Annotated in this window: 108 protein-coding genes, 2 tRNA genes, 3 rRNA genes and 1 other RNA gene (1 of these 114 running past the window's edge); 67 read left to right on the top strand and 47 right to left on the bottom strand. The window is 60.3% G+C overall.

Translation table 11 applies throughout. The features are described from left to right. Both GUC32_RS19360 and metN read right to left on the bottom strand, forming a co-directional pair. A protein-coding gene (locus GUC32_RS19360; protein ID WP_004932010.1) for a methionine ABC transporter permease MetI crosses the window boundary here: on the bottom strand, positions 1-177 show its start. 477 nt of this gene lie to the left of the window's left edge; 177 of the gene's 654 nt are visible here — the first part of the coding sequence; its start codon is at positions 175-177; its stop codon lies off the left edge, out of view. Further along, positions 170-1,201 (bottom strand): methionine ABC transporter ATP-binding protein MetN, encoded by a 1,032-nt coding sequence (gene metN, locus GUC32_RS19355; RefSeq protein ID WP_004932012.1) that lies wholly within the window; start codon positions 1,199-1,201, stop codon positions 170-172. The genes GUC32_RS19360 and metN overlap by 8 nt, the downstream gene beginning before the upstream one ends. Positions 1,202-1,389: 188 nt before the next feature. Here metN and gmhB point away from each other — a divergent pair, with 188 nt between their 5' ends. The 7 genes from gmhB to GUC32_RS19320 all read left to right on the top strand — a co-directional run bounded on the left by gmhB (position 1,390) and on the right by GUC32_RS19320 (position 9,050). After that, positions 1,390-1,953, top strand: a complete 564-nt coding sequence (gene gmhB / locus GUC32_RS19350; RefSeq protein ID WP_025304009.1) for a D-glycero-beta-D-manno-heptose 1,7-bisphosphate 7-phosphatase — start codon at positions 1,390-1,392, stop codon at positions 1,951-1,953. A gap of 393 nt (positions 1,954-2,346) precedes the next feature. Beyond that, positions 2,347-3,888, top strand: a 16S ribosomal RNA gene (locus GUC32_RS19345). Positions 3,889-3,962: 74 nt separating this feature from the next. Continuing rightward, a tRNA-Ile gene (locus GUC32_RS19340) sits at positions 3,963-4,039 on the top strand. 38 nt (positions 4,040-4,077) lie between these two features. Beyond that, positions 4,078-4,153, top strand: a tRNA-Ala gene (locus GUC32_RS19335). Between the two features lie 207 nt (positions 4,154-4,360). Further along, a 23S ribosomal RNA gene (locus GUC32_RS19330) occupies positions 4,361-7,268 on the top strand. A 99-nt stretch (positions 7,269-7,367) separates the two neighbouring features. Beyond that, a 5S ribosomal RNA gene (gene rrf, locus GUC32_RS19325) occupies positions 7,368-7,483 on the top strand. Together the 16S, 23S and 5S rRNA genes with 2 tRNA genes alongside form the textbook arrangement of a ribosomal RNA operon. 256 nt (positions 7,484-7,739) lie before the next feature. Further along, on the top strand, positions 7,740-9,050 hold the full coding sequence (locus GUC32_RS19320; protein WP_025304008.1) for an MFS family transporter: 1,311 nt from the start codon (positions 7,740-7,742) through the stop codon (positions 9,048-9,050). Between the two features lie 36 nt (positions 9,051-9,086). Here GUC32_RS19320 and pssA read toward each other — a convergent pair whose 3' ends face one another. The 4 genes from pssA to trxC all read right to left on the bottom strand — a co-directional run bounded on the left by pssA (position 9,087) and on the right by trxC (position 14,516). Further along, positions 9,087-10,442 carry a CDP-diacylglycerol--serine O-phosphatidyltransferase gene (gene pssA, locus GUC32_RS19315; protein ID WP_025304007.1) on the bottom strand — a complete coding sequence of 452 codons (1,356 nt, stop codon included), beginning with the start codon at positions 10,440-10,442 and terminating at the stop codon, positions 9,087-9,089. Positions 10,443-10,594: 152 nt separating this feature from the next. Beyond that, complete coding sequence (locus GUC32_RS19310) at positions 10,595-13,243, bottom strand: bifunctional acetate--CoA ligase family protein/GNAT family N-acetyltransferase (protein ID WP_025304006.1); 2,649 nt, start codon at positions 13,241-13,243, stop codon at positions 10,595-10,597. Between the two features lie 48 nt (positions 13,244-13,291). Continuing rightward, positions 13,292-13,981: a tRNA-uridine aminocarboxypropyltransferase gene (locus GUC32_RS19305; RefSeq protein WP_038629863.1), complete on the bottom strand. Its 690-nt coding sequence runs from the start codon at positions 13,979-13,981 to the stop codon at positions 13,292-13,294. 115 nt (positions 13,982-14,096) lie between these two features. Continuing rightward, the gene (trxC, locus tag GUC32_RS19300; RefSeq protein ID WP_004928868.1) at positions 14,097-14,516 is read right to left on the bottom strand and encodes a thioredoxin TrxC; all 420 of its coding nucleotides are present in this window, start codon (positions 14,514-14,516) and stop codon (positions 14,097-14,099) included. A 207-nt stretch (positions 14,517-14,723) separates the two neighbouring features. Between trxC and GUC32_RS19295 the strand changes: the two genes are divergently transcribed. Beyond that, complete coding sequence (locus tag GUC32_RS19295; RefSeq protein ID WP_025304005.1) at positions 14,724-15,812, top strand: tRNA/rRNA methyltransferase; 1,089 nt, start codon at positions 14,724-14,726, stop codon at positions 15,810-15,812. A 60-nt stretch (positions 15,813-15,872) separates the two neighbouring features. On the opposite strand, the gene emrB is transcribed toward GUC32_RS19295, so the two are convergent. The 7 genes from emrB to GUC32_RS19260 all read right to left on the bottom strand — a co-directional run bounded on the left by emrB (position 15,873) and on the right by GUC32_RS19260 (position 23,188). Next, positions 15,873-17,411 (bottom strand): multidrug efflux MFS transporter permease subunit EmrB, encoded by a 1,539-nt coding sequence (gene emrB / locus GUC32_RS19290; RefSeq protein WP_043143795.1) that lies wholly within the window; start codon positions 17,409-17,411, stop codon positions 15,873-15,875. Between the two features lie 17 nt (positions 17,412-17,428). Then, positions 17,429-18,601: a multidrug efflux MFS transporter periplasmic adaptor subunit EmrA gene (emrA, locus tag GUC32_RS19285; protein WP_369435386.1), complete on the bottom strand. Its 1,173-nt coding sequence runs from the start codon at positions 18,599-18,601 to the stop codon at positions 17,429-17,431. Between the two features lie 23 nt (positions 18,602-18,624). Continuing rightward, complete coding sequence (locus GUC32_RS19280) at positions 18,625-20,076, bottom strand: efflux transporter outer membrane subunit (protein ID WP_025304002.1); 1,452 nt, start codon at positions 20,074-20,076, stop codon at positions 18,625-18,627. Positions 20,077-20,103: 27 nt separating this feature from the next. Further along, entirely contained in the window at positions 20,104-20,622 is a 519-nt protein-coding gene (gene mprA / locus GUC32_RS19275; protein WP_025160249.1) for a transcriptional repressor MprA, read from the bottom strand. A gap of 161 nt (positions 20,623-20,783) precedes the next feature. Next, positions 20,784-21,131 (bottom strand): L-valine transporter subunit YgaH, encoded by a 348-nt coding sequence (gene ygaH, locus GUC32_RS19270; protein WP_025304001.1) that lies wholly within the window; start codon positions 21,129-21,131, stop codon positions 20,784-20,786. Then, positions 21,121-21,867 carry an AzlC family ABC transporter permease gene (locus GUC32_RS19265; protein WP_025304000.1) on the bottom strand — a complete coding sequence of 249 codons (747 nt, stop codon included), beginning with the start codon at positions 21,865-21,867 and terminating at the stop codon, positions 21,121-21,123. Before GUC32_RS19265 ends, ygaH begins: the two co-directional genes overlap by 11 nt. Positions 21,868-21,988: 121 nt before the next feature. Continuing rightward, positions 21,989-23,188 (bottom strand): MFS transporter, encoded by a 1,200-nt coding sequence (locus tag GUC32_RS19260; protein WP_025303999.1) that lies wholly within the window; start codon positions 23,186-23,188, stop codon positions 21,989-21,991. A 105-nt stretch (positions 23,189-23,293) separates the two neighbouring features. Between GUC32_RS19260 and GUC32_RS19255 the strand changes: the two genes are divergently transcribed. Beyond that, the gene (locus GUC32_RS19255) at positions 23,294-24,172 is read left to right on the top strand and encodes a LysR family transcriptional regulator (protein WP_016929849.1); all 879 of its coding nucleotides are present in this window, start codon (positions 23,294-23,296) and stop codon (positions 24,170-24,172) included. 30 nt (positions 24,173-24,202) lie between these two features. Here GUC32_RS19255 and proX read toward each other — a convergent pair whose 3' ends face one another. The 3 genes from proX to proV all read right to left on the bottom strand — a co-directional run bounded on the left by proX (position 24,203) and on the right by proV (position 27,575). After that, on the bottom strand, positions 24,203-25,204 hold the full coding sequence (gene proX / locus GUC32_RS19250; RefSeq protein WP_025303998.1) for a glycine betaine/L-proline ABC transporter substrate-binding protein ProX: 1,002 nt from the start codon (positions 25,202-25,204) through the stop codon (positions 24,203-24,205). Between the two features lie 69 nt (positions 25,205-25,273). Continuing rightward, the gene (proW, locus tag GUC32_RS19245; RefSeq protein WP_369435385.1) at positions 25,274-26,380 is read right to left on the bottom strand and encodes a glycine betaine/L-proline ABC transporter permease ProW; all 1,107 of its coding nucleotides are present in this window, start codon (positions 26,378-26,380) and stop codon (positions 25,274-25,276) included. Next, complete coding sequence (gene proV / locus GUC32_RS19240) at positions 26,373-27,575, bottom strand: glycine betaine/L-proline ABC transporter ATP-binding protein ProV (RefSeq protein ID WP_016929846.1); 1,203 nt, start codon at positions 27,573-27,575, stop codon at positions 26,373-26,375. Before proV ends, proW begins: the two co-directional genes overlap by 8 nt. Positions 27,576-27,701: 126 nt before the next feature. Between proV and GUC32_RS19235 the strand changes: the two genes are divergently transcribed. Further along, on the top strand, positions 27,702-27,965 hold the full coding sequence (locus GUC32_RS19235) for a hypothetical protein (RefSeq protein WP_127146528.1): 264 nt from the start codon (positions 27,702-27,704) through the stop codon (positions 27,963-27,965). Between the two features lie 16 nt (positions 27,966-27,981). On the opposite strand, the gene GUC32_RS19230 is transcribed toward GUC32_RS19235, so the two are convergent. Continuing rightward, on the bottom strand, positions 27,982-28,668 hold the full coding sequence (locus GUC32_RS19230) for a response regulator (protein ID WP_025303996.1): 687 nt from the start codon (positions 28,666-28,668) through the stop codon (positions 27,982-27,984). Positions 28,669-28,700: 32 nt separating this feature from the next. Next, positions 28,701-30,293: a sensor histidine kinase gene (locus GUC32_RS19225; RefSeq protein WP_049205224.1), complete on the bottom strand. Its 1,593-nt coding sequence runs from the start codon at positions 30,291-30,293 to the stop codon at positions 28,701-28,703. 326 nt (positions 30,294-30,619) lie between these two features. On the opposite strand from GUC32_RS19225, the gene GUC32_RS19220 reads away from it, so the two are divergent. After that, positions 30,620-31,975, top strand: coding sequence for a 2-hydroxycarboxylate transporter family protein (locus GUC32_RS19220; RefSeq protein WP_049205223.1), 1,356 nt, complete (start codon positions 30,620-30,622; stop codon positions 31,973-31,975). A 98-nt stretch (positions 31,976-32,073) separates the two neighbouring features. Here GUC32_RS19220 and GUC32_RS19215 read toward each other — a convergent pair whose 3' ends face one another. Continuing rightward, positions 32,074-33,045: a patatin-like phospholipase family protein gene (locus GUC32_RS19215; RefSeq protein WP_025303993.1), complete on the bottom strand. Its 972-nt coding sequence runs from the start codon at positions 33,043-33,045 to the stop codon at positions 32,074-32,076. Positions 33,046-33,251: 206 nt separating this feature from the next. On the opposite strand from GUC32_RS19215, the gene GUC32_RS19210 reads away from it, so the two are divergent. The 5 genes from GUC32_RS19210 (at position 33,252) to GUC32_RS19190 (ending at position 36,001) form a co-directional block, all read left to right on the top strand. Next, positions 33,252-34,196, top strand: a complete 945-nt coding sequence (locus GUC32_RS19210) for an MBL fold metallo-hydrolase (protein WP_197828142.1) — start codon at positions 33,252-33,254, stop codon at positions 34,194-34,196. A gap of 153 nt (positions 34,197-34,349) precedes the next feature. Continuing rightward, positions 34,350-35,090 carry an SDR family oxidoreductase gene (locus tag GUC32_RS19205; RefSeq protein ID WP_025303991.1) on the top strand — a complete coding sequence of 247 codons (741 nt, stop codon included), beginning with the start codon at positions 34,350-34,352 and terminating at the stop codon, positions 35,088-35,090. A 64-nt stretch (positions 35,091-35,154) separates the two neighbouring features. After that, positions 35,155-35,349, top strand: coding sequence for a DUF1289 domain-containing protein (locus tag GUC32_RS19200; RefSeq protein ID WP_043138399.1), 195 nt, complete (start codon positions 35,155-35,157; stop codon positions 35,347-35,349). Between the two features lie 77 nt (positions 35,350-35,426). Then, positions 35,427-35,714 carry a CopG family ribbon-helix-helix protein gene (locus GUC32_RS19195; RefSeq protein ID WP_038872812.1) on the top strand — a complete coding sequence of 96 codons (288 nt, stop codon included), beginning with the start codon at positions 35,427-35,429 and terminating at the stop codon, positions 35,712-35,714. Continuing rightward, positions 35,714-36,001, top strand: a complete 288-nt coding sequence (locus GUC32_RS19190) for a type II toxin-antitoxin system RelE/ParE family toxin (RefSeq protein ID WP_043138388.1) — start codon at positions 35,714-35,716, stop codon at positions 35,999-36,001. The genes GUC32_RS19195 and GUC32_RS19190 overlap by 1 nt, the downstream gene beginning before the upstream one ends. A gap of 43 nt (positions 36,002-36,044) precedes the next feature. Here the strand turns inward: GUC32_RS19190 and nrdF are convergent, their stop codons facing one another. The 5 genes from nrdF to GUC32_RS19165 all read right to left on the bottom strand — a co-directional run bounded on the left by nrdF (position 36,045) and on the right by GUC32_RS19165 (position 40,499). Further along, complete coding sequence (gene nrdF, locus GUC32_RS19185; protein WP_033639549.1) at positions 36,045-37,016, bottom strand: class 1b ribonucleoside-diphosphate reductase subunit beta; 972 nt, start codon at positions 37,014-37,016, stop codon at positions 36,045-36,047. Between the two features lie 8 nt (positions 37,017-37,024). Next, positions 37,025-39,106, bottom strand: a complete 2,082-nt coding sequence (gene nrdE / locus GUC32_RS19180; RefSeq protein ID WP_033651611.1) for a class 1b ribonucleoside-diphosphate reductase subunit alpha — start codon at positions 39,104-39,106, stop codon at positions 37,025-37,027. 44 nt (positions 39,107-39,150) lie between these two features. After that, positions 39,151-39,555, bottom strand: coding sequence for a class Ib ribonucleoside-diphosphate reductase assembly flavoprotein NrdI (gene nrdI / locus GUC32_RS19175; protein ID WP_004928930.1), 405 nt, complete (start codon positions 39,553-39,555; stop codon positions 39,151-39,153). A 9-nt stretch (positions 39,556-39,564) separates the two neighbouring features. Continuing rightward, positions 39,565-39,795, bottom strand: a complete 231-nt coding sequence (gene nrdH, locus GUC32_RS19170; protein WP_004928934.1) for a glutaredoxin-like protein NrdH — start codon at positions 39,793-39,795, stop codon at positions 39,565-39,567. A 272-nt stretch (positions 39,796-40,067) separates the two neighbouring features. Beyond that, positions 40,068-40,499: a carboxymuconolactone decarboxylase family protein gene (locus GUC32_RS19165; protein ID WP_025303985.1), complete on the bottom strand. Its 432-nt coding sequence runs from the start codon at positions 40,497-40,499 to the stop codon at positions 40,068-40,070. Between the two features lie 95 nt (positions 40,500-40,594). Here GUC32_RS19165 and GUC32_RS19160 point away from each other — a divergent pair, with 95 nt between their 5' ends. Then, on the top strand, positions 40,595-42,019 hold the full coding sequence (locus tag GUC32_RS19160) for a PLP-dependent aminotransferase family protein (protein WP_197825292.1): 1,425 nt from the start codon (positions 40,595-40,597) through the stop codon (positions 42,017-42,019). A 67-nt stretch (positions 42,020-42,086) separates the two neighbouring features. Here the strand turns inward: GUC32_RS19160 and GUC32_RS19155 are convergent, their stop codons facing one another. Continuing rightward, positions 42,087-42,395 (bottom strand): YqjD family protein, encoded by a 309-nt coding sequence (locus GUC32_RS19155; protein ID WP_004928950.1) that lies wholly within the window; start codon positions 42,393-42,395, stop codon positions 42,087-42,089. A 229-nt stretch (positions 42,396-42,624) separates the two neighbouring features. On the opposite strand from GUC32_RS19155, the gene asr reads away from it, so the two are divergent. Beyond that, a complete protein-coding gene (gene asr, locus GUC32_RS19150; RefSeq protein WP_004928953.1) occupies positions 42,625-42,975 on the top strand; it encodes an acid resistance repetitive basic protein Asr in 351 nt (116 codons plus the stop codon). A 195-nt stretch (positions 42,976-43,170) separates the two neighbouring features. Here asr and GUC32_RS19145 read toward each other — a convergent pair whose 3' ends face one another. Further along, positions 43,171-43,551 carry a DUF4440 domain-containing protein gene (locus GUC32_RS19145; RefSeq protein WP_369435384.1) on the bottom strand — a complete coding sequence of 127 codons (381 nt, stop codon included), beginning with the start codon at positions 43,549-43,551 and terminating at the stop codon, positions 43,171-43,173. Further along, positions 43,548-44,930 (bottom strand): MFS transporter, encoded by a 1,383-nt coding sequence (locus GUC32_RS19140; protein WP_337149268.1) that lies wholly within the window; start codon positions 44,928-44,930, stop codon positions 43,548-43,550. The genes GUC32_RS19145 and GUC32_RS19140 overlap by 4 nt, the downstream gene beginning before the upstream one ends. Before the next feature lie 105 nt (positions 44,931-45,035). Here GUC32_RS19140 and GUC32_RS19135 point away from each other — a divergent pair, with 105 nt between their 5' ends. From GUC32_RS19135 to GUC32_RS19125, 3 genes are all read left to right on the top strand, one after another. Then, positions 45,036-45,941 carry a LysR family transcriptional regulator gene (locus tag GUC32_RS19135; protein ID WP_337149266.1) on the top strand — a complete coding sequence of 302 codons (906 nt, stop codon included), beginning with the start codon at positions 45,036-45,038 and terminating at the stop codon, positions 45,939-45,941. Positions 45,942-46,031: 90 nt separating this feature from the next. Beyond that, a complete protein-coding gene (locus tag GUC32_RS19130; RefSeq protein WP_089196196.1) occupies positions 46,032-47,204 on the top strand; it encodes an MFS transporter in 1,173 nt (390 codons plus the stop codon). Positions 47,205-47,306: 102 nt separating this feature from the next. Next, positions 47,307-47,645: a DUF2002 family protein gene (locus GUC32_RS19125; protein WP_025303979.1), complete on the top strand. Its 339-nt coding sequence runs from the start codon at positions 47,307-47,309 to the stop codon at positions 47,643-47,645. A 26-nt stretch (positions 47,646-47,671) separates the two neighbouring features. Here the strand turns inward: GUC32_RS19125 and GUC32_RS19120 are convergent, their stop codons facing one another. Together GUC32_RS19120 and GUC32_RS19115 are read right to left on the bottom strand one after the other, a co-directional pair. After that, positions 47,672-48,118 carry a DUF1198 family protein gene (locus tag GUC32_RS19120; protein WP_025303978.1) on the bottom strand — a complete coding sequence of 149 codons (447 nt, stop codon included), beginning with the start codon at positions 48,116-48,118 and terminating at the stop codon, positions 47,672-47,674. A gap of 67 nt (positions 48,119-48,185) precedes the next feature. Continuing rightward, a complete protein-coding gene (locus tag GUC32_RS19115) occupies positions 48,186-48,521 on the bottom strand; it encodes an MbeD/MobD family mobilization/exclusion protein (RefSeq protein ID WP_369435383.1) in 336 nt (111 codons plus the stop codon). Positions 48,522-48,705: 184 nt separating this feature from the next. On the opposite strand from GUC32_RS19115, the gene smrA reads away from it, so the two are divergent. Continuing rightward, a complete protein-coding gene (gene smrA, locus GUC32_RS19110; RefSeq protein WP_049205202.1) occupies positions 48,706-49,278 on the top strand; it encodes a DNA endonuclease SmrA in 573 nt (190 codons plus the stop codon). A gap of 50 nt (positions 49,279-49,328) precedes the next feature. On the opposite strand, the gene GUC32_RS19105 is transcribed toward smrA, so the two are convergent. Continuing rightward, positions 49,329-49,742 (bottom strand): DoxX family protein, encoded by a 414-nt coding sequence (locus GUC32_RS19105; protein WP_019452262.1) that lies wholly within the window; start codon positions 49,740-49,742, stop codon positions 49,329-49,331. Between the two features lie 191 nt (positions 49,743-49,933). Between GUC32_RS19105 and GUC32_RS19100 the strand changes: the two genes are divergently transcribed. Beyond that, positions 49,934-50,164 (top strand): (4Fe-4S)-binding protein, encoded by a 231-nt coding sequence (locus GUC32_RS19100; RefSeq protein WP_025303975.1) that lies wholly within the window; start codon positions 49,934-49,936, stop codon positions 50,162-50,164. Between the two features lies 1 nt (position 50,165). After that, complete coding sequence (locus tag GUC32_RS19095; RefSeq protein ID WP_049209586.1) at positions 50,166-50,444, top strand: GNAT family N-acetyltransferase; 279 nt, start codon at positions 50,166-50,168, stop codon at positions 50,442-50,444. A gap of 32 nt (positions 50,445-50,476) precedes the next feature. On the opposite strand, the gene GUC32_RS19090 is transcribed toward GUC32_RS19095, so the two are convergent. Beyond that, positions 50,477-50,659: a YodC family protein gene (locus GUC32_RS19090; protein ID WP_025303973.1), complete on the bottom strand. Its 183-nt coding sequence runs from the start codon at positions 50,657-50,659 to the stop codon at positions 50,477-50,479. 120 nt (positions 50,660-50,779) lie between these two features. On the opposite strand from GUC32_RS19090, the gene GUC32_RS19085 reads away from it, so the two are divergent. After that, positions 50,780-51,295 (top strand): DUF1543 domain-containing protein, encoded by a 516-nt coding sequence (locus GUC32_RS19085; RefSeq protein ID WP_350428419.1) that lies wholly within the window; start codon positions 50,780-50,782, stop codon positions 51,293-51,295. Here the strand turns inward: GUC32_RS19085 and GUC32_RS19080 are convergent. Then, complete coding sequence (locus GUC32_RS19080) at positions 51,290-52,216, bottom strand: LysR substrate-binding domain-containing protein (RefSeq protein ID WP_369435382.1); 927 nt, start codon at positions 52,214-52,216, stop codon at positions 51,290-51,292. The genes GUC32_RS19085 and GUC32_RS19080 overlap by 6 nt on opposite strands. Before the next feature lie 85 nt (positions 52,217-52,301). Between GUC32_RS19080 and GUC32_RS19075 the strand changes: the two genes are divergently transcribed. Next, positions 52,302-52,799, top strand: a complete 498-nt coding sequence (locus GUC32_RS19075; RefSeq protein WP_342095020.1) for a GNAT family N-acetyltransferase — start codon at positions 52,302-52,304, stop codon at positions 52,797-52,799. A gap of 62 nt (positions 52,800-52,861) precedes the next feature. Here GUC32_RS19075 and GUC32_RS19070 read toward each other — a convergent pair whose 3' ends face one another. After that, complete coding sequence (locus GUC32_RS19070) at positions 52,862-53,596, bottom strand: class I SAM-dependent methyltransferase (RefSeq protein ID WP_369435381.1); 735 nt, start codon at positions 53,594-53,596, stop codon at positions 52,862-52,864. Between the two features lie 98 nt (positions 53,597-53,694). Between GUC32_RS19070 and GUC32_RS19065 the strand changes: the two genes are divergently transcribed. The 4 genes from GUC32_RS19065 (at position 53,695) to GUC32_RS19050 (ending at position 56,860) form a co-directional block, all read left to right on the top strand. Then, on the top strand, positions 53,695-54,147 hold the full coding sequence (locus GUC32_RS19065; protein ID WP_080440182.1) for a GNAT family N-acetyltransferase: 453 nt from the start codon (positions 53,695-53,697) through the stop codon (positions 54,145-54,147). Between the two features lie 112 nt (positions 54,148-54,259). Continuing rightward, positions 54,260-54,676 (top strand): DUF2946 domain-containing protein, encoded by a 417-nt coding sequence (locus tag GUC32_RS19060; RefSeq protein ID WP_225735642.1) that lies wholly within the window; start codon positions 54,260-54,262, stop codon positions 54,674-54,676. A 71-nt stretch (positions 54,677-54,747) separates the two neighbouring features. After that, positions 54,748-56,409: a DUF2534 family protein gene (locus tag GUC32_RS19055; RefSeq protein WP_369435380.1), complete on the top strand. Its 1,662-nt coding sequence runs from the start codon at positions 54,748-54,750 to the stop codon at positions 56,407-56,409. 103 nt (positions 56,410-56,512) lie between these two features. Next, positions 56,513-56,860 (top strand): DUF6404 family protein, encoded by a 348-nt coding sequence (locus GUC32_RS19050; RefSeq protein WP_043138333.1) that lies wholly within the window; start codon positions 56,513-56,515, stop codon positions 56,858-56,860. Between the two features lie 97 nt (positions 56,861-56,957). Here the strand turns inward: GUC32_RS19050 and ssrA are convergent. Together ssrA and smpB are read right to left on the bottom strand one after the other, a co-directional pair. Then, positions 56,958-57,321: a transfer-messenger RNA gene (gene ssrA / locus GUC32_RS19045) on the bottom strand. A 49-nt stretch (positions 57,322-57,370) separates the two neighbouring features. Continuing rightward, positions 57,371-57,853 carry an SsrA-binding protein SmpB gene (smpB, locus tag GUC32_RS19040; protein ID WP_016929804.1) on the bottom strand — a complete coding sequence of 161 codons (483 nt, stop codon included), beginning with the start codon at positions 57,851-57,853 and terminating at the stop codon, positions 57,371-57,373. A 161-nt stretch (positions 57,854-58,014) separates the two neighbouring features. Between smpB and GUC32_RS19035 the strand changes: the two genes are divergently transcribed. Together GUC32_RS19035 and GUC32_RS19030 are read left to right on the top strand one after the other, a co-directional pair. Then, positions 58,015-58,449, top strand: coding sequence for a type II toxin-antitoxin system RatA family toxin (locus GUC32_RS19035; RefSeq protein WP_033648948.1), 435 nt, complete (start codon positions 58,015-58,017; stop codon positions 58,447-58,449). Continuing rightward, positions 58,442-58,726, top strand: coding sequence for an RnfH family protein (locus GUC32_RS19030; RefSeq protein ID WP_004929098.1), 285 nt, complete (start codon positions 58,442-58,444; stop codon positions 58,724-58,726). The genes GUC32_RS19035 and GUC32_RS19030 overlap by 8 nt, the downstream gene beginning before the upstream one ends. A gap of 117 nt (positions 58,727-58,843) precedes the next feature. Here GUC32_RS19030 and bamE read toward each other — a convergent pair whose 3' ends face one another. The 3 genes from bamE to nadK all read right to left on the bottom strand — a co-directional run bounded on the left by bamE (position 58,844) and on the right by nadK (position 62,049). Next, positions 58,844-59,182 carry an outer membrane protein assembly factor BamE gene (gene bamE / locus GUC32_RS19025; protein ID WP_004929101.1) on the bottom strand — a complete coding sequence of 113 codons (339 nt, stop codon included), beginning with the start codon at positions 59,180-59,182 and terminating at the stop codon, positions 58,844-58,846. Between the two features lie 240 nt (positions 59,183-59,422). Continuing rightward, on the bottom strand, positions 59,423-61,084 hold the full coding sequence (gene recN, locus GUC32_RS19020) for a DNA repair protein RecN (protein WP_313258891.1): 1,662 nt from the start codon (positions 61,082-61,084) through the stop codon (positions 59,423-59,425). Positions 61,085-61,170: 86 nt separating this feature from the next. Then, positions 61,171-62,049, bottom strand: coding sequence for an NAD(+) kinase (nadK, locus tag GUC32_RS19015; RefSeq protein WP_049209576.1), 879 nt, complete (start codon positions 62,047-62,049; stop codon positions 61,171-61,173). A gap of 125 nt (positions 62,050-62,174) precedes the next feature. Here nadK and grpE point away from each other — a divergent pair, with 125 nt between their 5' ends. Beyond that, positions 62,175-62,759: a nucleotide exchange factor GrpE gene (gene grpE, locus GUC32_RS19010; protein WP_025303955.1), complete on the top strand. Its 585-nt coding sequence runs from the start codon at positions 62,175-62,177 to the stop codon at positions 62,757-62,759. Positions 62,760-62,815: 56 nt separating this feature from the next. Here the strand turns inward: grpE and ung are convergent, their stop codons facing one another. Then, positions 62,816-63,499, bottom strand: coding sequence for a uracil-DNA glycosylase (gene ung, locus GUC32_RS19005; protein ID WP_033635636.1), 684 nt, complete (start codon positions 63,497-63,499; stop codon positions 62,816-62,818). A gap of 347 nt (positions 63,500-63,846) precedes the next feature. Here ung and grcA point away from each other — a divergent pair, with 347 nt between their 5' ends. From grcA to GUC32_RS18990, 3 genes are all read left to right on the top strand, one after another. Then, entirely contained in the window at positions 63,847-64,230 is a 384-nt protein-coding gene (gene grcA / locus GUC32_RS19000; RefSeq protein ID WP_004929114.1) for an autonomous glycyl radical cofactor GrcA, read from the top strand. A 183-nt stretch (positions 64,231-64,413) separates the two neighbouring features. Beyond that, on the top strand, positions 64,414-65,376 hold the full coding sequence (locus GUC32_RS18995; protein WP_025303953.1) for a DUF2974 domain-containing protein: 963 nt from the start codon (positions 64,414-64,416) through the stop codon (positions 65,374-65,376). Then, positions 65,369-66,124, top strand: coding sequence for an ankyrin repeat domain-containing protein (locus GUC32_RS18990; RefSeq protein WP_049209574.1), 756 nt, complete (start codon positions 65,369-65,371; stop codon positions 66,122-66,124). The genes GUC32_RS18995 and GUC32_RS18990 overlap by 8 nt, the downstream gene beginning before the upstream one ends. A 53-nt stretch (positions 66,125-66,177) precedes the next feature. Here the strand turns inward: GUC32_RS18990 and srmB are convergent, their stop codons facing one another. Further along, positions 66,178-67,500, bottom strand: a complete 1,323-nt coding sequence (srmB, locus tag GUC32_RS18985; protein ID WP_025303951.1) for an ATP-dependent RNA helicase SrmB — start codon at positions 67,498-67,500, stop codon at positions 66,178-66,180. Positions 67,501-67,599: 99 nt separating this feature from the next. On the opposite strand from srmB, the gene GUC32_RS18980 reads away from it, so the two are divergent. Next, entirely contained in the window at positions 67,600-68,379 is a 780-nt protein-coding gene (locus tag GUC32_RS18980) for a tRNA1(Val) (adenine(37)-N6)-methyltransferase (RefSeq protein WP_025303950.1), read from the top strand. Positions 68,380-68,417: 38 nt separating this feature from the next. On the opposite strand, the gene nadB is transcribed toward GUC32_RS18980, so the two are convergent. Further along, complete coding sequence (gene nadB / locus GUC32_RS18975; protein WP_369435379.1) at positions 68,418-70,019, bottom strand: L-aspartate oxidase; 1,602 nt, start codon at positions 70,017-70,019, stop codon at positions 68,418-68,420. Positions 70,020-70,233: 214 nt separating this feature from the next. Between nadB and rpoE the strand changes: the two genes are divergently transcribed. The 4 genes from rpoE to rseC are packed head-to-tail and all read left to right on the top strand — an operon-like array spanning position 70,234 to position 72,925. After that, positions 70,234-70,809: an RNA polymerase sigma factor RpoE gene (gene rpoE / locus GUC32_RS18970; RefSeq protein ID WP_004929136.1), complete on the top strand. Its 576-nt coding sequence runs from the start codon at positions 70,234-70,236 to the stop codon at positions 70,807-70,809. 30 nt (positions 70,810-70,839) lie between these two features. Beyond that, positions 70,840-71,493 (top strand): anti-sigma-E factor RseA, encoded by a 654-nt coding sequence (gene rseA / locus GUC32_RS18965; RefSeq protein WP_016929795.1) that lies wholly within the window; start codon positions 70,840-70,842, stop codon positions 71,491-71,493. After that, a complete protein-coding gene (rseB, locus tag GUC32_RS18960) occupies positions 71,493-72,449 on the top strand; it encodes a sigma-E factor regulatory protein RseB (RefSeq protein WP_025303948.1) in 957 nt (318 codons plus the stop codon). Before rseA ends, rseB begins: the two co-directional genes overlap by 1 nt. Then, on the top strand, positions 72,449-72,925 hold the full coding sequence (rseC, locus tag GUC32_RS18955; RefSeq protein WP_060448116.1) for a SoxR-reducing system protein RseC: 477 nt from the start codon (positions 72,449-72,451) through the stop codon (positions 72,923-72,925). The genes rseB and rseC overlap by 1 nt, the downstream gene beginning before the upstream one ends. Here the strand turns inward: rseC and GUC32_RS18950 are convergent. Beyond that, positions 72,922-73,758, bottom strand: coding sequence for a hypothetical protein (locus tag GUC32_RS18950; protein WP_043138313.1), 837 nt, complete (start codon positions 73,756-73,758; stop codon positions 72,922-72,924). The two genes, rseC and GUC32_RS18950, sit on opposite strands and share 4 nt — an antisense overlap. A 519-nt stretch (positions 73,759-74,277) precedes the next feature. Here GUC32_RS18950 and lepA point away from each other — a divergent pair. From lepA to acpS, 7 genes are all read left to right on the top strand, one after another. After that, entirely contained in the window at positions 74,278-76,077 is a 1,800-nt protein-coding gene (gene lepA, locus GUC32_RS18945; RefSeq protein ID WP_025303945.1) for a translation elongation factor 4, read from the top strand. A 32-nt stretch (positions 76,078-76,109) separates the two neighbouring features. Further along, positions 76,110-77,087, top strand: coding sequence for a signal peptidase I (gene lepB / locus GUC32_RS18940; RefSeq protein ID WP_015378805.1), 978 nt, complete (start codon positions 76,110-76,112; stop codon positions 77,085-77,087). Positions 77,088-77,322: 235 nt separating this feature from the next. After that, positions 77,323-78,003 carry a ribonuclease III gene (gene rnc, locus GUC32_RS18935; RefSeq protein WP_004929158.1) on the top strand — a complete coding sequence of 227 codons (681 nt, stop codon included), beginning with the start codon at positions 77,323-77,325 and terminating at the stop codon, positions 78,001-78,003. Next, positions 78,000-78,908 (top strand): GTPase Era, encoded by a 909-nt coding sequence (gene era, locus GUC32_RS18930; protein WP_025303944.1) that lies wholly within the window; start codon positions 78,000-78,002, stop codon positions 78,906-78,908. The genes rnc and era overlap by 4 nt, the downstream gene beginning before the upstream one ends. A gap of 6 nt (positions 78,909-78,914) precedes the next feature. Continuing rightward, positions 78,915-79,646 carry a DNA repair protein RecO gene (gene recO, locus GUC32_RS18925; RefSeq protein ID WP_004929165.1) on the top strand — a complete coding sequence of 244 codons (732 nt, stop codon included), beginning with the start codon at positions 78,915-78,917 and terminating at the stop codon, positions 79,644-79,646. Between the two features lie 71 nt (positions 79,647-79,717). After that, positions 79,718-80,449: a pyridoxine 5'-phosphate synthase gene (gene pdxJ, locus GUC32_RS18920; protein ID WP_025303943.1), complete on the top strand. Its 732-nt coding sequence runs from the start codon at positions 79,718-79,720 to the stop codon at positions 80,447-80,449. Continuing rightward, a complete protein-coding gene (gene acpS / locus GUC32_RS18915) occupies positions 80,449-80,829 on the top strand; it encodes a holo-ACP synthase (protein WP_004929169.1) in 381 nt (126 codons plus the stop codon). The genes pdxJ and acpS overlap by 1 nt, the downstream gene beginning before the upstream one ends. Before the next feature lie 44 nt (positions 80,830-80,873). Here the strand turns inward: acpS and GUC32_RS18910 are convergent, their stop codons facing one another. The 3 genes from GUC32_RS18910 to GUC32_RS18900 all read right to left on the bottom strand — a co-directional run bounded on the left by GUC32_RS18910 (position 80,874) and on the right by GUC32_RS18900 (position 83,762). Next, positions 80,874-81,134, bottom strand: coding sequence for a YfhL family 4Fe-4S dicluster ferredoxin (locus tag GUC32_RS18910; protein ID WP_025303942.1), 261 nt, complete (start codon positions 81,132-81,134; stop codon positions 80,874-80,876). Positions 81,135-81,225: 91 nt separating this feature from the next. Next, the gene (locus GUC32_RS18905) at positions 81,226-82,770 is read right to left on the bottom strand and encodes a phosphoethanolamine transferase (protein ID WP_369435378.1); all 1,545 of its coding nucleotides are present in this window, start codon (positions 82,768-82,770) and stop codon (positions 81,226-81,228) included. A 143-nt stretch (positions 82,771-82,913) separates the two neighbouring features. After that, on the bottom strand, positions 82,914-83,762 hold the full coding sequence (locus GUC32_RS18900; RefSeq protein WP_016929788.1) for a MurR/RpiR family transcriptional regulator: 849 nt from the start codon (positions 83,760-83,762) through the stop codon (positions 82,914-82,916). Between the two features lie 167 nt (positions 83,763-83,929). Between GUC32_RS18900 and murQ the strand changes: the two genes are divergently transcribed. From murQ to yfhb, 3 genes are read left to right on the top strand one after another with little or no spacing between them, the layout of a single operon-like run. Then, entirely contained in the window at positions 83,930-84,823 is an 894-nt protein-coding gene (gene murQ, locus GUC32_RS18895) for an N-acetylmuramic acid 6-phosphate etherase (RefSeq protein ID WP_089196179.1), read from the top strand. Positions 84,824-84,841: 18 nt separating this feature from the next. Continuing rightward, positions 84,842-86,209 carry a PTS transporter subunit EIIC gene (locus GUC32_RS18890; protein ID WP_025303939.1) on the top strand — a complete coding sequence of 456 codons (1,368 nt, stop codon included), beginning with the start codon at positions 84,842-84,844 and terminating at the stop codon, positions 86,207-86,209. Between the two features lie 3 nt (positions 86,210-86,212). After that, positions 86,213-86,869 (top strand): phosphatidylglycerophosphatase C, encoded by a 657-nt coding sequence (yfhb, locus tag GUC32_RS18885; RefSeq protein ID WP_043138142.1) that lies wholly within the window; start codon positions 86,213-86,215, stop codon positions 86,867-86,869. Between the two features lie 45 nt (positions 86,870-86,914). On the opposite strand, the gene GUC32_RS18880 is transcribed toward yfhb, so the two are convergent. Then, the gene (locus GUC32_RS18880) at positions 86,915-87,967 is read right to left on the bottom strand and encodes a DUF2157 domain-containing protein (protein ID WP_060448114.1); all 1,053 of its coding nucleotides are present in this window, start codon (positions 87,965-87,967) and stop codon (positions 86,915-86,917) included. A gap of 117 nt (positions 87,968-88,084) precedes the next feature. Between GUC32_RS18880 and tadA the strand changes: the two genes are divergently transcribed. Beyond that, entirely contained in the window at positions 88,085-88,591 is a 507-nt protein-coding gene (tadA, locus tag GUC32_RS18875; protein ID WP_049204917.1) for a tRNA adenosine(34) deaminase TadA, read from the top strand. Here tadA and mltF read toward each other — a convergent pair whose 3' ends face one another. After that, a complete protein-coding gene (mltF, locus tag GUC32_RS18870; RefSeq protein WP_025303935.1) occupies positions 88,592-90,052 on the bottom strand; it encodes a membrane-bound lytic murein transglycosylase MltF in 1,461 nt (486 codons plus the stop codon). Positions 90,053-90,327: 275 nt separating this feature from the next. Here mltF and purL point away from each other — a divergent pair, with 275 nt between their 5' ends. The 15 genes from purL (at position 90,328) to GUC32_RS18795 (ending at position 112,252) form a co-directional block, all read left to right on the top strand. Then, entirely contained in the window at positions 90,328-94,221 is a 3,894-nt protein-coding gene (gene purL, locus GUC32_RS18865; RefSeq protein WP_369435783.1) for a phosphoribosylformylglycinamidine synthase, read from the top strand. 882 nt (positions 94,222-95,103) lie between these two features. Next, positions 95,104-96,540 carry a HAMP domain-containing sensor histidine kinase gene (locus tag GUC32_RS18860; RefSeq protein ID WP_025303933.1) on the top strand — a complete coding sequence of 479 codons (1,437 nt, stop codon included), beginning with the start codon at positions 95,104-95,106 and terminating at the stop codon, positions 96,538-96,540. Positions 96,541-96,543: 3 nt separating this feature from the next. Continuing rightward, positions 96,544-97,416: a two-component system QseEF-associated lipoprotein QseG gene (qseG, locus tag GUC32_RS18855; protein ID WP_053085981.1), complete on the top strand. Its 873-nt coding sequence runs from the start codon at positions 96,544-96,546 to the stop codon at positions 97,414-97,416. Further along, the gene (glrR, locus tag GUC32_RS18850) at positions 97,413-98,753 is read left to right on the top strand and encodes a two-component system response regulator GlrR (protein WP_025303931.1); all 1,341 of its coding nucleotides are present in this window, start codon (positions 97,413-97,415) and stop codon (positions 98,751-98,753) included. Before qseG ends, glrR begins: the two co-directional genes overlap by 4 nt. Positions 98,754-98,883: 130 nt before the next feature. Next, positions 98,884-100,506: an NAD+ synthase gene (locus tag GUC32_RS18845; protein ID WP_025303930.1), complete on the top strand. Its 1,623-nt coding sequence runs from the start codon at positions 98,884-98,886 to the stop codon at positions 100,504-100,506. 11 nt (positions 100,507-100,517) lie between these two features. Further along, complete coding sequence (gene glnB, locus GUC32_RS18840) at positions 100,518-100,856, top strand: nitrogen regulatory protein P-II (protein ID WP_004847623.1); 339 nt, start codon at positions 100,518-100,520, stop codon at positions 100,854-100,856. Positions 100,857-101,060: 204 nt separating this feature from the next. Beyond that, positions 101,061-101,984: a LysR substrate-binding domain-containing protein gene (locus GUC32_RS18835; protein ID WP_015378793.1), complete on the top strand. Its 924-nt coding sequence runs from the start codon at positions 101,061-101,063 to the stop codon at positions 101,982-101,984. Positions 101,985-102,099: 115 nt separating this feature from the next. Next, on the top strand, positions 102,100-103,563 hold the full coding sequence (locus GUC32_RS18830) for a gamma-aminobutyraldehyde dehydrogenase (protein WP_043138131.1): 1,464 nt from the start codon (positions 102,100-102,102) through the stop codon (positions 103,561-103,563). Between the two features lie 73 nt (positions 103,564-103,636). Beyond that, entirely contained in the window at positions 103,637-104,791 is a 1,155-nt protein-coding gene (ydcS, locus tag GUC32_RS18825; RefSeq protein ID WP_025303928.1) for a putative ABC transporter substrate-binding protein YdcS, read from the top strand. Positions 104,792-104,844: 53 nt separating this feature from the next. Beyond that, positions 104,845-105,873 carry an ABC transporter ATP-binding protein gene (locus GUC32_RS18820; RefSeq protein ID WP_015378790.1) on the top strand — a complete coding sequence of 343 codons (1,029 nt, stop codon included), beginning with the start codon at positions 104,845-104,847 and terminating at the stop codon, positions 105,871-105,873. A 1-nt stretch (position 105,874) separates the two neighbouring features. After that, positions 105,875-106,819 carry an ABC transporter permease gene (locus GUC32_RS18815; RefSeq protein WP_025303927.1) on the top strand — a complete coding sequence of 315 codons (945 nt, stop codon included), beginning with the start codon at positions 105,875-105,877 and terminating at the stop codon, positions 106,817-106,819. After that, positions 106,809-107,615: an ABC transporter permease gene (locus GUC32_RS18810; RefSeq protein ID WP_004941378.1), complete on the top strand. Its 807-nt coding sequence runs from the start codon at positions 106,809-106,811 to the stop codon at positions 107,613-107,615. The genes GUC32_RS18815 and GUC32_RS18810 overlap by 11 nt, the downstream gene beginning before the upstream one ends. A gap of 35 nt (positions 107,616-107,650) precedes the next feature. Next, positions 107,651-109,075, top strand: coding sequence for an aminobutyraldehyde dehydrogenase (gene patD, locus GUC32_RS18805; RefSeq protein WP_049186757.1), 1,425 nt, complete (start codon positions 107,651-107,653; stop codon positions 109,073-109,075). An 85-nt stretch (positions 109,076-109,160) separates the two neighbouring features. Beyond that, on the top strand, positions 109,161-111,071 hold the full coding sequence (locus GUC32_RS18800; RefSeq protein ID WP_164099443.1) for an FAD/NAD(P)-binding protein: 1,911 nt from the start codon (positions 109,161-109,163) through the stop codon (positions 111,069-111,071). Beyond that, on the top strand, positions 111,068-112,252 hold the full coding sequence (locus GUC32_RS18795; protein ID WP_049204907.1) for a cytochrome c: 1,185 nt from the start codon (positions 111,068-111,070) through the stop codon (positions 112,250-112,252). Before GUC32_RS18800 ends, GUC32_RS18795 begins: the two co-directional genes overlap by 4 nt. Positions 112,253-112,284: the final 32 nt, after the last annotated feature.

Here is a 112,284-nt window from a genome sequence, read left to right as displayed (position 1 = left end):
CAGCCCGGACAGGATCTTATACAGCGAATTGTTGGCGATGATCTGCCCAGGGCGGGTCACATACAGCAGCACGCCTACCGGCAGGCCGAGCACGAAACCGAAGAAGCCGGAGACAAAGGTCATCATGACGGTTTCCCACACGCCACGCGCCATCAACCACATCATTGCCTCAGACATAACCCAGAACCTCTACTTTTACCTGATTTTCTTGCAGGAACTTAATCGTCGCCAGCGCGTCTTCGTCGCTGCCGTGCAGCTCCGCCAGCATCACGCCGAATTTCACGCCGCCGGCATAATCCATCTGGGCGCTGATAATGTTGTTGTTCACGTTGAAGCGGCGAGCGGCTTCAGACAGCAGCGGCGCATCGACCGACTGGCCGGTGAATTCCAGGCGCAGCAGCGGCTGACGGTCGCCCTGGCGCTCCGGCGACAGGCGCGCGGCGTAGTCGTCCGGAATATCCAGATGCAGCGTGGACTGAATGAACTGTTGGGCCAGCGGGGTTTTCGGGTGTGAGAACACTTCGCTGACGCTGTCTTTTTCGATCAGTTGCCCCTGGCTGATGACCGCGACCTGGTCGCAGATGCGTTTCACCACGTCCATTTCATGGGTGATGAGCAGAATGGTCAGGCCCAGACGGCGGTTGATGTCTTTCAGCAGTTCCAGGATGGAACGGGTGGTGGCCGGATCCAGCGCGCTGGTGGCTTCGTCGCACAGCAGCACTTTGGGGTTACTGGCCAGCGCGCGCGCGATCGCCACGCGCTGTTTCTGGCCGCCGGACAGGTTGGCCGGGTAGGCGTCGTGCTTGTCCGCCAGGCCGACCAGCTCCAGCAGTTCGGTAACGCGCTTTTTGATCTCGGCGCGCGGCGTATTATCCAGTTCCAGCGGCAGCGCCACGTTGCCGAACACCGTGCGGGACGAAAGCAGGTTGAAGTGCTGGAAGATCATGCCGATTTGGCGGCGCGCGCGCGTCAGTTCGCTTTCCGAAAGCGAGGTCAGATCCTGACCATCGACCAGCACCTGGCCGGACGTAGGGCGCTCAAGCATGTTGGCGCAGCGAATCAGCGTGCTTTTACCGGCGCCGGAGGAACCGATGACGCCATAGATTTGCCCTGCAGGGACGTGAAGGGTCACGTCAGAGAGCGCGGTAATGGTGCGCGAACCCTGCTGGAACACTTTAGTGATGTTAGAAAGTTTAATCATATTCTTCTTATTTTAGCGTGGTTGCCCGTGGCTAGATAAAAGTAAACCTCGGCGTGGAACCAAGGTATGGATCAGATGTTAAGGCGTCTAGACGTCTAAGTCAACGGCCAGCGACGTTCTCCGGCGTTCTCAGTGCGGGGTAAAACATGCGATACTGTCAGCGTATTCAGCCCCTCAGGAGCAAAGCGGTGACACAAAGCGTTCCAGCAATTTTTCTCGATCGTGACGGTACGATTAATGTTGACCATGGTTATGTCCATGAAATCGACAATTTCCACTTTATTGACGGCGTGATTGACGCCTGTCGCGAACTTAAAAAGATGGGCTTCGCGTTGGTGATGGTGACCAACCAGTCCGGCATTGCGCGCGGCAAGTTCAGCGAAGACCAGTTTATGTACCTGACCGAGTGGATGGACTGGTCGCTGGCCGATCGCGATGTCGACTTCGACGGCATCTATTTCTGCCCGCATCATCCGGAGGCGGCAGTAGAGGAGTATCGTCAGGTGTGCGACTGCCGTAAACCGCAGCCGGGCATGCTGTTGCAAGCGCAGCAGGAATTGAACATCGATATGGCCGCTTCTTATATGGTGGGGGATAAACCGGAAGACATGCAGGCGGCGATCGCGGCCGGCGTCGGCACCAAGGTGCTGGTGCGTACCGGCAAGCCGGTGACGGAGCAGGGCGAAAAGCTGGCCGATTGGGTGCTAAATAGCCTGGCGGACCTGCCTGCAGCCATCAAAAAGCGGGTTTAATAGGCGTTACGAATGAATAGTGAGCGGTCAGATAAAAAATGCATATTAACGCTTGTCATTCTGAACCGGCTCCCTATAATGCGCCTCCATCGACACGGAACATGTGAACAACTTCACAGAGTATCCGGGGGGTCGCAGAGAAAAATCCTGAAAATTAGGGTTGACTCTGAAAGAGGAAAGCGTAATATACGCCACCTCGAGTTAGCAAGCGAAAGCGCCTAACTCACTGCTCTTTAACAATTTATCAGACAATCTGTGTGGGCACTCCACAAGACGATATCCAGCATCTTCGGATGCAAAAAAATATCAAGTCTTGAAGAGTGACTAACTGAAGTAAAATTCATGCAGTAAATCTTTGAGCATCGCTTCTCGAGTGGAAGCAAATCAAGCTTTTAATTGAAGAGTTTGATCATGGCTCAGATTGAACGCTGGCGGCAGGCTTAACACATGCAAGTCGAGCGGTAGCACAGGGGAGCTTGCTCCCTGGGTGACGAGCGGCGGACGGGTGAGTAATGTCTGGGAAACTGCCTGATGGAGGGGGATAACTACTGGAAACGGTAGCTAATACCGCATAACGTCGCAAGACCAAAGAGGGGGACCTTCGGGCCTCTTGCCATCAGATGTGCCCAGATGGGATTAGCTAGTAGGTGGGGTAATGGCTCACCTAGGCGACGATCCCTAGCTGGTCTGAGAGGATGACCAGCCACACTGGAACTGAGACACGGTCCAGACTCCTACGGGAGGCAGCAGTGGGGAATATTGCACAATGGGCGCAAGCCTGATGCAGCCATGCCGCGTGTGTGAAGAAGGCCTTCGGGTTGTAAAGCACTTTCAGCGAGGAGGAAGGTGGTGAGCTTAATACGCTCATCAATTGACGTTACTCGCAGAAGAAGCACCGGCTAACTCCGTGCCAGCAGCCGCGGTAATACGGAGGGTGCAAGCGTTAATCGGAATTACTGGGCGTAAAGCGCACGCAGGCGGTTTGTTAAGTCAGATGTGAAATCCCCGGGCTCAACCTGGGAACTGCATTTGAAACTGGCAAGCTAGAGTCTCGTAGAGGGGGGTAGAATTCCAGGTGTAGCGGTGAAATGCGTAGAGATCTGGAGGAATACCGGTGGCGAAGGCGGCCCCCTGGACGAAGACTGACGCTCAGGTGCGAAAGCGTGGGGAGCAAACAGGATTAGATACCCTGGTAGTCCACGCTGTAAACGATGTCGATTTGGAGGTTGTGCCCTTGAGGCGTGGCTTCCGGAGCTAACGCGTTAAATCGACCGCCTGGGGAGTACGGCCGCAAGGTTAAAACTCAAATGAATTGACGGGGGCCCGCACAAGCGGTGGAGCATGTGGTTTAATTCGATGCAACGCGAAGAACCTTACCTACTCTTGACATCCAGAGAACTTAGCAGAGATGCTTTGGTGCCTTCGGGAACTCTGAGACAGGTGCTGCATGGCTGTCGTCAGCTCGTGTTGTGAAATGTTGGGTTAAGTCCCGCAACGAGCGCAACCCTTATCCTTTGTTGCCAGCGGTTCGGCCGGGAACTCAAAGGAGACTGCCAGTGATAAACTGGAGGAAGGTGGGGATGACGTCAAGTCATCATGGCCCTTACGAGTAGGGCTACACACGTGCTACAATGGCATATACAAAGAGAAGCGACCTCGCGAGAGCAAGCGGACCTCATAAAGTATGTCGTAGTCCGGATTGGAGTCTGCAACTCGACTCCATGAAGTCGGAATCGCTAGTAATCGTAGATCAGAATGCTACGGTGAATACGTTCCCGGGCCTTGTACACACCGCCCGTCACACCATGGGAGTGGGTTGCAAAAGAAGTAGGTAGCTTAACCTTCGGGAGGGCGCTTACCACTTTGTGATTCATGACTGGGGTGAAGTCGTAACAAGGTAACCGTAGGGGAACCTGCGGTTGGATCACCTCCTTACCTAAAGATATTAGTTCGAGTGGCGTGCTCACACAGATTGTCTGATAGAAAGTAACGAGCAGAAATACCTTTATAGGCTTGTAGCTCAGGTGGTTAGAGCGCACCCCTGATAAGGGTGAGGTCGGTGGTTCAAGTCCACTCAGGCCTACCACTTCTTCGAAGTGGAAAAGGTACTGCACGTGACTGTATGGGGCTATAGCTCAGCTGGGAGAGCGCCTGCCTTGCACGCAGGAGGTCAGCGGTTCGATCCCGCTTAGCTCCACCATATAGTCCGGTATTTCAATACTTCAGAGTATATTGGCGACAGTATGCTGCGAAGTATTTTGCTCTTTAACAATCTGGAACAAGCTGAAAATTGAAACATGACGGCTGAAATTTATCCCTCCGTAGATGTACTGGGATGAAGAGTAACCTGTCATAGAGTCTCTCAAATGTTTGCAGCGCGAACGATGGAAACATCTTCGGGTTGTGAGGTTAAGTGACTAAGCGTACACGGTGGATGCCTAGGCAGTCAGAGGCGATGAAGGGCGTGCTAATCTGCGAAAAGCGTCGGTAAGGTGATATGAACCGTTATAACCGGCGATACCCGAATGGGGAAACCCAGTGTGTTTCGACACACTATCATGTCATGAATACATAGTGGCATGAGGCGAACCGGGGGAACTGAAACATCTAAGTACCCCGAGGAAAAGAAATCAACCGAGATTCCCCCAGTAGCGGCGAGCGAACGGGGAGGAGCCCAGAACCTGAATCGGCTTGTGTGTTAGTGGAAGCGTCTGGAAAGTCGCGCAGCAAAGGGTGATAGCCCCGTACACTAAAATGCACAGGTCGTGAGTTCGATGAGTAGGGCGGGACACGTGACATCCTGTCTGAATATGGGGGGACCATCCTCCAAGGCTAAATACTCCTGACTGACCGATAGTGAACCAGTACCGTGAGGGAAAGGCGAAAAGAACCCCGGCGAGGGGAGTGAAATAGAACCTGAAACCGTGTACGTACAAGCAGTGGGAGCACCTTCGTGGTGTGACTGCGTACCTTTTGTATAATGGGTCAGCGACTTATATTTTGTAGCAAGGTTAACCGTATAGGGGAGCCGTAGGGAAACCGAGTCTTAACTGGGCGAATAGTTGCAAGGTATAGACCCGAAACCCGGTGATCTAGCCATGGGCAGGTTGAAGGTTGGGTAACACTAACTGGAGGACCGAACCGACTAATGTTGAAAAATTAGCGGATGACTTGTGGCTGGGGGTGAAAGGCCAATCAAACCGGGAGATAGCTGGTTCTCCCCGAAAGCTATTTAGGTAGCGCCTCGTGAACTCATCTTCGGGGGTAGAGCACTGTTTCGGCTAGGGGGCCATCCCGGCTTACCAAACCGATGCAAACTCCGAATACCGAAGAATGTTATCACGGGAGACACACGGCGGGTGCTAACGTCCGTCGTGAAGAGGGAAACAACCCAGACCGCCAGCTAAGGTCCCAAAGTCATGGTTAAGTGGGAAACGATGTGGGAAGGCATAGACAGCCAGGATGTTGGCTTAGAAGCAGCCATCATTTAAAGAAAGCGTAATAGCTCACTGGTCGAGTCGGCCTGCGCGGAAGATGTAACGGGGCTAAACCATGCACCGAAGCTGCGGCAGCGACGCTTAGGCGTTGTTGGGTAGGGGAGCGTTCTGTAAGCCGTTGAAGGTGGCCTGTGAGGGTTGCTGGAGGTATCAGAAGTGCGAATGCTGACATAAGTAACGATAAAGCGGGTGAAAAGCCCGCTCGCCGGAAGACCAAGGGTTCCTGTCCAACGTTAATCGGGGCAGGGTGAGTCGACCCCTAAGGCGAGGCTGAAAAGCGTAGTCGATGGGAAACAGGTTAATATTCCTGTACTTGGTGTTACTGCGAAGGGGGGACGGAGAAGGCTAGGCTAGCCGGGCGACGGTTGTCCCGGTTTAAGCGTGTAGGGGGTGTGACCTGGTAAATCCGGTTGCATACTAACCCTGAGGCGTGATGACGATGCACTACGGTGCAGAAGTAGTTGATGCCCTGCTTCCAGGAAAATCCTCTAAGCATCAGGTAACATTAAATCGTACCCCAAACCGACACAGGTGGTCAGGTAGAGAATACCAAGGCGCTTGAGAGAACTCGGGTGAAGGAACTAGGCAAAATGGTGCCGTAACTTCGGGAGAAGGCACGCTGGCATGTAGGTGAAGTCCCTCGCGGATGGAGCTGAAGCCAGTCGAAGATACCAGCTGGCTGCAACTGTTTAATAAAAACACAGCACTGTGCAAACACGAAAGTGGACGTATACGGTGTGACGCCTGCCCGGTGCTGGAAGGTTAATTGATGGGGTCAGCCGCAAGGCGAAGCTCTTGATCGAAGCCCCAGTAAACGGCGGCCGTAACTATAACGGTCCTAAGGTAGCGAAATTCCTTGTCGGGTAAGTTCCGACCTGCACGAATGGCGTAATGATGGCCAGGCTGTCTCCACCCGAGACTCAGTGAAATTGAACTCGCTGTGAAGATGCAGTGTACCCGCGGCAAGACGGAAAGACCCCGTGAACCTTTACTATAGCTTGACACTGAACATTGAGCCTTGATGTGTAGGATAGGTGGGAGGCTTTGAAGCGTGGACGCCAGTCTGCGTGGAGCCATCCTTGAAATACCACCCTTTAATGTTTGATGTTCTAACTCGGCCCCATAATCTGGGGTGAGGACAGTGTCTGGTGGGTAGTTTGACTGGGGCGGTCTCCTCCCAAAGAGTAACGGAGGAGCACGAAGGTTAGCTAATCACGGTCGGACATCGTGAGGTTAGTGCAAAGGCATAAGCTAGCTTGACTGCGAGAGTGACGGCTCGAGCAGGTACGAAAGTAGGTCTTAGTGATCCGGTGGTTCTGAATGGAAGGGCCATCGCTCAACGGATAAAAGGTACTCCGGGGATAACAGGCTGATACCGCCCAAGAGTTCATATCGACGGCGGTGTTTGGCACCTCGATGTCGGCTCATCACATCCTGGGGCTGAAGTAGGTCCCAAGGGTATGGCTGTTCGCCATTTAAAGTGGTACGCGAGCTGGGTTTAGAACGTCGTGAGACAGTTCGGTCCCTATCTGCCGTGGGCGTTGGAAGATTGAGAGGGGTTGCTCCTAGTACGAGAGGACCGGAGTGAACGCACCACTGGTGTTCGGGTTGTCATGCCAATGGCATTGCCCGGTAGCTAAGTGCGGAAAAGATAAGCGCTGAAAGCATCTAAGCGCGAAACTTGCCTCAAGATGAGTCTTCCCTGGGCCTTTAAGGCCCCTGAAGGAACGTTTAAGACTAAGACGTTGATAGGCTGGGTGTGTAAGTGCAGCGATGCATTGAGCTAACCAGTACTAATGATCCGTGAGGCTTAACCTTACAACACCGAAGGTGTTTTTAGAGAGATTTTCAGCGAAGTTCCGAGATTGGTTCTGATGGCTTCACGGAAGTGAGGCGGTTGGAATGAAACAGAATTTGCCTGGCGGCAATAGCGCGGTGGTCCCACCTGACCCCATGCCGAACTCAGAAGTGAAACGCCGTAGCGCCGATGGTAGTGTGGGGTCTCCCCATGCGAGAGTAGGACACTGCCAGGCATCAAATAAAGCCGAAAGCCCTGAACTGACGTTCAGGGCTTTTTGCTATGCGTAAAATGGAAAATCCCCGTTGTAATCCGCTTCAGCTTTCATCGTACTGTTTAATATTCATCACAAAACCAACGCATTGTTTCTCTGAATATCAGATATTCTTCGTCCGCTATTAAGTTTGGCTGTTAACTTATAAATAACAATAAAGTAACACCTGGCGGCAGGACGCCGAATTTCATCATTGCTATGGCTCGGAGAAAACATCATGACAGAAACAACCTCGGCTCTTGGGGATGAGCACGGCACCGAACAGGGAGCGCTGGATAACAAGAAACGCATTTTCGCTATCGTCGGGGCTTCGTCAGGCAATCTGGTGGAGTGGTTTGATTTTTACGTCTACTCCTTCTGCTCAATCTACTTTGCTGCCTCATTTTTTCCGGCGGGCAACAGTACGACACAGCTGCTGCAAACCGCCGGGGTATTCGCCGCCGGCTTCTTCATGCGACCTATCGGCGGTTGGTTATTCGGCTACATCGCTGACAAGCATGGCCGGAAAAACTCGATGCTGATTTCGGTCTGCATGATGTGCGCCGGATCGCTGGTGATCGCCTGCCTGCCGACTTATGAATCAATCGGCAGCTGGGCGCCGGCGCTGCTGCTGATTGCCCGCCTGTTCCAGGGGTTGTCGGTAGGGGGGGAGTATGGCACCAGCGCCACCTACATGAGCGAGGTGGCAATCAAGGGGCGGCGTGGCTTCTACGCCTCGTTCCAGTACGTGACGCTGATCGGCGGGCAACTGTTGGCGCTGCTGGTTTTGGTGATCCTGCAGCAAATATTGTCCGGCGAAGAGCTGAAAGCCTGGGGATGGCGTATTCCGTTTGCCTTGGGGGCGGTGTTGGCGGTGGTGGCGCTGTACCTGCGCCGCTCGCTGAATGAAACCTCCGATGCGAAGACGCGTAACCACAAAGATGCCGGTTCGCTGACGGGGCTGTGGAAGAACCGCAAGGCGTTCCTGATGGTGCTGGGCTTTACCGCCGCCGGTTCGCTGACCTTCTACACCTTCACCACCTACATGCAAAAATACCTGGTGAACACCGCTGGTATGGACGCCAAGCTGGCCAGCGCCATCATGACCGTGGCGCTGTTCGTCTTTATGCTGCTGCAGCCGGCGGTAGGCGCGTTTTCGGACAAAATCGGCCGTCGCAGCTCGATGCTGATCTTCTCAGCCTTCGCCACGGTGTTGACGGTGCCGATCCTGTTTGCCTTGAAAGAGGTGACCAACCCCTTTATGGCGTTCGGTCTGATCGTGTTGGCGCTGTTCGTTGTCAGCTTTTACACCGCGATCAGCGGGTTGCTTAAAGCCGAGATGTTCCCGCCGGAGGTACGCGCGTTAGGGGTAGGCTTGTCTTATGCGGTGGCGAATGCCCTGTTCGGTGGTTCGGCGGAATATGTCGCGTTGTCGCTTAAATCGTTTGGCGTGGAGAACGCTTTCTTCTGGTATGTCTCCGGCATGTGCCTGCTGGCGCTGCTGGTCTCGCTCCGGTTGCATCGCAAAGGCAAGGAGATACAGCTGTAATAAAAACCCCGGCCTTGGCCGGGGTCAGCATACCGCTTACAGGATACGGCTAATCAGCCGATCGATGCGGATACGGCGCAGACGCCGAATCAGCTTACGCACCTTGATCGGGTACTGCTGAATGCTTTGCAGCTCCTGATAATGGCCGACCACGGTGGTGTGAGTGCGGATGCATTCCAGCTCTTTTTGCCGCTGCTCGCGCATTTCCTGCTTGGGATCGTGGATCAGAATGGCGTTTTCCAGATCCAGCCGCCAGGCGCGCGGGTTGAGGTTATTGCCGGTAATCAGCTGCCACTCTTCGTCTACCCACATGCCTTTCAGGTGATAGCTGTTATCGCCATCCTTCCACAGACGCACGATCAGCTGCCCGGTGTCGATATAACGCTGCAAGCGGCTCAGAAAGCGGCGCAGGTTGATCTCGTACAGGTAGGGCAGCGCGCCGATGATTTTGAACGGCTGGTCCTCCGGAATATAGAAGTCGTTGGCGGTCTTGTCGCCGACGATGATCTCCACCTGTTTGCCCTGGCGCAGCAGATAAATGATGTTGCGCACCAGCAGCGCCGGCAGGTTGAAATAGGGAGTACACAGCGTCAGTTTCTGGTCGGCGCACGACATCAGGTGATGAATGGTTTTATTCAGCACGCTTTGCTTGCCAAGCCCAACCAGCGGCGTCACCGCCAGCTCATCGTTGCCGGCCTTGCCGCGGAAGTGGTAACCCGCGCGGCGCAGGGCGAAACGGAACAGACGGGTCTCGTTTTTGATCTCCGGGCTTTTCGGCCGATCGCTGCGATCGAGGCGTTGTACGGCGCCCGCGGTGAGCAGATGCTGCTTGATGTAATCGATCAGGGTATCGGCCAACACCTCATTGGTGATCAGCTGGTAGCGATCGTAACGGTATTTCTCATGCTGATGCAGATAAACGTCGTTGATGCTGGCGCCGCTGTAGATCACGGTATCGTCGACCACAAAGCCCTTCAGGTGCAGAACGCCCAACGCTTCGCGGGTATTGACCGGCACGCCGTAGATCGGCACCGACTGTTCCGGATGTTGGCTGGCCATGGCGCAGTACCAGTCGGCGTTGGTATTGGCGGCGGCGGCGCCGATTCGCCCGCGCTGTGCGCGGTGCCAGTCGACCAGTACGCAGATTTCCAGCTCGGGCCGACGCTGCTTGGCTTGATACAGCGCGTTGAGGATCTCGCGCCCGGCGTCGTCATGCTCCAGATACAGGGCCACCAGATAGATGCGTTGGGTGGCGTTGGCGATGGCGCTCAGCAGCGTGGTGCGAAAATCGGACGGCGCGTACAACGTACGAACATCAGCAACCGTCTGGGGGAGTTTGGGCAGTTGTGCAAGGTGTTGTTGATGTTTGCTACGTTTAAATTTTGACAACATCACAGTGCGTTTCTTCTCTCATGATTGATGGCCGGAACGCCACAGGCATAAAAACAATAAACCGAATAATCGGGCGATAATACCATTAGTTGCCCCGATTGTGCGTATGTTTTGGCGTTAAGTGGTGGATTCGTAGCGCATTGCGACGCAGGTCACTGCGCGTCGGCGGCCTGCAGCGGCAGCGTCAGATTGACGATGCCGTCCTCAAGCTGCACCTCGATGCCAAAGCCCAGTCGCTGCGCCAGCGCGATCATGCCGCGGTTATTCGGCATGGTGATGCCGCTCAGGCGGGTCAGGCCATGCGCGCGCGCGTAGGCGATCATTTTCTCCAGTAGCTGACGGCCTAGGCCCACGCCTTTGAGATCGGAACGCACCAGTACGGCGAACTCGGCGTCGGTGTTGTCCGGATCGGACAGCGCGCGGGTCACACCGATGATCTCGTCTGCGCGCACCGCCACAAAGGCCATTTCTCGATCGTAGTCGATCTGCGTCATGTTGGCCAAATCGTCATGGGTAAACTCGTTGATCTCGCTGAAGTAGCGATAATAGAGGTCTTCCTTGGTCACCCGGTCGATGAAATGTTTCAGCGCCGGTTCGTCTTCCGGCAGGATCGGGCGGAACAGGCACTGGCTGCCGTCTTTCAACGCGATGGTCTCTTCCAGCTCATGCGGATAAGGGCGGATCGCCAGCCGCGCCTGCGGATCGCCGCTGAACGGCGCGAGCTGCATCGAAACGTCCAGCAGGGTGAATTCGCTGCCGGAGGCCAACACCGGGTGAATATCCAGCCGGGCGATCTCCGGGCAGTCGAGGATCAGGTTGGAGACCTGCACCAGCAAGCGGCTTAGTCCAGGGATATCTAAAGGCCGCAGCGCGCTGCGCCCGCGGATCTTGCCGCCTTTCACCGCCTGCAGCACCAGATAACGCGCCAGCGCCATGTTCAGCGGCGGCAGCGCGACCGCCACCTGATTTTCCTGGCGCCACTCTACGCCGCCTTCTCCCAGCATGATCAACGGGCCGAAAATGGCATCCTGCTCCACCGCGATGCGCAGCTCCTGGGCGCCGGCGCGGTTGGCCATGCTCTGCACCAACAGGCCATGGATGCGCGCCTGGGGGTAGGTACGCTTCACACGGTCGAGGATCGCCTCCGCCGCGCGCTGCACTTCGGTCGCGGTGCGCAGGTAGAGCATCACGCCCTGAACTTCCGATTTGTGCGGAATATCCGGCGAACGCAGCTTCAGCGCCACCGGGTAGCCGATCTGCTCGGCGATGTGCACCGCTTCGGCGCTGTCTTCGGCGATCCAGGTCGGCAGGGTGCTCAGGTCATAAGCCTGCAGAATGGATTGCACCTCGTGGGTATCCAACTGGGTGGCGCCTTCGGCCAGCGCCTGATGGATCAGGCGGTGAGCGTCGGCGGTATTGGCGGTCAGGCCGACCGGCAGCGCCGGGGTCTCTTTCAGCTGCTTTTGGTTGCGGCGGTATTCCACCATATGCATAAAGGCGGTGACCGCGCCTTCCGGCGTGCGGTAGGTGGGAATGGCGGCCTCGGTAAACTGCCGGCGCGCCTCTTGAGAAGAGTATTCGCCGCACCAGTTGGTCAGCAAGGTGATGCGCTTGCCGCGCGTATGGCGATGCAGCGCGTCAATCAGCCGCTGCGCCGTGGCGGTGCCCGGCGCCGCCGCACTCGGCGCATGGATCAGAAGCAGCGCGTCATAGTCGTGGCTGTCGAGCAGCGCTTCGAGAGCCGCCAGGTAGCGCTGCGGCGTGGCGTCATCGCGCAGATCGAGCGGGTTGCCGGCGCGAATGAAATCCGGCAGCGCATCGCTCAGCTTCGCCAGGCTTTCCTCGCTCAGCGTCGCCAGCTTGCCGTTGCGGCCGAGCAGTTCGTCCAGCGCCATCGCCGCCGGCGCCGCGCCGTTGCTGACGATCATCAACCGTTCCCCCCGCAGCGGATGCATATGGCTGAGGGTTTCCACCGCGGAGAACAGCTCGTGAGTATCCTGCACGCGCAGCAGGCCGGCGCGCTGGATGGCGGCGTCATAAGCGGCGTCCAGCCCCAGCTGGCTGTTGAGCAGTAATTGCGCCTGTTGGCTGCGGCCGCTTTTGATCACCAGAATGGGCTTGTTGCGTGAGGCGCTGCGCGAGGCGGAGAGAAAGCGTCGTGCGTCGCTGATGTTTTCCAGATACAGCAGGATGGCGCTGGTCTTGCTGTCGCGCGCCAAAAAGTCTAGCAGGTCGTCGACGTCGATGTCCAGGCTGTCGCCCAGCGCGATGAAGTAGGAGAAGCCGACTTCGCGCTGCTGCGCCCAGTCGAGAATGGTGTTGGCCACGGCGGCGGACTGCGAGATAAACGCCAGCTTGCCCTTTTGGATCGGCACCGGCGAGAAGCTGGCGTTGATGCCCTGCCACGGCGCCAGCAGCCCCAGGCTGTTGGGGCCCAACAGCCGCATGGCGTGGCGCTGCGCGCAGGCCTTCAGCTCGGCGAACTGTTCCGGTGGCGAAGAGAGCACGATGGCGGTTTTGCAGCCGCGTTGGCCCAGCGCGTCGATCAGCGCCAGATTACGCTTGGCGTGGGTGCAGATGATCGCCAGATCCGGCGTCAGCGGCAGGCTGGCGACGTCGGGATAGGCCATGACGCCGCATACCGCCTTGTAGCGCGGCGTCACCGGCAAGATGGGCCCGCCGAAACCGCCGGCCAGCAGGTTGCTCATCATCAGGTTGCCGGCACGGCCCGGCTGCTGCGAAGCGCCCAGCACGGCGATCGATTTGGGACGTAGTAGCGCTTCTAACCCTCGCTGGCTCATGCACGGCTCCTTTTGGCAACGTTACGCCTGATTTTAGGCGCTTTATGGCTACATTGCTGTGACCGGTGCCTCCGGCCGGGTCGGTTTTCCCGCCAGATACTGTTGACGGAAATAGCGGAAATGCTGATTCAATCCGTCGGCGGCCGGCAGATCGCCCGCCTGTTGCAACAGGGCGGCGGCCACTTCCGCCGTACAGTGCTGCTCGGCGCGGCTGGCTTCGCGCAGCTGATAGTCGGATGCGGCATCGACGTTGAGTGAAAACACCGGGAATTGATTGAGATACGGGCTTTTACGGAACATTTTGCGCGCTTCTGCCCAGGTGCCGTCCAGCATGATGAACAGCGGCGGTTTACCGCCGACGGGCAGCTCATTGAACACCGGCCGTTCGGCGTCGGCGTAGGACGCGGGGAACACCACATAAGGCTGCCGCGTCGGATCGTTGATGGCTGCCAGCAGGGCGGGATCGACCTCGGTACGCGACCAGAGGAACGCCTGGGTGTCCGGCAGGATATCGGCGATCAGGCGCCCGGTGTTGCTGGGCTTGAGCGGCTCGGCGCCGAACATGATCAGGCAGAAGCGGCTGCCGGCCTGCTGCGGGCGAATGGTGTCACACAGGCAGTTTTTATGCGGCAGCAGGCAACCCTGACAACGCGCCACCCGGCAACCGCGCGCCAAAAAAGGGCGGGTGGCGCGGTCTAAACGGAATTGGCGCAGGCGAAGTACGGCGTTGTCGGTCATAACGATCCTGGGGGAAAAACCGCTATTGTAACGCAGAAAAAAGCCCGCCGGGAGGGGCGGGCTCGATCGGGGCGCGTTCGCGCGCGATGGCGGGATACGGCCTATACTTGCGGAATCACACTAACTCGTTGAGCCAGTTGTCAAACGGTGCTTTTGGCATCGCGCCGTTGAGCATGTCGACCATCTTGCCCTGACGGAACACCATGATGGTCGGGATGCTGCGGATGCGGAAACGGGCGCTCAGCTCCGGTTCGGCTTCGGTGTTCACTTTCACGAAGCGCACTTTGCCGGCGCGCTCTTCGGCCACGTCTTCAAAGATCGGCGCAAAGCTGCGGCACGGGCCGCACCACGGCGCCCAGAAATCGACCACGACCGGCAGATCGTCCTGCAGCAACTGGTCCAGCGTGGCGGCGGTGGCGTTGATCACTTCACCGTCGAAGAGCTCGTGGCCGCAGCGGCCGCATTTCGCGTTGTCCGCCAGACGTTCTTCCGGCACACGGTTGGTGGCATTGCAAGCTGCACAAACTGTATTCATGTTGACCTCGGGTACTGAGAAAGCCGGGTCCCCGCAACGCGGTTGCGGAGATGTTTCTTTAATGCTGACAATTATCGGCAAAACCCGGCGCGTGAACAATGAGGTTTGTTCAATGGATGTGATAGTTGGGAGCTTTTAGCGCAAGTTGGTGGCTTCGTGCACCAACATCAGGTAATCTTCGCGCCCTGCGCGTTGGTGGAGAAGACAATGAACGATTCATTTAGTGGCAAGAACGGTAAAGTCAAAGTGATGTACGTCCGCAATGACGACGACAATGGCGATGACCGCAACAAGAATAAACGTCCGGCTGGCAAAGGCCGTCCGGCTGACGGTGCGCGCTCGGGCCGCACTGGTCAAGACAAGGCGCGTGGCGGCAACGATCGCCGCGGCGCCGACTCCCGCCGCAGTGAAAGCGATCGTCCTCGCCGTCCGGCGCGCACTGAAGATCGCGGTGGCAACGAGTCACCGTGGAGAACCGTCTCGCGGGCACCGAATGAAGAGCCGGCGTTCGATCACGGTGGCATCAGTGGCAAAAGCTTCATCGATCCGGAACAGCTGCGCCGCCAGCGCGCGGAAGAAACCCGCGTTTACGGTGAAAACGCCTGTCAGGCGCTGTTCGCCAGCCGCCCGGAAGCGATCGTGCGCGCCTGGTTCGTGCAGTCGGTCACGCCGCGCTTCCGTGAAGCGCTGCGCTGGATGGCGGCTAACCGCAAAGCCTACCACGTGGTGGATGAGGAAGAGCTGGCCAAGGCTTCCGGCACCGAGCACCACGGCGGCGTCTGCTTCCTGATCAAAAAGCGTCAGGGCCTGGATGCGCAGACCTACCTGAAAACCGCACCGGCGACCGACTGCGTGCTGGCGCTGGAAGAAGTGGGCAACCCGCACAACCTGGGCGCCATCGTCCGTTCGTGCGCCCACTTTGGCGTCAACGGCGTGCTGCTGCAGGATCCGGCGCTGCTGGAGTCCGGCGCGGCGGTGCGTACCGCAGAAGGCGGCGCGGAGCACATCAAGGCGATCAACGCCGATGATTTCCTGTCGGTGCTGGATACCTTCCGCAAGGCGGGTTACACCATCGTCACCACCTCCAGCCACAAAGGCACCGCGCTGGCGCAGGCCAAGCTGCCAGCCAAGATGGTGCTGGTGCTGGGCCAGGAGCGTGACGGCCTCAGCGACGGCGCCTGGCAACAGGGCGACATGAACGTGTCTATCGGCGGCACCGGCAAAGTGGAAAGCCTGAACGTTTCCGTGGCGACCGGCATTCTGCTGGCGGACTGGTGGCGTCAGAATCAGGCGTAATCTGTTCTACGTCGGATAAAAAAACGGTCGCCCCAGGGCGCCCGTTTCGTTTATTGAAGCTTAGTGAGCGCCGCCGCCCCCACCGCCGCCAGAGCTGAACGGCGGTTTCGCCACCCATACCAGCACCAGCAGTACCAGGAACACCCCGGCCGACAGCCAGAAGATCTCGTTGGCGGAGATGATCAGGCCCTGCGCGGTGATCTCGTTGGCGATATACGCCGACGCCTGCTGCTTGCTCATGCCGAGCTGCTCCAGTTGCCGGTACATCTCCTGCGACTGCGGGTTGTACGGGTTGACGAACTCCGTCAGCTGCGAATGGTGCTGCGATTCGCGCTGCGTCCACAGGGTGGTGGTGATCGAGGTACCGATCGAGCCCGCCAGGGTTCGCGTGAAGTTCGACAGGCTCGATGCCGCCGCCATACGCTCCGGCGGCAGGCCGGACAGCGTAATGGTGGTCAACGGCATGAAGAAGCAGGCGATGGCGAAGCCCTGGACGAACTGCGGCCAGGCGGAAGCGCCGAAGTCCATGCCCGGTTCAAACGTATAGGCGCGCCAGTAGAAGCACACGGCATACATGATGAAGCTGAAGGTCACCAGCCTGCGCATGTCGAGCCGGTTGCCGAACTTGCCGATGATCGGCGACAGCAGCACTGGGATCAGCCCGACCGGCGCCGACGCCAGCCCGGCCCAGGTGGCGGTATAGCCGTACACCTCTTGCAGCAGCTGCGGCAACAGCACGATGGCGCCGAAATACAGCATGTACGCCAGACTGATGCACAGGCAGCCGATGGTGAAGTTGCGCGACTTGAACAGCGACAGATCCACCACCGGATGGTCATCCGTCAGCTCCCAGACCACCAGGAACAACAGCGCTACGACCGCCACGACGGTCAGGGTGATGATCTCGGTCGAGTTGAACCAGTCCAGCTCCTTGCCCTGATCGAGCATCACCTGCAGCGAACCGATGCCGACGATCAGCAGCACCAGTCCAACCGTGTCGATCGGTTTGATCTCGGTTTTGGTTTCTCGCCCCTTCAGCGTCGCCATCGCCGCCATGATAACGAAGGCGCCGATCGGGATGTTGATGAAGAAGATCCAACCCCAATGGTAGTTGTCGCTGATGTAACCGCCGAGGATCGGCCCGAAGATCGGCGCGACGATAACGGTCATCGACCAGAGCGCCAGGGCCATCGCTCGCTTGGCGGGCGGGTAGTTGTTCAGCAACAGGCTCTGCGACAGCGGGATCAGCGGCCCGGCCACCACGCCCTGGATCACGCGGAAGAAGATCAGCATGCCGAGGCTGTTGGAGATGCCGCACAGCCAGGAAGCGAGGACGAACAGCGCGGTGGACCAGAGGAACAGCCGCACTTCGCCGATGCGCTTCGCCAGCCAGCCGGTGATCGGGATCGAGATGGCGTTCGCCACGCCGAACGAGGTGATCACCCAGGTCCCCTGCGAGTTGGAAGACCCGAGGTTACCGGCAATGGTGGGGATCGCCACGTTGGCGATGGTGGAGTCCAGCACCTGCATGAAGGTCGCCATGGCGAGCGCGACCGTCATCCAGGCGAGCTGGGCGCCTTCAAGCGGTTTCTGTGGCAAGATGGCCTCCCGCGCGCTTAGCCGGCGTTCGCATGGATCACGTCAGCGATCAGCTGGTTAACCGGCGCCAGATTCAACGCCAGCGCGTCGCTCTGGTACAGCGGTTTGTCGCGCACCACGTCAGACAGCACGCGGCCGTCTAGATTGGCGGTGTCGACGGTCACCAGCGTCGAAAGACCGATGCGCAGCGGATGATCGGCCACCTGCTTGGCGTCGAGCTCAATACGTACCGGCAGACGTTGCACCACCTTGATCCAGTTGCCGGTGGCGTTCTGGGCCGGCAGCAGCGAGAAGGCGCTGCCGGTGCCCATGTCGATACCGACCACTTTGCCTTGATACACCACGTCATCGCCGTAGACATCGCTGACTACCGTTGCCGGCTGGCCGATGCGCATGTTGGCGATCTGGGTTTCCTTGAAGTTGGCGTCAACCCAGATGTGATCGGCCGGCACCACCGCCATCAGCGGCGAACCGGCGGCGATCTGCGCGCCGACCTGCACGCTGCGGCGCGAGACATAACCGGTAATGGGGCTGATCACTTTGGTACGCTGCAGCGCCAGCCAGGCGTCACGCATCTGCGCGGCGGCCTGTTGGATTGCCGGCTGCTGTTCCAGCGGGGTATTCAGTACCATCGCCTGGTTGGCGTTGTATTGCTGCACCGCCACTTCCAGCGCGGCCTTGGCGCTGTCGACCGCATCGCGAGCGTGTTGCAGCTCTTCGCGGCCGATGGCGTCAACGTTGCCCAGCACCACGCGGCGTTTCAGATCGTTCTCGGCCTTGCTCAGATCGGTCTTGCGCAGGGCGATGTTGGCCTGATACTGCTTGCTGTTGATGATCAGCTGGTGGGTCTGACGCACGCTGTTGGCCAGGCCGGTTTTGGCGCGTTCAAACGCCTGCTCGGCATCGGTCGGATCGAGCGTCAGCAGTACGTCGCCCTGCTTGACGTAGTCGGTGTTGTCGAAATTGACGCTGTTCACGCTACCGGACACCTGGGCCATGATCTGCACCTGGTTGCCGGAGACGTAGGCGTCGTCGGTTTCCTGATGATGACGCAGCACCAGGAACCAATACACTAAGTAAGCCACCCCTATAACAATGAAAATAACCGTCAGCAACAGCAGCCAAAATTTACGCTGCTTCTTTTTGCCGCTCGGCTGCTGCGGGTTTTGGATTTCCGCGCTCGCGCTCATGGTGTTCTCCAAGCCTTATATTATTATGCTTTCGAATCCGCTGCGGCCGGGGCCTGATAGCCACCGCCCAGCGCACGGATCAGTCCTATCTTCGCCTGCAGTAAGTTGCTGCTGGCATTTAACTCCGCCTGTTGCTGCTGCAATAGCTGCGTCTGGCTGGTCAACAGATCGTCGCGCCCGATAATCCCTGCCTGGTAACGGGCGTTAGCGACCTGATACACCTGTTGCATCGACTGGGCCGCGGACGCCGCCTGCAGCTGCTGTTGCGCAGAACTCTGCTGGATGGTGATGGCGTCGGCGGTTTCCTGTACCGCATTCAGGATGGTTTGGTTATAGGATTCCACCGCTTCGTCATACAGCGCGGATTCCTCGCCCAGCTTGCTGCGCAGCGCCCCGGCGTGGAAGATCGGCAGCGAAATCGCCGGCATCACGTTCCAGGCCTGGCTGGCCGCTTCAAACAGATTCGGGCTGGTGCCACTGGTGTTGGTGGTCATCAGGCCGGCGAAGGCTGAAATGGTCAGGCTGGGGTAAAACTCCTTACGCGCGGCGCTGACGCGCTGGCTGTAAGACTCCACCAGCTGGCGTTGCGCGGCGATGTCCGGGCGTTTGCCCAGCAGATCCGCCGTCAGCTCGCCCTGCGGTGCCATCAGGTTGTCTGCGGGCAACGGCACCTGACGCAGGTGCTGCATGGCGTTCGGCCCTTGGCCCGCCAGCGCGGCGAGCTGGTGTCTGAGCTGTTCGATTTGCGACTGCAACTGCAGAATCTGCTGTTTGGCGACGTCGGACTGCGCCTGGGTTTGTTGCGGCACGTCGACGCCGGTCAGCCCGGCCTGATAGCGCTGTTGGCGCAGCGCGGTCAGGCGTTCATTGTTGTTCACTTCCTGCTGCAGCAGCTTTTCGAGCGCCAGATTGCTTTGCAGCTGGTAGTAGGCGGACGCCACCGAACTGGTCAGCGTCAGCGCCGCCTGTTCCTGCTCGGCGCGCGCAGCGTTCACTTGCGCTTTGGCGGCGTTCACCTGGTTGCGGTATTTACCCCACCAGTCGAATTCGTACGCCAGGTTCAACCCCAGGGAGTTGGAGCTTGAATAGATCGGCTTATGCGGATACCCCAACCCCATATTGACGTTTTGCGGCACGCGTTGACGCTGGGTGCTGGCGTTCAGATCCAGGTTCGGCCCGTTGGCGGCGTTGGCTTCGCCCACCACGCTCTGCGCTTCGCGCACGCGGGCGGCGGCTTGACGCAGGGTCGGCGAGTTTTGCAGCGTCTGCGTCATCAGGGCATCCAACTGCGGATCCTTGAGGGCGCGCCACCACTGCGGGCTGACGGCCAGCGAACTGACTTTCGGCTGAGCCAACTGCAGGCTCTGCGGATCCATCAGCGTGGATTGCGGGGCAATATTATCGGTAGAAGCACACCCGGCCAGCAGCAATACGGCGAACAGCGGGGTGAATCTCCAGTTAAATGGGGATCGCATAATAGGTACCTGAACAGAAATTGTGAATTAGGATAACTGTTCTGTGATTTCCATTTGATCCAGACGTGCCAGCAATTTGCGCGTCAGCTGTTCCAGCTGTTTTTGCTCATCGTCGGTCAGCGTGGACCACAGGAAATGCAGACATTGGTGCTGCGGCGGCAGCAGTTGACTGAGAAATTCTTCCCCCTGCGGCGTCAGATGTAGATGCAGGCAGCGGCGATCGTTATCGCTTTCACGGCGCTCGATCCAACCGCGTTTCTCCAGCTCGTCGGCGATGCGGGTCGCATTGGTGCGCGAGGAGCCTAAGGCAGAGCTTAGCTCAGAAGGTTGGATGCTGTGGCTCTCCTGCGCATCCAGGGTAATCAGCGCCATAAACAGTGTTTCGTTAATCCCCTGCGCCTTCAGCATCTTGTTGCGATTTTCCAGCAACTTGCCTTGCATGTGCATGCACAGGCGGGTCAGCAGGATTTCCTGATACGGGAAATCTTTCTGCCGGGTGGCGCGGAAATTCAGCATTTGTTCTATGGGGGCAAACGAGCTTTCCATAATTTAGGGCCTCATTAATTTCGTTCGAGATAGTAACGACGGTGACTAATAATGTAAATGTTCAGCCGTGCGGATAATTTAGCAATTCGTGTCATTTGTCAGAGTTTGTAAAGATGTGGCGCATGAAAACGCCAAAGCGAAGCCAAACGTTCGGCGCGGCGTCAGCCTGGACCGAAAAGCATTAACAGCTTTAATGTGACGCCAAAGGCCGTCGCGCCGAGCAGCGTCGACAGAATGATGCTTTTACTGCGGTAGAAGCACAGCGCCAGCGCGGCGAACCCCGCCAACGTCGGCAGCAGCTTGTCCGGTTCGCGCATCACCACCGGCGTGCTGGAGACCACCAGCAGGGCGCAGATCGAGGCGATGCCAATGCTGTCGAGTAGCAGGGCGGCTTTACCGCGTTTGAGGCCGGGCTGGGCGCGCGCCGGCGCCAGCCGCAGCGGCAGATAACGGAACAGGTAATTGGCGCAGCCCACCACCAGGCCGATCACCAGCACATCAGTGTTCATGGCTGGCCTCCGCAGGGGCAGGTTGGAACAGAGCGGCGACGCAACCGGCGCCGATGCCGGCCAAAATGGCAACCGGGATGGAGAACAGCACCACGCCGAGCAGCGCACCGGCCAATGAGGCAGCGATGGTCAGGCTCTGCGGGCGCCGGAAAGCGGCCAGCAGGAAACTGAGAAACAGCGCCGGCAGCATGAAGGCCAGCGAGGCCTCGATCACCGGGAACTGCTCCAGCGGGCCGTTGCCGAACAGCGCGCCGAGCGCGGTGCCGGCTACCCAGGAAAGCCAGGAACAGAGCGCGATGCCCAGCATCCAGTTTTCGCTCCAGCTGCGGTTATTGCGCATCAGCTTGGCGGTGGCGGCGGCGAAGACCTCATCGGTCAGACCAAAAGCCCACATTGCCGTTTTACCGGGCGACATGCGCGAGACGATACGGTGACGCAGCGCCGGGCCGTACAGCAGGTGGCGCACGTCCATCGCCATCACCGTCAACGCGGAGACCCACAGCGACATGCCGGCGCTCAGCAGGGCGGTGATCACGAACTGGCTGGCGCCGGCGTAGATGATGCAGGAGAAGAAAAGGCTTTCCAGCGGGGAAAAGCCCAGTTTGACGGCGCTGAGGCCGAAGGCGAACGCCACCGGGACATACCCGATGACGATCGGCAAACTGTCGACGACGCCGTTGGCGAAGGTGGCGCTGACGGCGGGCGGATTGAGGCTGTCTGCAGCTTGGCTTTGCATGGTTGTGGATCGCAGGGTAGATAGGACTTCAATAGTTTATGCCCAGAACATTACCAGAGAGTAAGTAATGTTTATACCCTGCACCGCTAATAAATTTCTTTAGTGACTATTTGCACGATAATCAGATTGTCGCTGGCCCCTGCGGATCGTGGTGCTTGCCGAGCCACCAGGTCAGCAGGTTGAGCAGGCATAACACCCCGCCGGCGGCGGCCACGCCGTACCAGCCGGCATGCTGATAGGCCGAGGCGGAGAGCAGAGAACCGAGCGCGCCGCCGATAAAGTAGCTGGTCATGTAGCCGGCTGTCAGGCGGTTGCGCGCGTCCGGCATGATGCGGTACATCACGCTCTGGTTGGTGACGTGCACCGCCTGCACTGCCAGATCGAGGATCAGAATGCCGGCGATCAGCGCCCATAGCGACTGTTTGGCTAACGCGATAGGGATCCAGGACAGCAGTAACAACACCAGGCCGACGGTGGTGGTCAACCCGGCTTTACCTTTGTCCGCCAGATGCCCGGCGCGCGAAGCGGCCAGCGCCCCGGCGGCGCCCACCAGGCCGAACAGCCCGATCACCCCTTCGGAATAGTTGAACGGCGGCGCGGCGAGCAGAAAGGCCATTGAGGTCCAGAGCACGCTGAAGTTGGCGAACGAAAGGGCGCCGAGGATGGCGCGGGTGCGCAGCAGCGGCGTGCGGCAGAACAGGCTGAAGATCGAGGCCAGCAGCTGTGGGTAGTTCAGCCCGGAGTGTTGCTTATAGCGCGGCAGCGCGCGCCACAGGATCAGCGCCATCAGGATCATCAGCACGCTGGCGACCCAGTAGATGGTGCGCCAGCCGCCGAACGACGCCAGCGCGCCCGCGACGGTTCGCGCCAGCAGGATGCCGAGCAGCAGGCCGCTCATGATGATGCCGACGGTCTTGCCGCGCTTTTCCGGGTGGGCCAGCGTGGCGGCTAGCGGCACCAGGATCTGCGCCACTACCGAGAACAGCCCGGTGAGCGCGGTGCCGAGGATCATCATCGGCAGCGTGGCGGAGGTGGCGGTGATCAGCATGCCCCCGGCGGCCAGCAGCGTCATGAACACGATCAGGCCGCGGCGTTCGAACATATCGCCGAGCGGCACCAGCAGCAGCAGGCCGGTGGCGTAACCGAGCTGCGCGGCGGTGACGATAAAGCCGGCCTGGTTGACCGACAGGTTGAAACTGGTGGCGATGGTTTCCAGCAGCGGTTGCGCGTAATAGTTGCTGGCGACCGCCAGGCCGGTGGCGATGGCAATCAGCACGGTCAGCGCCGGGCTGAGGCCCGGATGGGCGTTTTGTGGATTCATGATTTTTTCATCACGGGAAGAAGATAGCGCGCAGTATCCGGCAACGCGTCTGCGGAAACCAATGTATAATTTTCATTTGATTTATCTCATTTTAAGATAGATGCCATGAACCTGAAACAGATCCGCTATGCGCTGGCGGTGGCGGAAGAACAGAGTTTCACCCGGGCGGCGCAGCGCTGCCATACGGTGCAGTCGGCGCTCAGCCACCAGATCGCAAAACTGGAAGAAGAGCTGGGCTGTACGCTGTTTGAACGCACCTCGCGACGGGTGCGGTTGACCCCCGCCGGCCAGGCTTTCATTCCGTCGGCGCAGCGCCTATTGGCGGCGCAGCAGGCGCTGGTGGAAGAGGTGACCGCCGCCGGCGATGCGGTGTCCGGCACCCTGACCATCGGCACAATTTCAACCATAAACGCGATTGATCTGACCGAAAAGCTCGACAAGTTTCATCGCCACTATCCGGCGGTGAACATCCGCCTGTACGTTGGCATGAGCGAAGCCCTGCTGGAGGACGTGCGTCAGCAGAAGTGCGATATGGCGTTCGTCGGCATCTGGCCCGGCGATGTCGATTTACTGCCGATGTCGCACCGGCAGTTGACCGATGAGCCATTGGTGGCGCTGGTGGCGCCGCAGCACCCTCTGGCCAACCGCGAGCGGGTGAACCTGCAGGCGCTCGCGGAAGTGCCGCTGGTGGATTTCTACAGCGGCACCGGTGCGCGACGCCAAACCGATCGCGCCTTCCAGGCGGCGGGTATCCGCCGGCACGTCAGTTTTGAAATCGATCATATCGAATGGCTGGAAAATCTGGTGCGGCGCGGATTGGCGGCGGGTATCGTACCTGTTTCGACCGCGCAACGCTTAAGCGCGCTGGTGTCGATTCCGATTGAAGACGGGCCGCGGCGCCAGGTGTATTGCATCTGGCCGCAGCCCTTGTCGAACGCCGCCGCACGTTTTTTACAGTTCAGCGGCATCGATATGGCGGGGTAGGGGCGCGGCAAAGGCGGCGCCCCTGAACGGTTACGACTTCGCCGCTTCGGCGGCGGTTTTCACCCAGCCGTCGAAGGTCGCCTGGTGCGCCTTGATCCAGCCGTTAACGTGGTTCTGGATATCGGCTTCCGAAGCCTGGCCTTCATGCATGCGCAGGTTTTGCGCATTGATGTCGGCGATCGGCAGCTTCATGATGGCGAACAGCTTGGCGGCCGCAGGATTGGCTTCGGCCCACTGCTTGTTGGCGGCGATGCGCATGGTGTTGACCGGGAAGCCGTAGTTGGCGCCGTTAGGCAGCTTGGTGTCGACGTTCTTCTGCTCGCCCGGCAGCGAAGAGAATGGCACCTGCAGCCAGACCACGTCGCGGCCCGGCACCATCACATCGCTGACCCAGTACGGTGTCCAGGTGTAATACAGCACCGGTTTGCCCTCTTTGTAGCGGGTGATGGTGTCGGCGATCATCGCCGCGTAGTTGCCCTGGTTATGCTCGACGGTGTTGCTCAGGCCATAGGCCTTGATGTGGTGGTTGATCACCGCTTCGCAGCCCCAACCCGGGGTGCAGCCAGTCAGATCGGCCTTGCCGTCGCCGTTGGTGTCGAACAGCTTGGCGATCTTGGGATCCTTGAGCTGTTCGACGTTGGTGATGTGATACTGCTCGGCGGTTTTCTTGTCGATCAGGTAACCCTGCGCGGCGCCGTTGACGTAGACGCCTTCGCGGTAGAACTTGGCGTCGCCGCCGGCGGCCTTGTACTGATCGGCGTGCAGCGGGTCCCAGTTGACCGCGATAAAGGTCGCATCGCCGGAGGCAATGGAGGTGTAGGCGACGTTGTAATCCACTTCACGCGGTTCCTTCACGTCGTAACCCAATTTCTCCAGCGCCTTGCTGACCAGCAGCGTCTGGAACGTCTCTTCGGAAATGGTGCTTTGCACCGGCTGTACCGCGATCCCCTTGCCGGGTAAGTCTGCCGCGATGGCGCTCTGTGAGCCAATCAGCGTCGTCAGGGCGAGAGCCCAGATGCCCGTGGTGCGCATAGTGTTTCCCCTCTTTCGATGTGGTGGTGTCATAGCCCGCCGGGGCCGCAGCCGCCGGCGGGAAAAGCGTCAGGCCTGTTTGATGAACGGGCGAGTCAGTAGCCCGATGGGGCCGCGGCGATACCAGCGGCCGATGCCCTTGCTGCGGCGATCGCGCCCCAGCGATTGGGTGAGGCGATCGAGAATGATCGCCAGGATCACGATGCCGACCCCGCCGACGGCGGCCAGGCCCATGTCCAACCGGCCGATGCCGCGCAGCACCATCTGCCCCAGACCGCCGACCGCGATCATCGAGGCAATGACGACCATCGACAGCGCCAACATCAGCGTCTGGTTCACGCCGGCCATGATGGTCGGCATCGCCAGCGGCAGCTGCACCTTGAACAGCAGCTGCCGCGGGCTGGCGCCGAAGGATTCGGCGGCCTCGATCAGATCTTCCGGCACCTGCTTGATGCCCAAAATGGTCAGGCGCACGATCGGCGGCAGCGCGAAGATAATGGTGACCACCACGCCCGGCACGTTGCCGATGCCGAACAGCATGACGATCGGCACCAGGTAGACGAAGGCCGGGGTGGTTTGCATCGCGTCGAGCAGCGGCCTTATCACCTTGGCAGCGTGCTTGCTGCGCGCCAGCCAGATGCCGAGCGGCAGGCCGATAAGAATGCAGAAGAACAGCGCGGTCAGCACCAGCGCCAGCGTAACCATCGCCTGCGACCAGGCGCCGATGGCGCCGATGGCGACCAGGGAGAGCAGCGTGGCGGCGCCCATGCCGAGGCCCGAGACCTGCCAGGCGAGCAGCGAGAACACCAGAATGGCGATCGGCGCCGGCATGCCCAGCAGCAATTGCTGGAAGCCACTCAAGATCATATCCACCGGCACGCGAATGCCCTGGAACAGTGGGCGGAAGTGCAGCACCAGCCAGTCGATGCCTTGCGTGACCCAGGAGTCGAACGGCACCCAGGCCTTATGGAACGGGTCGAGCAGGCTGAAGTGTTCAGGCTGCGCCGGGGCGCTGCTGAGCCAATCTGCGCCTTGTCCGGCGGCGTCATGAGCGGCCGGCGGCGGCGCGCTGGACCAGGCGTCGCCGGCGTTGGCGGCGGCATCGTGAGCGGGTGCTGCGCCGGCATCTGCCGGTGCGGTAGCCCAGGGAGCTTGGGTTTGCGTGGTATCACTCATTGGTTGAGCCCTCCTTGTCCAACGCCTGCAGCAGCATGGCCTTGGAGATGATGCCGAGATAGTTATGTTCTTCGCTCACCACCGGCACCGCGCAGGGCGCCTGGGCGACCAGGGAAATCAGATCGCTGAGCGGCGTATCGGCCGGCACGGCGGCAGGGGCCTCGAGCAGGGCATCGTCCAGCGTTTGATTGGCGGACAGCGCCTTTTTCAGCGACTCTATCGACACCACGCCAATAAATTTCTTCCCGCGTTCAACAACATAACCATAATCACGGTCCTCATCGCGCAGCAGCTGCAGCGCCGATCGGGGGCCAAAGCCGGGGGTTTTGCGGATCAGCGTCACCGGGCGCCGTTGGGCGATATCCTTGGCGCTGAACACGTGACTGATGTCCACGCCGCGGAAGAAGGTGCGCACATAGTCGTTGGCCGGGTTGTTCAGGATCTCGTCCGGTGTGCCGACCTGGATCACCTCACCGCCCTGCATGATGGCGATGCGATCGCCGATACGCATCGCCTCGTCCAGATCGTGGGAAATAAACACGATGGTGCGCTGATGCTGGGCCTGTAATTTCACCAGCTCATCCTGCATTTCGGTGCGAATTAACGGATCGAGCGCCGAGAAAGCCTCGTCCATCAATAATATATCCGGGTTATTGGCCATGGCGCGGGCTAATCCTACGCGCTGACGCATACCGCCGGATAATTCATCCGGATAAGACAGCGCATAATTCTCCAGCCCGACCTGACGCAGGGCATCCAGCGCTTTTTCCTGACGTTCCTGCAACGGTATGCCGGCTAATTCCATACCAAAGGCGGTATTATTCAGGACATTCATGTGCGGCATCAGCGCGAATGATTGAAATACCATGCTGATCTTATTTCGCCGCACGGTGCGCAGCGCGGTGTCGGATATTTTGGCGATGTCCTCACCGTCGATCAGCACCTGACCGCGGGTGGGTTCTATCAGACGATTGAGAAGGCGTACCAGGGTGGACTTGCCGGAACCGGAGAGCCCCATGATGACAAATATCTCGCCTTCTTCAATGGCCAGAGTGGCGTCTTTTACGCCGAGCGATAAGCCGGTTTTTTCAAACAGCCGATCTTTTGTCAGACCTTTATCCAGCAGTTTGAATGCGCGTTCCGGGTGTTCGCCAAATATCTTATACAGGTTCTTTACTTCGAGTTTAATTGCCATGCAATTTGCTGTTTCCTCTGGTTTAATTAACGCGTTATGGGCTGTCCTTAGCAAAATAAAAGAGCTTTTTACCCTAACACAGTGAATATCTGAGACAACCCTCAATGTCATTTAAATGGGATATTAGTGGTTTACATCAAGGTTTTAATTAGCTATGGTAATTTGGCCCGTGACTCAAAATTGACGGCTGTTATTCGCCATAATGGTTTGGTTTTTGAGGAAATAACGCGGTGTGGGGCGATGAGCTATTTCGGTTTTACGCCTGCCGTTCGGATAATAAAAAACCCGACCAGAGGCCGGGTAAAAGTCATCAGTATTTCATCAGTTTTAACGACAGGTGCCGATATCGAGGGGGATATCGTCGAGCGCTATGTTATCGCCGTAATATGACAGCCAGATGGCAGCCTCAGGCCTTGCGGTACAGCCGCCGCGGATGGCCGATATTGCCGTACAACATCTCTACCCGCACGAACTGGGTGGCGACGCAATATTCCAGATAACGGCGGGCGGTGGTCTTGCTGATGCCGACCTGCTCCACCACGTCTTCCACCGCATGCGCCACCGTCGGCTGGGCGATAAACAGCGCCTGCACCAGCTCTAGGGTATTGGTTTCGATGCCTTTGGCGCTCGGCTCGCTGGAGAACTGCTTCGACTGCAGGTTGTACAGCGCATCGACGTTATCCTGATCGATGATCTTGAAGGTACGCTGGGTCTGTACGAACTGCATGAAACGTTCGAGCGAATTGCGCAGCCGCTTGTAGGACACCGGCTTGATGATGTAGTCGAAGGCGCCGTTGCGGATCGCTTGGCTGCAGGTATGCATGTCGCTGGCGGCGGTGATGAAGATCACCGAACAGGCGGGGTTCTTCACCGCCGGCTCTTCCATCAGCTCGATGCCCTGACCGTCCGGCAGAAAGTTATCCAGCAGGATCAGGCGCGGCTGGTGCGCGTTGGCTTTGGCTCGCGCTTCGGCCAGCGTAGCGGCGTAAGCCACCACCCGCAGGTTGAAATTTTTCTCGATGAACTCCGCGTGCAGCGTCGCCAGTTGCGGCTCGTCTTCCACGATCAGAACGTCCAGTGCTTGGTGTGACATAATCGGGTGCTCAAAAAATCGGGTTATGGGTTTTATTTAGGGATAAATATAGAGAATATCGCGCCGTGCGGCTCGTTGTCCGACACTTCTATGCTGCCATGCGCCTGCGCCACGTGGCTGGCGACCAGATGCAGGCCGATGCCGTGGTCGCTTTTATCCGCTTTGGTGGTGACGCCCTGTTCAAACAGCGTATCACGAATCTCCTCAGCGATGCCGGTACCGCGATCCGCCACCTCGATCACCAGCTCGTCGCTGCCATCGCTGATATAGAGTTCGATCGCATCGTGCGGCGCCGGGCGGTGCAGCGTCGCCTCCACCGCATTATCCAGCAGGTTGCCGACGATCGACATCAGTTCGGTCTCATTCAGCGCCGCCGGGATCTGCCGCAGCTGGCAGGCCGGATCGAAGCGCAGCTCGATGCCTTTTTCTCTGGCGCTGGAATATTTGCCCAGCAGCAGGCCGCACAGCGCCGCCGAACTGAAGCGCTGCGAGATGAAATCGAGGATCTCCTGCGCGCCCTCCGACTGGGCTTCCACATAGCGAATAGCCTCGTCGTAGCGCTGCATATGCAACAGCCCGGCCAGCGTGGCGGTCCAGTTCAGCTGCTCGTGGCGCATGATGCGCAGGTTGTCGGCATAGCGTTTCACCTGGCTGAGCTGGCTGCTCAGGGTATTGATGTCGTTCTTGTCGCGGAAGCTGATCACCCAGCCTTGCAGCTCCTGCTCCTGCATGATGCGCACCCGGCTGGCGATCACCCGCACGTGGTTGAAGCGGCACACTTCGTCGTGCGTATCCTGGCCCAGTTGCGCGGCGGCGAAGAAGTCCGGCTGCGCCTGGATCACGTCGCCGATTGGTCGGCCCAGCAAGCTGGCGGCGGGCTGGTGTAGATCCAATAGCTCGCGCGCCGCATGGTTGATGGTGATGATCCGCAATTGCGGATCGATGGCGATCACGCCCTCATAAATGGCTTCCAGCAGCGCTTTTTGCTGGCGCACCAGCAGCGCGATCTCTTTCGGTTCCAGCCAGAACATCTGGCGCTTGAGATTTTTCGACAGCAGCCAGGAAAAAACGAACAGGGCAATCAGCAGCAGCACGATAGAGCCGATAATTTGCGTCAACGTCCTGGCATTTAAATTATCGATATGCGATTTCAAATAACCGACGGAAACGATGCCGATCACCTGATTATTTTCATCCAGGATCGGCGCCTTGCTGCGTAATGATACGCCGATGCCGCCCTTGCGAATGGAAATAATGCTTTTCCCTTCCAGCACCTCTTTATTATCGCCGCCGATCATCGGTGTGCCCAGGCGGCCTTCGTATTCGGAATGATAAAGATGGCGGGCATGATTATCGCCGATGACGATATAGCTGGCGTCGCTGCTGGCGCGGATTTTTTTCATCAACGCAGCGATCCTGGCGGCGTCGTTGTTTTCCACCGCGTCCACCAGCGAAGGGATAAGGGCGATTTCCCGTGCCTGCACCTGGGCGCGGGCGCCGAGATCGCGGTGCAGTTGCGCATCCAACTGGTAATAGGTATAGGCGCCGATACAGGTCAGCAGCAGGCAGGAGAAGGCCACCAGGCACAGAAACAGTTTGATTTGAAATGAGAGTTTGAGGCGCATGGTGGAGCTTCACCGTAAAGAGATCCTGAAGCCTTACCCTATCACGATAAGCGGGGTCTGTAATATTGCGCTCGATCAACTTGTGATCCCTCACACGGGATTAGAGTGAACCGGACGAGAATTGTTCGCCTGCGATAAAATTAATAAGCTTTAAAATAAAAACGGTATTAACACCATTAAAACCGCGTTGGTTTTTACATAATCTTAATTAACCCCATAGAAACCATAACCACCATTAAAAACCCTTTTTAACTTTGAACATAATCACAGCAGATAATCCGTGCGCTTCTCTATGATGGCTGAACAAACTAATAAGAGGCCAGATTATGAGCACAACAGATGATTCTTACCTCGTAGCCAAAGACAAGACCGCTGATATTCCTCTGCGTGAGAAATGGTGGCGGATACTGGACAATTATAAAGTAGGGATTATTCCGTTACCGTTCTTTATTCTGGCCGGCGTATTGATTCTGCTCGACTGCCTGGAAGGCAAGTTGCCGAGCGATATCGTGGTGATGGTGGCCACCCTGGCGTTCTTCGGCTTCGCCTGCGGCGAATTCGGCAAGCGCCTGCCGCTGATCGGCAAAATGGGCGCGGCGGCAATCTGCGCCACCTTCATTCCTTCCGCGCTGGTGCACTATGGCCTGTTGCCGGACGTGGTGGTGGAATCGACCACCAAGTTCTACAAATCGACCAACATTCTGTACCTCTACATCTGCTGCATCATCGTCGGCAGCATCATGAGCATGAACCGCCAGGTGCTGATCCAGGGCTTCCTGCGCATCTTCATCCCCATGCTGTGCGGCGAGATCGTCGGCATGCTGGTGGGGATGGGCGTTGGCATGGCGCTGGGCCTGGAACCGTTCCAGATCTTCTTCTTCCTGATCCTGCCGATCATGGCCGGCGGCGTAGGTGAAGGGGCGATCCCGCTGTCGATGGGCTACGCGGCGATCCTACACATGGAACAGGGCGTGGCGCTGGGGCGCATTCTGCCTATCGTGATGCTCGGCAGCCTGACCGCTATCGTCATCGCCGGCCTGCTTAACCAGCTGGGCAAGCGTTATCCGCACCTGACCGGCGAAGGCAGCCTGATGCCGAGCAAGCAGGGCGACAGCGACATGAGCGCGGTGGAAAAAATCAGCGGCAAGGTGGACGTCAGCACCATCGCCTGCGGCGCGCTGTTGGCCATTCTGCTGTATATGGTGGGCATGCTGCTGCACCGTCTGATCGGCCTGCCGGCGCCGGTGGGCATGCTGTTCGCCGCCGTGGCGGTGAAGCTGGCGCACGGGGTATCGCCACGCATTCAGGAAGGCTCGCAGGTGGTGTACAAATTCTTCCGCACCGCCGTGACTTATCCGATCCTGTTCGCGGTCGGGGTGGCTATCACGCCGTGGCAGGAGCTGGTGGACGCGTTCACCGTACAGAATCTGATCGTGATCGTCACCACCGTCAGCGCGCTGGTGGCGACCGGTTTCTTCGTCGGCAAGAAAATCGGCATGCACCCTATCGACGTGGCGATTGTCTCCTGCTGCCAGAGCGGGCAGGGCGGGACCGGCGACGTCGCGATCCTCACCGCCGGCAACCGCATGTCGTTGATGCCGTTCGCCCAGATCGCAACCCGTATCGGCGGCGCTATCAACGTTTCGCTGTCGCTGCTGGTGTTGGCCAAGTTCTTCGTATAACTCCTATAAATCCTTAGCGTTACTTTGCCTTTCCCCGCCCCCGCGGGGATTTTTTTTGCCCGCGCGCCGGCCTGACGTGCGGGCAGGGATAATACCGGTTACGCTGCCTGTTTCATGGCGGCGTCATACCACGCGAAGTAGCGCTCTACGCCGCGACGGCCGGATTCGATCAGCGCGCGTTTCTTCTCCTCGCTGATGCCGAACTCCAGCGTGCCGACGTCGAGCGTATCGACATACACGGTGCGCTTCCAGTCATCGCTGTCCAGATGCACCTTGGTTTGGATGTCCAGCATCACGTTGGCCACCGCCAGGGTGAAATCAAACAGGTTGTTGACCGGCGTGCGCGGGCCGGCCTGACCGGCGGCCTGGGCGATTTCGCCGGCGGAGTCGAGGCGAAGGCCCAGGGTGCGGGTGTTGATGCGTTGGCTGGAGGCGTCGATGTAAGGCGGCGTGGCGGAGAAGTCATAGTCGAACAGTCGCACCGGGTAGTTGTCGATCATGCCGCCGTCGATGCACAGGTCGCCCAGAGTATTGTTCTTCGCCACGAAGGCGAAGGGGAACGACATCGAAATGCGCAGGCCGTCCGCCACTTTCATGCGCGGCGTGGTACGGTGAGAATAAACCTCTCGCTGGCCGCTGTTGAGGTTGGCGCCGATAAAGTAAATCGACTTGAACCCTTTCGCCGCCTTCATCGCTTCGAACTGCTCGAAGGTGATATCCGGGTTGCCGGTATACTGCTTGATAATATCGCGTGACCATTGATAGAAATAATCGCCGGGCGCGATGCCGTATTGATTAAACAGGCGATAGGCATCCTGGATCGTACCGAAAAAGCCGCCGTTATAATCGAGGAATTTTTTAAAATCCATCGCCGACAGAATCTTGGTGACGTCCGCCGAGCTGCAGCCCAGGCCGACCAGCAGCGCGGCAATGGCACCCGCCGAGGCACCGGAGGTTTGCTTGATCTGCGGCATGATGCCTTTGGCTTCCAGCAATTCCAGCGCGCCGCCATAGGCGATGCCTTTTACGCCGCCGCCTTCAAAGACCAGGTTTTCGAATTGGTAGTTCATGATATTTCCTCACTCGTGGTTTAGGGAGTAAGAAAAATAACGAAGTCGCGAACCGGAAAATATTGATTGGGGTTGTGTGAGTCGGCAAACAAAATTATTCACAATAAATATATTGTTCATATATTTATCAAAGGCATTTATTAAACAGGCGCATCGGGATTTTTGAGTCAATACTTAGCGCTGTTCAATTCTCGCAAGGAGTCATCATGTTCTGGAAACGTTGTCTGCTGGGCGCGGCGCTGGCCGTTATGTCATTACAGGCCGGGGCCGCCGCGCCGCAGGCTAAAACCCCGACGCCGGGATTTTATCGCATCATGCTGGGCAGTTTTGAAGTGACCGCGTTGTCCGACGGCATCATTCGTTTGCCGGCGGACAAGCTGTTGCTAAACACCACGCCGCAGCAGATCGCCGCCGGGTTGGCCGAGCGGCATCAAAGCCTGCCGGTGGTCACCTCGGTCAATGCCTATCTGATCAATACCGGCGATAAGCTGGTGATGATCGACAGCGGCGCCGGCCAACTGCTGGGCGACGGCCTGGGCAAGCTGGTGGATAACCTGCGCGCGGCGGGTTACCAGCCGGAGCAGGTGGATGAGATCTACCTGACCCACATGCACCCGGACCATCTCGGCGGCCTGACGCACGACGGCAAGGCGGTATTCCCCAATGCGGTGGTACGCGCCGCCAGCCAGGACGCGGACTTCTGGCTAAGCGCGGACAAACTGAAACAGGCTAGCGCGGGCAGTAAAAGCAACTTCGAAAGGGCTCAGGCGGCGATCAAGCCGTATCAGGCGGCCGGCCACTTTAAGCCGTTCAGCGGCGACGGTGAGCTTTCCCCGGGCATTGCCGCCTTTGCCGCCCACGGCCATACGCCGGGACACAGCGTGTATCAGGTGACCAGCCAGGGCCAGAAGCTGTTGCTGTTGGGGGATCTTATCCACGTGGCAGCGGTGCAGTTGCCGCATCCGAAGGTGGCTATCAGCTTTGATAATGACGCCAAGGCGGCGGTCGCTCAGCGGCTGCGGATATTTGGCGACAGCGCGCGGCAGAGCGAGCTGGTGGGGGGCGCACACCTGTCGTTCCCGGGGTTGGGGTATCTGAACCGCCAGGGCGAAGGTTACACCTGGGTGCCATTGAACTACGGCGCGCTGTAAGGGAGATGGCCGCCCAACGGGCGGCCATCGTAAGCGCCTTGGGGACATTGTTCGATAATTTGGGATGATGATGCCAGAGAATCGGGGCTTATTCGCCGTGATAAAGAGTGCATGATTAACGTTACCCTCGTCGTTTTCTTTAAGGATCTCCCGATGAATCAGAAAACTCCCTCCGTCGCCATCGTCACCGGCGCATCGCGCGGTATCGGCGCCGCCATCGCCGAGCGCCTGGCCGCCGATGGCTTTGCCGTCATCATCAACTATTCGGGCAACCCGGCGCCGGCCTATGAGCTGGTGGGCAAGATAGAACAGCGCGGCGGCCGCGCCTTGAGCATCAAGGCCGACGTCAGCGATGCGGCTGCGGTTGCCCAGCTGTTCGACAGCGCCGAACAGGCGTTTGGCGGCGTCGACGTTCTGGTCAATAACGCCGGGGTGATCGCGCTAGCGCCGGTGGCGGACATGCATGATGAAGACGTGGATCGCCTGCTCGACATCAACCTGAAAGGCAGCTTCAATGCGATGCGCGAGGCGGCGAAGCGCCTGCGCGACAACGGCCGCATCATCAACTTCTCTTCCAGCGTGGTGGGGTTGCTGCAGCCGGGTTACGGTATGTATGCCGCCAGTAAGGCGGCGATCGAAGCGCTGACCAGCGTGCTGGCGAAAGAGCTGCGCGGCCGCAATATCACGGTGAACGCTGTCGCGCCGGGGCCGACCGCCACCGGCTTGTTCCTCGACGGTAAAACCCCGGAGCTTATCGAGCGGCTGGCGAAGATGGCGCCGCTGGAGCGCCTGGGCACGCCGGACGATATCGCTGCAGCGGTGGCTTTCCTCGCGGGGGCCGACGGCGGCTGGATCAACGGCCAAACCCTGCGCGCCAACGGCGGCATCATCTGATTGACGACGCACCGCCGCAGGATCGGGTATCCTGTGGCGGAACTCATCACATCAAGGGCAGCGTATGACGGGCGACAATCAGCAGTTTCATCCCGGCGTCAGGTCGCCCTGCGTCAGCCTGTGTCGCATCGACGACGAAACCCAGCAGTGCCGGGGATGCCGGCGCACGCGGGCGGAAATCGCCGCCTGGCCGACCGCCAGCGACGCGGAGAAACTCGCTATTTGGCGGCAGCTTGAGCTGCGTCAATCGGTGAAATAATCCTCTGCATTATTGCGCTGTCAGACTTCATGTAGCACAATTGAGCTACATGTGATTGACCGACGTTGGGAGCGATTATGTCGACGACGACCATCCGTATTCCAGATGAGCTTAAAGCCCGAGTCGCTGCCGTCGCCGAGCAGGCTGGCGTGACGTCTCACAGCTTTATTTTGCAGGCAATAGCGGAGAAAACGCAGCAAGAAGAGTTGCGCCGCGACTTTGAGAATGAAGCGGAAAAACGCTATGCCAAGATAATTGCGACGGGAGAGACGGTCTCTTGGAAAGAGATGCGCGGTTATTTGGAAAATTACGCAGCCGGTAACACTGACGCTGTTAAACCTCCGGTAAAAAAATTGGGGCGCTGATGGCAAACGTCGAGTTGGCGCCAGAGGTCAGGGATGATATCGAACGTATTCTCGCTCATTTGGCTCAGTATGGTGCCGTGGATCCAGGGCGGCGCATTCAGGAAATCATCCAGGCGATTGCGGTATTGGAACATAATCCATTGATCGGACGAGCCCTTGGCTCAGGGCTGCGTGAATTGATTATTGGGCAGCAAGTTCGCGGTTATTTGGCGCTCTACAAATATATCCCTGATATCGATACGGCGTTTGTTCTGGCGATCCGTAGTCAGAAAGAACAAGGGTATTGAATGCACGATACCGGCCTGAAAGACCGGTATCGCTGTCATGTTCTCAGAAGTCCCAGTCCTCATCCTCGGTGTTGACCGCCTTGCCGATGACGTAGGACGACCCTGACCCGGAGAAGAAGTCGTGGTTTTCGTCGGCGTTTGGCGACAGCGCCGACAGGATCGCCGGGTTGACCTCCGCCATCGCCGGTGGGAACAGCGCTTCATACCCCAGGTTCATCAGCGCCTTGTTGGCGTTGTAGTGCAGGAAGGTCTTCACGTCTTCCGTCCAGCCGACGCCGTCGTACAGCTCCTCGGTGTAGCGCACCTCGTTGTCGTACAGGTCCTGCATCAGATCGAAGGCGAAATTTTTCACCTGTTGGCGCCGTGCGGCGTCCACTTTCTCCAGCCCTTTCTGGAACTTATAGCCGATATAGTAGCCGTGCACCGCCTCGTCGCGAATGATCAGGCGGATCAGATCGGCGGTGTTGGTCAGCTTGGCGCGGCTGGACCAGTACATCGGCAGGTAAAAGCCCGAATAGAACAGGAACGACTCGAGGAACACGCTGGCGACCTTTTTCAGCAGCGGATCGTCGCTGCGGTAGTGCGCCAGAATGATGCCGGCTTTCTTCTGCAGCGCGCGGTTTTCCTCGCTCCAACGGTAGGCGTCGTCCACGTCCGGCGTTTGGCACAGGGTGGAGAAGATTGAGCTGTAAGAGCGGGCGTGCACCGCCTCCATAAAGCTGATGTTGGAGTACACCGCCTCTTCGTGCGGCGTCAGCGCATCGGCGATCAGGGCCGGCGCGCCGACGGTGTTCTGGATGGTGTCCAGCAGCGTCAGCCCGGTAAACACCCGAATGGTTAGCTGCTGCTCCTTCGGCGTCAGCGTGGCCCAGGACGGGATATCGTTGGACAGCGGCACCTTCTCCGGCAGCCAGAAGTTGGAGGTCAGGCGGTTCCACACCTCCAGATCCTTGTCGTCTTCGATAATGTTCCAGTTGATGGCGCGCACCAGCGGCGCCGATGTTACGGTCGTCATAAGTTGCCTCACAGCGCGCAGGACACGCAGCCCTGCACCTCGGTGCCTTCCAGCGCCATCTGGCGCAGGCGGATGTAGTAAATGGTCTTGATGCCTTTGCGCCAGGCGTAGATCTGCGCGCGGTTGATGTCGCGGGTGGTGGCGGTATCGCGGAAGAACAACGTCAGCGACAGCCCCTGATCGACGTGCTGCGTTGCGGCGGCATAGGTATCGATGATTTTTTCCGGGCCAATCTCGTAGGCATCCTGGTAATACGCCAGGTTGTCGTTGGTCATGTACGGCGCCGGGTAGTAAACGCGGCCGATCTTGCCTTCCTTGCGGATCTCGATACGCGAGACGATCGGATGGATGCTGGAGGTGGCGTTGTTGATGTACGAGATGGAACCGGTCGGCGGCACCGCCTGTAGGTTCTGATTGTACAGCCCGTGCATCATCACCGACTGGCGCAGCGCGCGCCACTCGTCGCGGCCCGGAATGGCGATGCCGGCGGCGGCGAACAGCTCGCGCACCCGCTCAGTCTGCGGCAGCCAGTCGCGCTCGGTGTACTTGTCGAAGTACTCGCCGCTGGCATAGCGCGAGTGCTCAAAGCCGTCGAACGCGCCGCCGCGTTCGATCGCCAGCCGGTTCGAGGCGCGGATGGCGTGATAGGCCACGGTATAGAAATAGAGGTTGGTGAAGTCGATGCCTTCTTCCGAGCCGTAGAAAATGCGCTCGCGCGCCAGGTAACCGTGCAGATTCATCTGGCCCAGGCCGATGGCGCGGGCGCTGCGGTTGCCCTCGGCGATCGACGGCACCGAGCGGATATCGCTCATGTCGGCCACCGCGGTCAGCGCGCGGATCGCGGTCTCGATCGCCTTGCCGAAGTCCGGCGCGTCCATGGTTTTGGCGATATTCAGCGAGCCGAGGTTGCAGGAAATGTCCTTGCCGATGCGATCGTAGCTCAGATCTTCGTGATAGGTGCTGGCGCGGTTGACCTGCAGGATCTCCGAACACAGGTTGCTCATGTTGATGCGCCCGGCGATCGGGTTCTCCCGGTTGACCGTGTCCTCGAACATCACGTAGGGATAGCCGGATTCGAACTGGATCTCCGCCAGCACCTGGAAGAACTCGCGTGCGTTGATGCGCGACTTGCGGATACGCTTGTCGTCCACCATCTCGCGGTATTTTTCACTGACGCTGATTTCAGACAGCGGCGTGCCATACACCCGTTCGACGTCGTAGGGCGAGAACAGGTACATCTCTTCGTTGTTCTTCGCCAGCTCGAAGGTAATATCCGGGATCACTACCCCCAGCGACAGCGTCTTGATGCGGATCTTCTCGTCGGCGTTTTCCCGCTTGGTGTCGAGAAAACGCAGGATGTCCGGGTGGTGGGCGTTGAGATACACCGCGCCGGCCCCCTGGCGCGCGCCGAGCTGGTTGGCGTAGGAGAAGGCGTCTTCGAGCATTTTCATGATCGGAATGACGCCGGAGGACTGATTCTCGATGCGCTTGATCGGCGCGCCCACCTCGCGAATATTGCTCAGCATGAAGGCCACGCCGCCGCCGCGTTTCGACAGCTGCAGCGCGGAGTTCACCGCCCGGCCGATCGATTCCATATTGTCTTCGATGCGCAGCAGGAAGCAGGAGACCAGCTCACCGCGCTGGCGTTTGCCGCAGTTGAGGAAAGTCGGCGTGGCCGGCTGGAAGCGGCCCGAAATCATCTCCTCCACCAGATCCTGCGCCAGGGCGGTGTCGCCCGCCGCCAGCGTCAGCGCCACCATGCACACCCGGTCTTCGTAGCGTTCCAGATAGCGCTTGCCGTCGAAGGTTTTGAGCGTATAGCTGGTGTAGTACTTGAAGGCGCCGAGGAAGGTCTCGAAGCGGAATTTCTTGGCGTAGGCCTGCTGGAACAGCTGCTTGATAAACGGGAATTCATACTGCGCCAGCACCTGCGGCTCGTAGTAGCCTTCCTCCACCAGATAGCGCAGCTTTTCCTCCAGGTTATGGAAGAACACGGTGTTTTGGTTGACGTGCTGCAGGAAGTAGTGCCGCGCCGCCAGCCGATCTTTATCGAACTGGATCCGGCCTTCCGCATCGTAAAGATTGAGCATCGCGTTGAGCGAATGGTAATCCAGCGCGCCCGTCTCGGGCCTGGTCAGTTCTGTCGTTGCCAAAATGCGGTTACTCCCTGTCTAACGTTTTCAACGTCTTGCGTCGTGCCGAGCAGCTCGAAGCGGTACAAAAAAGGCACCTGGCATTTTTTGGCGATGATGTCGCCGGCGATGCCGTACGCTGCGCCGAAGTTGGTGTTCCCAGCGGCGATGACGCCGCGCAGGTATGAACGGTTTTGCGGAACGTTGAGAAAGCGGATCACCTGGATAGGCACCGCGCCGACGGCGCTGCCGCCGCCATAGCTGGGTACGATCAAGATATAGGGTTGTTCCATCAGCAATTTGCTGCGGGCGCCGGCGATCGGAATGCGGATCGCCGGCAGGCCCAGTTTCTCAACGAACCGATGGGTGTTCTCCGAACTGCTGGAGAAATAGACCAGCGGATTCATCGTCGAGCCTCAGCAGGTGAGCGCCAGCGCGCCGATTTTGTCCGGCCGGAAACCGGACCAGTGGTCGTCACCGGCGATAATCACCGGAACCTGCTGATAACCTAAGGATTTAACGTGGTTCAGCGCCTGCTGATCCTGGGTGAGGTCGATCACCTGATAATCAATCCCCTGTTTATCAAATGCGCGATAAGTGGCGTTGCACTGGACACAGTCCGGCTTACTGTAAATAATAATGCTCATGATTCGCATTTACCTTTAAGCTGAAGGAAAGGCGGGCAAGTCAGATAACGGAGCATCGTTCCTGGCGTTTCTGACGGCGTTATCAACCGAACGACATTCCCTGCGGTTGACTCATGAAATACTATATGTAGATATTTGTTTTATCAACCACGCTATATATGGTGCTTTGTGGGATTGGGAGCGCAGGCCGCGCTGGGGCTGGAAAAGGCGAGGGAAAAATTTTTTGCGGGTGAGAAATTCCCCCTCTCAGTGAAGAGGGGGAGTCGAGCGCATTACTGACGCATGCTGACGGCCAGACGATTGAAGGCGTTCATGATGCTGATGGCGAAAGTCAGATCGGCGATCTCGGTATCGCTGAAGTGCGCTTTCAGCGCCTCGAAAGCGCTGTCCGGCGCGCCGGTGGCGGCGATCAGCGTCACTGACTCGGCCCATTCCAGCGCGACGCGCTCGCGCTCGCTGAATTCATGGCTGACGCGCCAGCCCGCCAGCGTATCCAGCTTGGCATGGCTGAAGCCGCTTTCACGCAGCGCTTTGCCGTGCATGTCCAGGCAGTAGGCGCAGCCGTTGATCTGCGAAACGCGCATAAACATCAACTCGATGGTCGCCTTGTCCAGGGCGCCTTTCTCCAGCGCCATCAGCGCGCCCACCATATTTTTGTACGGGGCGGGCGCCAGCTCGGCATAGTTCAAACGTTGCTTAATCATGGTCAACCTCAATCGGTAGTAACGAAATCATGGCGCTACTTTAGCGGCCTTATGGTCTATGCTATAGGGCCATAAAATGATTATTTAACCGGGCCATGATGCCAACTTTCCTGACCTCGCTGCGGCTGGACAGCCGGCTCGCCGAGCCGCTGTACCGGCAGATTTACCAGCGGATTAAAGACGCCATTACCCAGGGCAGCCTGGCGGCAGGCAGCCGGTTGCCCTCAGTGCGCGGGTTGGCGAGCGATCTGGGCGTGGCGCGCGCTACGGTGGAAAGCGCCTACGCGCAACTTATTGCCGAAGGTTTCTTGCAGAGCCGCGGGCAGGCGGGCACCTATGTCTCGCCGCAGCTGCCACACATGCCGCCGGGCGCGGTCCCCGCTGCGCCACCGCTGGCGGCAATGGCGCCCGATCCGCTGCAGCCGCAAGGCATGCTGCAGCCTTTCCAGCTGGGGGTACCGGCGCTGGACGCGTTTCCACGGGCGCTGTGGCAGCGCATTGTCGCCCGCCAGCTGCGCGGTTCCACGGTGGCTTCTCTGGCGCTGCCGCCGGCCGGCGGCCTGCCTGAACTGCGTGAGGCGATCGCCCATTATCTGCATTTGTCGCGCGGCATCAGCTGTCGGCCGGAGCAAATTTTCCTCTGTGCCGGTTATCCGGCGTTGTTGGACTGGGTGACGGAGAGGCTGTTACATGCCGGCGACGCGGTATGGATCGAAGATCCCGGCTATCCGGTCACGCGTCCGCTGCTGCTGGCCGCCGGCGTCAGGCCGGTCGCCGTGCCGGTGGATGAACAGGGCATGGACGTGGCCGCCGGTATTCTGACGGCGCCTGAGGCGCGGCTGGCGGTGGTGACGCCGACCCATCAAAGCCCGCTCGGCGTCTCGCTCAGCCTGGCGCGGCGCATGGCGCTGCTCGACTGGGCGCAGCAGCGCGGGGCCTGGATCCTCGAGGATGACTACGACAGCGAGTTTCGCTATCACGGGCGGCCGCTGCCGCCGCTGAAAAGCCTCGATGTTCAGGGTCGGGTGCTGTACGCCGGCACCTTCAGCAAAACGCTGTTCCCGGCGCTGCGCATGGCTTATCTGGTGGTGCCCGTCGGTCTGACGGAAACATTCGCGCGCAGCAGCCGGCTGCGTGGCTGCGGTTGCCCGCCGCTGCTGCAGGCCGGCGTGGCGGATTTTATCCGGCAAGGGCATTTCTATCGCCACCTGAAACGCATGCGGCCGTTGTACCGCCAGCGGCGCGAGTGGCTGACGCAGGCGTTGGAGCGACAGCTGGGGGCGTGGCTGACGACGGTGCCGCAACAGGGCGGCATTCAGCTGTTGGCCCGGCTGCGCGACGGCTTGGCGGATGCGCCGTTGGCGGCGCAAGCCTGGCAGCAGGGGCTGGCGGTGCAGGCGTTGTCTGACTGGCGAATCGACCATCCGGTGGGGCAAGGGTTACTGCTGGGGTTCGCCAATTTCAGCCGGCGAGAGGAGGCGGAGCGGGCGGTACAGGGGCTGGCACAGCTGTTTCGCTAAAATTAAACGGCCCGCGATTTCCGCGGGCCAGACGCACATCTGTTTTATCTTTATGACTGCAGGGGTGTTAACGCCGGGCCAGCAGCACGCCGAGCACGATGCCGACGGCGGCACCGATCCCTACGCCCTGCCAAGGTTTGTCACGCACATAGCTGTCGGCTTGATCGACGGCGTCGCGCGCATGCTGTGTCAGACTGGTGGAGCCGTTGAATCGCGCCCGAGCGTCGCGCAGCACGCCTTTCGCCTTGCTGTGCAGCTCTTTCAGTTCCTCTTTGGTCTTGTCACCGGACTCGCGCAACACTTCATCCAGCGTATCGGCCAACAGAGTGACGTCCTGATCGATATCGCGTTCTGTTCTTTCCGCTTTCTTAAACATTCAGCTCTCCATTTCGACACATGTCTTTTAAGTGTAGACCATGCCGAGAATTGTGTGGCCGATCACGGAAAAAAACCGCCGTCACGCAGGTGTTTGCCGGCGCGTGGGCTTTGTACATTTGGTTACTCGGCGAAACCAATCACTCACGGAAGCGGCGGTTTGATTCCACTAGTATCTGTTTCAACGGCTCCACCGGAGCTTACCGAAACAACACTCTGAGGATTTAAAGATGAAAAAAGTATTAGCGCTGATCGTTGCTGCCACTATGGGTCTGTCTTCTGTTGCTTTCGCTGCTGATACCGCAGCTACTGCTCCGGCTACCACCACCGCGCCAGCTGCGACCACCACTACCGCTGCGCCAGCGGCTGCTGCTGAAAAAGCGCCAGCTAAAGCAACGCATCACAAGAAAGCCAAGCACCACAAAAAAGCGCCAGCCCAGAAAGCTCAGGCCGCTAAAAAGCACCACAAAAAAGCGCCAGCTCAGAAAGCCCAGGCTGCTAAAAAACACCACAAAAAAGCGCCAGTGCAGAAAGCTCAGGCCGCTAAAAAACACCACAAAAAAGCCGGTAAAAAAGCTTAATTAAGTGATGTTTGCGGAACCGGAAGGTTCCGCACTCTCCAGCCCGTATTCCAGACACCCGGTTCTTCCGGGTGTCTTCTTTTGAGGCGACGAACGATGATCCATCGCTATCTGTTTGAAGTCATTTTCAGCGCGGTAACCCTGTGTGGGGTGATCGTCGGTTGGGAATTGTTTTTGGCCGGCAGCTTCCTGTGATCATTGCGCTGCGGCAGTTTCGTGCAAATGCCGCCAGCCGAGCGCGTCGGGCAGGCGTTCAAACACCACCGTGGAGTAGCGCAGCGTGGCGCTTTGTCCCGGCAGACTCTGTTTTTCCCGGTAGCTGACTACCGCGCCCGTCGGCCATTCGGCCACCAGCTTCATCTCTTCTATCTTGATTTCCAGTCCCGGTTTGGCGGCGCGATGCGCGCGGAAAAAAGCGCACAGCGCGGTGAAATCCAGCGGCGCGCCGTTCAGCGCGATCATGCTGAATTCCGGCGTAAAGCGCGCCAGCAGCGCTTGCTCTTCTCCGGCGCCTTTGCCCAGCCAGCGTTCAATGGCGATGTGGGCGTCGATCACTTCGGTAAAATACGGGTTCATAAAGCATCCTGTTGAGCGTTGAGTTGGCGCACGATGGCGCGGTTGGCGAGGCGCAGGCACAGCAACAGCGGGATAAATACGCTGGCGCCCGCCAGAATGAAGCAGGTTCGGTAGGCCGCCGCGGGCGGCAACACGGCCAGCAGCAGATTCAGCAGCAGGCTGAGCAGCGCCACGCCGAGGCAAAAACTGAGCTGGCGGTTGATGTTCCACAGCGCGCTGGCGTCCGCCAATTGGCCGTCGGGGATCTGCAGGAACGCGCTGCTCTGTGCGGTGCTGCTGCACAGGCTGCCGCCAAACCCCATCAGGGCGAAGGCGGCAATCTGCAACGCGTGCTGCCCGGCCAGGTCGATCTGCGCCAGCGTCAGCATGCCGGCGCCTTGCAACAGACAGCCGGCGATCAGCAGCGGCCGCGGGCCGAGGCGGTTAAAGCTTTTGCCGGTCAGCGTGATGGCCAGGAACGACGCCAGCGCCCAGGGCAGCATCAGGCCGCCGACCTGTGCGGCGGGCATCCCCAGCTGGTTTTGCAAATACAGCATCGCCACCAGGCTGACGCCGATGAACAGGCCGGGAATGCACAAATAAACCGCCATGGCGTTGCGCAGCAGCGGATCGGCGACCAGCCGCAGGTTCAGCAGCGGCTGCGGGGTACGCAGGCTATGGCGCAGATAATAGGCCAGCACCAGCAGACCGGTGGCCAGCAGCGCCGCGCCGGAAGCTTGATGGCCGGCTTCGCTCAGCCGGGTCAGGCCGAGCAGCAGCAGCGTCAGCGCCGCGCAGGCGCTCAGTAATCCTGTCGCGTCGAGCGGTTTGCGCGCCGCCGTCGGCGTTTCCGCACGCAGCCACAGCGCCGCCAGCGCCAGTGCCAGGGCCGCCAGCGGCAGGTTGGCGAAAAACACCCAGCGCCAGTCCAACCGATCGACGAGCCAGCCGCCCAGCGCCGGTGACAGCGCCGGTGCCAGCAGCCCCACCAACATGATAGCGGCCGACAGCCCGGCGCGTTCATGGCTGCGGTACAGCTGATAGGTCAGCGTTTGGCCGATGGGGATCAGCAAGCCGCCGCCCATGCCCTGCAGGGTGCGCCAGCCGATCAGCGCACCGATGCTGTCGGCGTTGCCCGCGCTGAGGGTGGCCAGCATGAACAACGCCAGCGACAGCAGAAACACCCGCCGTCCGCCGATGCGCTGCGCCAGCCAGGCGCTGAGCGGGATCACCAGCGTCAGGCCGAGAATATAGCCGTTGCTGACCCACGCCAGTTGGCTGACCGACGCCCGCATCGCCTGGCCGATGGCGGGGTAGGCGACGTTGGCGATAAACATATTGATCAGATCGACGAAAAAGCCGAGCAGATAGACGATTGCCACTTTGCTGCGATAAGACATGGTGCCTCCGGTTGAAGGCGAGCAGTGTATCGGGGGGAAAAGTGCGGATAAATCGGCGGCGGGCGATTACACTGTCAAAATGATTTTGACAATAAGGGCGACGAAATGCTGAATTTGCAGCGTCTGGCGATCTATGCGGCAGTGGTGGAAGCGGGCAGCTTTACCGCGGCGGCGGCGGCGCTGGGGCAAACCAAGGCGGTGGTGAGCTTTAACGTCAAGCAGCTGGAGAACGAGCTGGGGGTGTCACTGCTGGCGCGCAGCACCCGGCGGCTGTCGCTGACCGATGCCGGCGAACGCTTCTACCAGCGCAGCCTGCAGCTGCTGCAGGAGGCGGAAAATGTGCTGGACGACGTGCGTCGCGATCATCACGGGCTGAGCGGCGTGCTGCGTATCACCAGCACGCCTGAGTATGGCGCGCAGGTGGTGGTGCCGGCGCTGGCGGCGTTTTCGCGGCAGCATCCGCGCCTGCGCATCCAGCATGTGTCTTCCTCTTATCATGCCGATCTGATTTCGGAGCGCTTCGACGTGGCGATCCGCCTGGGCCAGCTGGCGGATTCCAGCCACCGCGCGGCGCTGATCGACAGCTTCGCCATCTTTCCGGTGGCGGCGCCGAATTATCTGGTCGACCGGCCGATTCATTCGCTGACGGATCTGGCGCAGGCGCAGTGGATCGCCCACAGCCGGCTCAGTTCGCCCCTCAGCTGGCAGGTGGTCACGCCGCAGCGCGACGCGGTGCTGTTCAAGGTTGCGGACGCCGCCACGCTTACCGGCGACAGCGCTGCGGCATTGTTGGCGTTCGCCCTGCATGGCGCCGGGGTGGCGCTGCTGCCGGCGTGGCTGGCGCAGCCCGACATCGATGCCGGCAGGCTGCAGCGGTTACTGCCGGATCACCGTTTCCCTGAGCAGAGCATCTATGCGCTCTACCCGAATACCCGTCACGTGCCGGAGAAGGTGCGGGCGTTTATCGATTTTCTGCGCGCGCGGGTGGCGGCAAAATCGTTAGCGAAATAATAATTCGTTATAACTCTCTCATTTATCATCAAATCTCATCGGGGTATGCTGGAGGGCTTCGTCTACCCCGTCCGATGCGAGCCACCTTCGATGACCGCAGAAAATAACCTCCAGCTGAACCGACGTATTTTGTCCGTGGTGATGTTCACCTTCGTCTGCTACCTGACCATCGGCCTGCCGCTGGCGGTGTTGCCGGGATTTGTGCATGACCACCTGGGCTACAACTCGGTGTTGGCGGGCCTTATCATCAGCGCGCAATACTTCGCCACGCTGTTCAGCCGCCCGCACGCCGGGCGTTACGCCGATCAGCTGGGGCCGAAGAAGGTGGTGCTGTTCGGCCTGGCCTGCTGCGGTGCCAGCGGCCTGTTTTACGCGCTGGCGTTCGGCGTTGACGGTTACCCGTGGCTCAGCCTGCTGTTGCTGTGCGTGGGGCGGGTGTTTCTCGGCGTCGGCGAAAGCTTCGCCAGCACCGGTTCCACGCTATGGGGCATCGGCCGGGTCGGGGCGATGCACACCGCGCGGGTGATTTCCTGGAACGGCGTTGCCACCTACGGGGCGATGGCGGCCGGGGCGCCGCTTGGCGTGTACCTGAATCAGCAGTGGGGATTGGCCGGGGTGGCGGCGCTGATCGTGCTGGCGGTTGCGGTGGCGCTGCTGTTGGCGAGCGGCAAGCCGGACGTCTCGATCGCCGCCGGGCAGCGCATCGCCTTTAGCGCGGTGTTCGGCCGCATCTGGGCCTATGGTCTCGGTCTGGCGATGGGCACCGTCGGTTTCGGCGTGATCGCCACGTTCATCACACTTTACTATGCCGACAAAGGCTGGAGCGGCGCGGCGTTTTCGCTGACGCTGTTCAGCTGCGCCTTCGTCGGCATTCGCCTGATCTTCAGCAACGTCATTAACCGCCACGGCGGGTTGAAGGTGACGCTGGCGTCGTTTCTGGTCGAGATCGTCGGGCTGCTGTTGATCTGGCAGGCTGGTGAGCCCTGGATGGTGCAAACCGGCGCGTTGCTGGCCGGCGCCGGTTTCTCGCTGGTGTTCCCGGCGCTGGGCGTCGAGGCGGTGAAACAGGTGCCGCCGCAGAACCAGGGCACGGCGCTCGGCACCTATTCGGCGTTCCTCGACCTGGCGCTGGGCATCACCGGCCCGCTGGCCGGGCTACTGATCGGGCAGACGGGCGTGCCGTCGATCTATCTGGCGGCGGCGCTGCTGGTGGCGCTCGGGGTGTTGCTCACCCTGCGCCTGCTGCAGCGCAGCCGGGCCTGATTCAGGAATAGTCCGAAACCCGGATTCCTTCCCAGAAAATCATTGTTTCGGTGAATGATTACGGTAAGGTCGCTCAGCGGTCCAGAATGAGAGGAGGAATCGATGTATTTACGGCCGGATGAAGTGGCTAAAGTGTTGGAGAATACCGGCTTTGAGCGTGATTATGTCACCGATCAGGCCTATGGTTACCGCAAGGGCGCACACTACGTGTATGTGAATCGCGAAGCGCGGATGGGCAGAACCGCGTTGGTGATCCACCCGGCGCTGAAAGAGAGAAGCGTGCATTTCGCCACGCCGACCTCCCCGGTGCGCTTCAGCGAGCAGTATCTGGAGTTTCCCCTGGATTTAAGCAGCGACACCCCGAACCAGCGCTACGGCATCGCACACGGCTTCAGCTCGCGCGAAGCGCTTTCGCGCTACCTTTACAGCATGTTCCTGTAATCGGTCCCCCGACCCGGGGGACGCTATCAGCCGTGGGCCAACGCTTCGCGGTTGAAACGCTCGTTGTAGGCGCGGCGGAATTGCGCCAGTTCAAACGCATCAATATCCAGCTCGGCGAAGTAAAACAGCGCCGCTTCGGTGTGCTCGGCGTGTAGCTCCGGTGACAGCCCGGCGCGCAGCAGCACGTCACGCCACAGGGCAATCTGCTCGTCGTCCGCCTGTTTGATAAACGTCAGGTAGATGAACAGCAGATAAGCCGCCTGGTGCATCTCTTCGGTGTAGCCGTTGTTCAGCATGCGGATAAAGGTCTGGCTTTGGCGGCCGCCCATTTCCTGGATCATCGATTCGATCAGCATCGGCTTGACCCTCAGCAGATGGGCCAGCGAATCGATGGCTTTGCGGGTGTCGGACGTCAAGATGCGGTAACCGATAATGAATACGACGATCAGGGCGGCGAGGATGATCCAGGTCATTTAGGCTTTATTACACTCTCAATACGCCAGAAGAGGGGCGGGAGGCGCTGTGCGACAGCGCCCGCTATCAATGCTGTTCGCCGCTGAAATTACCGACCGCGCTCTGTTGGCGCAGGTGGTGATTGAAGGTGGCCGCGTCTTTGGCCAGCACGTCCAGATGGGCGCCGAGCATTTTGATCTGCTTGACCAGTGCATGCTGTTCCGGCACCGAACTGGCGGTGCTCAGTTTGCGCGCCAGTTGTTCATTCTGCGCCCGCAGCGCGGCTTCGCGCTGTTTGGCTTCTTCCAGCAGTTGCTGCAGCGCCTGGTAGCTCTGCTGCCATTCGCGGTGTTGCCGTTCGAAGCTGCTCTGCAACTCATTCATCGCATTTTGAAACTGGATTTCCAGCTCGCGCATTGTCATGGGCTCGATCCTTTGCGGCACTCAATGATGGCTTAGCAGTATAGCGAAAACTGTTCGCAAGCTCACCCGTTGACGACAAATGAGACAAATGCCGCTGACAATTCCCGGCTTGCAACCGCGCCAAGGCGTCTTACAATCGACCCCATTCCCAGCCGTAAAGGCTGCCGTTCAAGAGAGGTGGAACATGAGCGAGCAGGAAAAAGACTTTTTTGAACAGGCGATGGCGGACGTGGTGCCGCTGGAGAGCGGACGGCAGACGCTGTACCTCAAGCCGCAGGCGGCGGTGGACAAAAGCGCGCGGCGCGAAGCGCAGCGGCTGCGGCAGGAAAACTTCCTCAGCACCGATTTTCTCGAGGTGATCCCCTGTGAACAGCCGCTGGAGTTCAAAGGGGAAGGCATTCAGCAGGGCGTGCTGGACAAACTGCGCAACGGGCGTTACCCGCCGCAGGCGTCGCTGAACCTGCTGCGTCAGCCGGTTGAAGCCAGCCGGCAGGCGCTGTTCCGTTTCATTATGCAGGCGGAGGCGCAAAATCTGCGTTCGCTGCTGATCGTGCACGGCCGCGGGCGGCAGAACGAAAGCCATCCGAATATCGTGCGCAGTTACGTCGCCAAATGGCTGGCGCAGTTTGAGCAGGTGCAGGCGTTTTGCCGCGCTTTACCGCGCGACGGCGGCGAGGGCGCCTGCTATGTCACGCTGCGTAAATCGGCGCAGGCCAGGGCGGAAAACTTTGAGCGCCACGCCAAGCGCAGCCGGTGAAAGGATAGCCGAAATAAAATGGCCGGCGCATATCGCCGGCCATCGATGAATTATTTATTAAATATTTTATAGTCCAGCGAATAACGGCCGGCGCCGGTCACCGCCAGCAGCAGCAAACCGCCAATGATGCTGATGTTTTTAAAGAAGTTGATTTCGTTGCCCATCATTTCCATGCCGGTCATTTTCCAGAACGGATGACCGATAAACGCGGTGCCCAAAACATACAGGGCAAAAATGACCGCGATAGGGCGAGTAAACAGGCCGAGAATAAGCGCGATGCCGAAAATAAACTCCACCACCACGGCGATAATCGCCGCCAAATAAGGCATCGGCGTGCCATAGCCTTCCATCGCCGTGACGGTTGCACCGAAGTTGACCAGTTTCATCCAGCCGAAAATGATAAACAGAACCATCAGTAGAATACGGGACAGCAGAATTACGCCGTCTTTTGAGCTATCACCCATTTCGAACTCCTTAGCCACTGTCGGAATGATGTTGTCTTGCTGATTAAAGATTAGAACAATTTACGTTTTTTTCTAGCGGCGGCGGGCGGTTGCGCCACTTTTTTCGGTGAGCGAGACGCGTGGTGAAGCCGGCGGCATTGCCTATACTTGAGCCTGGAGCAAAACAATAAAACAGGCAATGTGAGGCCAAGATGGATGAGGAATTGACCGCCGCCGGTTACCGCCGTTATTCCGGCGACAAGATTGACGTTTATTTTAACAGCGCGATATGCCGCCATTCCGCCAACTGCGTGCGTGGCAACGCGGCTATATTCACCCTGAATCGCCGCCCGTGGATTATGCCGGACAATGCCGAGCCGGCCGAGGTGAAACGCGTTATCGACACCTGCCCCAGCGGCGCACTTAAATATAGGGAGAAATAATATGGAACATAAAATACTGGCAGACGAGAAGCGTTTTTATATCAATGATGAGCAAGGCAAGCTGATCGCTGAGATCTCTTTCGTGCCGAGCGGCGACAAACTGACCATTATCGATCACACCTGGGTGGATGAGTCATTGAAGGGGCAGGGCATCGGTAAAAAGCTGGTGGCGCTGGTGGTGGAGAAAATGCGTGCGGAGCAGCGTAAAATCATTCCGCTATGCCCGTTCGCCAAGCATGAGTTCGATACCACCCCAGCCTATCAGGACATTCGCGCCTGAAGCGATAACGGGGCGCGGCGCGCCCCGGTCATTCAGCAGACGCCGAAATCGCCGTCTTCGTGGTACAGCGCCACGTCGCTGGCCTGCACTTCCGTGCGCTGCTCTTTGCCCAGTTCATTCCAGCTGCAAACCAGGGTTTCGCCGTCGATCGCTACCACGGTCATCTTTGGGCCGCCGGTGGTGCGTTGAACAAAATCACCGATATTGAATGCCATGCGTTCCTCCACAACAGATTAAACCTCATCTATTGATAACACAGAATGCCGCCGCCTTTGGCAGGAGTTTCATTATGTATTAATTTATACAGCGATTATCACTAAGGAGAGCAGACTAACATGCCGGGATTATTGATGTTTTATGTGGGCGGTACGGCGCCGGGCGCCAATATTGAGTTGCACGACGTGCAGTTCGCGGCGGCGGATCGGCCGGAAGAGGCGTATCCGCTGCTGCGTGAAAAGTGGTTCGGCGATAAGCGCAAGGTGCATGTCGACGGCTATGCGCGCATCGACTGGGCGGACGGTTACGACGTGAGTCTGGAGCCTGCGCCGTTCGCCGGTGAAGAGAAGCTGTTTTTCGTCAACGTGGGCGGGTACCGCAGCGATGAGCTGGCGGAGTTGCACCAGTTCGGCCTGTTTGTGGCGCGCTCCGCCGACGAGGCGAAGGAGAAAGCCAAACGGGTGCTGCTAACGGACAGTGCGCAGCAGCACAAGGATGACCTGGCCGACGTGGACGACTGCCTGCTGCTGCAGTCGCTGCAGGGCTACCACGTTCATTTGCGCGCCAACCCGCACGGCAAACCGGCCCGGCCGCTGTGGCAGGGGTATCTGCCAATCGGCGAACCCGCGTTATAACGCCGCCAGCGCCTGCAGCTGTTGCCGCAACCAGCGGCAGGCCTCCGGCCGGCCGTTCTTGCGGTGCAGGTAGATTTTGATCTGATACGGCGGCACCGGAAACGGCAGGGGATGGATATCCAGCGCCGCCGCCTGCCGCAATTTTTGCGCGGCGTAACGCGGCATGCTCATCACCAGTTTGCTGTCGGCGACGATGAACGGCGCGCCCAGCAGCGAAGGCGTGCGGATGGCGATATCGCGCTGCAGCCCCAGTTTGTCGAGCTGGTAGTCAATGACGCCACGCTGTTCGTTCCACGGTGTCACCACCAGATGACGCGCCTGCAGGTAGTTTTCCAGCGTCAGCTCGCCGTATTTCGCGCTGAACGTGGGCGAACAGATCGCCACATACTCATCCTCCAGCCAGCTCACCTCGTCGATCTCCGGGTAGCTTTCGCCATCGGTTTCGGTAAAGCCCAGCGCGAAGTCGATGCGCCCCGCCAGCAGATCGTTCAGCGCCACCTTGCGCTCGGAATAGCGCAGCTGAAACGATAACCCCGGCGCCAGGCGCTGCATCTGCGCCATCAGTGCGGGAAACACCGCGAAAGCGGTGTAATCGGTAATGGCGAAGGTGAAGCTCTCCCGGCTTTCGGCGGGGACGAAGCGCGGGCGCGGATGCAGCCCTTTGGCCAGCAGCGCCAGACTTTCGCTGACGGTCGGGGCCAGGCTGTCGGCATACACCGTCGGGTGCATGTCGTTGCCGACCCGGTAGAACAGCTCGTCTGCCAGCGCCTTGCGCAGCCGGATCAGCGCGTGGCTCAACGCCGACGCACTGAGGGCCAGCTCTGCTGCGGCGCGCGTCACCGATCGCAGCCGATACACTGCTTCGAACACCAGCAGCAGGTTGAGATCGAGGCGTTTCAAATCCAGATGCATGATATTCATTACCTGTTGATGAAAATGCAGTTCATACAGTATTTGAGGCGCGATATGCTGGCAAGCACAGTCATTAACACACTCAGGATTTGCCATGACCATCGAGATTTACCCGGCGCAAAAAAGCGACGCCAAACTGATTCTGGATATGATTATCGAGCTGGCAGTGTACGAAAAGGCGCGCGAGCAGGTGCTGGCCAGCGTGGAAGATATCGAACGCAGCCTGTTTGGGCCGGGCGCCTGTTCCGAAGCGTTGATTTGTACGGTAAACGGCGAGCCGGCGGGTTATGCGGTGTTCTTTATGAGTTACTCCACCTGGCTGGGTAAAAACGGCATCTATCTGGAAGACCTGTACGTGGCGCCGAAGTATCGCGGCGCGGGCGCAGGTAAAAAGCTGCTGCGGCACATCGCCCAGCTGGCGTGCGAACGGCAGTGCGGTCGCCTGGAGTGGAGCGTGCTGGACTGGAACCAACCGGCCATCGATTTCTACCTCAGCATCGGCGCGCAGCCGCAGGGCGAGTGGGTGCGCTATCGTATGGAAGGCGAGGCGCTGACGCACTTCGCGGCGCACGGGGTGGCGTTGCCGGCATAATAGCCGTTGGGGGGAGGCGGCCTCCCCAACTGTGGTGGTGTGAACGGTTTACTGCGGATCAATCAGGCGGGTTTGCGGGCGGCGAGAATGAAGATCATCGGGCGCTCCTGCTCTTCGTCCAGCGCCGGATTAGCGGCGATTTGCTGCGCGCTGGGGCCCCATTCGTTCAAATGCTGGATGATAAACCCTTGCTGCGCCAGCGGGTTGATATAGCCGCCAAGCGTGCGGTGCTGCTTGATGACGCCTTCCGCCAGCCAGTTGGAAACGCGCTGGCCTTCTCGCTGGTAACCGTTGAGCGGCCAGGATTTCTGCCCGTTGCCGTCGGTCAGCCAGCCCTGCTGCGCCGGGGCGGTGTAGATCGGGTGCTCGGCGGTGAAGATGAACTGCCCGCCGGGTTTCAGCGCGGCGTAAACCGTGGCGAACAGCGCGGGCAAATCCTCGAGGTAGTGCAGCGTCAGCGAGCTGTAGACCAGATCGTAACTTTCCGGCGGCAGCTGCAGCTGCGCCAAATCCTGCCGACGGTACTCGATACCCGCGTCGGCGGTCATCTCCCGCGCCTTGGCCAGCATTTTTTCCGAAACGTCCAGCCCCAGCACGCTGGCTGCGCCCTGTTCGCGCGCGCTGCGGCAAAACCAGCCGTAGCCGCAGCCGAGATCGACCACGCTTTTGCCCTGCAAATCCGGCAGGATGCGGCGGATGGCGGGCCATTCCGGCGCGCCGTCCAGGCCGTGCTGCGAGCGGCTGAGCTGCGCATAGCCGTCGAAGAAGGCCTGATTGTCATAGATGTTTTGCGTCATGATGACTCCTTAGTGAATGACGGCGGCGGAATGCCGCTGCCATACCGTGCATATTGCTGCATAATTCTACGCTGACAACATGAATAACGGGAATGACGATGGACATGATTTCGGTGCGGCAAGCGCCCGAGCTGGCGCCGCGCGCCATTGCGTATTTTCAGCGGCACTGGGCCACGGCAGAGACGCTGATGATGTATGAAGACGCCATCAACCGCAGCCTCGGCGCCGCCAACCCGCTGCCGCAGTGGTACCTGCTGATGGAAAATGACCAGATCCTCGGCTGTGCGGGGCTCATCACCAACGACTTTATCAGCCGTGGCGAGCTGTATCCCTGGCTGTGTGCGCTCTACGTAGAGGAAACGCAGCGCGGCCGGGGCTACGGCGCCAAACTGATTGAGCATGTGGCGGCGGAAACCCGCCGGTTGGGCTTCCCGCAGCTGCACCTGTGCACCGATCTGGAAGGGTACTACGAGCGCAACGGCTTCGTTTATAACGGGCTCGGGTATCACCCCTGGGGCGAAGCCTCGCGGGTCTATTCGCGGGTGCTGTGATCGCCGCCGTCGGGGGCGCGTAAGACAAACCTGACTTTTCTTTCACCTCATCGCGCATCGCGGGTTACACTGGCCGCTTGTTCGCCACCGACCGGGTTAATTCGCCGCCGCGATGAGAGTGCCACGTCAGCTACAGCAACGCTTTACCGCCTGCATCGCCATTATGGCGGTGCTGTTGCTGTTTGTGGCGCCGGTGGTGTCGAAATCGCTGATGCACCACCCGATGATGGGCGGCATGGCGCAACCGGACGCCGCCATGCCGCACGACATGCACGCGATGGCGATGCCCGCCGCCGAGCATGCCGGCCACCACGGCATGGATCCTGCGGAGATGATTTTCTGCGGCTATTGCGAGCTGCTGATCCACGTGCCGCTGCTGCTGTGGGCATTCGTCCCGCTGCTGTGGCTGATGGCGCGCATCGCGCGCCTGCCTTGCGCGCCGCGCATCGTTTCTCCGCCCCTTCGGCGCCTGACTCTGCGGCCGAGCCCGCGCGGGCCGCCCGGCCAACCGTTTTTCCCTATTGCTTGATCATGGGTAACGCCGTCCGTATCGCTGCGGACGGTTTGCCTGCGCGCACAGTTTGAAAAACGAGAAAGGCCATGTCTTCAATAACCAAAACTCCACCTGCCGCATCGCCGCGTGGCGCGATGCTGAACCTGATCAGACGGCTGCATTTTTATATCGGCCTGCTGGTCGCTCCTTTTATTCTGGTCGCTGCACTGACCGGCACGCTGTATGTGCTGACGCCGCAGCTTGAAGAGGCGCTGTATCGCGATGCGCTTTTCACCGAACCGCATGGGCAGGCGAGATCGCTGGCTGACCAGATCGCCGCCGCCCGCCGTGCGGCGGGTGACGAGGCGCGCATTTACGCCGTGCGTCCGGCTCCCGGCGCAATGGACACCACCCGCGTGCAGTTCGCGAGTGCCGATCTGGGCGCCTCCGAGTCGCGCGCGCTGTTTATCGATCCTTACACCCTGGCGATCAAGGGCGACATGACGGTGTACGGCACCTCTGGCGTGCTGCCGCTGCGCACCTGGCTGGACAAGCTGCACAGCAGCCTGCTGCTCGGCGACCTGGGGCGCAACTACAGCGAGCTGGCGGCCTCCTGGCTGTGGGTGGCCGCGCTGGGTGGCGTGGCGCTGTGGCTGGCGACGCGGCCGAAGCGCAAGCTGAAAAGGGCAAAAGGGGGCTTCGCCGCCAGCCGCCATTGGCATATCACGCTGGGCGTGGCGCTGCTGGCCGGGCTGTTGTTCTTCTCGGCTACCGGGCTGACCTGGTCGCAGTGGGCCGGCGGTAACATCGACGCGCTGCGGGCCAACCTGGGCTGGCTGACGCCGCAGGTCAACACCAGCCTGCAGGCCGATGCGCCGCAGACGCCGGCCGATCCGCACGCCGAGCACCGCGGGATGATGCCGGGCATGAAGATGGGCCCTGCCGCGCAGGCCAATGCGTTGAACGGTGATTGGGATCGGGCGCTGCACGCTGCGCGCGCCGCCGGGATCGACGCCGCCAAGGTCGAGCTGCGCCAGCCGAAAGGCGAGGGCAAAGCCTGGACGGTAACCGAAGTGGATCGCAGCTGGCCGACGCAGGTGGACGCGGTTGCCATCGCGCCGCAAAGCTTCGCCGTCATCGATCAGGTGCGGTTCGACACCTTCCCACTCATCGCCAAGCTGACCCGCTGGGGCATCGACGCCCACATGGGCATTCTGTTCGGCTTGCCGAATCAGCTGCTGCTGGCGGCGTTCGGCCTCGGGCTGTGCCTGATGATTGCGCTGGGTTACCGCATGTGGTGGAGTCGCCGCCCGGCGGCGGGTGCGCAGCATCCGGTGCATACGCTGGTTGCCGCCTGGCTGGCGCTTTCCCTGCCGGCACGCGTCGTCACGCTGCTGGTTGCAGCCGTACTGGGTTATTGCCTGCCGGTAATGGGCGTGAGCCTCGCGGCGTTGCTGCTGGCGGACGTGTGGCGCTGGCGCGTGCAGCGGCAAGGCCTTCAGGACGAAACGCCGGAAGCGGCCGCCCGCCGCGCCGAGGTGCGCAAGTTCCGCGCGGCGGTGGCGACAGTGGCGGTGGCGGTCGGCTGCGTGATGGGCCGGGCGATCCTCGGCGGCACCGTCGAACAGTTTCAGCTGCCGTTCGGTGACTGGAGCGCACAGATGGTGATCATGCAGAGCCTGATGGTGCTGCTGTATACGCTGGTGTTCACCCTGCTGCTTTCCATTCCGCTGTGGTATTTCTTCCTGGGGGAGAAAGAGGGGCGGTGAGGTAGCGTCCGGCATGCCTGCGGGCATGCCGGATATTTGGGAATGGGGCTTAAGCGCGTATCATCTCACCGGATAGGCAATTTCCACTGAAAGGAAGCGAACGATGACGTTTGAACAACGAAGGGACAAGGCGATAGCGCTGATGGAGGAAAAGAAGATGTGGCGGAGCAACTATGCGCCGCCAATCTTGCGCCTGCTGTGGCGAATGGATGTGAATATGCCACCGCCGCCGTTTGCGCCTTTCTGGCTGAATATGCTGTTCTTCGGCATTTGGTTTGGCCCGCTGTGGGGCGTGCTGATGTGGTTCATGGTATGGAAAAATCAGGGATATACCGGTGAAGAGGCCCTGACATTAAGCCTCGCCGCCGGCCTGTTGTTTGGCTTTTTTATGGCGCTTTTCCACTACAGGCGGAAAAAGGCGAACAGGCTGCCGGACTGGAACTCGCTTTGACACGTTGGTGACGAACAGACACAAAAAAGCCCGCAACCGAAGTTGTGGGCTTTTTCGCTATTATCGCCGGGTCTATCTGGTTCACTGGCGACGTATTTGGTGGAGCTGGGGGGATTTGAACCCCCGTCCGAAATTACTACACCGTCGGCACTACATGCTTAGTCCAATCTTTACATTCGCCGGCCAGCTGCGGATGGACACGCTACTGACAGACTAGCCTGATTGAGTTTAACGCTTCAGCCCCAGGCAGGACATCCACGCGATCTCTTTTGGGTTTGACCTCTCTTGATCCCCGTCCTAAGAGCGGAGGCTAGGGAGAGAGGGCTCTAAGCAGGGTATTAAGCTGCTAAAGCGTAGTTTTCGTCGTTTGCGACTATTTTTTTGCGGCTTTTTACGAGGCCAACCGCCCCTCGGCATGCTCCTAGGGCTTCGCAAATCCCGTCGAATCCAGAATCAGCCCCAAGTAACTTTGTGCAGTATACCAGAAGTTTACCTCGATAAGCCAGCGGCTTAACGATTGGCGTGCTTCATGATACGGGCTTTCGCCGTCTGCCATTCGCGATCTTTGATGTCATCGCGTTTGTCGTGCTCTTTCTTGCCTTTGGCTACGCCGATCTTGATCTTGCTCCAGGCATTTTTCCAATACAGGGACAAGGCCACCACGGTGTAACCGTCGCGGTTGACGCGGCCGAGCAGGGTGTCCAGCTCGCGTCGGTTCAGCAGCAGTTTACGGGTACGCGTCGGATCGCACACCACATGCGACGAAGCCACGTTAAGCGGGGTGATGGTGGCGCCAAACAGATAGGCTTCACCGTCACGGAACGTCACGTAGCTGTCGCTGAGGTTGGCTTTGCCTGCACGCAGCGATTTAACTTCCCACCCTTGCAGCGACAGGCCCGCCTCGAACTCTTCTTCAATGAAGTATTCGAAACGCGCGCGCTTGTTTTGAGCAATGGTGGCGGAACCGGGTTTGTGTGCTTTTTTCTTTGTCATAGTGCGTTCATTATACTGGATGCTCCAGCGAAAGAAATCCTTTCCCGTTCAGCACCTGCGCAATTTTTCGCATTTTTGGTTCCCTCATCCCGTAGCAGATTTTTTGTTTGCCGCCAGATAAATGGTATTATCTGTACGTTTTATGTCTTACAGGAAATGATATGCCCCAGATCAGTCGGTCTGCATTAGTGCCGTTCAGCGCCGAGCAGATGTATCAGTTGGTTAACGATGTTCATTCTTACCCCGATTTTCTGCCAGGCTGCACCGGCAGCCGGGTGCTTAATGCTACCTCCAACGAGATGACCGCCGCGGTGGACGTCGCCAAGGCCGGTATCAGCAAGACCTTCACCACCCGCAATACGCTACTGGATAACCAGAGCATCAATATGCAGCTGGTCGATGGCCCGTTCCGCAAGCTGATGGGCGGCTGGCAGTTCACGCCGCTGAGCGAAGAGGCCTGCAAGGTGGAGCTGCACCTGGACTTCGAGTTCACCAACAAACTGATTGAGTTGGCGTTCGGCAAGGTATTCAAAGAGCTGGCGGGCAACATGGTGCAGGCATTCACCCAGCGGGCGAAAGAGGTCTACAGTGTCTGACATCCAGGTCGAGGTGGTGTACGCCTTGCCGGAGCGGCAGTACCTGCGCAAGGTGAAGCTGGCCGAAGGCAGCAGCGTCGAGCAGGCGATTCAGGCTTCAGGCCTGCTGGAGCTGCGCCAGGATATCGATCTTAAAAGCAACAAAATCGGCATTTACAGCCGCCCGGCCAAGCTGGGCGATACGCTGAACGATGGCGACCGGGTGGAGATTTACCGGCCGCTGATCGCCGATCCGAAAGAGCTGCGCCGGCAACGGGCAGAAAAGGCAAAAAAATAAGGCGCTTATAGCGCCTTATTTTTTATCTGAAACTGATTTTCTCTTCCGCGTTGCAGCCTGCGACTGTCATGAGGAACACCATGCCCCCTCATGGGCCGGAAGAGCGGGCAGCGCCGATTACTTGGTCAGCGCCGGTTTGTTCTGGATGTCGGTCAACACGCCTGCGCTGTCGAAGGTCAGCGTCAGCGTCTGCTGGGTGATATCTTCATGGCCAGGCTGCTGGCGGAACACATAGAACCACGTCTGAGTTCCGAACGGGTCTTGCAGCATTGGGGTACCCAATGTGTAAGCGACCTGTTGTTGGGTCATCCCTTTCTGAATTTTCGCCACGTCGGTCGACGTCAGGTAGTTCCCCTGGTTGATGTCAGGACGATAAACCACCTTTTCAAAAGTAGAACAGCCTGCAGTCAGCATCACAAGAACTACAGCGGCGGCAGTCAGCGTTTTACAGCGCATAGTAATCACATTCCTTTAGGGCATAGGATGCCGATGATAATAGACCTTGCGGCAGTTGGAAACCTTTATACCCTTCATCTTTCACGTTGCGACGCGTTGGCTTTCTTTCAGCACCTCAAGCGCTTGGCCTGTTTCAGGCCGTTGAGGAGGCTTAAGATCACCGCCGCGCCGCACTTTAGATATATTTCGGGTCAACAGCGTCACTGTCAGACCGCAGGAAAGTGAAAAAGTTGAGCTTTTTTATGCCGCCAGCAGTTCTTTGGCGTTCGCCAACGTATTGCGGGTGACTTCGCTGCCGCCGAGCAGGCGCGCCAGCTCCTGCAGCCGGGCGCGTTTATCCAGCGGCGCCATCTGGGTTTCGGTGACCGTGCCGTCGGTCTGCTTGCTGACGAACAGGTGCTGATGCCCGCATCCGGCCACCTGCGGCAGGTGAGTGACGCACATCACCTGGGTGGATTCGCCGAGCTGGCGCAGCAGACGGCCGACGATGGCGGCGGTCGGGCCGCTGATGCCCACGTCCACCTCATCGAAGATCAGCGCCGGAGTTTCCATCTTGCGGGCGGTGATCACCTGAATGGCCAGCGCGATGCGCGACAGCTCACCGCCGGAGGCGACCTTCGCCAGCGGCTGCAGCGGCTGCCCCGGGTTGGTGGAGACGCAGAACTCGGTGCGGCTGGCCCCTTCGGCGCTAAGGTGCTGCGGTTCGAAGCGCACGTCGATGTTGAATTTGCCGTGCGGCATGGAGAGCGCTTGCATGCTGTCGGTGATGAGCGTGGTCAGCTCGGCGGCGTAGTGCAGGCGTTTCTGGTGCAGCTCTTCCGCCAGCGCCAGCGCCTGCTGGTGATGCAGGATGACCGCCTCGTTCAGGTGCTCATGGTCGCTTTCCTGCTGCGACAGCAACTGCTGTTCATCCAGCAACTGCTGATGCAGCTGCGGCAGCTCTTCCGGCGCGACCTGGTGTTTGCGCGCCAGGCTGATTTGACGCGACAGGCGCTGTTCCAGCTCGTGCAGGCGATTGGGATCGAGATCCATGCGATCGGCGTAATGGCGCAGTTCGTCGCTGGCTTCGCTGATCTGGATAGAGGCCTCTTCCAGCATGTCCAGCAGGCCGCCGAGCTTGTCGTCCAGCCCGGCCAGCTCAAGCAGCAGGTGTTTGGCGCTGTAGAGCTGGCTGAGCATGTTGTTCTCGTCGCTGTCGGCCAGCAGCTGCAGCGTCTGCTGGCTGAGGGTCAGCAGCTGGCCGCTGTTGGCCAGGCGTTTGTACTCGGCGTCGGTCTGCTCGAACTCGCCGGCCTGCGGCGCGAATTCGTTCAGCTCTTTCAATTGGTATTGCAGCAGCTGCTTGCGCGCTTCGCGCTCGATGGACTGCTGCTGATGGTGCGCCAGCTCGCGGCAGCTCTGATGCCAGCGTTGGTAGGCCTGGCTCATCGCCGCCAGCAGGGCGGGTTCGTCGGCGTAGGCGTCGAGCAGCGCTTTTTGGTGCTCCGGCTTGAGCAGCAGCTGATGGGCGTGTTGACCGTGGATTTGGATCAGGCGTTGCCCCAGTTCGCGCAGCTGCGACAGCGGCACGGCGGTGCCGTTGATAAAGCCGCGTGAACGGCCGTCGGCGTTGATCACGCGGCGCAGCAGGCATTCGTTGCTGTCGTCCAGCTGGTTCTGTTCCAGCCATTCGCGCGCGGACGGGGTGTCCGCCAGCGAGAAGCGGGCGCAGAGGTCGGCGCGGGCGGCTCCCAGGCGCACCACGTTGCCGTCGGCGCGGTTGCCGAGGCACAGCCCCAGCGCATCGATGGCGATGGATTTGCCGGCGCCGGTTTCACCGGTGATCGCCGTCATGCCCGGTTGAAAATCGATTTCCAACTCACGAACGATAGCAAAGTTGCTGATGGTTAATTGCGCCAGCATGGGAACCTTCCTGTGTATAAACACATAACTGTAGTTTCATACAGTATAAACTGGTTTTATATACAGTAAAGTGGCTGGCACAGATTTTAGAACAATTTTTTCGACCAGCCCAGCTTGGTGCTTAACGTGTTGAAATAGCTGTAGTCCTTCGGGTGAATCAGATTCAGGTGGAAATCACTGCGGCGGATCAGCACTTCTTCTCCTTCCTGGATCGGCAGTGCGATCTGGCTGTCGCAGCTGATCTCCAGATCGCTGCCGATCTGCGAGAATTTCAGGCGGATGGTGCTGTCGCCGTTGATCACCAGCGGCCGGGCGGAAAGGGTGTGCGGGAACATCGGCACCAGCGCGATCGCCTCCAGCGACGGGGTGAGGATCGGCCCGCCGGCGGAGAGCGAGTAGGCGGTGGAGCCGGTCGGCGTGGCGATGATCAGGCCGTCGGAGCGCTGCGAGAAGGCGAAGCGATCGTCGATATACACCTCGAATTCGATCATGTGCGCCACTTTGCCGGGGTGCAGCACCACTTCGTTGATGGCGGTGCTGATGCGGCACTGCTGGTGCTCTTTATGCACGATGGTTTCCAGCAGGAAACGCTGTTCGTCGATGTACTCGCCTTCCAGCACGTCCGCCAGCTGCTGCAGGGCGTTGTCGGGATCGAGATCGGTGAGGAAACCGAGGTTGCCGCGGTTGACCCCGATCACCTTGATGTCGTAGCGCGCCAGCACGCGCGCAGCGCCGAGCATGTTGCCGTCGCCGCCAACCACCACCGCCAGATCGGCCCGCTGGCCGATATCCGCCAGGCTGCCGGTCACGGCGTCTTTCAGCCCCAAATCATGGGCGATTTGGCGTTCGATCATCACCGAATAGCCGCGGGCGACTAGCCAGTGGAACAACATCTCGTGGGTTGCCAGCGCTGAAGGGTGACGCGGGTGGCCAACAATGCCAATACAGGCGAATTTTTTATTCATTTGTTGTGATTTTCCTCACCGGGACCCGTTTATGCCCCACATTGTGACCGGTTGACTTGAAACCCCGGTTTTGATCCCCATAATAAGCCAAGTTGCGAGATTAATGCTAAAACGCGGAGATATTCATGAGTAGTAAAGAACAGAAGACGCCAAACGAGCAAGTCTCGGAAGAAATGGAACAACACGCTCATCACGATGATACGCTGCCGGAAGCGGCGGAAGGCGTCGATCTGCGCGATGCGCGTATCGCCGAACTGGAAGCCCAACTGGCGGAAGCGCAGCAGCACGAGCGCGACAGCCTGCTGCGCGCCAAAGCGGAAGCGGAAAACATCCGCCGCCGCGCCGAACTGGACGTCGAGAAAGCGCACAAGTTCGCCCTGGAGAAATTCTCCGGCGATCTGCTGCCGGTGATCGACAACCTGGAGCGCGCGCTGGATCTGGCGGATAAAAACAATCCTGAACTGGCCGCGATGATCGAAGGCATCGAGCTGACGCTGAAATCGCTGCTGGACGTGGTGCGCAAGTATGGCATCGAAATCGTCGGCGACGTCAACGTGCCGTTCAACCCGGAAGTGCATCAGGCGATGAGCATGATGGAATCCGCCGATCACCAGCCGAACCACGTGATGATGGTGATGCAGAAAGGTTATACGCTGAACGGCCGCCTGCTGCGTCCGGCGATGGTCGCGGTCTCCAAAGCCAAGGCGTAATCGCCCCGGCAACGGCATAAAGAAAGGCACCCGAGGGTGCCTTTTTTGTCACTGGACTATGCCTGCGGCAGGCGCGGCATCCAGTCGATCGGCGTGAGCCCTTGCTGCTCCAGCAGCTGATTGGCCTGCGAGAAGTGGCGGCAGCCGAGGAAACCGCGGTGCGCGGAGAGCGGTGACGGGTGCGGCGCCTTCAGCACATGGTGGCGGTTGCGGTCGATAAAGTTGCCTTTCTTCTGCGCGTGCGAGCCCCACAGCAGGAACACCACGCCTTCGCGGTTCTCATTCAGGGCGGCGATCACCTTATCGGTAAAGGTTTCCCAGCCCAGGTTGGCGTGCGAGTGCGCGCGGCCGCCTTCCACCGTCAGCACGGTGTTGAGCAGCAGCACCCCCTGTTCAGCCCAGCTTTGCAGGTAGCCGTGATCCGGGCGTTCGAAGCCGGGAATGTCGGTCGCCAGCTCTTTATACATGTTCACCAGCGACGGCGGCGCCGGCACGCCGGGGCGCACCGAGAAAGAGAGGCCGTGCGCCTGATTGGGCCCGTGATACGGATCCTGGCCGAGGATGACGACCTTGACGTCCGCCAGCTCGGTATAGCGGAAAGCGTTGAACACGTCCTTCTGCGGTGGATAAATGGTCTTACCGGCCTGGCGCTCAGCGGCAACAAAGGCGAGCGTTTCAACAAAATAGGGCTGCTCTTTCTCTTTGCCGATCACGTCATGCCAGGTGAGGGAGGTGGCCATAAACGCTCTCCTTTGTTTTCTTTAGCAATTCATGGGCTATAGCTTACCGTTTCGGCACGCGCAGCGAAACCCGCTTTTCATTTCTCACTGTCACGCGTAATGCAATTATTTTTTGAAAATTTACAAAAATAATTGGTTTTTTCCGCAGTGGGAAAATTGATATAAAACATAAATTTGCCCCTTCATGCCCTGTGCCTACCCGGTAAAAATTGACTTTAATCAAGGAACTGGCCCGGTCAGGCTGGTATACAGAACAACAAGACAACAATGGTTTTACCAAATGGCCGAAACCAGAATTGGGTTTTCTCACGACGTGAATTTTTACGCCCTTGTACGGAGGCAACATAATGATTACCGGTATTCAAATTACCAAAGCGAACGACCAGGCGCTGGTGAATTCTTTCTGGCTGCTGGATGATGAAAAAGCGGAAGCTCGCTGCGTGTGCGCCAAGGCCAACTACGCGGAAGATCAGGTTGTCGCAGTGAGCGACCTGGGCCAGATCGAATACCGTGAAGTGCCGCTGGAAATGCAGCCGACCGTGCGCGTGGAAGGCGGTCAGCACCTGAACGTCAACGTGCTGCGTCGCGAAACCCTGGAAGACGCGGTCAAGCACCCGGAAAAATACCCGCAGCTGACCATCCGCGTGTCCGGTTATGCGGTACGCTTCAACTCTCTGACGCCGGAACAGCAGCGCGACGTTATCGCCCGCACCTTTACCGAAAGCCTGTAATTTGCGGCGCAGTCAATCAGGGAGCTTCGGCTCCCTTTTCTGCGTTTGGTGGCCGAAAACCGAACGCGGATCACATTCTGTACAAAGATAAGCATTTCTAATACAGAACTCATCCGACCTGCCGATAGCTAAATCAGCACCTATTCAGGTGCTCAATAAAAAGTCTATCGACAAGGAGTCGGCATGAGTATGCCTTTAAGTTTTACCTCTGCAGTATCCCCGGTGGCCGCGATCCCTACACCTCGCGCCGCTGCCGAGACGGCGACGGCGGCGCAGCCTGCGGCAGCGCCGGCAAATCCAGCGCCGGTGGCCACCCCTTCTCAGAACACGCTCAATGCGCAGAACCTGTTGAATACGCTGGTCGGCGATATCTCCGCGGCGGCCCCGACGGCGGCGGCAGCGCCGGGCGTGACACGGGGGCAACAATCGCAGGAAGGTGATTATGCGTTGGCGCTGTTGGCCAAGGACGTTTATTCACTGAACGGCCAGGGCGCTGCCGGGTTCAACCGCCTGAGCGACAGCGCGCTGCTCGGTTTTGGCATCGATCCCGCCAGCCTGCACGACGCGGGCAGCGGTTTCCAGGCCGGGGTTTACAGCAACGACAAGCAGTATGTGTTGGCGTTCGCCGGCACCAACGACTGGCGCGACTGGCTGAGCAACGTGCGGCAGGCGACGGGCTATGACGATGTGCAGTACAATCAGGCGGTTGCCGCTGCCAAAAGCGCCAAGGCGGCCTTTGGCGATGCGCTGGTGATCGCCGGTCATTCGCTTGGCGGTGGCCTGGCGGCCACGGCTGCGCTGGCGACCGGTACCGTCGCGGTCACCTTCAACGCGGCTGGGGTTTCGGATTACACCCTGAATCGCCTGGGTATCGATCCGGCGGCGGCGAAGAAAGATGCCGAAGCCGGCGGCATTCGCCGCTACAGCGAGCAATATGACATGCTGACCAGCACCCAGGAGTCGACTTCGCTGATCCCGGACGCCATCGGCCATAACATCACCTTGGCCAACAACGATACCCTGACTGGCATCGATGACTGGCGGCCGAGCAAGCATCTGGATCGCAGCCTGACTGCGCACGGCATCGACAAGGTGATAAGCTCGATGGCGGAACAAAAGCCGTGGGAGGCGAAGGCCAATGCCTGAAGGGCGTCGCTTGCGGCGGGCGCTGGCGATAGCCTTACTGGCGCTGGTCGCGGTGACCGGTTTACTGATGATGGCTAAGGAGCAACAGATGGGGCAGGAGATTTCGCCGTTTGACGGTCGAAGCAATCTGGCGCTGGCTCAGGCGGTGGCGCGTGGCGATACGCAGGGTATCCGTGCGCAGGCCACGCAGGATCGCTTGCGCGAACGGGGCGATCGGCAGGTCACGCTGTTGCAGTGGGCGGTGCTTTCGCAGCAGCCGGGTAGCGTGCAGGCGTTGCTGGCGCTCGGGGCAGACCCGGCGGCAGCGGGGCTGGACGGCAACAGCGCGTTGCACACCGCGGCGATGTTGCAAGATGCGCAGTACCTGCGGCTGTTACTGGCCGAAGGGGCACAGGTGAACGTGCGTAATGCCGTTACCGGCGCCACGCCGCTTGCGGCGGCGGTGCTGGCCGGGCGCGAAGAGCAACTGCGGCTGTTGCTGGCGGCCGGAGCGGACACCACCTTGAGCGATCGGCTGGGGGATACTCCGCTGCATCTGGCGGCGAAGATTAACGCGCCGCACCTGGCGCTGCTGCTGTTGCAGGCCGGGGCCGATGCCCGGGCACGCAACCAGCAGGGCGTCGTGTTCCAGTTTTACTTCTCGCAAACGCCGGCGCATTTGCAGAATGACGAGCTGAAGGCGCAGTTCCGCGAACTGGATAAATGGCTGCAGGGGCACCGTCTGGCCACGCACTACGCGCAGCAGTAAACGCCCATAAAAAAAACCGCCTGTACAGGCGGTTTTTTCTTAGGCAGCGGTGGTTATTCCGCGTCGCCGGCCGGTTTGGCCTTCGCCTGACGGCGTTTGCCGACGTTTTTGGCGTCGCGATGGCGCACTTTCACCTTGGCCTTCTCTTTGTTCTTCGCTTTATCTTCCGCGCGCTTGGCCAGCACTTTCTTCGACGGTTTACCGTTGCTCTTCTCGTTCGGCACCTTGGTTTTCGGCCGCAGTTCGTCGATCACGCGCGCTTTCAGCGGCTCGTTCAGGTAACGGCCCACTTTGCCCAGCAGCAGATGGTCGTGCGCTTCCACCAGCGAAATGGCGGTGCCTTTGCGCCCGGCGCGGCCGGTACGCCCGATGCGGTGCAGGTAGGTATCCGCCGTGCGCGGCATGTCGAAGTTGAACACGTGGGTGATATCGAGGATATCCAGGCCACGTGCGGCAACGTCGGTGGCGACCAGCACGTTAACCCGGCCATCCATCATGCGTTTGACCGCCTCGTTGCGTTTGGCCTGCACCATTTCGCCTTCGAGATAGCAGGTGTTGATGCCCGCTTCGCGCAGCCAGGTGGCCAGCTCATGCACGCGCTCGCGCTTGCGCACGAAGATCACCGATTTCTGCACGTCTGGCTGCTGCAGCAGGTGGATTAGCAGCGCGGTTTTGTGCTGCACGTCATCGGCGCGGTAGTACCACTGCAGGATCTTTTTGCGTTCGCGGCGCGACGGATCGGCCTCCACTTCCACCGGCTCTTTCAGGATGCGCTCGGCGAATTCGCGGATCGCTTCGCCTTCCAGCGTGGCGGAGAACAGCAGCGTTTGGTTGCGCCAGCGGGTTTCGGCGGAGATGGTTTCGATGTCCTGCGCGAAGCCCATGTCGAGCATGCGGTCGGCTTCGTCGAGGATCAGGGTTTCCACCGCGCGGCAGTCGAAGTTCTCTTCTTTAATGTATTGCAGCAAGCGGCCGGTGGTGGCGACCACCACGTCCTGGTTTTCGCTGAACACTTCCGCGTGGTTCATGTAAGCGACGCCGCCGGTGATGGTGGCGATATCCAGCGAGGTATGAGCAGCCAATTCACGCGCCTGGTCGGCGACCTGCATCGCCAGTTCACGCGTTGGCGTCAGGATCAGCACGCGCGGCGGGCCGGATTTTTTGCGTGGAAAGTCCAGCAGGTGCTGCAAAACGGGCAGCAGGAAGGCGGCGGTTTTGCCGGTGCCGGTCGGAGCCGAACCTAAGACGTCGCGCCCGTCCATCGCCGGCGGGATCGCTGCGGCCTGAATGGCGGTGGGGCGATCGTAGCCTTTGTCGCGCAGCGCGTCGATCAGGCGATCATCGAGTTCGAGTTCGGAAAAAGTGGTTGCTGTCATGGTCTACCTCTACTTGGGGCGCCGATTATAGACGGGTTGGCCGCGATCTTCACCTATTTAAGCGGAAAGCCGCTCTTTTCCCGCCGATCAGATTGCCTTATGCTACGCCAGTTTTATAGCCAGGTGGTGAGTGTGAGCAAGCGATCGAAAGCCGATTTTACCCCGCGCCGCGGGGGTTTTACCTTTAAACAATTCTTTGTCGCCCACGATCGTTGCGCCATGAAAGTGGGCACCGACGGGGTGCTGCTCGGCGCCTGGGCACCGCTGGGGCAGGCGCGCCGGGTGCTGGACATCGGCTGCGGCAGCGGGCTGATCGCGTTGATGCTGGCGCAGCGCAGCGGCGACGAAGTGACCATCGACGCGGTGGAACTGGATGAAGCCGCCGCCGGCCAGGCGCGCGAAAACGCGGCGGAATCGCCGTGGCCACAGCGCATCCGCGTGCATGCGCAGGATATTCATCATTATGCGCAGCGGCATGCCGCTGAGTATGATCTGATCGTCAGTAATCCGCCGTATTTCGAGCCGGCGGTGGCCTGCCGCGACCAGGCGCGCCACAACGCGCGCTACACCGAAACCCTGACGCACGGCGCGCTGTTGGCCTGCGCGGCGCAGCTGCTGGCGGAACAGGGGACGTTCTGCGTGGTGCTGCCGCACGACGTTGGCGCCGAATTCGAACGCCTGGCGCTGCAAAGCGGCTGGCATACGGCGGTGAAAGTGAACGTCAGCGACCGGGCCGATACGCCGCTGCACCGGGTGCTGCTGGCGCTGACACGGCGGGAAACGCCGCTGCAGGCGCAGGCGCTGGCGATCAAACAGGCCGATGGCAGCTACACCGACGATTTCCGCCGATTGATCACCGACTTCTACCTGTTCTACTGAAAAGAAAAGGGCGCCGATAAGGCGCCCTGTCGCAGAGTTTAAGGCTGCAAAATGGTCGGCAGCGCTTCCGGCAGCAAATCCGGGTAATCCAGCGTGTAGTGCAGGCCGCGGCTCTCTTTGCGCGCCATGGCGCTGCGCACGATAAGCTCGGCCACCTGCACCAGATTGCGCAGCTCCAGCAGGTTGTTGGAGATGCGGAAGTGCGCGTAGTACTCGTCGATTTCCGCCTGCAGCGTGTTGATGCGGCGCAGGGCGCGCTCCAGCCGCTTGGTAGTGCGCACGATGCCGACGTAATCCCACATGAACAGCCGCAGCTCGTGCCAGTTGTGCTGAATCACCACCCGTTCGTCCGCATCGTCCACCCGGCTTTCATCCCAGTGTGGCACCTGTTTGGCCTGCTGGATGAACGGCAGGCGCTGCAGAATGTCTTCCGCCGCCGACCAACCGTAAACCAGGCATTCCAACAGCGAGTTCGACGCCATGCGGTTGGCGCCGTGCAGGCCGGTGTAGCTGACTTCGCCGATGGCGTACAGCCCGTCGAGATCGGTGCGGCCGTGCTGATCGACCATCACGCCGCCGCAGGTGTAGTGCGCCGCCGGGACGATGGGGATCGGTTGCCGAGTCAGATCGAAGCCCAGCGTCAGCAGCTTTTCGTGGATCATTGGGAAGTGCTGGGTGATGAACTCCGCCGGCTTGTGGCTGATGTCCAGGTACATGCAGTCGGCGCCCAGGCGCTTCATTTCATGGTCGATGGCGCGGGCGACGATATCGCGCGGAGCCAGTTCGCTGCGCGGGTCGAAATCCGGCATAAAGCGGCTGCCGTCCGGGCGCTTCAGGTAAGCGCCTTCGCCGCGCAGCGCTTCGGTCAGCAGGAAGTTGCGCGCCTGCGGGTGGAACAGGCAGGTCGGGTGGAACTGGTTGAACTCCAGGTTGGCGACCCGGCAGCCGGCGCGCCAGGCCATGGCGATGCCGTCGCCGGAGGAGATATCGGGGTTGGTGGTGTATTGGTACACCTTGGCCGCGCCGCCTGTCGCCAACACCACCGTTTTGGCGCGGTAGGTTTCCACCTGCTCCAGCTCGCGGTTCCAGACGTAAGCGCCCACGACTCGGCGGGTGCCCGGCAGGCCGATTTTATTCGAGGTGATAAGGTCAACCGCGTTGCGGCGCTCCATCACGCAAATATTGGGGTGAGCGCTTGCTTTCCCCACCAGCGTGGTCTCTACTTCCTTACCGGTCGCGTCCGCGGCGTGCAGGATGCGGCGATGGCTGTGGCCGCCTTCGCGCGTGAGGTGATAATGCGCCTCGCCCTGCGCGTTGATCTCGGTGTCGAACAGCACGCCCTGATCGATCAGCCACTGCACGCAGTGGCGCGCGTTGCCGGCGATGAATTCGACGGCCTCTTTGTCACACAGGCCGGCACCGGCAATCAAAGTGTCATCAACGTGTGAGGCAATGCTGTCCGTCTCATCGAACACCGCGGCGATCCCGCCCTGGGCGTAAAAGGTGGCCCCCTCGCTGAGCGGCCCCTTGCTGAGAACGGTAACCTTACAATGCTGCGCCAGGCGCAGCGCCAGTGACAGGCCCGCAGCGCCGCTGCCGACGATCAGGACATCGCTAACATGTTCAGATGATGGTTGCATAACGTATGATGTGTGCAGAAGAAGAGTGAATTTCATGTTAGCCTAACTGTCCGGGCAAAAGCCACGGATAGGGTGACATCAACAGAAAAAACAATGGCGATATGGAACTTCGTGTTCTATATGAACTCCAAGCGAGTGCTTGCTCAGGAAAATAATGTATGGCTGGCAGTACAATTTTACGCGTGGAGACGGATTTGGGGAGAGTTTACCTCGGATGAGCGAGCAGTTAACGGATCAAGTTCTGGTCGAGCGGGTCCAAAAGGGCGATCAGAAGTCGTTTAACCTACTGGTAGTGCGCTATCAGCATAAGGTGGCGAGTCTCGTTTCCCGCTATGTGCCGCAGGGCGATGTGCCCGATGTGGTGCAGGAGTCGTTTATCAAGGCCTATCGCGCACTGGAATCGTTCCGTGGCGACAGCGCTTTTTATACCTGGTTGTATCGAATCGCCGTGAACACGGCAAAGAATTATCTGGTTGCTCAGGGGCGCCGTCCGCCATCCAGTGATGTGGACGCCAACGATGCGGAAAATTACGAAAGTGCGGGCGCACTGAAAGAAATTTCGAACCCTGAGAACTTAATGTTGTCAGAAGAGCTGAGACAGATAGTTTTCCGTACCATTGAGTCTCTCCCTGAGGATCTTCGCATGGCGATTACCTTGCGGGAGTTGGATGGTCTAAGCTACGAAGAGATAGCCGCCATCATGGATTGCCCGGTCGGAACCGTACGTTCGCGTATTTTCCGCGCCCGGGAAGCTATCGATAATAAAGTTCAACCGCTGATCCAGCGTTAGCAATGGCGGGCACAGGAAGGGTACTTAGGCATGCAGAAAGAAAAGCTTTCCGCTCTGATGGATGGTGAATCGTTCGACAGCGAGCTGTTGAGTTCTCTGTCGCAAGATCGAACGCTTCAACAAAGCTGGCAGAGCTATCACCTGATACGTGACACACTGCGAGGTGATGTCGGACAAGTGATGCATCTCGACATCGCCGATCGCGTAGCCGCTGCACTTGAGAAAGAACCCGCCCGGCTGGTACCTTCCGCCGTTCAGGAATCTCAGCCGCAGCCTCACACCTGGCAGAAAATGCCGTTCTGGGACAAAGTGCGTCCTTGGGCGAGCCAGATTACGCAAATCGGTATGGCGGCCTGCGTGTCTCTGGCGGTGATCGTCGGCGTGCAGCAGTACAACCAGCCTTCTGCGCCATCGAACGCGTCCGAATCGCCGGCCTTCACCACGCTGCCGATCATGGGCCAGGCCTCGCCGGTCAGCCTGGGCGTGCCTGCCGACAGTTTCTCTACCGGCAGCGGTCAACAGCAGCAGGTGCAGGAACAGCGTAAGCGTATCAACGCCATGCTGCAGGACTATGAGCTGCAACGTCGCCTGCATTCGGATCAGCTGCAGCTTGAGCAAGGCAACCCACAACAGGCTGCCATTCAGGTTCCCGGAACTCAGTCTTTAGGAATGCAACAGCAGTAATGAAGCAAATCTGGTTCTCCGTTTGTTTATTGACGGGCAGCCTGCTCTATTCCAGCATCGCCCCGGCGCAGCCAACTGCGTCCGGGGCGTTATTGCAACAGATGAGCAGCGCCAGCCGTTCTCTCAATTACGAGCTCGCCTACATCAGCATCAGCAAGCAGGGAATCGAGTCGTTGCGCTATCGCCATGCGGTGATCGGCAACGTGCCGCTCGGCCAGCTGCTGCATATGGATGGCCCGCGTCGCGAAGTGTTGCAGCGCGGCGGCGGGATCAGCTACTTCGAACCCGGTCTGGAACCGTTCACGCTCACCGGCGATCACATCGTCGATGCGCTGCCGGCGATCGTCTATGCCGATTTCACTCGTCTGGCCAAGTATTACGACTTCATCTCCGTGGGCAGCACCCGCATCGCCGATCGGCCGTGTGAAGTGCTGCGCGTAGTGGCGCGCGACGGTTCCCGCTACAGTTACATCGTCTGGATGGACGAAGACACCAAGCTGCCGCTGCGGGTGGATTTGCTCGATCGCGACGGCGAAACGCTGGAGCAATATCGGGTGATCTCCTTTGCGGTCGGCGCCGACGTGCAGGGCGCGATGCAGGGGCTGCTCAAAGCCAACCTGCCGCCGCTGCTGTCGCTGCCGGCGGTGGAAAACGTCCAGCTGAGCTGGAGCACCGGCTGGCTGCCGGCTGGCGTGGACGAGGTGGCGCGCAATCGCCGCAAATTGCCGAATGTCGCCGTGCCGGTTGAATCCCGGCTCTACAGCGACGGCCTGTTCAGCTTCTCGGTCAACGTCAGCCCGGCGGGCAGCGGCGCCGGGCAGCAGTACTACCGTCAGGGGCGCCGCACCATTCAGACCGAAGTGCGCGCGGGCAACGAAATCACGATTGTGGGCGAATTGCCGCCGGCGACGGCCAAGCGCATCGCCGACAGCATTTCTTTCAAGGTATCGCCGTAATGATGAAAGAGTGGGCCACGGTGGTTTCGTGGCAACAGGGCGTAGCGCTGCTGCGCTGTGAACCCAAGGCCGGCTGCGGCAGCTGCACCGCGCGTTCCGGCTGCGGCGCGCGTGCGTTGAACGAGTTGGTGCCGGAAACCGAGCATCAGCTGCAGGTGCATATCGAGCAGCCGCTCGAACCGGGGCAGCGCGTCGAGGTCGGCATCGCGGAAGGCAGCCTGCTGCGCTCCGCCATGCTGGTTTACCTGACGCCGCTGCTGGGCATGATGCTGGGCGGCACGTTGTTGCAATATTGTTTCGGCAGCGACGCCTCGGCGGCAGTCGGCGCCGTACTGGGCGGCGGGGCGGCCTTTATGCTGGCGCGCCGGTTGGCCCGGCATTTGGGCGAGCAGGCCGACTACCAGCCGGTGGTGCTGCAGATTGGGTTGCCGCCTACCGCGATGCGCATGCAGGCGGAAAACTCCCCGCTGATTTAAACCGATGGCCGCGTCATCGCCGGGTTGTGATAGGCGGTGATGCGGTTGTGGATCATATGCTCCAACAGCGCGATGAACAGATCGGCGCTGAGCAGCGAATCGTAGTTAATCGCGAACAGCAGATTTCCCTGGCCGTCGAGCAAGCGGATGCCGCGCTGCGGATGGTTTTCCAACGTGCGGATCTGCTCGATCGGCACGTTTCCCCGTTCAGTCGCCAGCAAGGTGGCGCTCAGTCGCAGCGTTTCGGTCGGCGTGCCTTGCCGCTTGCCGAGCAGCTGCTGCCACAGCCAGCGCGCGTCGCCCTCAACGGTGTGAAACGACACCGTCTCCCCTTGATAGAGCGCATTCAACGCCAGCGGCCCGCGCTGTTGCAGCTGTTGGTCGACGATCACGTCCGCCAACCGCCACGAATGGGCGATATTGCTGAAAACCGTGCACCAGGGCTGATCTGCGCCGGTGCGAAACGCCGTGACGTCAAACAGCCCGCCAAAAGCCTTGCCGCCGCGAAAGCGATAGATATCACCGATCTTCTCAAACGGGATGAAACGCTCTTTGTGATGGTGGTCGTCAAAGACCCGCACGCCGTGCTCGTACAGGCGATAGGTCAGCGTCGGACGCAGATAATGCCGCAGCGCCAGCAGCGTACAGCCGAGTAAAATCGTGCCCGCGCCGGCCTGCAACAGCGTGATGACCTCGCTCTCGTCAATGCTGCTCAGCAGCGGCAGCACCAACAGCGCCGCCCCCACGCTAAACAGCAGCGCCGCCGCTGCCAGAATGCCCCAGTTGACCTTCGAAAAATCGTGCCGGCTCAGCATTTGCCCTTTATCGATCATAATGCACCTTCCAATCAACGTACGCAGATATGCTGGTGAACCCCGGTGGGCTGCCGATGTAGTGCCCGGAATAATGTTTTGTCGCGGAGTTCACGCCCTTTCTATCCGAGGGACGGTGGTGGCGTATATGGGGTTTTTCCTAAAGGATGTGGGGCAAAATCGAATTCTAAGAGGTTGATCCAAATATTCTTTTTCGATAATTTCAGAAGGGGTTTATTGCGCTGCGGCCGGTTATGTATTAGCACCGGAGTTTGATGGCCACGGATCACCGGCAAGCCTCGGGTTCAGGCTGTATCGTCCGCGTTAACATCTGTTTTCACCCGCCGGGGCGACCTGTAACATTTAGCGGCGCATAATAGAATGCCTTCACTGCACCGATCGCTAGGTTTTCAGTGGTGTGGCATGTAGAATGCAGCGATTCAGGTGCAAGACGGCCTCACCCATTCACTGTCGCTTTAGGTCCATGCGGGTTTCTATAGGCGAGTAATTCAGAAATACCAAGGCAGAAAAACTTTTATAATGAAGCATATACGAAATTTCTCCATTATTGCCCATATTGACCACGGTAAGTCGACGCTGTCTGACCGCATTATCCAAATCTGCGGTGGCTTGTCCGACCGTGAAATGGCTGCGCAGGTGCTCGATTCCATGGATCTGGAGCGCGAGCGCGGCATCACCATCAAGGCGCAGAGCGTAACGCTGGATTATAAAGCGCTGGATGGGCAGACCTATCAGCTTAACTTTATCGACACCCCTGGCCACGTTGACTTCTCCTATGAAGTCTCCCGCTCGCTGGCGGCCTGCGAAGGCGCGCTGCTGGTGGTGGACGCCGGTCAGGGCGTAGAAGCCCAGACGCTGGCCAACTGCTACACCGCGATCGAAATGGATCTGGAAGTGGTGCCGGTGTTGAACAAAATCGACCTGCCGGCCGCCGATCCGGATCGCGCCGCGCAGGAAATTGAAGACATCGTCGGCATCGACGCTACCGATGCGGTGCGCTGCTCGGCCAAAACCGGCGTCGGTGTGCCTGAGGTACTGGAGCGTCTGGTGCGCGACATTCCTGCGCCGCAGGGCGATCCGGATGCGCCGCTGCAGGCGTTGATCATCGACTCCTGGTTCGATAACTACCTGGGCGTCGTGTCTCTGGTGCGCGTCAAGAACGGCACGCTGCGCAAGGGCGACAAGATCAAGGTCATGAGCACCGGCCAGGTGTATAACGCCGATCGTTTGGGTATCTTCACGCCGAAGCAGGTCGATCGCGACGTGCTGAACTGCGGCGAAGTGGGCTGGCTGGTCTGTGCGATCAAAGACATCCTCGGCGCGCCGGTGGGCGATACCCTGACGCAGGCGCGTCAGCCGGCGGATAAAGCGCTGCCGGGCTTCAAGAAAGTGAAGCCGCAGGTGTACGCCGGTCTGTTCCCAATCAGCTCCGACGACTATGAATCTTTCCGTGATGCGCTGGGCAAGCTGAGCCTTAACGACGCGTCCCTGTTCTACGAGCCGGAAAGCTCCACCGCGTTGGGCTTCGGCTTCCGCTGCGGCTTCCTCGGTCTGCTGCACATGGAGATCATTCAGGAACGTCTGGAGCGTGAATACGATCTGGATCTGATCACCACCGCGCCGACGGTAGTCTACGAAGTGGAAACCACCGGCAAAGAAGTGATCTACGTCGACAGCCCGTCCAAGCTGCCGCCGCTGAACAACATCCAGGAACTGCGCGAGCCGATCGCCGAATGTCACATGCTGATGCCGCAGGAATACCTGGGCAACGTCATCACCCTGTGCGTTGAGAAACGCGGTGTGCAGACCAACATGGTTTACCACGGCAACCAGGTGGCGTTGACCTATGAAATCCCGATGGCGGAAGTGGTGCTCGACTTCTTCGACCGCCTGAAGTCCACGTCGCGCGGTTATGCGTCGCTGGATTACAACTTCAAGCGTTTCCAGGCCTCCGACATGGTGCGCGTGGACGTGCTGATCAACAACGAGCGCGTGGATGCGCTGGCGCTGATCACCCACCGCGACAACTCGCAGTATCGCGGCCGTGAACTGGTGGAGAAGATGAAAGAGTTGATCCCGCGTCAGCAGTTCGACATTGCGATTCAGGCGGCGATCGGCACGCACATCATCGCGCGCTCCACCGTGAAGCAGCTGCGTAAAAACGTGCTGGCGAAATGCTACGGCGGTGACGTCAGCCGTAAGAAAAAGCTGCTGCAGAAACAGAAAGACGGTAAGAAGCGCATGAAGCAGGTCGGCAACGTCGAGCTGCCGCAGGAAGCGTTCCTGGCCATTCTGCACGTCGGTAAAGACGGCAAGTAACCGCGACGAGTTCGCGAAACGAGGGAGTTTGCATGGCGAATATGTTTGCCCTGATCCTGGCGTTGGCCACCCTGGTCACTGGGATCATCTGGTGCTTCGAGCGCTTTAAATGGGCGCCGGCCCGCCGCGCGAAGATTGCGGCGGTCAACGAGCAGACCGCGGGCGCAGTAGACGATAAAACGCTGGCGAAAGTGGCGAAGCAGCCAGGCTGGGTAGAGACCGGGGCATCGGTCTTCCCGGTGTTGCTGCTGGTCTTTGTGGTGCGCTCGTTTATTTACGAACCGTTCCAGATCCCGTCCGGATCAATGATGCCGACGCTGTTGATTGGCGATTTCATTCTGGTGGAGAAATATGCCTACGGCATTAAAGATCCGATTACCCAGACTACGCTCATTGAAACCGGCCATCCGAAGCGTGGCGATATTGCGGTATTTAAATATCCGCTGGATCCGAAGCTGGATTATATCAAGCGCGTGATTGGCCTGCCGGGCGACCGTATTACTTACGATCCGGTGAATAAGCGCGTCACGGTGCAGCCGTCCTGCAACAGCGGGCAGTCCTGCGATACCGCGCTGGCCGTGACCTACGCCGATGCGCAGCCGAGCGACTTCGTGCAGCTGTTCAGCCGCAGCGGCATGGGCGAGGCCAGCAACGGCTTCTATCAGATCCCGCTGAACGATAACGTGCCGTCGGGCGGCATTCGCATGCGTGAGCGCCAGGAAAGCCTCGGCAACGTCACGCATCGCATCCTGACCGTGCCGGACGCGCAGGATCGGGTGGGCGCTTACTACCAACAGCCGGGTAAACCGCTGGCGGAGTGGGTGGTGCCGGCCGGGCATTACTTCATGATGGGCGACAACCGCGATAACAGCGCGGACAGCCGTTACTGGGGCTTTGTGCCGGAGAAGAATCTGGTGGGTAAAGCCACGGCCATCTGGATGAGCTTTGAAAAACAGGAAGGTGAGTGGCCTACCGGCGTGCGTTTCAGCCGGATCGGCGGTATTCATTAATCGCTGACTGATTCCCTGTTAATTTCACGCCGCAGCCTACTGCGGCGTGAAAGATTAAGGGGATATAAACACAGCATTATGTTTCCACTCGTTGTAGAATACTTTCTCGAGCGATAAAAAGTTGGCCCCTGCTGGGAGCCACTGCAAACGAAACAGCTTTGGATCGGCTTTCGGCGAAGCAGGCCTGTTCCGTATGCTGCAAGTTTTTGACGCATTCTTGATCTATTGGTAACTCATGAACCCCATCGTAATAAACAGGCTGCAGCGGAAGCTGGGCTACACTTTTCAACAGCAGGAGCTTTTACTGCAGGCTTTGACTCACCGCAGCGCCAGCAGTAAACACAATGAACGTCTTGAGTTTCTGGGTGACTCGATTCTGAGCTTTGTCATCGCCAATGCGCTCTATCATCGCTTTCCTCGCGTAGACGAGGGAGACATGAGCCGCATGCGCGCCACGCTGGTGCGCGGCAATACGCTGGCGGAGATGGCACGCGAGTTTGACCTGGGCGAATGTCTGCGGCTTGGGCCGGGCGAATTGAAAAGTGGTGGGTTCCGCCGCGAGTCAATCCTGGCGGATACGGTGGAGGCATTGATCGGCGGCGTGTTCCTGGACAGCGACATCCAGACCGTCGAGCGCCTGATTTTGGACTGGTATCGCAGCCGGTTGGACGAAATCAGCCCCGGTGATAAGCAGAAAGACCCGAAAACCCGTTTGCAGGAATTTTTGCAGGGGCGTCATCTGCCGTTGCCTTCTTATTTGGTGGTGCAGGTTCGCGGTGAAGCGCACGACCAAGAGTTTACCATCCACTGCCAGGTGAGTGGTTTGAGCGAGCCCGTGGTGGGCACCGGCTCAAGCCGCCGTAAAGCCGAGCAGGCGGCAGCGGAACAAGCGCTGAAAAAGCTGGAGCTTGAATGAGTGAAGTAAAACAACACTGCGGTTTTATCGCCATCGTCGGCCGCCCGAACGTGGGCAAATCGACGTTGCTGAACCAACTGCTGGGGCAGAAGGTTTCCATTACGTCGCGTAAGCCGCAGACGACCCGTCACCGCATCATGGGCATCGACACCGATGGCGCCTATCAGGCGATCTACGTCGATACCCCTGGGCTGCACATCGAAGAAAAACGCGCCATCAACCGTTTGATGAACCGCGCGGCCAGCAGCTCGATCGGCGACGTCGAACTGGTGATTTTCGTGGTCGAAGGCACCAACTGGACCGCCGACGACGAAATGGTGGTCAACAAGCTGCGCAGCCTGCGCTGCCCGGTATTGCTGGCGATCAACAAGGTCGATAACGTCACTGACAAATCCAAGCTGTTGCCGCACATCGCCTTCCTCAGCCAGCAGATGAATTTCCTCGACGTGGTGCCTATCTCCGCCGAGAAAGGGATGAACGTCGACACCATCGCCGGCATCGTGCGCAAGCTGCTGCCGGAAGCGGAACACCACTTCCCGGAAGACTACATCACCGATCGCTCCCAGCGCTTTATGGCGTCCGAGATCATCCGTGAGAAGCTGATGCGTTTCCTGGGCGAAGAGCTGCCCTATTCGGTGACGGTAGAGATCGAACAGTTCGTGGCCAACGATCGCGGCGGTTACGATGTGCACGGCCTGATCCTGGTCGAGCGCGAAGGCCAGAAGAAAATGGTCATCGGCAATAAAGGCGCCAAGATCAAAACCATCGGCATCGAAGCGCGCCAGGACATGGAAAAGATGTTCGACGCCAAAGTGCATCTGGAGCTGTGGGTGAAAGTGAAATCCGGTTGGGCGGACGACGAACGTGCGCTGCGCAGCCTGGGCTATGTTGACGATCTGAAGTAACGACCCGTGGACGGCTGGGAGCGCGCTTTCGTCCTGCATGGGCGGCCGTACAGTGAAACCAGTCTGATGCTGGATCTGTTTACCGAAGGTCATGGGCGGGTGCGCTTGCTGGCGAAAGGCGCGCGCAGCCGCCGCTCCAATCTGAAGGGTTGCCTGCAGCCCTTTACCCCCCTGTTAGTGCGCTGGGGCGGGCGTGGCGAAGTGAAAACGCTGCGCAACGCCGAAGCGGTCTCCCTTGGTTTACCCCTCAGCGGCATGATGCTCTACAGCGGCCTGTATGTGAACGAGCTGCTGGCGCGCGTGCTGGAGCAGGAAACCAACTACTCGGTGCTGTTCTTCGACTACCTGCAATGCCTGCAGGCGCTGGCGGCGGAAGACAGTTCGCCGGAACAGGCGCTGCGTCAGTTCGAGCTGGCCCTGTTGCACCACCTGGGTTACGGCCTCGATTTCCTGCACTGCGCCGGCAGCGGCCTGCCGGTGGATGATGCCATGACCTACCGCTACCGCGAAGAGAAGGGCTTTATCGCCAGCCTGGTGGTGGATCACTACAGCTTCACCGGGCGCGAACTGCGCGCGCTGGCGGAGCGTCAGTTTCCCGATGCCGAGACGCTGCGCGCCGCCAAGCGTTTCACCCGCATGGCGCTGAAACCCTACCTCGGCGGCAAGCCGTTGAAGAGCCGCGAACTGTTCCGCCAGTTTGTGCGCAAACAGCCGAATACGCCGGTCGACGACGCCTGACCTTTTCCCCTTTTGCCGCCCTGCGCCCGCGTGTAAACTGCTGACACTGAAAATCGTATTTAGAGGTTGTCATGGCTGATTTGCTGCTGGGCGTCAATATCGATCACATCGCCACGTTACGTAACGCGCGCGGAACCCAATACCCGGATCCGGTTCAGGCGGCATTCATTGCCGAACAGGCAGGGGCCGACGGCATTACCGTGCATCTGCGCGAAGACCGCCGCCACATCACCGACCGCGACGTGCGCTTGCTGCGCCAGACCATCCAGACGCGCATGAATCTGGAGATGGCGGTGACCGACGAGATGCTGGATATCGCCATTGAGCTGAAGCCGCATTTCTGCTGCCTGGTGCCGGAAAAACGCGAAGAAGTGACCACCGAAGGCGGCCTGGACGTCGCCGGTCAGCTGGACAAAATGAGCGTGGCGGTTGAGCGCCTGGCGCAGGCGGGCATTTTGGTCTCGCTGTTCATCGATCCCGATCATCGCCAAATCGACGCGGCGGTGGCGGTGGGCGCCCCGTATATCGAAATCCACACCGGTGCCTACGCCGAAGCGCAGGGCGAGCTGGCGGTACAGGCCGAGCTGCGCCGCATCGCGGTAGCCGCCGCCTACGCGGCCGAGAAGGGGCTGAAGGTCAACGCCGGCCACGGCCTGACCTATCACAACGTGCAGCCGATCGCCGCGCTGCCGGAAATGCACGAGCTGAACATCGGCCATGCGATTATCGGCCAGGCGGTGATGAGCGGGTTGCCGGCCGCGGTTGCCGACATGAAAGTGCTGATGCGGGAAGCGCGCCGGTAATGGCGGTGCTCGGGCTGGGTACCGACATCGTCGAGATGGCGCGTATCGAGGCGGTGGTGGAGCGCAGCGGCGATCGTCTGGCGCGCCGCGTGCTGAGCGACGCCGAGTGGGCGCTGTATCAGCAGCACCAGCAGCCGATTCGCTTTCTGGCCAAACGTTTCGCCGTGAAAGAGGCCGCTGCCAAGGCGTTCGGTACCGGCATTCGCAACGGCCTGGCGTTCAATCAGTTCGAAGTGTTCAACGATGCGCTGGGCAAGCCGAATATTCGTTTGCACGGCCGCGCCGCCGAGCTGGCGGGGGAGATGGGGGTCACCGCGATCCACGTTTCGCTGGCCGACGAGCGGCGTTATGCCTGCGCGACGGTGATCGTCGAAAGCTGAAAAGAGAAAGGGCGCCTATGGCGCCCTTGTCAGTCCTGCGGCGATTAAATGCGATCGGCGTGGTGCAACACCACGAACTTGTCCCACAGCTGTTCGTTGCTCTCGCGGTGCTGCGGATCGGTAATGATGGTGTTGTCGATCGGGCAGACCTGCTGACAGGTCGGCGTATCGTAATGGCCGACGCACTCGGTGCAGCGGTCGGTATCTATCTGATAAATTTCATCGCCCATCGAAATTGCCTGGTTCGGGCATTCCGGCTCGCACATATCGCAGTTGATGCATTTCTTGGTAATCAGCAGTGCCATTGTCAGTTATCTTTCCATCGGTGTGCTCGGGCTGGCGCGCAATCTATCATAGAATCGCCGCGCAACGGGCACTTTTTCGTCATCTTACCGCTTAGGGTAACTCAGGCGGATCGTCAGCCAACTGATCGAAATCAACCATTCTCTGCCCGTCAAACACCCAGCGTTTATCTGCATCTGCGATACGTATCGTAGGCATCACTTCGGGATGGGCAATCCGTATTCCCGCCTCTTGGGCAAACAACCCGATAAAATCGAACGCGCTTAAGGGATCATCAATGATCTGGTGCTGTTGGTCGCGATCGCTCAGCACCAGCAACGGCACCTGGTAATTCTGCCGGGTATCGCCGCTGTGGCGTAAAGAACGCCCACCGCCGATATCCTTGTGGGAAAGGCCGTGATCGGAGAAATAGAACAGTTTAAACGGTGTGCCACTCTGTTTCAGGCTGTGATAAACCTGCTCGATAAAACGGTCGGTCTTGCGGTAGGTAGAGAGATAGCAGGCCAGTTCCTTATTCGGCGACTCGACGCTCGGCGGTTCGCCGTTAAGCCGCTCGCAAAAGTCGGCGTGCGAGCCCATCAGATGCAGCACATACAGATTGCCTTGTCCCTGGCGACGCAATAATGGGTCAAATATCGGCAGCAGCGCATCGTCATCGGTATTGCGCGATTGGAAGTCGCCTTTCTTCAGGAAATAATGGCTATCGCTGAACATGGCGATTTTTGATACCGGCGTATCGAATTGTCCGAACATGCCCTGATTGGACAGCCAGTGGGTTTTGAGACCGGCGGCTTTTGCCAGGGTGATGATATTATCTCCGATGGCAATGTTGTGGCCGTTGCTCAAAGCCAGCGTGCGAGGAAGCGATTCGAACGTATTTGGCGCGGTGGAAATATAATTGCTGTAAAATCGTCCATTGGCATTATCCAGAAACGGCGTAGTGGACACCGGATAACCAAATAAGGACATATGATCTTTGCGCATACTTTCGCCGACGATAATGACATAGTTTTCATTCGTCGGTGCGCCTGCGGTTATTGACCAGGTACCCGGTGTTGTAGCACCGGCACTTAATTCATCAACCTGCTGTTGGTATTGATGGTAAGCCGAGTAGAGGGATAAAAAGAAGTCAGGCAATTTAAGATTCGCCACACCGCCATTGAAGGCTCTGGCGATAATGATAACCATCAGCAGGGCTAGCAAGGGAAGTATAGTTTTTTTTGAAATGGCTTGCCGCCAAATAAATAGGCCGAGAATGGCCAGCATAACCAGAATGGCGGCGGGCAGCAGATAACAACTGGCCGGCAGGGTCTGCAAAAACTCCCTCGCTTCTATGAGGTTGGTTTGTAACAGGGCGGACATCACGGCAGCGGAAGGGGTACCGTAAATGGCCCCGACCGGCGCATACAGCGCGCACAGCAGAATAAACGGAATAATCAGGCCGTATCGGGTAAGCGAATGAATAGATAATAATAGCAAAGTAAGCGCAATAAAAAGAATATCAATACCTTTTCCACCGCTGTATCCCATCGCCTTGATTAGAATCAATGCAGTAATGACATAGAGCAAAAAGGTACGCAGAATCGGATGCGTCACGGAATGCCGCAACTTATCTAAAATAACAGTGTGTGTATTCATAATGGTATCGTTAAATAATGCTGTCCATGCACGCTCAATTATTGATCAATAATTGAGCAGGTCACCGCCCGCACATTATTTTTCGAATGCAGAGAAGGGAAATAATTGAACTGGCGGCGTTTTATCGGCCGCCATTATACGCGTCAAACCAACTTTTTCATTAACTGTTCGCTGTGCTTGATGCGATCGCGGGCATGATCGAGATCGTGCTGGATCAATGCCATAAACAGCAGGTCGGTGAGGGCGAACTGGGCGGTGCTGGAGGAGATGGCCGCGCTGCGGGTATGGGGCTCTTCGGCGATGGTATAGAGACAGTGGTCCGCGCGCTGCTGCAGACCATTGGGCGAGAAACTGGTCAACGCCAACACCCTGGCGCCGGCCTGGCGCGCCTCTTCCGCCGCCAGATTGATTTCACGCCGTTCACCGCTGAAGGAGATCGCCAGCAGCAGATCGCGTTTGTCCAGCGCCTGCACCGCCGCCAGCTGGACGTGCATGTCCGCTTCGGCCACCGCCATCACGCCGATTTTCAGCAGCTTGAAGGAAAAATCCTTGGCCACCAGCCCGGAGGCGCCGATGCCGATCAGCATCACCCGGCGCGCCTGGCGCAGCATGTCCAGCGCCTGATGCAGCCGCTCTTCGCTGTTGATGTCCAGCGTCGCGCGCAGCGCCGCCTGCTTTTCCGCCAATAGCTTTTCACCGACGGTTTTCAGCGTGTCGCTGCTGAGGATGTGGTTGTGAACGGTCACTACCGGTTCGGCCTGCGGCTGGGCCAGCGTCTCGCTCAGCGCCAGCTTCAGCGCCGGGAAACCTTTATAGCCCAGTTTTTGGGCGAACTTGACCACGCTCGACTGGCTGATGCCGGCCAACTGGGCCAGCTTTTGCGAGCTGAGATGGCGCGCCTGCTCGGCGTTATTCAGCAGAAAGTCCGCCAGCTTGCGGTCGTTTTGCGCCAGTGTCGGATACATCTGGCGAATGCGCAGAAGGGTACTCATTGTTCTTTCCCTGGAAACCAGCGGCCATTTTGCCATGCAGAGGGCGAAAACGCGCGGTGAAAATTTTTGTGAGCTCGTCGTTAAAATAGCAAATAGCGCTCGCTTTGTTGAATAAAATATTCAAATATTGATTTAATTTTGTGAATTAAAAATTCAAAGGTGAACAGATGAACTTAGGCGCACTGGTATCGGAAACCCGCAACCCGGCCACCATGGGGCTGGATGAGATGTCGACGTTGGACATGGTCCGCTGCTTTAACCAGGAAGACCGCAAGGTGCCGGAGGCGATTGAAAAAGTGCTGCCGGCGATTGCGCAGGCGGTCGATTTGGCCGCGGCGGCGCTGAAGGCCGGCGGCCGGCTGATTTATTTGGGCGCCGGCACCAGCGGCCGCCTGGGCGTATTGGATGCCTCCGAGTGCCCGCCGACCTTCGGCGTGCCGCACGGCGTGGTGGTGGGGCTGATCGCCGGCGGACCGGGCGCGCTGCTCAAAGCGGTGGAGGGGGCGGAAGACGACGAGGCCCTGGGCGAAGCCGATCTCCGGGCGCTGAACCTCACCGCCGTCGATATGGTGGTGGGGTTGGCGGCCTCGGGGCGCACGCCCTACGTGATCGGCGCCCTGCGCTATGCGCGCGGGCTGGGCTGCCCGACGGCGGCCATCTCCTGCAACCCGGATTCGCCGATTGCGCACGAAGCGCAGGTGGCGATTTCGCCGGTGGTGGGGCCAGAGGCGCTGACCGGTTCGACTCGCCTGAAATCCGGCACCGCGCAGAAACTGGTGCTCAACATGCTGTCGACCGGCGCGATGGTCAAACTGGGCAAGGTCTACCAGAACCTGATGGTGGACGTGAAGGCCACCAACGTCAAACTGGTGGATCGCGCTTGCCGCATCGTGGTGGAGGCCACCGGCGCCGAACGCGCTCAGGCGGAGGCGGCGCTGGCGCAGACCGGCTTTGAGGTTAAACCGGCGATCCTGATGATTTTGGCCGGCGTCAGCGCCGAAGAGGCGCAGCAGCGGCTGCAGCGGTACGACGGTTACCTGCGCGCGGCGTTGGTGCGTTAATTCACGGTGGGGGTGGCGATGGACAAGACAACGGCATTGGCGACACAGATCTTGGCGGGTGTGGGGGGCGAGGGCAATATCCTCAAACTGGAGAACTGCATGACGCGGGTGCGCGTTGAGGTCAGCGACGAGCAGCGTCTGGACCTGGCCGCCCTCAAGCAGCTGCCCGGCGTGAAAGGCTATATCAAACAGGGTGAGCAGCATCAGTTTATCGTCGGCCCGGGCGCCGCCGCCAAGGTGGTGGACGCCATGCGCGGGCTGTTGAGCGGCAATGCACAGCCCGCTGCCGCCGTCGGTGATGCGGCGCGCACCAAGGCGCAGGCTAAGCAAAAATACGCTGCGCCGATGAGCGGCGCGCTGAAAAAGCTGGCCGATGTCTTTATTCCGCTGATCCCGGCGTTTATCGCCTCGGGGCTGATCACCGGCATCATCAACCTGCTGAAACGGCCCGACATCGCCGGTCAGTTGGCCGTGGACTACCCGAACGTGCTGGGGCTGCTGGCGATATTCGGCAGCGCGGTATTCGCCATCATGAACATTCTGGTTGGGGTGAACGCCGCGCGGGTGTTCGGCGGCTCACAGGCGATGGGCGGCGTGATGGCCGGGATCCTCTCCAGCCCTGCGCTGGCGCAGATCACGTTGTTCGGCGAGGCGCTGCAGCCGGGGCGCGGCGGGGTGATCGCCGTGCTGCTGGTGGTGGCGTTGATGTGCTGGGTGGAGAAACGCCTGCGTACGCTGTTGCCGGAGTCGGTCGAACTGATCCTTAACCCACTGCTGACCACGCTGGTCACCGCCTCGTTGGCGATCCTGATCCTGCAGCCGGTCGGGGGGGTTATTTCCGATGCCATCGCCCACGGCGCCAATCTGGCGATCGACAAGGGCGGGTTGCTGGTGGGGGCGCTGCTCTCGGGGCTGTTCCTGCCGCTGGTGCTGTCCGGCTTGCATCAGGGGCTGGTGCCGATCCACGTCGAGCTGGTGCAGGCGCACGGTTCCAACCCGCTGCTGCCGATCCTGGCGATGGCCGGCGTCGGTCAGGTGGGGGCGGCGCTGGCGGTGCTGTTGAAAACCCGCAATGCGCGGCTGAAGAAGGTGATCAAAGGGGCGTTGCCGGTCGGCATTCTCGGCATCGGCGAGCCGCTGATCTTCGGGGTGACGCTGCCGCTGGGGCGGCCGTTTATCGGCGCCTGCCTCGGCGGGGCGGTCGGCGGTGCGCTGATCAGCTACTGGAAGGTAGCGACGGTGATTACCTTCGGCATTTCGGGGCTGCCTTTGGCGTTGACCATCGTCTCAGGTAAGGTGATGTTGTATCTGGCGGGGATGCTGATTACGATTATCGCCGGTTTTCTCTTCACCTGGATGATGGGGTTCAACGATCCCGAGGAGTAGCGTTTGAGCGACAAGCAGCAACCATCGGCCGCAGAAGGGCGCCGCGTGGTCTTTTTCGATCTGGACGGCACTCTGCATCAGGAGGATATGTTCGGCAGTTTCTTGCGCTTCCTGCTGCGCCGTTTACCGCTGAATCTGCTGCTGGTGATACCGCTGTTGCCATTGATTGGCCTGGCGCTGTTGCTGCTGGGGCGCGCCGCGCGCTGGCCGATGAGCCTGTTGCTGTGGGCGATCACCTTCGGGCGCTCCGAAGCGACGCTGAAGGCGTTGGAGCGGCAGTTTATCGAGGTTTTCCGCCAGAAGGTGACCGCGTTTCCGGTGGTGCAAATGCGCTTGCGGCAGTATTTGGATGAGCACGATGCCGAGGTGTGGCTGATTACCGGCTCGCCGGAGCAACTGGTGGCGCAGGTCTATCGGGATTCGGCGTTTCTGCCGCGGGTGCGATTGGTCGGCAGCCGCATCGCGCGCCGCTATGGCGGCTGGGTGCTGACCTTGCGCTGTCTGGGCGTACAAAAAGTGGTGCAGCTGGAGCAACGGCTCGGTGCGCCGCTGAAGCTGTACAGCGGTTACAGCGACAGCAAGCAGGATAACCCGCTGCTGTTTTTTTGCGAACACCGCTGGCGGGTAAGCAAGCAGGGCGAGCTGCAGCAGCTGGAATAAACAAAGGGCGGAGAATTCCGCCCTTTGCTGTTATCGCTACCGCGATCAGTCGTCGGTTACGTCGTGCGGTTTGCGCCCCAGTTGCCAAATCTTCTCCGCATAATGCCCCAACGCCCACAGGCTCAGGCCGAGCAGCGCGAAGAAAATCGCCTTCGGCATGCTGTCCCAGAAAAACTCGAACAGGCGGGTATAGAGGTTGATGCCGAGGAATGTCAGCCCGAAACCGCGCAGCATGGCGTCGTCATGCTTCAACCCCAGCCAGATGGCGGCGAGGGCGGCCAGCCCGAACAGCAGGCTCCAGTGGAACAGCTCAATCTGGCGCGCGCGGTACCAGCTGTCGAGATCGCCGTAGTTGCCAAAGATGGATAGCAGCCACAGCGCGATGAACAGGTACAGCAGGCCCATCGCCAGCGACACCCGCTGCAGGCCGCGCTGCGCCAACAGCGGCCGCAGCAGCAATGCGGCGGCGATCAGCACCGCGCCGAAGGCGATAAAGCGAATCGGGTAGCTCATGCCGAGCCAGTAGGCGCCCCAGCCGGACAGGTAGCCGGTTTCGGCGCCGAAGGCATTGCCGAGCGACAGCAGGGCGAACCACCACACCAGCCCGGAGCGGCTGAACCAGCCGATCGCGCCGTACAGCAGCGCGGCGACCAGCAGCAGTACGGAAACCCGGCCGCTGCCGTTATCCAGCCAGACCCCCAACTGCCATAAGGCGCAGGCGGTGAGCAACACGGCGACAAACAGCGCCGCCTCATTGCCGTAGCGTTTTTCCGGGTGCCGTTGGCGGCGGCGCAGCGCCCAGACGTAGGCCAGCGCCGCCAGTGCGCCGGCGATCGCCATGCGCACCGGCGCGTCGAAGCGGAACAGTTCGCTCAGCCATTCAAGCAGTGCGCTGTCGGCGAACAGGCTGGTGACGGCGATCAGCAACGAGGCCAGCGCGGCGAGAAACGCATAGCGCGCCAGCCGTCGCCAGTCGAAAGGTTGTACGTCCACATGCAGCAGCAACTGCTGCCGTTGCTCGGGTGTCAAGGCGCCTTCCCCAACCCAGCCGTCCAGCGCCTTGCGCACCACGACGGCGTTCTTTTTACTGAGTTTCATGTTTCTTGTCCCTGAATCACACGCTGATTCGGCCAGTATAGCCATTGGCGGGCGGCTACGACAAAGGGAGGCTAGTGTGTATAATGCCCGCCGCAAAAGCGCACGAGGAATTATGCGATGACTGAATATAACGATGAGTACTGGATGCGTCAGGCATTGCAGCTGGCCCTGCGCGCGCAGGAAGAGGGCGAGGTGCCGGTGGGTGCGCTACTGGTGCTGGACAATCAGGTCATCGGCGAGGGCTGGAACCGCCCGATCGGCCGACACGATCCAACCGCGCACGCCGAGATCATGGCGCTGCGCCAGGGCGGCGCGGTGCTGCAAAACTACCGCTTGTTGAACGCCACGCTGTACGTCACGCTGGAGCCCTGCGTGATGTGCGCCGGTGCGATGGTGCACAGCCGTATCCGCCGGTTGGTGTATGGCGCCGCCGACGAGAAAACCGGCGCGGCCGGTTCGCTGGTGGACATTTTGCGCCATCCGGGCATGAACCATCAGGTGGAGATCGTCTCGGGCGTGCTGGCGGACGAATGCGCCGCCACCCTGAGCAATTTCTTCCGCCTGCGCCGCGAACAGAAAAAAGCGCTCAAGCTGGCGCAGCGGGCGGCGGATACGCCGGAATAATCAGTAGTTGAGCGCCAGTTCCGGCATCACCGTCGGATAGCCTTTCCCCAACGCTTCCTGCTCGGCGGCCGCTTGCGCCGCCTTTCTCTCTTTTTCCTGCAGATAACCCACCAGGCTGACCTGGTAGCGGCGGATGTTCTCTACATAGTTGTAGGCTTCTCGCCCACGCGCATAGCCGTAGGTCAGCTGCGGGTAGTAACGCTTTTGGCTGAGCATCGGCAGGCGCTGTTTGACGTCGACCCAGCTGTCCGGATTGCCTTTTTGCGTTTTGGTCAGCTTGCGTGCGTCCAGCATATGGCCCCAGCCCATGTTGTAGGCCGCCAGCGAGAACCAGATGCGTTCGTCTTCCGGCACGCTGTCCGGCACCTTGGCCATCAGTCGCTGCAGGTAGAGCGCGCCGCCCTGAATGCTCTCTTCCGGATCGAGGCGGTCGTTGACCCCCAGGCCGTCGGCGGTGGCGCGGGTCAGCATCATCAGGCCGCGCACGCCGGTGGGGGAGGTGGCCTGCGGATTCCAGTGCGATTCCTGATAGGCGATGGCCGCCAGCAGCTTCCAGTCGATCTCGTTGGCGTGCTTCTCGAACAGCGGGCGGAAGTTGGGCAGCACCGAGTCGATGGCCGACAGGAAGGTTTTGGTGTCCACATAGTCGAAGCTGCCGACGTGGCCGAGGTATTTCTCCTCTAGCCGCGCCAGGGTGCCGTCGTCCACCATTTGACTGTAGAAATCCAGCATCGCTGCGTACAGGCTGTCGTCGCCGTCACGTTTGAGATACCAGGTTACCGGCTCTTCGTCGGTGACGTCGAACGCCACCGCCAGCTGCGGATGGATGCGCTGCAGCAGCGCGATGGTCACCGAATCGCCGAGGGTGTAGTCCAGCTTGCCGTCGGCAACCCGCTCCAGCAGCTCTTTGGAGGTGAGATCGCTGGAGGACTCCCAGGTGAGATCCGGGTATTTATCCTGCTTGAGCTGTTTTAGCGTGCTGACGTGCGCGGAACCGGAGGCGACCGCCAGCTTGCCTTTGATGTCGGCGAAGCTTTTCGGCCGCGGGGTGCCCAGTCGGTACACCAGCTGTTGGGAAACAGAGTAGTAGGCCGGGCCAGTGCGTGCGCGGCTGAGGCGTTCCTGGTTGTAGATAAGGCCTGCCGCCAGCAGGTCGGCGTCGTCGTCGTCCAGATCGTCGAACAGGTCATTGATGTTCTGATGGGGGATCACCACCAGCTTCACCCCGAGGTAGTTGGCGAAGCGCTTGGCCAGTTCGTAGTCGAGCCCACCCGGCCCTTGCTTGGTGTTGAAATAGGTCAGCGGGGAGTTCAGCGTGCTGATACGCAACTCGCCGCGGGAAATGATCTCCTGGAGTTGCCCGCCCTGGCCGCTGCGCCAGGTGATATTGGGCCACAGCGCGAGAGCCAGAAGCAGGGTGACAACGCCGATGAGGATGTAGTTTATTTTAAGACGTTTCAAATAGTTATCCAGTGGTGGCACAGGTACACCGGCGACGACAACCGCGACTTTTCTCATGGTTAAATCACCAGTGCGGGGGGCATTTTGCGCAACAAAACGCCAGTGTGCAACTTTATTGACACGTTATGACAATTCGTCGGTGCGGCACGCTTTTATCAATAATCCCTACGCAAACGGTTTCGTCGGCGGCGAGGATTCTCTATAATGACGCGCGTTTTCCCCTGTTGCGCCCAATGAAGCGTCTTATCCGTCGCTTCGAAGACGAGAGAACTTTGATTATGGAAATTCTGCGTGGTTCGCCCGCTTTATCGGCTTTTCGCATTACCAAACTGCTGTCCCGCTGCCAGGACGCTCACCTGCCCGTCAGTGATATCTACGCCGAGTACGTCCACTTTGCCGATGTTAGTGCACCGCTAAGTGCCGAAGAACACGCCAAGCTTCAGCGTCTGCTCAAGTACGGTCCTTCTCTCGCCGAACACGCTCCCGAAGGCCGGTTGCTGCTGGTTACGCCGCGTCCGGGCACCATTTCTCCCTGGTCTTCCAAAGCCACCGATATTGCCCACAACTGCGGTTTGCAACAGGTGCTGCGGTTGGAACGCGGCCTGGCGTTCTACGTCAAGGCGCCCGAGCTGACGGAAACCCAGTGGCGCCAGCTCGCCGCGCTGCTGCACGATCGCATGATGGAAACCGTCTTCAGCGAGCTGCAACAGGCCGAACAGCTGTTCGCGCACCATCAGCCGGCGCCGTATCAGTCGGTCGATGTGCTGGGCGCAGGGCGCACCGCGCTGGAGCAGGCCAACGTCCGGCTCGGCCTGGCGCTGGCGCAGGACGAGATCGACTACCTGCTGAATGCCTTTACCGGTTTGGGGCGCAACCCGACGGATATCGAACTCTATATGTTCGCGCAGGCCAACTCCGAGCACTGCCGCCACAAGATTTTCAACGCCGACTGGATCATCGACGGCGAACAGCAGCCTAAATCGCTGTTCAAAATGATCAAGAACACCTATGAGCAGACGCCGGACTACGTGCTGTCGGCGTATAAAGACAACGCCGCCGTGATGGAAGGCTCGCAGGTCGGTCGCTTCTTCGCCGCGCCGGAGAACGGCACGTACGATTACCATCAGGAAGACGCGCACATCCTGATGAAGGTAGAAACCCACAACCACCCGACGGCGATCTCACCGTGGCCGGGCGCCGCGACCGGCTCCGGCGGCGAGATCCGCGACGAGGGCGCCACCGGCCGCGGCGCCAAGCCGAAGGCCGGCCTGGTGGGCTTCTCGGTGTCCAACCTGCGCATTCCCGGCTTTGAACAGCCGTGGGAGCAGGATTTCGGCAAGCCGGAACGCATCGTCACCGCGCTGGATATCATGACCGAAGGCCCGCTGGGCGGCGCGGCGTTCAACAATGAATTCGGTCGTCCGGCGCTGCTGGGCTACTTCCGTACCTATGAAGAGCGCGTCAACAGCCACAACGGCGTTGAGCTGCGCGGCTACCACAAACCGATCATGCTGGCGGGCGGCATCGGCAACATCCGTGCCGATCACGTGCAGAAAGGGGAAATCACCGTCGGCGCCAAGCTGGTGGTGCTGGGCGGCCCGGCGATGAATATCGGCCTGGGCGGCGGCGCGGCCTCGTCGATGGCGTCAGGCCAGTCCGATGCCGATCTGGACTTCGCTTCGGTGCAGCGCGACAACCCGGAAATGGAGCGCCGCTGTCAGGAAGTGATCGACCGCTGCTGGCAGCTGGGTGACCAGAACCCGATCCTGTTTATCCATGACGTCGGCGCTGGCGGCCTGTCCAACGCCATGCCGGAGCTGGTGAGCGACGGCGGCCGCGGCGGCCGCTTCGAGCTGCGCGATATCCTCAACGACGAGCCGGGCATGAGTCCGCTGGAAGTGTGGTGCAACGAATCGCAGGAACGTTACGTGATGGCGATTGCCCCGGCGCAGATGGCACAGTTCGACGAGATTTGCCGCCGCGAGCGCGCACCTTATGCGGTGATCGGCGAAGCGACCGAAGAACAGCACCTGACGCTGAACGACCGCCACTTCGACAACCAGCCGATCGACATGCCGCTGGACGTGCTGCTCGGCAAGACGCCGAAAATGACCCGCGACGTTACCCGCCTGCAGGCGCATGGCGAGGCGGTGCAGCGTGAGAACATCACGCTGGCCGACGCGGTGAAACGCGTGCTGCATTTGCCGGCCGTTGCGGAGAAAACCTTCCTGATCACCATCGGCGACCGCACCGTTACCGGCATGGTGGCGCGTGACCAGATGGTCGGCCCGTGGCAGATCCCGGTGGCCGACTGTGCGGTCACCACCGCCAGCCTGGACAGCTATTACGGCGAAGCGATGTCGCTCGGCGAACGCGCGCCGGTGGCGCTGCTGGACTTCGCCGCCTCCGGCCGCCTGGCGGTCGGGGAAGCGCTGACCAACCTGGCCGCCACGGAAATCGGCAGTCTGAAGCGCGTGAAGCTGTCCGCCAACTGGATGGCCGCCGCCGGCCACCCGGGTGAAGACGCCGGCCTGTACGAAGCGGTGAAAGCGGTGGGCGAAGAGCTGTGCCCGGCGCTGGGCATCACCATTCCGGTGGGTAAAGACTCCATGTCGATGAAAACCCGCTGGCAGGAAGGCAATGAACAGCGTGAAATGACCTCGCCGCTGTCGCTGGTCATCACCGCCTTCGCTCGCGTGGAAGACGTGCGCCACACCGTGACGCCACAATTGCGCACCGATAAGGGCGACAGCGCGCTGCTGTTGATCGACCTGGGCAACGGCCATAACGCGCTGGGCGCCACCGCGCTGGCGCAGGTTTACCGCCAACTGGGCGACAAACCTGCCGACGTGCGCAACGTTGCGCAGCTGGCGGGCTTCTTCAACGCCATGCAGCAGCTGGTGGCCGATCGCGCGCTGCTGGCTTACCACGATCGCGCCGACGGCGGCCTGCTGGTGACGCTGGCGGAGATGGCCTTCGCCGGTCACTGCGGCGTAGAGGTTAACCTCGATGGCCTCGGCGACGATGCGCTGGCGGTACTGTTCAACGAAGAGCTGGGCGCGGTGATCCAGGTGAGCGCCGAACGCCTCGACGACGTGAAGCGGGCGTTCGCGCAGCACGGTCTGACCGACAACGTGCATCACATCGGCAGCGTGCAGGCCGGCGATCGTTTCGTCATCACCCAGCACGGCAAGGCGCTGTACAGCGAAAGCCGCAATACGCTGCGCACCTGGTGGGCGGAAACCACCTGGCAGATGCAGCGCCTGCGCGATAACCCAGCGTGCGCCGATCAGGAACATCAGGCCAAGCAGGATGAACAAGATCCTGGCCTGAACGTGAAACTGACCTTCGCCCCCGAGGAAGACATCGCCGCGCCGTACATCGCCAAGGGCGCTCGCCCGAAAGTAGCGGTGCTGCGCGAGCAGGGGGTGAACTCCCACGTTGAAATGGCGGCGGCGTTCCACCGCGCCGGCTTTGACGCGGTGGACGTGCACATGAGCGATCTGCTGGCCGGGCGCCGCGATCTGCAGGACTTCCACACGCTGGTGGCCTGCGGCGGTTTCTCTTACGGCGACGTACTGGGGGCCGGCGAAGGCTGGGCGAAGTCTATCCTGTTCAACGAGCGGGTGCGTGACGAGTTTGAGGCGTTCTTCCACCGTCCGCAGACGCTGGCGCTGGGCGTATGCAACGGCTGCCAGATGATGTCCAACCTGCGCGAGCTGATCCCGGGCGCCGAACACTGGCCGCGCTTCGTGCGCAACCTGTCGGATCGCTTCGAGGCGCGCTTCAGCCTGGTGGAAGTGGCGGCCAGCCCGTCGCTGTTCATGCAGGGCATGATCGGTTCGCGCATGCCGATCGCCGTTTCCCACGGTGAAGGGCACGTCGAAGTGCGCGATGCGGCGCATCTGGCGGCGCTGGAAAGCCATGGTCTGGTGGCGCTGCGTTTCGTCAACAACGCCGGTCAGGTGACGGAAGCTTACCCGGCTAACCCGAACGGTTCGCCGAACGGCATTACCGCCGTAACCAGCGCCAACGGACGTGCCACGGTGATGATGCCGCACCCGGAACGCGTGTTCCGCACGGTCAGTAACTCCTGGCACCCGGAAGAGTGGGGCGAGGACAGCCCGTGGATGCGCATGTTCCGCAACGCCCGTAAGCAGCTGGGCTAAAAACGGCCACCACCGTACAGAGGGCGCAAGCAATTGCGCCCTTTTTTATGGCCGGCGTTCGCCGACTGGCGGCAGTGTCTGCATTTTGCGACAGGCGCCATTTTTCCTGTCGCTAAATGGAGACATTTAACTGTTTGATTTTATTGATGGTAAGCGGGTTTGGCTTTAGTTGTCTGCATTTGGCGACAGCGCGGCGTTTTTTTCATCGCTCATCGGGGCGTGATGCGCAAAGAAATTTGCTGATATAATTTTATTTTTTAATAAAATCATGTGATTATAATTTTAATTGCAAAGTTGGCACGCAACGTGCATTATTCTCGTCAGTTGCTCATTCAACTTTTTATGACGGCGCCGTCATTAGACGGCAAATCGCCTCATAAGCCTCCGAATGATGCCAAAGAAATGGTGCCTATCGTCCAACTAAACCGATAACAGACCGTGCAAGCGGCTTTATCAAGCATCGGGCGACACGTGGAGTGAGGCACCGCCTGTATCCAACTGTGATGAAGGGTTCATCAATCCTGGATACTTACGGATGCTATTCGTCCTGTTCGATGCCAGCCGCTGCGCTACATCACCCTGGGGACGAGGTTCAAGGGCATCCACACTTTCCTTGCGTTGGGGCAAGTTTCTTGCCCCGATGTCAATTCTCAACGCTGCGCTTATCCCTGTTTCGTTGCCTATGCCCTCGAACGCAGACGCTCTCCCCACACTCTCGTTTTCGCACCGGTTGATATTACCGGGGCCGCATGCCGTCGGCAGGCCTATGGGCGCGGTTCACCAATCCCGCGGCTTTTTCCTTGTGCGTTCAGGATTCTCCCTTGCCGGGCTTTTTTCTTTCCGGCGAGTCAGTTAGCATCGTGACAGAGCTGAGAGAATGAGATGATTTCGTTGAAAAAATGGCGTTTATTTCCCCGTTCGCTGCGGCAATTGGTGCTGCTGGCCTTTCTGTTGGTGCTGCTGCCGCTGTTGGTGCTGGCCTATCAAGCCTACCAGAGCCTGGATCACCTCAGCGCGCAGGCGGCGGACATCAACCGCACCACGCTGGTGGACGCGCGGCGCAGTGAGGCGATGACCAGCGTGGCGCTGGAGATGGAGCGCAGCTATCGTCAGTACTGCGTGCTGGTCGATCCTACGCTGCAGAAGCTGTACCAGAACCAGCGCAAGCAATATTCGCAGATGCTGGACGCCCACGCGCCGATTCTGCCGGACGAGCGCTACTACCAAACGCTGCGTCAGTTGCTGACCCAGCTGGCGGCGATCAAATGCCATAACAGCGGGCCGGACCAAGAGGCTTCGGCCTTGCTCGAATCGTTCTCCCGTTCCAACGCCGAAATGGTGCAGGCCACGCGCGCGGTGGTGTTCTCGCGCGGCCAGCAGCTGCAGCAGGCCATCGCCGAGCGTGGCCAGTTCTTCGGCTGGCAGGCGCTGCTGCTGTTCCTGGTCAGCGTGCTGCTGGTGGTGCTGTTTACCCGCATGATCATCGGGCCGGTCAAGGCCGTGGAACGGATGATCAACCGCCTGGGGGAAGGGCGCGCGTTGGGCAGCACTGCATCGTTCAAAGGGCCGCGCGAGCTGCGTTCGCTGGCGCAGCGCATCATCTGGCTGAGCGAGCGGCTGGCGTGGCTGGAATCGCAGCGCCACGAATTCTTGCGCCATATCTCGCACGAGTTGAAAACGCCGCTGGCCAGCATGCGCGAAGGCACCGAGCTGCTGGCCGACGAGGTGGCGGGGCCGCTGACTTCCGATCAGAAAGAGGTGGTGACGATCCTCGACAACAGCAGTCGCCACCTGCAGCAGCTGATTGAACAGCTGCTGGATTACAACCGCAAACTGGCCGATGGCCCGGCGGAACACGAGAACGTCGAGCTGCGCGAGATGGTCGATTTGGTGGTCGCCGCGCACAGTTTGCCGGCGCGGGCGAAGATGATTTCCACCGAAATCGTGCTGGAGGCGGAAATCTGCTGGGCAGAGCCTACGCTATTAATGCGCGTGCTGGATAATCTCTACTCCAATGCGGTGCACTACGGCAAGGAATCCGGTAACATTTGGATCCGCAGCCGTCAGGTTGGACAACGGGTGCAAATCGACGTCGCCAATACCGGCACGCCGATCCCCGAGGCTGAAAGAGCCATGATTTTCGAGCCTTTTTTCCAGGGTAGTCACCAGCGAAAAGGGGCGGTAAAAGGAAGCGGACTGGGGTTGAGCATCGCTCAGGACTGTATCCGTCGCATGCGCGGTGAGCTGCAACTGGCGACGGTCGCCGGTGCAGACGTCTGCTTCCGCATTGAACTGCCGTTAACCGCCGAGAATGAATAAATAATGTACACATGGTCTAAGCGCCTTCGTCTTTCACAGACCGAACGTTCACCGCGTGCCACGCACAGAGCGCCGCTCGGCAAACGCCCGATCAGCTGGTTGGGCGCAGTCTTCTTTATGCCGCTGTTGCTGGCGGGCTGCGTCGATCGCGCCGTCAGCGGCGGCCTGAACGCTCAGCAGCAAGAGGCGATCCCGGATACCAAGGTGATCGATTACCGCACCGCGGCTTGCGATACCCTGTGGCAGTTGGACGACAAGGATGCGCTGGATAATGCGCTCTACTGGCTGCGCGCGATGGACTGCGCCGATCGCATCGGGTCGACCCAGGCGCGCGCGCTGGCGAAAACGGTGCCGGGTGACAGCTGGTCCGGCGTTTTCAAACAGAGCATCCTGCTGGGTAGCGCACAGCCGACCTCCGGCGAACGCCGCCAGATGATCGACAGGATCAACAGCTACCGGATGGAGTTCCCCGGCTCGCTGCGTCCACTGACGCAGCTGTGGCGCCAGCAGCAGATGCTGCAGATCACGCTGTTCGATGAGAAAGCGCGCTATCAGCATCTGCAGGAGAGCAGCGACAGCCAGATCGATTCGCTGCGCCAGAGCCAGGCGCGTTTGCAATCGCAGCTGCAGGACACCTCGCGCAAGCTGGAAAACCTGACCGACATTGAGCGCCAGCTCTCTTCGCGCAAGCAGCTGCAAGGGGAAATCCCGGACAACGGCGCGGGCTCCCAAAAGGGCGAAGCCGCCGGTAAAAACGGCGCGGCCGCCAAAGGGGCTGAGCCGCAGGACGAGCCGGAAAAGGGCACCGCGCTGCCGGTTGAACCGGAAGACACCTATACGCCGCCCCCTGCCAATAAGGAGTCCCACGCGCAATGACCGCACGCAAACCGGCCAACCTGTTATTGGTTGACGACGATCCCAGCCTGCTGAAGCTGCTGGGCATGCGCCTGACCAGTGAAGGTTTTCACGTCACCACCGCCGAAAGCGGCCAGGAAGCGCTGCGCCTGCTGGCGCGCGAACAGATCGATCTGGTGATCAGCGATCTGCGTATGGACGAGATGGACGGCATGGCGCTGTTCGCCGAGATCCAAAAACATCAGCCGGGCATGCCGGTGATCATTCTCACCGCGCACGGTTCGATTCCCGATGCGGTGGCCGCCACCCAGCAAGGGGTGTTCAGCTTCCTCACCAAACCGGTGGATCGTGATGCGCTGTACAAGGCCATCGACGAGGCGCTCGCGCTGTCGGCCACCCCGGCCGGCGACGAGGCCTGGCGGGAAGACATCGTCACCCGCAGCCCGCTGATGCTGCGCCTGCTGGAGCAGGTGAAAATGGTGGCGCAGTCCGACGTCAGCGTGTTGATCAACGGCCAGAGCGGCACCGGCAAAGAGGTGGTGGCGCAGGCGATCCACGCCGCCAGCCCGCGCGCCGGCAAGGCGTTCATCGCCATCAACTGCGGCGCGCTGCCGGAGCAGCTGCTGGAGTCCGAACTGTTCGGCCACGCCAAGGGCGCCTTTACCGGCGCGGTCAGCAGCCGCGAAGGGCTGTTCCAGGCGGCGGCGGGCGGCACGCTGTTCCTCGACGAAATCGGCGATATGCCGCTGTCGCTGCAGGTGAAGTTGCTGCGTGTGCTGCAGGAGCGCAAGGTGCGGCCGCTGGGCAGCAACCGCGATCTGGACATCGACGTGCGCATCATCTCCGCCACCCACCGCGATCTGCAAAAGGCGATGGCGAAGAACGAGTTCCGCGAGGATCTCTACTACCGCCTCAACGTGGTGAACCTGAAGATCCCGGCGCTCAACGAGCGCGCCGAAGACATTCCGCTGCTGGCCAACCACCTGTTGCGCGAAGCGGCTCAGCGGCACAAGCCGTTCGTGCGCAGCTTCTCGACCGACGCCATGAAGCGGCTGATGACCGCCAGCTGGCCGGGCAACGTGCGTCAGCTGGTCAACGTCATCGAGCAGTGCGTGGCGCTGACCTCGGCGCCGGTGATCAGCGAAGCCCTGGTGGAGCAAGCGCTGGAAGGAGAAAACACCGCGCTGCCGACCTTTGCCGAAGCGCGCAACCAGTTTGAGTTGCACTACCTGCGCAAGCTGCTGCAGATCACCAAGGGCAACGTGACCCAGGCCGCACGCATGGCGGGCCGCAACCGCACCGAGTTTTACAAATTGCTGTCGCGTCACGAGCTGGACGCCAACGATTTCAAAGAATGACAGATTCCCGCCGGTGCCTGCCACGCAGGTTCTCAACAAATCCGGCGGAATGATTTACACTCCGTTCTCTTTGCCGCGGCGCGCCCCGGCGTAGAGCACCATGGAACGTATTAAGCGGGATCGTACACAAATGAGCAGATCACTTTCCATCGCCCTGGCCCAGCTGAACCTGCTGGTCGGCGACATTGAAGGCAACACCGAACGCATGTTGCAAATCGTGCAGGAGCAGCAGAAGGCGGGAGCCGATCTGGTCATGTTCAGCGAACTGGCGCTGTCCGGCTACCCGCCGGAAGACCTGCTGTATCGCAATGATTTCTACCAGCGCTGCGACGCGCAGCTGCTGCGCCTGCAGCAGGCCTCCGCCGAGACGGCGATCCTGGTCGGCCACCCGTGGCGCGAAGGCGACAAGCTGTATAACGCGCTGTCGCTGTTTGCCGAAGGGCGCCTGCTGACCCGCTACTTCAAGCAGCAGCTTCCGAACTACGGCGTGTTTGATGAGAAGCGCTATTTCCATGCCGGCAACGACACCTGCGTGGTGGAGCTGAAAGGCTACCGTCTGGGGCTGCTGATTTGCGAAGATCTGTGGTTCCCTGAGCCGATCGACGCCGCCAAGGCGGCCGGCGCGGAGATTATCCTGTCGATCAATGCCTCGCCGTATAACCGCGAAAAACCATATATCCGTAAAACGCTGATGGCCGGCCACTGCCAGCGCACCCAGCTGCCGCTGGTGTACCTCAACCAGGTCGGCGGCCAGGATGAGCTGATCTTCGACGGCTGCTCCAAGGTATTCGACGCCGCCGGCACCATGACCCACCGTCTGGCGGCCTTCGACGAGCAGGTGACTCGTCTGGAATTCAACGAGCTGGCCGTGGTGCCGATGGCCGATCCGGCCGCTGAACTGCCGCAGCTGGCGCAGGTGTATCAGGCGCTGGTGCTGGCGGTGCGCGACTACGTGACCAAAAACGGCTTTAAAGGCGCGGTGCTGGGGCTGTCCGGCGGCATCGACTCGGCGCTGACGCTGGCGATCGCCGTGGATGCGTTGGGTAAAGACAAGGTGCAGGCGCTGATGATGCCGTTCCGCTATACCGCGGATATCAGCATCGCCGACGCCAAGGAAGAGGCGGAAATCCTTGGCGTGGAGTTCGATATCGTCTCCATCGAACCGATGTTCGACGCCTTTATGGGCCAGCTGTCGCCGATGTTCGCCGGCACCGAGCGTGACACCACCGAAGAAAACCTGCAGGCGCGTTGCCGCGGGGTGGTGCTGATGGCGCTGTCCAACAAACGCCGTAGCATCGTGCTGACCACCGGTAACAAGAGCGAAATGGCGGTGGGTTACGCCACGCTGTACGGCGATATGGCCGGCGGTTTCGACGTGTTGAAAGACGTGCCGAAAACGCTGGTGTTCAAGCTGTCCGAATACCGTAATACCGTCTCCTACGTGATCCCGCAGCGGGTGATCGATCGTCCGCCGTCCGCCGAGCTGGCGCCGGATCAGGTCGATCAGGACAGCCTGCCGCCGTACGATATCCTGGATGCGATCCTGGAAGGCTACGTTGAGCGTGACAAGTCGGTCGCCGATCTGGTGGCCGAAGGGTTCGACGAAGCGATCGTGCGCAAGGTGATCCGCCTGGTGGACATCAACGAATACAAGCGGCGTCAGGCCGCCGTCGGGCCGCGCATCACCGCCCGTAACTTCGGCAAAGACCGCCGCTACCCCATCACATCCGGTTTTGGCCGCAAAAATTGGTAAAAGGAAAGAAGATGAAAAAGATCGACGCGATTATCAAGCCGTTCAAACTGGATGACGTCCGCGAAGCACTGGCCGAAGTGGGCATCACCGGCATGACGGTCACCGAAGTGAAAGGTTTCGGCCGCCAGAAGGGCCACACCGAGCTATACCGCGGTGCCGAGTACATGGTCGACTTTTTGCCTAAGGTGAAGATCGAGATCGTGGTTGCCGACGACATCGTTGACACCTGCGTGGAAACCATCATGCAGACCGCGCAGACCGGCAAGATCGGCGACGGCAAGATCTTCGTCTTCGACGTGGCGCGCGTGGTGCGCATCCGTACCGGCGAGCAGGACGAAGAAGCGATCTGATCCTCTGCCATCAAGGGCGCAGCGTGCTGCGCCCTTGTCATTTCTGTCCTCCGCGCATCATGCTTCTTCGCCTCGCCGTTTCCCCCTTTTTGCCTGTCAGCATTCTAAAAAAGCGAACGCTATCGCGTTTTTGATACTTTTCCCGATCGCTTCGTGGCCGGCGTCTACACTCAACGCAATGTTTTTGCTTGAGGAATCCCCCCCATGATGACGTTACGCCAAATCCGCCACTTCATCGCCGTGGCGGAAACCGGGTCGATCTCCGCCGGCGCCCAGGCGGTGTTTGTCTCCCAGTCTTCGCTGACGCTCGCTATCCAGCAGCTGGAAACCGAGATCGGCGTGCGGCTGTTCGATCGCCACGCCAAGGGCATGACGCTGACCCATCAGGGGCACCAGTTTTTGCGCCAGTCGTATCTGATCCTGGCGACGGTGGACAACGCCAAGCGCAGCCTGCAGATCGGCACCGAAAGCCTGACCGGCAAGCTGACCATCGGCGTCACCAGCCTGGTGGCCGGCTACTTCCTGGTGGAACTGCTCACGCGCTTTAAATCGGCCTATCCCAACGTCACCGTGCAGGTGGTAGAAGACGAACGCCCGTACATCGAGCATCTGCTGGTCAGCGGCGAGATCGACATCGGCGTACTGATCTTGTCGAACATCGAGGACCGCGACGCGCTGCAGACCGAGGTGCTGATGCACTCGCCGTACCGCCTGTGGCTGCCGCCGCTGCACCCGCTGCTGGAGCACGAGAGCATCAGCCTGGCGGACGTGGCCAAACAGCCGCTGATCCAGCTCAACGCCGATGAAATGGACGTGCACGCGCGGCGCATCTGGGCGCGCGCCGGGCTGAAGCCGGAGATCGCCATGAAGACCGCCTCGACCGAGGCGGTGCGCAGTCTGGTGGCGGCGGGGATGGGGGTCTCCATCCAGCCGGACATGGCGTACCGCGCCTGGTCGCTGGAGGGCAACATGATCGAGGCGCGGAAGCTGGACGATCTGCTGGAGCCGCTGGATATCGGGTTGGCATGGCGGCGCGGCAGCGCGCGGCCGGAGCTGGTGACGCCGTTCCTCACCATCGCGCGCGAGAACGGCAGCAAACACGCCGCCGGGCTTAAGCATTCGATTTAATCGAACGCGTCGTTCAGTATTTAGAATTTGTTGCCCGCCAGAGGCTCGCTTAGGCTGATTAAAACTAACTTATTCACATTTGGTTAACGTTTTTGTCACTTAGGGGCGTCAGGCGATGGCGGATGTGCAGGTTCTCTCAGGTTTGTCCTGTCAGCAGTTCATTAACGGTCAGCTTATCGACGGCGAAGGCCAGCAGGAATGCATCGTCAATCCGGCCAACGGCGAGACGCTGATCGCCCTGACCGAAGCCTCTTCGGCGCAGGTCGGCAGTGCGGTGAAAGCCGCGCAGCAGGCGTTCAGCCACTGGTCGCGCACCACGCCGGCCCAGCGCGCCACGCTGTTGCTGCGCATCGCCGACGCCATCGAGCGGCAGGCGCCGCAGCTGGCGCAGCTGGAAGCCCTCAACTGCGGCAAACCGCTGCATCAGGCGCTCAATGACGATCTGCCGGCGGCGGTCGACGTGTTTCGCTTCTTCGCCGGCGCGGTGCGCACGCAGCAAGGGCAGCTGGCCGGCGAGTATGTGCCCGGCCACACCTCGATGATCCGCCGCGATCCGATCGGCGTGGTGGCCTCGATCGCCCCCTGGAACTATCCGTTGATGATGGCGGCGTGGAAAATCGCGCCGGCGCTGGCGGCGGGCAATACCGTGGTGTTTAAACCGTCCGAACATACGCCGCTGACCATTCTGGCGCTGGTGCCGGCGCTGCAGGAGATCCTGCCGCCGGGCGTGCTGAATATCGTCTACGGCGGCGGGGAAGGGGTCGGCAGCCAGCTGGTGGGGCACCCGCAGGTGCGGCTGGTGTCGGTCACCGGCGATATCGTTACCGGGCAAAAAATTCTTCAGGCGGCGGCCAAAAGCGTCAAGCGCACCCATCTGGAGCTGGGGGGCAAGGCGCCGGTGATCGTCTGCGACGACGCCGATCTCGACGAGGTGGTCAACGGCATTCGCACCTACGGCTATTACAACGCCGGCCAGGACTGCACCGCCGCCTGCCGCATCTACGCGCAGGCGGGCATCTATCCCAAACTGGTGGACGCGCTGGGCGAGGCGGTCGCCAGCCTGCGCTTCGCCCGCAAGCGCGATCAGGACAACGAGATCGGCCCGTTGATAAGTAGCCGCCAGCGCGATCGCGTCGCCAGCTTCGTCGAGCGGGCGCTCAGCCAACCGCATATCGAATTGATCACCGGCGCCGCGGCCCACTCCGGGCCGGGGTTCTACTACCAGCCGACCCTGCTGGCGGGCTGCCTGCAAAGCGACGAAATCGTGCAGCGCGAGGTGTTTGGCCCGGTGGTCAGCGTCACGCGCTTCGAGCATCTGGCGCAGGCAGTCGAGTGGGCCAACGACTCGGAATACGGGCTGGCTTCGTCGGTGTGGACGCAAAATATCGATCGGGCGCTGCACATTGCCGCCCATCTGCAGTACGGCAGCACCTGGATCAACACCCATTTCACCTTGGCGAGCGAGATGCCGCACGGCGGCCTGAAACGCTCCGGCTACGGCAAGGATCTGTCCAGCGATTCGCTGCAGGATTACAGCGTTGTCAGGCACGTAATGGCGAAGTTCAAAGCCAGCTTCTAGCGGTTCTATAAAGCAAAATCGGGCGGCAGCCGTTCCCTGCCGCACACAGATACGCAACACAGGGGTAATTACGATGAGAAAAACTACCGCAGTCACCACCACCGTCTCCGCGCTCTGTCTCACCGTGCTGTGCGGCCTGGCCCAGGCGGCCGATCTGCCGCAGTCGCTGGGCAAAGGCGAAGGCCGGCTGGATATCATCGCCTGGCCCGGCTACATCGAACGCGGCCAGTCCGACAAAAACTACGACTGGGTCACCCAGTTTGAAAAGCAAACCGGCTGCGCGGTGAACGTGAAGACCGCCGCCACCTCCGATGAAATGGTCAGCCTGATGGCCAAGGGCGGCTACGATCTGGTGACCGCCTCCGGCGACGCCTCGCTGCGCCTGATCTTCGGCAAGCGGGTGCAACCGATCAACACCGCGCTGATCCCGAACTGGAAGAACATCGATCCGCGCCTGCTGAACGGCGCCTGGTATACCGTGGACGGCAAAACCTACGGCACGCCGTACCAGTGGGGGCCAAACCTGCTGATGTACAACACCAAAACCTTCCCGACGCCGCCGGACAGCTGGGCGGTGATCTTCCAGCAGCAGAACCTGCCGGACGGCAAGAGCAACCAGGGCCGAGTGCAGGCTTACGACGGTCCGATCTACATCGCCGACGCGGCGCTGTTCCTGAAGGCCACCCAGCCGCAGCTCGGCATCAGCGATCCTTATCAGCTCAACGAAGAGCAGTATCAGGCGGCGCTGAAGCTGCTGCGCAGCCAGCACGCGCTGATCCACCGCTACTGGCACGATACCTCGGTGCAGATGAGCGACTTTAAAAACGAAGGCGTGGTGGCTTCCAGCGCCTGGCCGTATCAGGCCAACGCCCTGAAGGGCGAGGGGCAGCCGATCGCCACCGTGTTCCCGAAAGAGGGCGTGACCGGCTGGGCGGATACCACCATGTTGCACAGCGACGCCAAACACCCGAGCTGCGCCTACCAGTGGATGAACTGGTCGCTGGAGCCGAAGGTGCAGGGCGACGTGGCGGCCTGGTTCGGGTCGGTGCCGGCTTCGCCGGCGGGCTGCAAGGCCAGCGCGCTGCTGGGTGAGAAGGGCTGCGAAACCAACGGCTTCAACCAGTTCGACAAAATCGCCTTCTGGAAAACGCCGCAGGCGCAGGGCGGCAAGTTCGTGCCGTACAGCCGTTGGACCCAGGACTACATCGCCATCATGGGCGGCCGCTAAGCCGCGGGGCGCAGCCCGCTGCGCCCGAATCACATCCGTATGGAGCACAGAAAATGACCATTGCCGTGCAATTCATCGATGTTTCGCGGACTTTCGGCGATGTTCGCGCCGTGGATCGGGTATCCATCGATATTCAGGACGGGGAATTCTTCTCCATGCTCGGGCCGTCCGGCTCGGGCAAAACCACCTGCCTGCGCCTGATCGCCGGCTTTGAACAGCTGACTTCCGGCTCGATTCGCATCCACGGCCAGGAAGCCGCCAACCTACCGCCGTACCAGCGCGACGTGAACACCGTGTTTCAGGATTACGCGCTGTTTCCGCACATGTCGGTGCTGGAAAACGTCGCCTACGGTCTGATGGTGAAGGGCGTCGCCAAACGCGAGCGGCTGGCACGGGCGCAAGAGGCGCTGGAGAGCGTGGCGCTCGGTTTCGTTGCCGAACGCAAACCGGCGCACTTGTCGGGCGGCCAGCGTCAGCGCGTGGCGTTGGCGCGCGCGCTGGTCAATCGGCCGCGGGTGCTGCTGCTGGACGAGCCGCTCGGCGCGCTGGATCTCAAGCTGCGCGAGCAGATGCAGGGCGAGCTGAAGAAGCTGCAGCGCCAGCTGGGCATCACCTTTATCTTCGTCACCCACGATCAAAGCGAAGCGCTGTCGATGTCCGATCGGGTGGCGGTGTTCAATAACGGCCGCATCGAACAGGTGGATACGCCGCGTGAGCTTTACATGCGGCCGAAGACGCCGTTCGTCGCCGAGTTCGTCGGCACCTCCAACGTGGTACGTAGCGAGCTGGCGCAGCGCCTGCTCGGCGAAAGTCGAACCTTCTCGATCCGGCCGGAACATATCCGCCTGCTGGAGCAAGGCGGCGCGGCGCAGGACGAGATTCAGGTGCAGGGCACGCTGCAGGAAATCCATTACCAGGGCGCGGCCACACGCTATGAAATCGCGCTGAACGGCGGCGAAAAGCTGCTGGTCAGCCAGGCCAATCCGCAGTGGATCGCCGAAGGGCAACAGCGGCAGATCGGCCAGCCGATCGTCGCCTGCTGGCCGCGCGCGGCGATGGTGCCGCTGCTGGAGGAGAGGTGAGATGGACATGAGCATCGATTCCCCCTCGGCGCGCGGCGGTACCGTGCGCGCGCTGTCGACCTGGCTTTATCGCCGGCCGACGCTGTATCTGCTTTTGCTGCTGGTGCCGCCGCTGCTGTGGTTCGGCGCGGTGTACCTCGGTTCGCTGCTGACGCTGCTGTGGCAGGGGTTTTACACCTTCGACGATTTCACCATGGCGGTGACGCCGGACCTGACCTTCGCCAACCTGGCGGCGCTGTTCAACCCGGCCAACTACGACATCATCCTGCGCACGCTGACCATGGCGGTGCTGGTGTCGCTGGCCAGCGCGGTGCTGGCGTTCCCCATCGCCTATTATATGGCGCGCTACACCAGCGGCCGCGTCAAGGCGTTCTTTTATATCGCCGTGATGATGCCGATGTGGGCCAGCTATATCGTTAAAGCCTATGCCTGGACCCTGCTGCTGGCGAAAGACGGCGTGGCGCAGTGGTTCCTGCAGCACCTGGGGCTGGAGCCGCTGTTGGCTTCGCTGCTGACGGTGCCCGGCGTCGGCGGCAACACGCTGTCGACCTCGGGGCTGGGGCGTTTTCTGGTGTTCGTCTATATTTGGCTGCCGTTCATGATCCTGCCGATCCAGGCGGCGCTGGAGCGCCTGCCGCCCTCGCTGCTGCATGCCTCAGCGGATCTGGGCGCGCGACCGGCGCAGACTTTCCGCCACGTCATTTTGCCGCTGGCGGTGCCGGGTATCGCCGCCGGATCGATCTTCACCTTCTCGCTGACGCTGGGCGACTTTATCGTGCCGCAGCTGGTGGGGCCGCCGGGCTATTTCATCGGCAGCATGGTGTACGCCCAGCAGGGCGCGATCGGCAATATGCCGATGGCCGCGGCCTTTACGCTGGTGCCGATCGTCCTGATCGCCATCTACCTTTCCATCGTCAAACGTCTGGGGGCTTTCGATGCACTCTGAACGCGCGCCCTTAGGGCTGAAGCTGGCCGCCTGGGGCGGACTTGTCTTCCTGCATTTCCCGTTGGCGATCATCGCCATCTATGCCTTCAACACCGAGGATGCGGCCTTCAGCTTCCCGCCGAAGGGCTTCACGCTGCACTGGTTTAACGTCGCCGCCGGGCGGCAGGACATCCTCGATGCGGTACTGCTGTCGGCGCAGATCGCCTGCCTGGCGACCGCCATCGCGCTGGTGCTCGGCACCCTGGCGGCGGCGGCGCTGTATCGGCGCGATTTCTTCGGCAAGGACAGCATTTCGCTGCTGCTGCTGCTGCCGATCGCGCTGCCGGGGATCGTCACCGGCCTAGCGCTGCTGGCGGCGTTCAAGGCGCTGAACATCGAGCCGGGCATCCTGACCATCGTCGTCGGCCATGCGACGTTCTGCGTGGTGATCGTGTTCAACAATGTCATCGCCCGGTTCCGCCGCACCTCGTACAGTTTGATCGAAGCGTCGATGGATCTCGGCGCCGACGGCTGGCAAACCTTCCGTTACGTGATCTTGCCGAACCTCGGCTCGGCGCTGCTGGCCGGCGGCATGCTGGCGTTTGCGCTGTCGTTCGACGAAATCATCGTGACCACCTTTACCGCCGGCCACGAGCGCACGCTGCCGCTGTGGCTGCTGAACCAGCTCGGCCGCCCGCGCGACGTGCCGATCACCAACGTGGTGGCGCTGTCGGTGATGCTGTTAACCATGCTGCCGATCCTCGGCGCTTACTACCTGACCAAAGGTGGAGAAAGCGTCGCCGGCAGCGGCAAATAATTTCCTTACCCGACCTCTGATAAAAGGATAACCCTATGCAAAGCCAACTGTTGATTGACGGCCAACTGGTGAACGGCCAGGGCGCGACCCAGCCGGTGTATAACCCGGCGACCGGCGAAGTGATTGCGCAGGTGGCGGAGGCCAGCCCGGAGCAGGTCGATCGCGCGGTGCTGGCGGCGGATGCCGCGTTCGCCGCCTGGGGGCAGACCACGCCGAAGGAGCGCGCCGAGCATCTGCTCAAGCTGGCGGATCTGATCGACGAGCATGCCGAGACCTTCGCCAGGCTGGAGTCGCTCAACTGCGGCAAGCCTTATCACTGCGTGTTGAACGACGAACTGCCGGCGGTGGCCGACGTGTTTCGCTTCTTCGCCGGGGCCAGCCGCTGCCTGACCGGCATGGCCGCCGGCGAGTATCTGGCCGGGCATACCTCGATGATCCGCCGCGATCCGCTCGGCGTGGTGGCTTCGATCGCCCCGTGGAACTACCCGCTGATGATGGCGGCCTGGAAACTGGCGCCGGCGCTGGCGGCGGGCAACTGCGTGGTGATCAAGCCGTCGGAGCAGACGCCGCTGACCACCTTCAAACTGGCCGAACTGGCCGCCGGGCTGTTCCCGCCGGGCGTGCTCAACGTGCTGTTCGGGCGCGGCGCCAGCGTCGGCGATCGGCTGACCGGGCATGACAAGGTGCGCATGGTGTCGCTGACCGGCTCGATCGCCACCGGCGAGCACATCATCGCCCACACCGCCGCCGGCATTAAGCGCACCCATATGGAGCTGGGCGGCAAGGCGCCGGTGTTGGTGTTCGACGATGCCGATCTGCAGCAGGTGGTGGACGGCATTCGCGGCTTCGGTTTCTACAACGCCGGGCAGGATTGCACCGCCGCCTGCCGCATCTACGCGCAGAAAAGCATTTATCCCGAGCTGGTGAAGCGGCTGGGCGAGGCGGTGGCCAGCCTGAAGATTGGTGCGCCGGACGACGAGAGCACCGAACTGGGGCCGTTGATTACCGCCCAGCATCTGGAGCGGGTGGCCGGTTTTGTCGAGCGCGCCAAAGCGTTGCCGCACGTGCAGGTGGTGACCGGCGGCGAGAAGGTGAAAGGGCCGGGTTACTATTTCCAGCCGACGCTGTTGGCCGGCGCGCGCCAGGACGATGAGATCGTGCAGCGCGAAGTGTTCGGCCCGGTGGTGACGGTGACGCCGTTTGACGATGAAGAGCAGGTGCTGGCCTGGGCGAATGAATCCAACTACGGCCTGGCGTCGTCCGTGTGGACCCGCGACGTGGGCCGCGCGCATCGCTTAAGCGCCCGGCTGCAATATGGCTGCACTTGGGTGAACACCCACTTCATGCTGGTGAGCGAAATGCCGCACGGCGGCCAGAAACTGTCCGGCTACGGCAAGGATATGTCGATGTACGGGCTGGAGGATTACACGGCCATTCGTCATGTAATGTTCAAACATTGATTTTACAGTAATTATCCGCACAATAGCGCGGCCTTCGAGCCGGCTCCGGCCGGCTGATGATAATAAAAATTGAAAGGAAGCCTATATGGGTATCACCAGACGCGATTTTCTCAACGGGGTGGCGATCACCATCGCCGCCGGGTTGACGCCGCTGCAAATCTTGCGTGCGTCGCCGCAAACCGCCAATCAAACCCTGTACTACCCGCCGGCGCTGACCGGGCTGCGGGGTAACCATCCGGGCTCGTTCGAGCATGCGCATCAACTGGGGCGCGACGGCAAAACCTTTGATTTCGGCAGCGTACCCGCCGTTGAAGAGTTCGATCTGGTGGTGGTCGGTGCCGGCATCAGCGGGTTGGCGGCCGCCTGTTTCTGGCAGCAGCTGAAAGGCGAGCAGCAGCGCATTCTTTTGATCGACAACCATGACGACTTCGGCGGCCACGCCAAGCGCAACGAATTCAACACCGACGACGGCATGCTGCTCGGCTACGGCGGCAGTGAATCGCTGCAGTCGCCGCGCTCCAACTTCAGCCCGGTGGCGATGGGGCTGCTGCACAAGCTCGGCGTCGATATCGACCAACTGGAGCAGGCGTTTGACACCACCTTCTACCCGGATCTTAACCTGAGCCGCGGGGTTTACTTCGATCGCAAGAACTTCGGCGTCGACAAGGTGGTGAGCGGCGATCCGGGCCGCACAGTGGCGGACGACATTCCGCGCGATCGCCTCAACGGCCGTTCGTATGAAGCGTTCATCGGCGATTTCCCGTTGCCGGAAAGCGATCGCCAGGCGCTGATCGCACTGCATACGGTGGAGAAAGATTATCTGCCGGAGATGACGCTGGAGCAGAAGGTCGAGTGGCTCGATACCCACAGCTACACCCAGTTCCTGCGTGAAAAAGTGGGCCTGAGCGAGCTGGCGATCCGTTATTTCCAACAGACCACCAACGACTTCCAGGCGGTGGGCATCGACGGCACGTCGTGCAGCGATGCGCGCATCTGCGATCTGCCGGGCCTCGGCGGCATGAATCTGCCGCCGCTGGACGAAGAGTCGCAGGCGGATCTCGACGATCCTTACGTGTTCCACTTCCCGGACGGCAATGCCACGCTGACGCGCCTGATGGTGCGCAAGCTGATCCCGGCGGTGGCGCCGGCCGGCAAAGACATGAATGACGTGGTGCTGGCCAAATTCGACTACAGCCAGCTCGATCGGCCGGAGTCGCCGGTGAAGCTGCGTTTGAACAGCACCGGGCTGCACGCGGCCAACGTCGGCGACAAGGTGGAAGTCACCTATATGACCGGCGAGAAGATGACCAAGGTGCGCGCCGGGCAGGTGGTGATGGCCGGCTACAACATGATGATCCCATACCTGGTGCCGGAGATGTCGCACGAGCAGCAGGAGGCGCTGAAGCAGAACGTCAAGGCGCCGCTGGTGTACAGCAAGGTGGTGATCCGCAACTGGCAGCCGTTCATCAAGCTGGGCGTGCACGAAATTTATTCGCCGGCCGCGCCGTACAGCCGCGTGAAGCTGGACTACCCGGTGAGCATGGGCGGGTACCAGCACCCGCGCGATCCGGCTCGGCCAATCGGCCTGCATATGGTCTATGTGCCGACGCTGCCGGGCAGCGGCCTCAGCCCGCGCGAGCAGTCGCGCAAAGGGCGCGCGCTGCTGCTGGGCACGCCGTTCGAGGTGCACGAGCAGATGATCCGCGAACAGCTACAGGGCATGCTGGGCGAGGCCGGTTTCGACCATCAGCGCGACATTCAGGCGATCACCGTCAACCGCTGGTCGCACGGTTACTCCTACTTCCTCAACGGGCTGTTTGACGACGAAGACGAAGCCAAGAAAATCATCGAAACGGCGCGGCAGCCGATCGGCAAGATCGTTATCGCCAACTCCGATTCCGACTGGAGCCCGTACGCCAACTCGGCGATCGATCAGGCGTGGCGCGCGGTGAACGAACTGGCCTACGGCAAGGTTGCCGCCAAGGAGGGAGCATGAGTCTGCGTTCGCTGTACCTGTTGAGCCTGCTGGCGGCCGGCGGCTCGGCCCAGGCGATGTCGGCCGGGGAATACGTCGCCAAAGCCGGCGACTGCACCGCCTGCCACACCGCGCCGGGCGGCGCTGAACTGGCGGGCGGCATGAAGTTCCCGACGCCGCTCGGGGCTATCTACGCCACCAACATCACGCCGGACAAGCTGCACGGCATCGGCGCCTATTCGTTCGAGGAGTTCGATCGCGCCATGCGCCAGGGGGTAGCCAAAGACGGCCACCGGCTCTACCCGGCGATGCCGTACACCTCCTACGCCAAAATGAGCGCGGAAGACATGCGCGCGCTGTATGACTACCTGATGAATGAGGTGCCGGCGCAGAACGTCGCCAACCGGGACAGCGACATCAGCTGGCCGCTGTCGATGCGCTGGCCGCTGGCGGTGTGGAACTCGCTGTTCCACGACGACCAGCCGTATCAGGCAGATCCGCAGCAAAGCGCCGAGTGGAACCGCGGCGCCTATCTGGTGCAGGGCGCGGGCCATTGCGGCAGCTGCCACACGCCGCGCGGCTGGGCGATGCAGGAGAAGGGCCTGGATGGCAAGGAGCCGGTATTCCTGAGCGGCGCCGAGCTGGACGGCTGGTACGCCTCCAATCTGCGCGGCCTGCCGCCGGAAGAGGTGACGGCGCTGCTGAAAACCGGCCGCAGCCGCCATGCGGCAGTCGCCGGGCCGATGAGCGAGGTGGTAACCCACAGCACGCAGTATCTCAGCGACGGCGATCTGAACGCCATCGCGGTGTACCTGCGCAGCCTGGCGCCGGACGCCGCCGCCAAAGCCGCTGCGCCAGCCACGCAGGCGGATAACCCGGGCGGAAAGGCGACCTATGCGATGTACTGCTCGACCTGCCACGGCAATAAGGGGGAGGGCACTGACTTCGCCATTCCGGCGCTGGCGGGCAATGCCACGGTAACGGCGGACAATCCGCTGACCGCGCTGCGGGTGGTGCTGGAGGGGGCGCATACGCCGATCACGCAGCAGGCGATGGCGTTTGACATGCCGGCTTATGGCTGGGCGTTGAACGATCGGCAGGCGGCCGATCTGATGAGCTACCTGCGGGGAAGCTGGGGTAACCAGGCGGCGCCGGTGACGGTGCAGCAGGTGCAGGACGCGCGCCAACTGCAGGCGAAATGAAGAGGGAGCGCGGTCTGACGGCCGCGCTCCGC

The organism is Serratia sp. NGAS9 (assembly GCF_009905295.1).
GTDB classification, from domain to species: Bacteria; Pseudomonadota; Gammaproteobacteria; order Enterobacterales; family Enterobacteriaceae; genus Serratia; species Serratia bockelmannii.
The sequence above is the reverse complement of the archived record's forward strand: the minus strand, read 5'-3'. Positions and strand labels throughout refer to the sequence as shown.

Excerpts from the sequence above, each read along its gene's own strand:
- metN (WP_004932012.1), bottom strand. The coding sequence starts at position 1,201 with ATGATTAAACTTTCTAACATCACTAAAGTGTTCCAGCAGGGTTCGCGC.
- GUC32_RS19320 (WP_025304008.1), top strand. The coding sequence starts at position 7,740 with ATGACAGAAACAACCTCGGCTCTTGGGGATGAGCACGGCACCGAACAG.
- pssA (WP_025304007.1), bottom strand. The coding sequence starts at position 10,442 with ATGTTGTCAAAATTTAAACGTAGCAAACATCAACAACACCTTGCACAA.
- GUC32_RS19310 (WP_025304006.1), bottom strand. The coding sequence starts at position 13,243 with ATGAGCCAGCGAGGGTTAGAAGCGCTACTACGTCCCAAATCGATCGCC.
- GUC32_RS19305 (WP_038629863.1), bottom strand. The coding sequence starts at position 13,981 with ATGACCGACAACGCCGTACTTCGCCTGCGCCAATTCCGTTTAGACCGC.
- trxC (WP_004928868.1), bottom strand. The coding sequence starts at position 14,516 with ATGAATACAGTTTGTGCAGCTTGCAATGCCACCAACCGTGTGCCGGAA.
- GUC32_RS19295 (WP_025304005.1), top strand. The coding sequence starts at position 14,724 with ATGAACGATTCATTTAGTGGCAAGAACGGTAAAGTCAAAGTGATGTAC.
- emrA (WP_369435386.1), bottom strand. The coding sequence starts at position 18,601 with ATGAGCGCGAGCGCGGAAATCCAAAACCCGCAGCAGCCGAGCGGCAAA.
- GUC32_RS19280 (WP_025304002.1), bottom strand. The coding sequence starts at position 20,076 with ATGCGATCCCCATTTAACTGGAGATTCACCCCGCTGTTCGCCGTATTG.
- mprA (WP_025160249.1), bottom strand. The coding sequence starts at position 20,622 with ATGGAAAGCTCGTTTGCCCCCATAGAACAAATGCTGAATTTCCGCGCC.
- ygaH (WP_025304001.1), bottom strand. The coding sequence starts at position 21,131 with ATGAACACTGATGTGCTGGTGATCGGCCTGGTGGTGGGCTGCGCCAAT.
- GUC32_RS19265 (WP_025304000.1), bottom strand. The coding sequence starts at position 21,867 with ATGCAAAGCCAAGCTGCAGACAGCCTCAATCCGCCCGCCGTCAGCGCC.
- GUC32_RS19260 (WP_025303999.1), bottom strand. The coding sequence starts at position 23,188 with ATGAATCCACAAAACGCCCATCCGGGCCTCAGCCCGGCGCTGACCGTG.
- GUC32_RS19255 (WP_016929849.1), top strand. The coding sequence starts at position 23,294 with ATGAACCTGAAACAGATCCGCTATGCGCTGGCGGTGGCGGAAGAACAG.
- proX (WP_025303998.1), bottom strand. The coding sequence starts at position 25,204 with ATGCGCACCACGGGCATCTGGGCTCTCGCCCTGACGACGCTGATTGGC.
- proW (WP_369435385.1), bottom strand. The coding sequence starts at position 26,380 with ATGAGTGATACCACGCAAACCCAAGCTCCCTGGGCTACCGCACCGGCA.
- proV (WP_016929846.1), bottom strand. The coding sequence starts at position 27,575 with ATGGCAATTAAACTCGAAGTAAAGAACCTGTATAAGATATTTGGCGAA.
- GUC32_RS19230 (WP_025303996.1), bottom strand. The coding sequence starts at position 28,668 with ATGTCACACCAAGCACTGGACGTTCTGATCGTGGAAGACGAGCCGCAA.
- GUC32_RS19225 (WP_049205224.1), bottom strand. The coding sequence starts at position 30,293 with ATGCGCCTCAAACTCTCATTTCAAATCAAACTGTTTCTGTGCCTGGTG.
- GUC32_RS19220 (WP_049205223.1), top strand. The coding sequence starts at position 30,620 with ATGAGCACAACAGATGATTCTTACCTCGTAGCCAAAGACAAGACCGCT.
- GUC32_RS19215 (WP_025303993.1), bottom strand. The coding sequence starts at position 33,045 with ATGAACTACCAATTCGAAAACCTGGTCTTTGAAGGCGGCGGCGTAAAA.
- GUC32_RS19210 (WP_197828142.1), top strand. The coding sequence starts at position 33,252 with ATGTTCTGGAAACGTTGTCTGCTGGGCGCGGCGCTGGCCGTTATGTCA.
- GUC32_RS19205 (WP_025303991.1), top strand. The coding sequence starts at position 34,350 with ATGAATCAGAAAACTCCCTCCGTCGCCATCGTCACCGGCGCATCGCGC.
- GUC32_RS19200 (WP_043138399.1), top strand. The coding sequence starts at position 35,155 with ATGACGGGCGACAATCAGCAGTTTCATCCCGGCGTCAGGTCGCCCTGC.
- GUC32_RS19195 (WP_038872812.1), top strand. The coding sequence starts at position 35,427 with ATGTCGACGACGACCATCCGTATTCCAGATGAGCTTAAAGCCCGAGTC.
- GUC32_RS19190 (WP_043138388.1), top strand. The coding sequence starts at position 35,714 with ATGGCAAACGTCGAGTTGGCGCCAGAGGTCAGGGATGATATCGAACGT.
- nrdF (WP_033639549.1), bottom strand. The coding sequence starts at position 37,016 with ATGACGACCGTAACATCGGCGCCGCTGGTGCGCGCCATCAACTGGAAC.
- nrdE (WP_033651611.1), bottom strand. The coding sequence starts at position 39,106 with ATGCTCAATCTTTACGATGCGGAAGGCCGGATCCAGTTCGATAAAGAT.
- nrdI (WP_004928930.1), bottom strand. The coding sequence starts at position 39,555 with ATGAATCCGCTGGTCTATTTCTCCAGCAGTTCGGAGAACACCCATCGG.
- nrdH (WP_004928934.1), bottom strand. The coding sequence starts at position 39,795 with ATGAGCATTATTATTTACAGTAAGCCGGACTGTGTCCAGTGCAACGCC.
- GUC32_RS19165 (WP_025303985.1), bottom strand. The coding sequence starts at position 40,499 with ATGATTAAGCAACGTTTGAACTATGCCGAGCTGGCGCCCGCCCCGTAC.
- GUC32_RS19160 (WP_197825292.1), top strand. The coding sequence starts at position 40,595 with ATGATGCCAACTTTCCTGACCTCGCTGCGGCTGGACAGCCGGCTCGCC.
- GUC32_RS19155 (WP_004928950.1), bottom strand. The coding sequence starts at position 42,395 with ATGTTTAAGAAAGCGGAAAGAACAGAACGCGATATCGATCAGGACGTC.
- asr (WP_004928953.1), top strand. The coding sequence starts at position 42,625 with ATGAAAAAAGTATTAGCGCTGATCGTTGCTGCCACTATGGGTCTGTCT.
- GUC32_RS19145 (WP_369435384.1), bottom strand. The coding sequence starts at position 43,551 with ATGAACCCGTATTTTACCGAAGTGATCGACGCCCACATCGCCATTGAA.
- GUC32_RS19140 (WP_337149268.1), bottom strand. The coding sequence starts at position 44,930 with ATGTCTTATCGCAGCAAAGTGGCAATCGTCTATCTGCTCGGCTTTTTC.
- GUC32_RS19135 (WP_337149266.1), top strand. The coding sequence starts at position 45,036 with ATGCTGAATTTGCAGCGTCTGGCGATCTATGCGGCAGTGGTGGAAGCG.
- GUC32_RS19130 (WP_089196196.1), top strand. The coding sequence starts at position 46,032 with ATGACCGCAGAAAATAACCTCCAGCTGAACCGACGTATTTTGTCCGTG.
- GUC32_RS19125 (WP_025303979.1), top strand. The coding sequence starts at position 47,307 with ATGTATTTACGGCCGGATGAAGTGGCTAAAGTGTTGGAGAATACCGGC.
- GUC32_RS19120 (WP_025303978.1), bottom strand. The coding sequence starts at position 48,118 with ATGACCTGGATCATCCTCGCCGCCCTGATCGTCGTATTCATTATCGGT.
- GUC32_RS19115 (WP_369435383.1), bottom strand. The coding sequence starts at position 48,521 with ATGACAATGCGCGAGCTGGAAATCCAGTTTCAAAATGCGATGAATGAG.
- smrA (WP_049205202.1), top strand. The coding sequence starts at position 48,706 with ATGAGCGAGCAGGAAAAAGACTTTTTTGAACAGGCGATGGCGGACGTG.
- GUC32_RS19105 (WP_019452262.1), bottom strand. The coding sequence starts at position 49,742 with ATGGGTGATAGCTCAAAAGACGGCGTAATTCTGCTGTCCCGTATTCTA.
- GUC32_RS19100 (WP_025303975.1), top strand. The coding sequence starts at position 49,934 with ATGGATGAGGAATTGACCGCCGCCGGTTACCGCCGTTATTCCGGCGAC.
- GUC32_RS19095 (WP_049209586.1), top strand. The coding sequence starts at position 50,166 with ATGGAACATAAAATACTGGCAGACGAGAAGCGTTTTTATATCAATGAT.
- GUC32_RS19090 (WP_025303973.1), bottom strand. The coding sequence starts at position 50,659 with ATGGCATTCAATATCGGTGATTTTGTTCAACGCACCACCGGCGGCCCA.
- GUC32_RS19085 (WP_350428419.1), top strand. The coding sequence starts at position 50,780 with ATGCCGGGATTATTGATGTTTTATGTGGGCGGTACGGCGCCGGGCGCC.
- GUC32_RS19080 (WP_369435382.1), bottom strand. The coding sequence starts at position 52,216 with ATGAATATCATGCATCTGGATTTGAAACGCCTCGATCTCAACCTGCTG.
- GUC32_RS19075 (WP_342095020.1), top strand. The coding sequence starts at position 52,302 with ATGACCATCGAGATTTACCCGGCGCAAAAAAGCGACGCCAAACTGATT.
- GUC32_RS19070 (WP_369435381.1), bottom strand. The coding sequence starts at position 53,596 with ATGACGCAAAACATCTATGACAATCAGGCCTTCTTCGACGGCTATGCG.
- GUC32_RS19065 (WP_080440182.1), top strand. The coding sequence starts at position 53,695 with ATGGACATGATTTCGGTGCGGCAAGCGCCCGAGCTGGCGCCGCGCGCC.
- GUC32_RS19060 (WP_225735642.1), top strand. The coding sequence starts at position 54,260 with ATGAGAGTGCCACGTCAGCTACAGCAACGCTTTACCGCCTGCATCGCC.
- GUC32_RS19055 (WP_369435380.1), top strand. The coding sequence starts at position 54,748 with ATGTCTTCAATAACCAAAACTCCACCTGCCGCATCGCCGCGTGGCGCG.
- GUC32_RS19050 (WP_043138333.1), top strand. The coding sequence starts at position 56,513 with ATGACGTTTGAACAACGAAGGGACAAGGCGATAGCGCTGATGGAGGAA.
- smpB (WP_016929804.1), bottom strand. The coding sequence starts at position 57,853 with ATGACAAAGAAAAAAGCACACAAACCCGGTTCCGCCACCATTGCTCAA.
- GUC32_RS19035 (WP_033648948.1), top strand. The coding sequence starts at position 58,015 with ATGCCCCAGATCAGTCGGTCTGCATTAGTGCCGTTCAGCGCCGAGCAG.
- bamE (WP_004929101.1), bottom strand. The coding sequence starts at position 59,182 with ATGCGCTGTAAAACGCTGACTGCCGCCGCTGTAGTTCTTGTGATGCTG.
- recN (WP_313258891.1), bottom strand. The coding sequence starts at position 61,084 with ATGCTGGCGCAATTAACCATCAGCAACTTTGCTATCGTTCGTGAGTTG.
- nadK (WP_049209576.1), bottom strand. The coding sequence starts at position 62,049 with ATGAATAAAAAATTCGCCTGTATTGGCATTGTTGGCCACCCGCGTCAC.
- grpE (WP_025303955.1), top strand. The coding sequence starts at position 62,175 with ATGAGTAGTAAAGAACAGAAGACGCCAAACGAGCAAGTCTCGGAAGAA.
- ung (WP_033635636.1), bottom strand. The coding sequence starts at position 63,499 with ATGGCCACCTCCCTCACCTGGCATGACGTGATCGGCAAAGAGAAAGAG.
- grcA (WP_004929114.1), top strand. The coding sequence starts at position 63,847 with ATGATTACCGGTATTCAAATTACCAAAGCGAACGACCAGGCGCTGGTG.
- GUC32_RS18995 (WP_025303953.1), top strand. The coding sequence starts at position 64,414 with ATGAGTATGCCTTTAAGTTTTACCTCTGCAGTATCCCCGGTGGCCGCG.
- GUC32_RS18990 (WP_049209574.1), top strand. The coding sequence starts at position 65,369 with ATGCCTGAAGGGCGTCGCTTGCGGCGGGCGCTGGCGATAGCCTTACTG.
- srmB (WP_025303951.1), bottom strand. The coding sequence starts at position 67,500 with ATGACAGCAACCACTTTTTCCGAACTCGAACTCGATGATCGCCTGATC.
- GUC32_RS18980 (WP_025303950.1), top strand. The coding sequence starts at position 67,600 with ATGCTACGCCAGTTTTATAGCCAGGTGGTGAGTGTGAGCAAGCGATCG.
- nadB (WP_369435379.1), bottom strand. The coding sequence starts at position 70,019 with ATGCAACCATCATCTGAACATGTTAGCGATGTCCTGATCGTCGGCAGC.
- rpoE (WP_004929136.1), top strand. The coding sequence starts at position 70,234 with ATGAGCGAGCAGTTAACGGATCAAGTTCTGGTCGAGCGGGTCCAAAAG.
- rseA (WP_016929795.1), top strand. The coding sequence starts at position 70,840 with ATGCAGAAAGAAAAGCTTTCCGCTCTGATGGATGGTGAATCGTTCGAC.
- rseB (WP_025303948.1), top strand. The coding sequence starts at position 71,493 with ATGAAGCAAATCTGGTTCTCCGTTTGTTTATTGACGGGCAGCCTGCTC.
- rseC (WP_060448116.1), top strand. The coding sequence starts at position 72,449 with ATGATGAAAGAGTGGGCCACGGTGGTTTCGTGGCAACAGGGCGTAGCG.
- GUC32_RS18950 (WP_043138313.1), bottom strand. The coding sequence starts at position 73,758 with ATGATCGATAAAGGGCAAATGCTGAGCCGGCACGATTTTTCGAAGGTC.
- lepA (WP_025303945.1), top strand. The coding sequence starts at position 74,278 with ATGAAGCATATACGAAATTTCTCCATTATTGCCCATATTGACCACGGT.
- lepB (WP_015378805.1), top strand. The coding sequence starts at position 76,110 with ATGGCGAATATGTTTGCCCTGATCCTGGCGTTGGCCACCCTGGTCACT.
- rnc (WP_004929158.1), top strand. The coding sequence starts at position 77,323 with ATGAACCCCATCGTAATAAACAGGCTGCAGCGGAAGCTGGGCTACACT.
- era (WP_025303944.1), top strand. The coding sequence starts at position 78,000 with ATGAGTGAAGTAAAACAACACTGCGGTTTTATCGCCATCGTCGGCCGC.
- pdxJ (WP_025303943.1), top strand. The coding sequence starts at position 79,718 with ATGGCTGATTTGCTGCTGGGCGTCAATATCGATCACATCGCCACGTTA.
- acpS (WP_004929169.1), top strand. The coding sequence starts at position 80,449 with ATGGCGGTGCTCGGGCTGGGTACCGACATCGTCGAGATGGCGCGTATC.
- GUC32_RS18910 (WP_025303942.1), bottom strand. The coding sequence starts at position 81,134 with ATGGCACTGCTGATTACCAAGAAATGCATCAACTGCGATATGTGCGAG.
- GUC32_RS18905 (WP_369435378.1), bottom strand. The coding sequence starts at position 82,770 with ATGAATACACACACTGTTATTTTAGATAAGTTGCGGCATTCCGTGACG.
- GUC32_RS18900 (WP_016929788.1), bottom strand. The coding sequence starts at position 83,762 with ATGAGTACCCTTCTGCGCATTCGCCAGATGTATCCGACACTGGCGCAA.
- murQ (WP_089196179.1), top strand. The coding sequence starts at position 83,930 with ATGAACTTAGGCGCACTGGTATCGGAAACCCGCAACCCGGCCACCATG.
- GUC32_RS18890 (WP_025303939.1), top strand. The coding sequence starts at position 84,842 with ATGGACAAGACAACGGCATTGGCGACACAGATCTTGGCGGGTGTGGGG.
- GUC32_RS18880 (WP_060448114.1), bottom strand. The coding sequence starts at position 87,967 with ATGAAACTCAGTAAAAAGAACGCCGTCGTGGTGCGCAAGGCGCTGGAC.
- tadA (WP_049204917.1), top strand. The coding sequence starts at position 88,085 with ATGACTGAATATAACGATGAGTACTGGATGCGTCAGGCATTGCAGCTG.
- GUC32_RS18860 (WP_025303933.1), top strand. The coding sequence starts at position 95,104 with ATGATTTCGTTGAAAAAATGGCGTTTATTTCCCCGTTCGCTGCGGCAA.
- qseG (WP_053085981.1), top strand. The coding sequence starts at position 96,544 with ATGTACACATGGTCTAAGCGCCTTCGTCTTTCACAGACCGAACGTTCA.
- glrR (WP_025303931.1), top strand. The coding sequence starts at position 97,413 with ATGACCGCACGCAAACCGGCCAACCTGTTATTGGTTGACGACGATCCC.
- GUC32_RS18845 (WP_025303930.1), top strand. The coding sequence starts at position 98,884 with ATGAGCAGATCACTTTCCATCGCCCTGGCCCAGCTGAACCTGCTGGTC.
- glnB (WP_004847623.1), top strand. The coding sequence starts at position 100,518 with ATGAAAAAGATCGACGCGATTATCAAGCCGTTCAAACTGGATGACGTC.
- GUC32_RS18835 (WP_015378793.1), top strand. The coding sequence starts at position 101,061 with ATGATGACGTTACGCCAAATCCGCCACTTCATCGCCGTGGCGGAAACC.
- GUC32_RS18830 (WP_043138131.1), top strand. The coding sequence starts at position 102,100 with ATGGCGGATGTGCAGGTTCTCTCAGGTTTGTCCTGTCAGCAGTTCATT.
- ydcS (WP_025303928.1), top strand. The coding sequence starts at position 103,637 with ATGAGAAAAACTACCGCAGTCACCACCACCGTCTCCGCGCTCTGTCTC.
- GUC32_RS18820 (WP_015378790.1), top strand. The coding sequence starts at position 104,845 with ATGACCATTGCCGTGCAATTCATCGATGTTTCGCGGACTTTCGGCGAT.
- GUC32_RS18815 (WP_025303927.1), top strand. The coding sequence starts at position 105,875 with ATGGACATGAGCATCGATTCCCCCTCGGCGCGCGGCGGTACCGTGCGC.
- GUC32_RS18810 (WP_004941378.1), top strand. The coding sequence starts at position 106,809 with ATGCACTCTGAACGCGCGCCCTTAGGGCTGAAGCTGGCCGCCTGGGGC.
- patD (WP_049186757.1), top strand. The coding sequence starts at position 107,651 with ATGCAAAGCCAACTGTTGATTGACGGCCAACTGGTGAACGGCCAGGGC.
- GUC32_RS18800 (WP_164099443.1), top strand. The coding sequence starts at position 109,161 with ATGGGTATCACCAGACGCGATTTTCTCAACGGGGTGGCGATCACCATC.
- GUC32_RS18795 (WP_049204907.1), top strand. The coding sequence starts at position 111,068 with ATGAGTCTGCGTTCGCTGTACCTGTTGAGCCTGCTGGCGGCCGGCGGC.